The sequence below is a fragment of the Hydrogenophaga sp. T2 genome, from assembly GCF_049843535.1.
Lineage (GTDB): Bacteria > Pseudomonadota > Gammaproteobacteria > Burkholderiales > Burkholderiaceae_C > Hydrogenophaga > Hydrogenophaga crocea.
The window spans coordinates 112,811-226,517 of the sequence record NZ_JBBHZJ010000007.1 but is presented as its reverse complement, the minus strand read 5'-3'; the positions used below and the strand labels follow the sequence as shown (position 1 = coordinate 226,517).

The following is a 113,707-nucleotide window of genomic DNA, read 5'->3' as shown; positions in this document are numbered from 1 at the left end:
CGATGAAGGGAATGACGATGTTCAGGCCCGGGGCCAGCGAAGCGTGGTACTTGCCCAGGCGCTCCACCACCCAGGCGGTTTGCTGGGGCACGATCTTGACGGCCCGCGTGACGAAGATGACGGCGATGACGATGAGCAGGATGGCGAGTTCCATGGTCTTGTTCTGTCTGGAGGTTGCAAGGGGGCGAGGGCGGTCAGACCTTCTCGACCAGCAGGCGGTTGCCCACCAGCTCGGTCACGCGGTAGGCGCCGGGCGAGGGCGCGTTGCCGGGGCGCTGGATCACGGTCCAGGCGGCCCCGCGGTACTTGACCGTGGCGGTGCCGTCGGGGTTCCACTGGTCGACGTGGATGACCTCGCCCACATCGAGGTTGACGCTGCGCAGGCTGCGCACAGAGGGGTCGCCTTCGCGGCGGCGCGACTTGAGGTACCAGCCTGCCACCGCGGCTGCACCGACCACCGCGGCCACCACGATCTGTCCCGTGAGCGGCAGCCCCAGGTGCGCAGCGAGCGCGCCCGCCACCGCGCCGAGCGCGAGCATGAGCAGGTAGAACGTGCCGGTGAGCAGTTCGGCGGCCACGAGCGCACCCGCCAGCAGCCACCACCAGGTCGATTCGGCCATGAGCCACTTCCTCCTTGTTGGAATGCGCCGTGCCCCGTGGCCCGGCTGCGGGCATTCTGCGCCAAACGGGCCGCCCTGCGGACGGGCCGACACGTGTTTTCCGTACACTTGCGCGCTTCGCTGGAGAACCGCATGAAGTTTCGCTTTCCCATCGTCATCATCGACGAGGACTTTCGCTCCGAGAACACCTCGGGTCTGGGCATCCGCGCGCTCGCGCAGGCCATCGAGAGCGAGGGCATGGAGGTGGTGGGCGTGACGAGCTATGGCGACCTGTCGCAGTTCGCCCAGCAGCAAAGCCGCGCGAGCGCCTTCATCCTGTCCATCGACGACGAGGAATTCACCCAGGGCCCCGACCTCGACCCCGCGGTGCTCAACCTGCGCAACTTCATCGGCGAGGTGCGGCGCAAGAACGCCGACGTGCCGATCTACATCTACGGCGAGACCAAGACCAGCCGCCACCTGCCCAACGACATCCTGCGCGAGCTGCACGGCTTCATCCACATGTTCGAGGACACGCCGGAGTTCGTGGCGCGCCACATCATCCGCGAGGCCAAGAGCTATCTCGAAGGCATCCAGCCCCCGTTCTTCAAGGCGCTGCTCGACTACGCGGAAGACGGCTCGTACTCCTGGCACTGCCCGGGCCACTCGGGCGGCGTGGCCTTTCTCAAGACGCCGGTGGGTCAGATGTTCCACCAGTTCTTCGGCGAGAACATGCTTCGCGCCGACGTGTGCAATGCGGTGGAAGAACTGGGCCAGCTGCTCGACCACAACGGCGCCATCGGGGCGTCCGAGCGCAACGCGGCGCGCATCTTCAACGCCGACCACTGCTTCTTCGTCACCAACGGCACCAGCACCAGCAACAAGATGGTGTGGCACCACACGGTGGCCCCGGGCGACGTGGTGCTGGTGGACCGCAACTGCCACAAGTCCATCCTCCACAGCATCATCATGACGGGCGCGATCCCCGTCTTCCTCAAGCCCACGCGCAACCACTACGGCATCATCGGTCCGATCCCGCAAAGCGAGTTCGAGATCGAGGCCATCCGCGACAAGATCCGCAACAACCCGCTGCTGGCCGGCGTGGACGCGGACGCGGTGAAGCCGCGGGTGCTCACGATCACGCAGAGCACCTACGACGGCGTGCTCTACAACACCGAGGCCATCAAGCAGATGCTCGACGGCTACGTGGCCAACCTGCACTTCGACGAGGCCTGGCTGCCGCACGCGGCCTTCCATCCGTTCTATGGCAACTACCACGCCATGGGCAAGAAGCGCGCGCGACCGCTCGAGTCGGTGGTGTACGCCACGCAGTCCATCCACAAGCTGCTCGCGGGCATCAGCCAGGCGAGTCACGTGCTCGTGCAGGACTCGCAGAACGTCAAGCTCGACCGGCACCTGTTCAACGAGTCGTACCTGATGCACACCAGCACCAGCCCGCAGTACGCGATCATTGCGAGCTGCGACGTGGCTGCGGCCATGATGGAGCCGCCGGGCGGCCGCGCGCTGGTGGAAGAAAGCCTGCTCGAGGCGCTCGATTTCCGCCGCGCCATGCGCAAGGTCGAGGCCGAGTTCGGCGAAGACGACTGGTGGTTCCAGGTCTGGGGCCCCGACCACCTCACCGACGAAGGCATCGGTGAGTCACGCGACTGGGTGCTCAACCGCCGCCGCGACGACGCGGCCGAGCAGCACACCGAGCGCGACTGGCACGGCTTCGGCGACATGGCGCCGGGCTTCAACATGCTCGACCCGATCAAGGCCACCATCGTCACGCCGGGCCTCAAGCTCGACGGCAGCTTCGGTGAGACGGGCATTCCCGCGTCCATCGTCACCAAGTTCCTCGCCGAGCACGGCGTGGTGGTGGAGAAGACCGGCCTCTACAGCTTCTTCATCATGTTCACCATCGGCATCACCAAGGGCCGCTGGAACACGCTGCTGACCGCGCTGCAGCAGTTCAAGGACGACTACGAGAAGAACCAGCCGATGTGGCGCATCATGCCGGAGTTCTGCGCCAAGCAGCCGCGCTACGAGCAGATGGGCCTGCGCGATCTGTGCCAGCACGTGCACACGCTGTACGCGCGCCACGACATCGCGCGCCTGACCACCGAGATGTACCTGAGCGACCTCACGCCCGCCATGAAGCCCAGCGATGCCTTCGCCTGCATCGCGCAGCGCCGCACCGAGCGCGTGGCCATCGACGCGCTCGAGGGCCGTATCACCACCAGCCTGGTCACGCCATACCCGCCGGGCATTCCGCTGCTGATCCCGGGCGAGGTCTTCAACCGCAAGATCGTCGACTACCTCAAATTCAACCGCGAGTTCGCGCGCGAGTGCCCGGGCTTCGAGACCGACATCCACGGCCTCGTGGAGGTGGTGGGCGAAGACGGGCGAAAGGCCTACTTCGCCGACTGCGTGAAAGCCTGAGCCAGGCTTTCACGCGCAGGGCCAGGCCTCAAGCGGCCTGGCTCGAATCGCCCACGAGCTGGCTGAAGCCGCCGTCCACGTAGATGATCTCGGCGGTCACGCCGGCCGAGAGGTCCGACAGCAGAAAGGCCGCCACGTTGCCCACGTCTTCGATGGTCACGTTGCGGCGGATCGGCGACACGTCGGCCACGAGGTTGAGCAGCTTGCCGAAGCCCTTGATGCCGCTGGCCGCGAGCGTCTTGATCGGGCCGGCGCTGATGCCGTTCACACGCATGCCCTTGGGACCCAGCGATTCGGCCAGGTAGCGCACCGAGGCTTCCAGGCTGGCCTTGGCCAGGCCCATGGTGTTGTAGTTGGGCACGGCCCGCACGGCGCCCAGGTAGCTCAGCGTGAGCAGCGCGGCCTTGTCGCTCAGGTAGGGCAGGGCGGCCTTGGCCATGCCCGGGAAGCTGTAGGCGCTGATGTCGTGCGCGATCTTGAAGGCCTCGCGCGAGAGGCCGTCGAGGAAGTCGCCCGCGATGGCCTCGCGCGGCGCGAAGCCGATGGCGTGCACGAAGCCGTCGAACTTGGGCCAGGTCTTGCCCAGCTCGGTGAACATGGCTTCGATCTGGGCGTCGTCGCCCACGTCGCAATCGAACACCAGCGTGGAGTTGAACTCGGCCGCGAATTCGGTGATCCGATCCTTGAAACGCTCACCCACGTAGCTGAAAGCGAGCTCGGCGCCCTGTGCGTGGCAGGCCTTGGCGATGCCGTAGGCGATGGACCGGTTGGACAACACGCCCGTGATCAGGAAGCGCTTGCCGGCGAGAAAACCCATGGTGCTGACTCCAGAAAAAATTGCCGCAGAATTGTCGCATGCAGGTACCCGCACCCCTTTTACGCAGAACCCTGGCCCGCTGGACCGCCGGGCTGCTGTTGGGGGCCTCGCTGGTAGCGGCACTGCCACCCGCCTGGGCCGCCCACGGCTATGCGCTGTGGGGCGAGCTCAAGTACCCGAACGGCTTCAGCCATTTCGACTACGTGAACCCGCAGGCGCCCAAGGGCGGTGAACTGCGCCTCGTGAGCAACCTGCGCACGAGCACCTTCGACAAGTACAACCCCTTCACGCTGCGTGGCAGCGCACCCGCCTACTTGAGCGGCCTGATGTTCGACAGCCTGCTCGTGGGCGCGCTCGATGAAACCGGCGCCGCCTACGGCCTGCTGGCCGAAGACGTGCAGGCCGCGCCCGACGGCCTGTCGGCCACCTTCCGGCTGCGCAACACCGCGCGCTTCCACAACGGCGACCCGGTGCTCGCGGCCGACGTGAAGTTCAGCTTCGACACCCTGCTCGGGCCGCACACCTCGCCCGCGTACAAGACCATCCTCGCCGACGTGGCGGGCCTGGACGTGCTGGGCGAGCGCATGGTGCGCTTTCGCTTCAAGGTGCCCAACCGCGAGCTGCCGCTCACGGTCGGCGGCATCCCCATCTTCAGCCGCCAGTGGGGCAATGAGATCGACCCGGCCACGGGCCAGCGCAAGACCTTCGACAAGGTGGTGATGGACGTGCCCATCGGCAGCGGGCCCTACAAGATTGGCCCGGTGAAGTTCGGCCGCGACATCACCTACGTGCGCGATCCCGGCTACTGGGCGCGCGACCTGCCGGTGCGCCGCGGCACGGCCAACTTCGACCGCATCACCGTCAAGATCTACAAGGACAGCACGGCGCGCCTCGAAGCCCTCAAGGCGGGCGAGTTCGACCTCATGCGCTTCTTCTCGGCGGGCGACTGGGCGCGCCGCGTGAACGGCCGCAAGTTCGACAGCGGCGAACTCGTGAAGGGCGAGTTCGCGCACAAGCTGCCCACGGGTTTCCAGAGTTATGTGCTCAATACCCGGCGCAAGCCGCTCGACGACATCCGCGTGCGCGAGGCCCTGGGCCTGGCGCTCGACTACGAGTGGATGAACCGCCAGATGTTCTACGGCGCCTACCAGCGCGTGCGCGGCCTGTTCGGCAACACCGAATGCGCGGCCGACGGCCTGCCCGCGCCACCCGAGCTCGCGCTGCTCGAAGCCGGGCGCGCGCAACTGCCGCCCGCGGTGTTCGGCCCTATGTACGCGCCGCCGCGCACCGACGGCGCCGATTCGCTGCGTGGCAACCTGCGCAAGGCCCAGGCCCTGCTGCGCGAGGCGGGCTGGACGGTGCAGGACGGCGTGCTGCGCAACGCGCAAGGCCAGCCGCTGGAGCTCGAGTACCTCGACAGCGCCGAGACCGGCGCGCGCGTGGTTTCGCCCTGGATCCGCAACCTGCAAAAGCTCGGCGTCACGCTGCGCTTTCGGCCGGTCGATTTCGCGCTGTACCAGCAGCGCCTGCGCACCTTCGATTTCGACATCATCTCGATCAACTTCCAGGGCACGCCCAACCCGGGCGCGGAGTACGCCGACATCTTCGGCAGCGAGGCCGCGAAAACGCCCGACTCGGGCAACTACGCGGGCCTGGCCAACCCCGCGGTCGACCGGCTGATCGCGCGCATGGTGGGCGCGGCCACCAAGCCCGATTTCCTCGCCGCGTGCCGCGCGCTCGACCGCGCGGTTGCGCACAGCCATGTGCTGATCCCGCAGTGGTCGGCGTCCACGCACCGCATGGCCTACAACGCGTGGCGGCTGCAACGCCCGGCCGACATGCCGCCCTATGCCCAAGGCGAGTCTTGGGCCATCGACACCTGGTGGGCCGCCCCGCCGAAACAGGACTGACACGCCATGTGGGTCTACATCCTCAAGCGCCTGTTGCTCATGCTGCCCACGCTGTTCGGCGTGCTGCTGATCACCTTCGTGGTGATCCAGTTCGTGCCTGGCGGCCCGGTGGAGCAGTACCTGGCCGAGGCGCGTGCGGCCGCGGGGCCCGGGGCCGAAGGCGCTTCGGTCTACCGCGGCGGGCAGGGCGTGGACCCCAAGCGCATCGAGCAGATCAAGGCGCTGTACGGTTTCGACAAGCCCGCGCACCAGCGCTTCATCGAGATGCTCGGCCGCTTCGCGCGCTTCGACCTCGGCACCAGCTTCTTCCAGAACAAGCCCGTGGGCCAGCTCATCGCCGAGAAGCTGCCGGTGTCCATCAGCCTGGGGCTGTGGACCTTTCTCATCAGCTACGGCGTGGCCGTGCCGCTGGGCGTGGCCAAGGCGGTGCGCGCGGGCACGCGCTTTGACCTCGTGACCACGCTGATCGTGCTCGTGGGCTACGCGATCCCGGGCTTCGTGCTCGGCGTGGCCCTGCTGGTGATCTTCGGCGGGCAGCTGCAGTGGTTCCCCCTGCGCGGCCTCACCTCGGCCAACTGGGACGAGCTGGGTTGGGGCGCGCGCATCGTCGATTACCTCTGGCACATCGCGCTGCCCGTCACCGCCATGGTGCTGGGCAGCTTCGCGGTCACGGGCATGCTCACCAAGAACGCGTTTCTCGAAGAGATCCGCAAGCAGTACGTGATGACCGCGCGCGCCAAGGGCCTGGGCGAGCGCCAGGTGCTCTGGAAGCACGTGATGCGCAACGCCATGATCCCCATCGTCACGGGCTTTCCCGCGGCCTTCATCGGCGCTTTCTTCACGGGCGCGCTGCTGATCGAGACCCTGTTCTCGCTCGATGGCCTGGGCCTGCTGAGCTACGAGAGCGTGATCCGCCGCGACTACCCGGTGGTGATGGGCACGCTGTTCCTGTTCACCCTGATCGGTCTGGTCACCAAGCTGGTCTCGGACCTGTGCTACGTGTGGGTCGACCCGCGCGTGAAGTTCGACTGATGGCCTCCACACCCGTCACCCCCGCCAGCCCTTCGCCCAGTCCGGGCCGCCGCGCCTGGCAGCGCTTCAAGCGCAACCGCCTGGGCTATTGGAGCCTGGTGCTGTTCTGCGTGCTCGTGGTCGCCAGCCTGTGCGCCGAGCTGTTGTCCAACGACCGGCCACTGATCGTGCGCTACGAGGGCAAGACCCATTTCCCCATCGTGCAGGACCTGCCCGAGACCGTGTTCGGCGGCGATTTCCAGACCCCCACCGACTACCTCGACCCCTTCATCCGCGAGCGCATCACCCAGGGCGGCAACTGGGCCCTCTACGCGCCCAACCCCTACGGCTCGCAGACCATCAACTACTTCGCCGAGCAACCCAACCCCTCGGGCCCGAGCCGGGCCAACTGGCTGGGCACCGACGACCGCGGGCGCGACCTGCTGGCCCAGCTCATCTACGGCTTTCGCGTGAGCGTGCTGTTCGCGCTCGCGCTCACCGCCATCGGCGTGGTGCTGGGCGTGATCACGGGCGCGATCCAGGGCTTCTTCGGCGGCCGCACCGACCTGGCCTTCCAGCGCTTCATCGAGATCTGGGGCTCCATGCCCGAGCTCTACCTGCTCATCATCTTCTCGGCGGTGTTTGCGCCCAGCGTGGGCCTGTTGCTCATCCTGCTGAGCCTGTTCGGCTGGATGGGGCTGTCCGACTACGTGCGCGCCGAATTCCTGCGCAACCGCCAGCTCGACTACGTGCGCGCCGCGCGCGCCATGGGCCTGAGCAATGCGCAGATCATCTGGCGCCACATCCTGCCCAACAGCCTCACGCCGGTGGTCACCTTCCTGCCGTTCCGCATGAGCGCGGCCATCCTCGCGCTCACCTCGCTCGACTTCCTCGGCCTGGGCGTGCCGCCGGGCACGCCCTCGCTGGGCGAGCTGCTGAGCCAGGGCAAGAACAGCATCGACGCCTGGTGGATCTCGCTGTCCACGTTCGGCGTGCTCGTGATCACGCTGCTGCTGCTCACCTTCATGGGCGACGCGCTGCGAGACGCCCTCGACCCGAGGAAACAGGATGTCTGAGCCCCAGCCCGCCGCGCCGCTGCTCGAGGTGCAAGGCCTGCGCGTGGCCTTTGGCGGCCAGCCCGTGGTGCACGGCATCGACTTCGCGATCGCGCCGGGCGAGAAGCTCGCGCTGGTGGGCGAGTCGGGCTCGGGCAAGACCGTGTCGGCGCTGTCGCTGCTGCGCCTGGTGGTCAACGCCGAGGTCTCGGGCCAGGCCCGGCTCGGCGGGCGCGACCTGCTCGCGCTGGGCGAGCGCGAACTGCGCGGCGTGCGCGGCGACGAGGTGGCCGTGATCTTCCAGGAGCCCATGACGGCGCTCAACCCGCTCTACACCGTGGGCAACCAGATCGCCGAGGTGCTGCAGCTCAAGCGCGGCCTCGACGCGGCCCAAGCGCGCGCCGCCGTGGTCGAGCTGCTGCGGTCCACCGGCATTCCCGAGCCCGAACGCCGCGCCCGCGCCTACCCGCACCAGTTGAGCGGCGGCCAGCGCCAGCGCGCCATGATCGCCATGGCGCTGGCGAGCCGCCCGAAGCTGCTGATCGCCGACGAGCCCACCACGGCACTCGACGTGAGCCTGCGCGGCCAGATCCTCGAGCTGCTGGCCGAGCTGCAGCGCACGCACGGCATGGCGGTGCTGCTCATCACGCACGACCTGAACTTGGTGCGCCGCTTTGCCGACCGCGTGGCCGTGATGGAAAAGGGCCAGTTGGTGGAGCATGGCACGGTGGCCGAGGTGTTCGAGCGGCCGCAGCACGCCTACACGCGCAAGCTGCTCGCGAGCCGGCCCGAGCGCGCGGTGGACGAATCGCCCGCGCCCTCGAGTGCCGCGCCCGCGCTGCAGGCCGAGTGCCTGCGCGTGGACTACCCCGTGCCGCTCTCCGGCTTCAAGGGCTGGTTCCGCAAGGGTGTGTTCACCGCGGTGCAGAACGCCACGCTCGCCGTGCCCGCGGGCCGCACGCTGGGCGTCATCGGCGAGTCGGGCTCGGGCAAGAGCACGCTCGCGCTGGCGGCGCTGGGCCTGCTGCCCTTCCAGGGCCGTCTGGTGGTGGCCGGCACCGACTGGGAAGCGGCCCGGCGCCAGCGCGGCCTGCGCGCGCTGCGCCAGCGCGTGCAGGTGGTGTTCCAGGACCCGTTCTCCTCGCTCTCGCCACGGCTCACCATCGAGCAGATCGTGGGCGAGGGCCTGCAGGTGCACCGACCTGAGTTGTCGGTGGCCGAGCGGCGCGAACGCGTGGCCGCGTTGCTGGCCGAGGTGGGGCTGGCCGAGAGCCCGGCCGCCGCCCAGGCCCTGATGCAGCGTTACCCGCACGAGTTCTCGGGCGGCCAGCGCCAGCGCCTGGCGATCGCGCGCGCCCTGATCGTGGAGCCGCAACTGCTGGTGCTCGACGAGCCCACCAGCGCGCTCGACGTGACGGTGCAAAAGCAGGTGCTGGCGCTGCTGCAGCGCCTGCAGCGCGAGCGGGCCCTGAGCTATCTGCTCATCACGCACGACGTGGACGTGATCCGCGCCATGGCGCACGAGGTCATCGTGATGAAGGACGGCGCGGTGGTGGAGCGCGGCCCCGCGCTGCAGGTGCTGGCCGCGCCCGAGCACCCCTACACGCAGCTGCTGGTGCGCGCCGCCGCTTGATCCAGGTCAGGGCCGCGGCACGGTGCCGCGGCCACAATCACCGGCCATGCCCGACGCTTCCCCGAACCCCCACCCGTCGCCCCTGCGCTGGCTCGCCCTGGGCTGGCGCGACCTGCTCGCCCACCCCGCGCCCGGCCTGCTGCACGGGGTGCTGATCGCGCTGTTCGGCCAGCTGCTGTTGCTGGTGGCGCACGACCGCTTCTGGCTGCTCGCGGGCGCGTTCTCGGGCTTCCTGATCGTGGCGCCCATCCTGGCCACGGGCCTGTACGCGGTGAGCCGTGCGCTCGCCACGGGCCGGCGCCTGGCGCTGCGCGAGGTGCTCGCGGTGTGGCGCTCGCGCGATCCGCGGCTGGTGCGCTTCGGGCTGCTGCTGGCGCTGGCGGGCACCGGCTGGGTGCTGAGCTCGGCCGGCCTCATCACGCTGGCGGCGCCGATGCCGATCGAAAAGCCGCTGGACTTCCTGCGCGTGGTCGTGCTCGCGCCCGAGCCCGGGCTGTTCGAGGTCTGGATGCTGCAGGGCGCCTTGCTGGCCGCGCCGGTGTTCGCCAGCACCGTGGTGGCCCTGCCCATGCTGGTCGACCGCCCGGTGCCGGTGCACGTGGCCGTGGGCGCGAGCTGGCGCGCCGTGGCCAACCACCCGGTGCTGCTGGTGGCCTGGGCGCTGCTGCTCGCGCTGCTCGTGGCGCTGGCCATGCTGCCGGCGCTGCTGGGCCTGGTGGTGGTGATTCCCTGGCTGGCGCACGCGAGCTGGCACGCCTACCGCGAGCTCGCCCCGGACCGGCGGGAGGCCTGAGCCATGCCTCCCGGCACCCTGTGGGGCTTCACCGAGGCGCAGATCGCTCAGTTCGGTCTCACCTTCGGCATCGGCGCCTTCATCGCCTACATGCTGTTCATCGTCTACAAGCTCGCGCGCGAATCCAAGGCCGGGCGTTTCGGCACGTTCGTGCTGTTCCTGGTGCTGTCCTTCGGCATGGTGGGGTTTCTGGCCAAGAGCCTCATCCAGTGGGTGATCGGCATCTGAAAAAGCCTGGCTCGCGGCTTGCTAGCGGCCCCCCGGGCGGCTACAATGCGCGCTTCACGACCAAATGGGCGGGTTACCACCGGCCCATTTTTTTTGGCCGGGCGGGAAACCGTCACCGGCTCGACGCATTTCATTCATGGGCTGGCAAGACACCGTCGCACAAACCGTGGCCGGACTCGGCTTTGACCTGGTGGACCTGGAGCGGTCCGCCGGCGGCTTGCTGCGCGTGACGATCGACCTGCCCTGGACACCGCCCGAAGCGGGCCAGCCGCTGCCGACCGAGCAGTTCGTGACCGTCGAGGACTGCGAGCGCGTCACGCGCCAGCTGCAGTATGCGCTGGAGGTCGAGGGCACCGATTACCGCCGGCTCGAGGTGGGCTCGCCGGGCATCGACCGCCCGCTGCGCCACGAGAACGACTTCCGCCGTTTCGAGGGCCAGGTGGTCGACATCACGCTCAAGGCCGCGCTCGGCGCCAATGGCGCTGTGGCGGCCAACCGCAAGAAATTCCGCGGCACGCTCGAGCGGGCCGAGGGCTGGGCGCAGACCGGGCAGTGGCAGATCGTCTGGAGCGACGAGCCGCCGCCCAAGCCGGGCCAGCGCGTGAGCAAGAAGCGCGAAGCCGCGCCGTTGCAGGCGCTGGGCTTCACGCTGGACGAAATCGCACAGGCGCGGCTGGCGCCGATCGTGAATTTCAAGGGGCGGGGCGCCCCGGGTGCCTGAGGCGCCGCAGGACAAGACCAAGGATCGAACTGGAAAGGCAGGCAAAACGATGAACCGCGAAATGTTGATGCTGATCGATGCCATCTCGCGCGAGAAGAACGTCGAGCGCGACGTGGTGCTGGGTGCGGTCGAGCAGGCGCTGGCCTCGGCGACGAAGAAGCTCTACAAGGGCGAGGTCGACATCCGCGTGGCCATGGACCCGGACACGGGCGCCTACGAAACCTTCCGCCGCTGGCTCGTGGTGCCCGATGAGGCCGGCCTGCAGAACCCCGACGCCGAAGAGCTGCTGTCCGATGCGCGCGACGAGATCGCCGACATCGAAGAGGGCGACTACATCGAGAAGCCGGTCGAGAGCGTGCCCATCGGCCGCATCGGCGCCATGGCCGCCAAGCAGGTCATCCTGCAGAAGATCCGCGACGCCGAGCGCGAGATGCTGCTCAACGACTTCATGTCGCGCGGCGACAAGATCTTCGTCGGCACCATCAAGCGCATGGACAAGGGCGACCTGATCGTCGAGAGCGGCCGCGTCGAAGGCCGCCTCAAGCGCGGCGAGATGATCCCCAAGGAAAACTTCCGCACCGGCGATCGCGTGCGCGCCATGATCATGGAGGTCGACCTCACGCTGCGTGGCGCGCCCATCCTGCTGTCGCGCTCGGCCCCCGAGTTCATGATCGAGCTGTTCCGCCAGGAAGTGCCCGAGATCGAGCAGGGCCTGCTCGAGATCAAGAAGTGCGCCCGCGACCCGGGCTCGCGCGCCAAGATCGCCGTGCACAGCTTCGACAAGCGCATCGACCCGATCGGCACCTGCGTGGGTGTGCGCGGCTCGCGCGTGAACGCCGTCACCAACGAACTCGCGGGTGAGCGCGTGGACATCGTGCTGTGGTCCGAAGACCCGGCGCAGTTCGTGATCGGCGCGCTCGCGCCGGCCAACGTGGTGTCCATCGTGGTCGACGAAGAGCGCCACGCCATGGACGTGGTGGTCGACGAGGAGAACCTCGCGATCGCCATCGGCCGCGGCGGCCAGAACGTGCGCCTGGCCAGCGAACTCACGGGCTGGCGCATCAACATCATGACGGCCGACGAATCGGCCCAGAAGCAGGCCGAAGAGGCCAGCGGCATCCGCGAGCTGTTCATGTCCAAGCTCGACGTGGACCAGGAGATCGCCGACATCCTGATCGAGGAAGGCTTCACCAGCCTCGAAGAGGTGGCCTACGTGCCGCTGCAGGAAATGCTCGAGATCGAGTCCTTCGACGAAGACACCGTCAACGAGCTGCGCACGCGCGCCAAGGACGCCCTGCTCACGATGGAAATCGCGCGCGAGGAAAACGTCGAAGAGGTGTCGCAGAACCTCAAGGACCTCGAAGGCATCACGCCCGAACTGATTGCCAAGCTGGCCGAGGCCGGCATCCACACCCGCGACGACCTGGCCGACCTGGCCACCGACGAACTGACCGAGATCACCGGCCAGTCCGATGCGGACGCCACCGACCTGATCATGAAAGCCCGCGCCCACTGGTTCACCGCCGGTGACGAAGCGCAGCCGCAATCCTGATCACGGAGGCCCACGGAGCACAGCACACATGACCAGTACCACCGTCGCCGAATTCGCCGCCGAATTGAACAAACCCGCCTCCGTGCTGCTCGAGCAGCTCACGGCCGCGGGTGTGCGCAAGACCGCGCCGTCCGATCCCATCACCGAAGCCGACAAGCAGCGCCTGCTGGGCCACCTGCAGGCCGCACACGGCACCGCCAGCGGCGAGCGCAAAAAGATCACGCTGGTCAAGAAGTCCACGTCCGAGATCAAGCAGGCCGACGCCATGGGCCGTGCGCGCACGATCCAGGTCGAGGTGCGCAAGAAGCGCACCTTCATCAAGCGCGATGACGAGCCCACGACGACCGAGGCCGAGGCGCCCGCGGCCGAACCCGCGGTGCCCGCGATCGACCCGGCCGAGCTGGCCCGCCGCGAGGAAGAGGCCCGCCGCCAGGCCGAGCTGATCCGCCGCCAGGAAGAAGAGCTGGCCGCCAAGCGCGCCGCGCGTGAAGCCGAAGAGGCCCGCGCCGCCGAAGCCGCGGCCGCCGCCAAGGCCGCGGCCGAAGCCGCTGCGGCCGCCAAAGCCGCGGCCGACGCCGCCACGCCCAAAGAGGCCGCTGCGCCGGCCGCCGAAGCCGCTGCCCCGGCCAAGCCCGTGGCCGTGAAGGTCAAGGGTCCGGACAAGGAAGCCGCCGCTGCGGCCGCCGCGGCCAAGGCCGCCGAAGACAAGAAGGCTGAAGAGGCGCGCGCGGCCGACCTGCTCGAGCGCCGCCGCAAGGCCGAAGCCGAGGCCGCGAACATCCGCGCCATGATGGCCGCGCCCGCGAAGACGCTGGTGGCCAAGAAGCCCGAGCCCGCGCCCGACGCGAAGGCCGGCCTCAAGGGCACGCTGCACAAGCCCGCGGGCACGCCCACCAAGGCGCCCGCGGCCGCCACGCCGGCCGCGCCCGGCACGGCCGGCAAGAAAGAGGTCAAGTCGGAGAACCTGTCTTCCACCTGGAAGGACGACGCGGCCAAGAAGAAAGAGATCAAGACCCGTGGCGACACCAGCTCGGGCCGCAGCAACTGGCGCAGCGGGCCCAAGGGCCGCCGCGGCGACAGCCGCGACAGCCGCGACGGCCAGGGCAGCTTCCAGGCGCCCACCGAGTTCAAGCAGATCGAGGTGCACGTGCCCGAGACCATCACGGTGGCCGAACTCGCGCACAAGATGGCGGTGAAATCGTCCGAGGTGATCAAGCAGCTCATGAAGCTGGGCCAGATGGTCACCATCAACCAGTCGCTCGACCAGGACACCGCGATGATCCTGGTGGAAGAACTGGGCCACAAGGCGGTGCAGGCCGCCCTCGACGACCCCGAGGCCTTCACCGAAGAAGAGGTGCAGGGCCAGCAGGCCGAGGCGCTGCCGCGCGCTCCCGTGGTCACCGTCATGGGCCACGTGGACCACGGCAAGACCTCGCTGCTCGACTACATCCGCCGCGCCAAGGTGGCCGCGGGCGAAGCCGGCGGCATCACGCAGCACATCGGCGCCTACCACGTGGACACGCCGCGCGGCATGGTGACCTTCCTCGACACCCCGGGTCACGAGGCCTTCACGGCCATGCGTGCGCGCGGTGCCCAGGCCACCGACATCGTGATCCTGGTCTGCGCCGCCGACGACGGCGTGATGCCGCAGACCAAGGAAGCCATCAAGCACGCCAAGGCCGCGGGCGTTCCCATCGTGGTCGCCATGACCAAGGCCGACAAGCCCGAAGCCAACATCGAGCGCGTGAAGTCCGAGCTCGTGGGCGAAGAGGTGGTGCCCGAGGAATTCGGTGGTGAATCGCCCTTCGTGGCGGTGTCGGCCAAGACCGGCCTGGGCATCGACGAACTGCTCGAGCAGGTGCTGCTGCAGGCCGAGGTGCTCGAGCTCAAGGCCCCGGTGGACGCCATGGCCAAGGGCCTGGTGATCGAAGCCCGCCTCGACAAGGGCCGCGGCGCCGTGGCCACCGTGCTGGTGCAGAGCGGCACGCTCAAGGTCGGCGACGTGGTGCTGGCGGGCCAGACCTCGGGCCGCGTGCGCGCCATGCTCGACGAGAACGGCCGCAACACCAAGGAAGCCGGCCCCTCGATTCCGGTGGAGATCCAGGGCCTGGCCGAAGTGCCGCAGGCCGGCGACGAGTTCATGGTGATGGCCGACGAGCGCCGCGCGCGCGAGATCGCCACCTACCGCGCGGGCAAGTACCGCAGCACCAAGCTCGCCAAGCAGCAGGCCGCCAAGCTCGAGAACATGTTCGCCGACATGTCGGCGGGCGAGGTCAAGACCCTGCCCATCATCCTCAAGGCCGACGTGCAGGGCTCGCAGGAGGCCCTGGCCGCCGCGCTGCTCAAGCTCTCGACCGAAGAGGTGCGGGTGCAGCTCGTGTACGCGGGCGTGGGCGGCATCAGCGAGAGCGACATCAACCTCGCGATCGCCTCGGGCGCCGTGGTCATCGGCTTCAACGTGCGCGCCGATGCCGGTGCGCGCAAGCTGGCCGAGGGCAACGAGATCGACCTGCGCTACTACAACATCATCTACGACGCGGTCGACGAGCTGAAGGCGGCCATGTCCGGCATGCTCGCCCCCGAGAAGCGCGAAGAGGTCATCGGCATGGCCGAGATCCGCACGGTGTTCGTGGCCTCCAAGATCGGTACCGTGGCCGGCTGTATGGTCACCTCGGGCCAGGTCACGCGCTCGGCCCACTACCGGCTGCTGCGCGACAACGTGGTGGTGCACACGGGCGAGCTCGAGTCGCTCAAGCGCCTCAAGGACGACGTGCGCGAGGTCAAGGAAGGCTTCGAGTGCGGTATCAAGCTGCGCAACTACAACGACATCAAAGAGGGCGACCAGCTCGAGTTCTTTGAGGTCAAGGAAGTGGCGCGCACGCTGTAAGCACCCCGGCAAAGCGAGATTCCCATGCCCCGCAAGGCGTCTTCCGTTCCCAACCGCGGCTACCGCGTGGCCGACCAGATCCAGCGCGATCTGGCCGAGCTGATCGCGCGCGAGTTGAAGGACCCGCGCGTGGGCATGGTCACGCTCAACGCGGTCGAGGTCACGCCCGACTACGCGCACGCCAAGGTCTTCTTCAGCCTGCTCACCGGCAACCCGGAGGAAACCGCCGAAGGCCTCAACGCCGCGGCCGGCTTCCTGCGCAACGCGCTGTTCAAGCGCCTGCACATCCACACCGTGCCCACGCTGCACTTCGTGTTCGACCGCACCACCGAGCGCGCGGCCGACATGAACGCCTTGATCTCCAAGGCCGTGGCTTCGCGTTCCAAGAACGAGGACGAGTGATGCACGCGCCACGCACCAGGGTGCAACGGCGCCCTGTGCATGGGGTGTTGTTGCTCGACAAGCCGCTGGGTCTTTCCAGCAACCAGGCCTTGCAGAAGGCCAAGTGGCTGCTGCGCGCCGAGAAAGCCGGCCACACCGGCACGCTCGACCCGCTGGCCACCGGCGTGCTGCCGCTGTGTTTCGGCGCGGCCACCAAGTTCAGCCAGCTCCACCTCGACGCCGACAAGACCTACGAGACCACGGTTCGCCTGGGCGTGCGCACCAGCACGGCCGACGCCGAGGGCGAGGTGATCGCCACGCGCGCGGTGCAATGCAGCGTGGGCCAGGTGGTCGAGGTGCTCGACCGCTTCATGGGCGAGATCGAGCAGGTGCCGCCCATGCACAGCGCGCTCAAAAAAGACGGCAAGGCCCTCTACGAATACGCGCGCGATGGCGAAACCGTGGAACGCGCGCCGCGCCGCGTGACCATCCACGAGATCGAGCTGCTCGACATGCGACTCGATGGCGACGCGCCGCAGCTGCGCCTGCGCGTGGTCTGCAGCAAGGGCACCTACATCCGCACCCTGGGCGAAGACATCGGCGAAGCCCTGGGCTGCGGCGGCCACCTGATCGCGCTGCGCCGCGTGGCCACCGGCCCCTTCAGCGTGACCGACGCGATCACGCTCGAGGCCTTCGAGGCCCTGCCCGAAGCGCAGCGCCTGGCGGCGCTGCGGCCGGTCGATGCGCTGCTTGGCGGTCACGAGCGGGTCACGCTCGATGCCGAGCATGCCGGGCGCTTTCTGAGCGGCGTGCGCCGCCGCGGCGACTGGCCCAACCGCGAGCGCGTGGCCGTGTTCGGCCCCGCCGCCTCGCCCGCACACCCCCAAGCCGTTCTGCTGGGCACCGCCCACACGCAGGGCGGTGAACTCATTCCGGGCCGCTTGCTGAGCCCGACCGACATCCAGCAAATCCTCGACACCTCAGAGGCCACACCATGAGCAGACCCATCCGCAACATCGCCATCATTGCCCACGTCGACCACGGCAAGACCACCATGGTCGACCAGCTGCTGCGCCAGTCGGGCACCTTCGCCGAACACGAGAAGGTGGTCGACACCGTGATGGACAACAACGCCATCGAACGCGAGCGCGGCATCACCATCCTCGCCAAGAACTGCGCGGTGAGCTGGAAGGGCACGCACATCAACATCGTCGACACCCCGGGCCACGCGGACTTCGGCGGCGAGGTCGAGCGCGCGCTGTCCATGGTCGACGGCGTGCTGCTGCTGATCGACGCCCAGGAAGGCCCCATGCCGCAGACCCGCTTCGTGACCAAGAAGGCGCTGGCCCTGGGCCTCAAGCCCATCGTGGTGGTGAACAAGGTCGACAAGCCCGGCGCCAACCCCGACAAGGTCATCAACGCCGCCTTCGACCTGTTCGACAAGCTCGGCGCCACCGACGAACAGCTCGACTTCCCCGTGGTCTACGCCTCGGGCATCAACGGCTGGTCCTCGCTCGAAGAAGGCCCGGCCGGCGAGCAGTGGGGCCCCGACATGTCGGCCCTGTTCGAGACCGTGCTCAAGCACGTGCCGGCGCACCAGGGCGATCCCGCCGCGCCGCTGCAGCTGCAGATCTCCGCGCTCGACTACTCGAGCTTCGTGGGCCGCATCGGCGTGGGCCGCATCAGCGCCGGCACCATCAAGCCCGCCATGGACGTGCTCGTGATGGAAGGGCCGGACGGCAAGAGCTTCAAGGGCCGCGTCAACCAGGTGCTGACCTTCCAGGGCCTGGACCGCGTGCAGGCCCCCGAAGCCGGCCCCGGCGACATCGTGCTCATCAACGGCATCGAGGACATCGGCATCGGCGTGACGCTGACCGACCCCGCCAACCCGCAGCCGCTGCCCATGCTCAAGGTGGACGAGCCCACGCTGACCATGAACTTCTGCGTCAACACCAGCCCGCTGGCCGGCCGCGAAGGCAAGTTCGTCACCAGCCGCCAGATCTGGGACCGCCTGCAGAAAGAGCTGCAGAGCAACGTGGCCCTGCGCGTGAAGGCCACCGACGAAGACGGCGTGTTCGAGGTCTCGGGCCGCGGTGAACTGCACCTGACCATCCTGCTCGAGAACATGCGCCGCGAGGGCTACGAGCTGGCCGTGTCCAAGCCGCGCGTGGTGTTCAAGGAAGAGAACGGCGAACGCCTGGAGCCGATCGAACTCGTCACCGCCGACATCGAGGAAGCCCACCAGGGCGCCGTGATGCAGGCCCTGGGCGAGCGCAAGGGCGAGCTGCTCAACATGGACCCGGACGGCCGCGGCCGCGTGCGCCTGGAGTACCGCATTCCGGCGCGCGGCCTGATCGGCTTCAGCAACGAGTTCCTCAACCTCACGCGCGGCTCGGGCCTGATCGCCAACATCTTCGACGGCTACGAGCCGCACAAGGGCGAGGTGGCCGGCCGCAAGAACGGCGTGCTCATCAGCATGGACGACGGCGAGATCTTCAACTACGCGCTCGGCAAGCTCGACGACCGCGGCCGCATGTTCGTGAAGGCCAACGACCCGGTGTACGAAGGCATGATCGTGGGCATCCACAGCCGCGACAACGATCTCGTGGTCAACGCCACCCGCACCAAGCAGCTCACCAACTTCCGCGTCAGCGGCAAGGAGGACGCGATCAAGATCACGCCGCCGATCCAGCTCACGCTCGAGTACGGCGTCGAGTTCATCGAAGACGACGAGCTGGTCGAGATCACGCCCAAGAGCATCCGCCTGCGCAAGCGCTTCCTGAAGGAGCACGAGCGCAAGCGCGCCAGCCGCGAAGCCTGATCCCGCCATGCCGTTTCGCGCGCTCAGCCGCCTGACGCACACGCAGGCGGTGCTGCTCATGGTCGCGGTCACCCTCATGTGGTCGATCGCGGGCGTGGTGTCGCGCCAGCTCGAATCGGCGGCGCGTTTCGAGGTCACGTTCTGGCGCAGCGCCTTCACCGCGCTGTCGCTGCTGCTGATCCTGCCGCTGTGGCGCGCGGCCGACCGCGCGAACGGCGCGCTGGTGCCCAAGGCGGGCGAGGGCCTGCTGCACCGCCATTGGGGCGTGCTGCCCGGCTCCACCCCGTTCTGGATCAGCGGCCTGTGCTGGAGCGTGATGTTCACCGCCTTCATGCTGGCGCTGACCTTCACCACCGTCGCCAACGTGCTCATCATCATGTCGGTGGGCCCGCTGCTCACGGCGCTGGTGGCGCGTTTCACGCTCGGCCAGCGCCTGGCGCTGCGCACCTGGGCGGCCATCGTGGCCGCGGGCCTGGGCATCGTCTACATGTACGGCAGCCAGTTCCTGCAGGCCTTCGGCGACGCGGCCGTGGACACCGGCGCGCTGGTGGCCGGCTCGCTCGCGGCGCTGTGCGTGCCGACGGCCGCGGCGATCAACTGGACCGTGGTACAGCGCAGCCAGACCCACGGCGAAAAGATCGACCTCGTGCCCTCGGTGCTGCTCGGCGCGCTGGTGTCTTCCTTGTTCACGCTGCCGCTCGCGCTGCCCTTCAACGCCACCGCGGCCGACATCGGCTGGCTCGCGCTGCTGGGCCTGGTGCAGCTGGCCATTCCCTGCGCGCTGGCCGTGGTCTGCGCGCGTTCGCTCAAGGCGCCCGAGGTCTCGCTGCTGGCCCTGCTCGAAGTGATCTTCGGCATCCTGTTGGCCTGGCTGGGCGCGGGCGAATCGCCCGGTCGCGAGGTGCTGCTCGGTGGCACGCTGGTGATCGGTGCGCTGGTCGTCAACGAACTGCTGGGCTGGCGTTCGCGCAGCGGCGCGCCCCGCATCCAGACGCTGGAATCGTCACCCCAGCGACCCGACTGAGTTTTTTCGCAGGAGAGATTGGTCATGTCCTCGCCCGAGCCCACCGTCATCGTCGAAGTCCAGGGCCGTGTCGGCCTGATCACGCTCAACCGCCCCAAGGCCCTCAACGCCTTGTCGCTCGAGATGATCCGCGCGCTCGGCGCCGCGCTGATCGCGTGGCGCGACGATCCGGGCGTGATCGCGGTGGCCATTCGCGGTGTCAACAAGGAAGGCCCGTTCGGCGCCTTCTGCGCGGGCGGCGACATCCGTTTCTTCCACCAGGCCGCGCTGGCCGGCAACCCCGAGCTCGAAGACTTCTTCACCGAGGAATACGCGCTCAACCACCTGATCCACACCTACCCCAAGCCCTACATCGCCTTCATGGACGGCATCTGCATGGGCGGAGGCATGGGCATCAGCCAGGGCGCGAGCCTGCGTGTGATCACCGAGCGCAGCAAGCTCGCCATGCCCGAGACCAACATCGGCCTGTTCCCGGACGTCGGCGGCGGCTACTTCCTGAGCCGCTGCAGCGGCCACCTGGGCGAGTACCTCGCGCTCACGGGCCGCGTGCTGCAGGGCCGCGAAGCGCTGAGCGCGGGCCTGGCCGACGGGCACATCGAGGCGCAGCGCCTGCCCAACCTCTGGGCCAGCCTGGGTACCACGCCGTTCGAAAACGGCGAGGCGGTGCAGCGCTGGGTCGAGAGCCACCTGCAGACCGCCGCGCCCGCGGCGCCCTGGCCGGTGGCGCAAGTGAACGCCGCGTTCGGGCAGGCCAGCGTGCCCGCCATCGTCGCGGCGCTCGAAGGCGCGGCCAGCGACGCCTGGGCCGCCGATACCCTGGCCACGCTGCGCCAGCGATCGCCGCTGATGCTGCACGTGGTGCTCGAGCAGATCCGCCGCGCGCGCGGCATGGGCCTGGCCGACGACCTGCGCATGGAACGCAACCTGGTGCGCCGCTGCTTCCACCTGCGCCCGGGCGCGGCGAGCGAAACGGTGGAAGGCATCCGCGCGCTCGCGGTCGACAAGGACCACAGCCCGCAGTGGAATCCGGCCCGCATCGAGGACGTGAGCCCCGAACGGGTGGCGGCCTTCTTCGAGCCGCCCTGGCCCGCGTTCGCGCACCCGCTGCGCGCGCTGGGCTGACTCGGCGACCCCGGTCAGTCGCCCACGGCCAGGCACGCGCCGATGGCCTCGTGGGCCGCCCGGATGGCCGTTTGAAGCGGCACCGGGGCCTTGGCGTCCCCCTCGGGTGCCTTGCCGTTCACCGCCTGCTGGATGACCCGGTTGCAGAAGCTCAGGTGCGCGCGCTGGTCCGGGGGCAGGTGCTGCACCTGGGTGAACGCATCGGAAAACGGCGCCAGCACGTTCCGGTAGAAGAGGGCGCTGCCGAGTGCGCGGGCGTTGGCGTGGGCCTCGCGGTCGGGAAACCGCCGCTGCATGGCGGCCAGGGCGGCACCCAGCCCCAGACCGTCGAGCCCTTGCTGCAGGGACGCGAGGAAGGAGACCGCGAGGGCGGTGCTCCGCGCGAGCAGCTCGCACAAGGCGTCCAGCCTCGCGGGGTCATCGGCCAGTGCGGCCGTGTCCAGTTTGCTGCCGCCCCCCAGGGTCGGCCACGCCGGCACCCCACATCGGCTGGCCTCGATCACGAGCGCCTCGGGCGATGCGGGCATGTGTTCGAGAAAGTGGCTCTTGAGGGCGCGCGAGGTGCAGCTGTCGTTGCGAAGCAGGGTCTCGGTGGGCTTGAGTTCGTCGATGCAGGCCACGATCTGCACGCCGAGCGGCCAGGTGGCGCGTTCGGCATCTTCGGCCTCCCGGGTGGCGCGGCGTTGCGCGGCATCACCGTGGACCGGCTCGTCGCGGGATGCGTCGCGTGGGGATCGGCTCACCGTTTCCCACACCTCGCTCAGGCGTTGCCTGAGGCTCGAAAGTCGCGGGGTGCGCGGGCTGGTCACACCGGTCTTGACGGGACTCGAGTTGCGCGAGGCGCTGGGCGATGGGCGCACCGACACCGTGCGTGGGCCGTCGAGTTCTTCAGACCGCTTCAGGCTCTTTCGCTTGTCGATCCGGGGCAGGGGCGGCAGCGCGTAGCCCTGCTCGGGCCGAACCGGCGGCGCCGGCTCTTGCGGGGGGTGCCGGGGCGCGTGCGGGGTGGCAATGGGTTGGCGGTACGTGCCGATGGACACCCTTTTCTTTTCCATGGGAAGGCGCTGGCGTTGCGGTTGACGGACACGGTCCTGTGTCCATCCCCCGCCAGGGCGGTTCCTCCCCGATCCCCACCAATCCGTTTGCCTTGGGCCGGCGCCAGCCGGCGGCACCCTCAGCGCCTGAGCGCGGCGATCGCCTGCGCCGATTCGCGCACCAGCGCCGGCCCGCGGTAGATCAGGCCGGTGTAGATCTGCACCAGGTCCGCGCCCGCGGCGATCTTGCTCACGGCGTCGTCGGCGCTCAACACACCGCCCACGCCGATGATGGGAAAGCCCGGGCCCAGCGCCGCGCGCAGCGCGCGGATCACGCGGTTGCTTGCTTCGAGCACCGGCGCGCCCGAGAGGCCGCCGGTTTCCCCGGCATGGCGCAGGCCCTTGACGGCCTCACGCGAGAGCGTGGTGTTGGTGCCGATCACGCCCAGCGCGCCGGTGGCGCTGCCGTCGCTGCCGCAGCCGTGGCGCTTGAGCGTGGCCGCGATCACCGCGATCTGCGCGTCGTCGAGATCGGGCGCGATCTTCACGAACACCGGAATGTGCCGGCCGTGGCGCTGCGCGAGCTGTTCGCGCCGCTCCATCACCGCGCCCAGCAGCGCGTCGAGCGCCGCGTCGCTCTGCAGGCTGCGCAGGTTCTGGGTGTTGGGGCTGGAGATGTTGACGGTGACGTAGTCGGCGTGCGGGTAGACGCCGTCGAGGCAGGTCAGGTAGTCGTCGGTGGCGCGCTCGATCGGCGTGCTCGCGTTCTTGCCGATGTTCAGACCCAGGCGCATGGGCGTGCCGCCGCGCTCGGCGCGAAAGCGCGCGCGCTGCACGTTGGCCAGGAAGGCGTCCAGGCCTTCGTTGTTGAAGCCCAGGCGGTTGATCAGCGCCTGGCGCTCGGGGATGCGGAACATGCGCGGCTTCGGGTTGCCCGGCTGGCCCTTGGGCGTCACCGTGCCGACCTCGACGAAGCCGAAGCCCATGGCGGCCAGGCCGTCGATGCAGCGCGCGTTCTTGTCGAGCCCGGCGGCCAGGCCCACGCGGTTGGGAAAGCCCAGTCCCGCGAGCGTGAAGGGATCGTTCACGCGCGGCTCGCTGTAGAGGCAGGTGAGCGGCGAATGCTGCAGCCGCGCGATCGCGCCCAGCGTGAGTTCGTGGGCCGCCTCCGGGTCCATGCCGAAGAGGAAGGGGCGCGCCGCGCCGTAGGGAAGGAGTGACATCGGATAATCCGCAGCTTTAGACCAACCCGCAATTCTCGCAAATGACCCAAGACGAACTCAAAGCCCTGGTGGGCCAGGCGGCCCTGCAATACGTGACGCCGGGCGAGATCGTGGGCGTGGGCACGGGCTCCACGGTCAACAAGTTCATCGAGGCGCTCGCCACCCTCAAGGACCGCGTGCCGGGCGCCGTGTCGAGCTCCGAGGCGTCGACCGCGCGCCTGAAGGCCATCGGCATTCCCGTGCTCGAGGCCAACGCGGTCGAAAGCATCGGCGTCTACATCGATGGCGCCGACGAGATCGACGGCCAGGGCCACATGATCAAGGGCGGCGGCGCCGCGCTCACGCGCGAGAAGATCGTCGCGGCCCAGTCGCGCCGCTTCGTGTGCATCGCCGACGAATCCAAGCTGGTCGCCACGCTGGGCGCGTTCCCGCTGCCGGTGGAGGTGATCCCCATGGCCACGGCGCGCGTGATCCGCCAGTTCGCGGCGTTCGGCGGCCAGGCCCGCGTGCGCCTGAAGGACGGCGTGCCCCTCGTGACCGACAACGGCCAGCACATCGTCGACGTGACCGGCCTGAAGATCAGCGACCCGCTGGGCTTCGAGAGCGAAGTGAACCAGTGGCCCGGTGTGGTCACGGTGGGCGTTTTCGCGCACCAGAAGGCCAGTGTGTGCCTGCTGGGCACGGCCGAGGGCGTGCGCACCCTCAGCTTCTGAGCGCCCGGCTCAGAAGCGGATGCCTGCCGGGTTGCTCGGCGGGGGCGTCACGGGCACCTCGGCCGGCGCGGTGGGCGCCGTGCTGTCGTTGCCGCGCGCGGCACCCGACGGGGCCGCATTGCCGGCCGCGGGCGCAACGTCGACCAGCGGGCTGGGGGCCGCGCGGCGGTAGCCGGGTGGCAACGCCGACTGCGCCGGGTAACCGGCCGCGTTCAGGTACTGCGTCCATTCGGCGTCGGAATAACCGCGCAGCCGCTGCGAGCCGATCGACAGCAGGGGCAGCGAGGCCTCGCCGGCCAGCCGCTTGAGCGCCTCCACGTCTTCTGCCGTGGTGACGGTTTTTTCGGTGTAGGGGATGCCGCGCGCGTTGAGCAGGTTGCGGCCGCTGTTGCACGGGGCGCAGTCCTTGCCCGTGTAGAGCACGACCGGATAGCGCGTGGCGGTCTGACGCAGTTCGAAGGGGAGTTGTGCGCCGCCGCCGGTGCCGGCAGCGCCCGGGGTCACGGCCTGGGGCCGGCTGCCGTTGTTGGCGGGCGGAGGCTGGTCCGAGAAGCTCACGCGGCCATCGGGCCCGACGATGCGGTAGACGCCCTGGGCGGAGGCGGACAGGGCGGCCCCCAGGCTCAAACTGACGACGAACAGCGCGGTGCGGGTCTTCATGGGTGTCGGTGGACGGGGGTGGCGGGACTCAGGCCATGCCCTGGTGGCGCAGCAAGGCGTCGATCGACGGCTCGCGGCCACGGAAGGCCGTGAACGATTCCATCGCAGGACGGCTGCCCCCGGCTTCCAGAATCGACCGGCGGTAGCGGCGACCGGTTTCAACGTCCAGGGTGCTGTGGCCGTTTTGCCGCGCGGCCTCCTCGAAGGCCGCGTAGGCGTCGGCGCTCAGCACCTCGGCCCACTTGTAGCTGTAGTAGCCGGCCGAGTAGCCGCCCGCGAAGATGTGGCTGAATGTGTGCGGCGTGCGGCTGTAGGCCGGCGGCTGCAGCACGGCCACCTCGCGGCGCACGGCGTCGAGCAGGGCCATGATGGCCGCGCCGTCGGCGGGCGGGGGCGTCTGGCTGTGCAGCAGCATGTCGAACAGCGCGAACTCCACCTGGCGCAGGGTCTGCAGGCCGCTCTGGAAGTTCTTGGCCGCGAGCATCTTGTCGAACAGCGAGCGCGGCAGCGGGGCGCCGGTGTCCACGTGGGCCGTCATGTGGCGCAGCACCTCCCATTCCCAGCAGAAGTTCTCCATGAACTGGCTGGGCAGCTCCACCGCGTCCCATTCGACGCCGCTGATGCCCGAGACATCGCGCTCCTCGACCTGCGTGAGCATGTGGTGCAGGCCATGGCCGAACTCGTGGAAGAGGGTGATGACGTCGTCGTGCGTGAGCAGCGCGGGCTTGCCGTCGACGCCCTCGGCGAAGTTGCACACCAGGTGCGCCACGGGCGTCTGCAGGGCGCCGTTGTCGGGGCGGCGCCAGCGCGCACGCACGTCGTCCATCCAGGCGCCGCCGCGCTTGCCGGTGCGCGCGCCGGGGTCGAGGTAGAACTGGCCGACCAGGCGGCCGTCGCGCTCGATGCGGTAGAACTCCACGCCCGGGTGCCAGGTGGGTGCGCTGTCCTTGCGGATGGCCACCTCGAACAGGGTCTCGACGATGTGGAACAGGCCTGCGAGCACCTTGGGCGCGGTGAAGTAGGGCTTGACCTCCTGCTCGCTGAAGGCATAGCGCGCTTCCTTGAGCTTCTCGCCGATGTAGGGCCAGTCCCAGGCCTGGGGATCGGCCAGGCCGAGTTCCTTGGCCGCGAAGTCGCGCATGTCGGCCAGATCCCGCTCGGCGAACGGGCGCGCCTTGTGTGCCAGGTCGCGCAGGAAGGCGATCACCTGCTCGGGCGAATCGGCCATCTTGGGCACCAGCGAGACGTCGGCGAAGTGGCGGTGGCCGAGCAGTTGCGCCTCTTCGTGGCGCAGCGCGAGCAGCTCGACCATGATGGCCGAGTTGTCGAACTGCCTGGCCTCGGACTGCTCGCTGGCGCGCGTCACGTAGGCGCGGTACAGGCGCTCGCGCAGCGCGCTGTTGTGGGCGAACTGCATCACGGGCAGGTACACCGGCATCTTGAGCGTGAGCTTGTGGCCGGGTTGCTGGTCGGCGCGCGCGGCCGCGGCCGTGGCCTGCAGCACGTCGTCGGGCACGCCGGCGAGCTCGTCGGCGCCCACGTAGATGGCGAAAGCATCGGTGGCGTCGAGCGCGTTCTCGCTGAACTTCTGCGCCAGCTCGGCCGAGCGTTCCTGGATGTCGGCGAAGCGCGCCTTGTCGGCGCCCTTGAGCTCGGCGCCGCCGAGCACGAAGCCGCGCAGCGCATTGCGCCGGGCCTGCACCTGTTCGGCATTGAGGGTGCCGGGATCCATGGCCTTGTACTTGGCGTACAGGCGCTCGTCGGCGCCCAGGCGGGTCCAGAACTCGGTGACTTTGGGCAGGGCCGCGTTGTAGGCGGCGCGCAGGGCCGGTGTATCGGCCACGCTGTTGAGATGGCTCACCGCGCCCCAGGCGCGCGAGAGGCGCTCGGTCGCGACGTCGAGCGTGGCAGCCAGGCGGGCCCAGTCGGCGGGGAAATCGGGGGCGGTGGCGGTCCGCAGGGCCCGGTCGGCCTCGTCCAGCAGGGTGTCGATTGCCGGGCCGACCAGCTCGGGCGCGATGGCGTCGAAGCGCGGCAGGTCGGAGAAATCGAGCAGGGGGTTGAGCTGGCTGGGATCGGTGCGGACGTTCATGGCGGCTCAGATGGGTGGTTGGGGCGGGGGTTTCAAGCGCCGGACCAAAGGTCCGCGCTCACTGGCCGGACTTCTTGACGCTCTTCTGGCGCACCTTGGCTCGCTTGACCTGGCCACCCGGGGTGAGGCGCTGGTTGCCCAGCACGCGCACGACTTTGATCTCGGGCTTCTGGCCCGGGCGCTTGCCGAACTTGAGCACCTTGACGTCCTTGGGGCCGGGCTTGCGGTCTTCGTCGGGCGCACGCTCCTTCTCGGGCATGGGGCGCCACAGCACCAGCAGCTTGCCGATGTGCTGGATGGGCGCGGCGTCGAGCGCGTCGGCCAGTTGTTCGAGCATGGACTCGCGCAGGGCACGGTCGTCGCTGAGCACGCGCACCTTGATCAGGCCGTGGGCCTTGAGCGCGGCGTCGGCTTCTTTCTGCACGGCGGGGGTGAGGCCATCGTTGCCGATGTGGACCACGGGGTCGAGGTGGTGGGCCTCGGCGCGGTGGACTTTGCGTTGGGCGGGGGTGAGGGTGATGGCGGGCATGGGAGAATTATCGGCTACCCACACCCGAGACCCCATGGGCATCAAGGTTCAAACCCAGAGCAAGAAGGTCAACAAGGCCTGGCTCAACGAGCACGTGAACGACCCCTACGTGCGCCAGGCCCAGAAAGACGGCTACCGCGCGCGTGCGGCCTACAAGCTCAAGGAGATCGACGAGAGCCTGGGGCTGGTGCGCCCCGGCATGGCCATCGTCGACCTGGGCAGCACCCCGGGCGCCTGGAGCCAGTACCTGCGCCGGCGCCTGAGCCCGCAGGGCGCTGCCGTTGGTCAGCTCGATGGCACCATCGTGGCGCTCGACCTGCTGCCCATGGAGCCGATCGAGGGCGTGCACTTCATCCAGGGTGATTTCCGCGAAGAGGCCGTGCTGGCCGGGCTGCAGGCCACCCTGGCCGCCAAGGGCATCGGCAAGCTCGATCTGGTGGTGTCCGACATGGCGCCCAACCTCTCGGGCATCGCCGACACCGACGCCGCGCGCATCGAATTGCTGATCGAGCTCGCGGTGGATTTCGCCCGCCAGCAGCTCAAACCCGAGGGCGCGCTGGTGGTCAAGCTGTTCCACGGCGGGGCCTACGAGCCCATGGTGGCGCTGTTTCGCGACACCTTCCGGGTGGTCAAGCCGGTCAAACCCAAGGCCAGCCGCGACAAATCGGCGGAAACCTTCCTGGTGGGCCGCGGTCTGAAGGCCTGAAACGGCCCGCCGGCCAGCCGTTTGGCAGCCGGGTCGTGACAAAAGCTAACCCGGCGATTGACATTGCCTTGTCACGCCAGGGCAGGAGGGGCACTTGAAAGTCCTAGAATGCCCGGCATATGCGTTTGTGCTGGCACCGCCCGTGTGCTTAGGAGTTCTCTTTGAACAACCAGTGGTTCTCGAAAATTGCCGTGTGGATGGTCATCGCCATGGTGCTGTTCACCGTCTTCAAGCAATTCGACGGTCGCAGCACGGCAGGGGCCGGCTACATCGGCTATTCCGAATTCCTTGACCAGGTCAAGGCGCGCCAGATCAAGAGCGCCACCATCCAGGAAGGCCAGGGCGGCACCGAGATCGTGGCCGTCACGCAAGACGACCGCCGCGTGCGCACCACCGCCACCTACCTCGACCGCGGCCTGGTGGGCGACCTGATCCACTACGACGTGAAGTTCGATGTGCGTCCGCGCGAAGAGGGTTCGCTGCTCATGACGCTGCTCGTGAGCTGGGGCCCCATGCTGCTGCTGATCGGGGTCTGGATCTACTTCATGCGCCAGATGCAGGGCGGCGGCAAGGGCGGCGCCTTCAGCTTCGGCAAGAGCAAGGCGCGCATGCTCGACGAGAACAACAACACCGTCACCTTCGCCGACGTCGCGGGCTGCGACGAGGCCAAGGAAGAGGTCAAGGAGGTCGTCGACTTCCTGAAAGACCCGCAGAAATTCCAGAAGCTGGGCGGTCGCATTCCGCGCGGCCTGCTGCTGGTCGGCCCCCCGGGCACCGGCAAGACGCTGCTGGCCAAGTCCATCGCTGGCGAAGCCAAGGTGCCGTTCTTCAGCATTTCGGGCTCCGATTTCGTGGAGATGTTCGTCGGCGTGGGCGCGGCCCGCGTGCGCGACATGTTCGAAAACGCCAAGAAGAACGCGCCCTGCATCATCTTCATCGACGAGATCGACGCCGTGGGCCGCCAGCGTGGCGCAGGCCTGGGCGGCGGCAACGACGAGCGCGAGCAGACCCTCAACCAGATGCTGGTCGAGATGGACGGCTTCGAGACCAACCTGGGCGTGATCGTGGTGGCCGCCACCAACCGCCCCGACATCCTCGACGCCGCGCTGCTGCGTCCGGGCCGCTTCGACCGCCAAGTCTACGTGACGCTGCCCGACATCCGCGGCCGCGAGCAGATCCTCAACGTGCACATGCGCAAGATCCCGCTGGGCACCGACGTGAACGCCGCCATCATTGCGCGCGGCACGCCGGGCATGAGCGGCGCCGACCTGGCCAACCTCTGCAACGAGGCCGCGCTCATGGCCGCGCGCCGCAACGCGCGCACCGTGGAAATGCAGGACTTCGAGAAGGCCAAGGACAAGATCCTCATGGGCCCCGAGCGCAAGAGCATGGTCATGCCCGAGGAAGAGCGCCGAAACACCGCCTATCACGAGGCGGGCCACGCCCTGATCGGCAAGCTGCTGCCCAAGTGCGACCCGGTGCACAAGGTCACCATCATCCCGCGCGGCCGCGCGCTGGGCGTGACCATGAGCCTGCCCGAGAAAGACCGCTACAGCTACGACCGCGAGTACATGCTCAACCAGATCAGCATGCTGTTCGGCGGCCGCATCGCGGAAGAGGTGTTCATGAACCAGATGACCACCGGCGCCAGCAACGACTTCGAGCGCGCCACGCACATCGCGCGCGACATGGTGATGCGCTACGGCATGACCGACGCGCTGGGCCCCATGGTCTACGCCGAAAACGAGGGCGAGGTCTTCCTGGGCCGCTCGGTCACCAAGACCACCAACATCTCCGAGCAGACGATGCAGAAGGTCGACGCCGAGGTGCGCCGCATCATCGACGAGCAGTACGCCGAGGCGCGCCGCCTGATCGAGGAGCACAGCGACAAGATGCACGCCATGGCCAAGGCCCTGCTCGAATGGGAAACCATCGACGGCGAACAGCTCGACGACATCATGGCCGGCAAGCCGCCGCGCCCGCCCAAGGACTGGACGCCCCGCAACCCCGTGGGTGGCGGTGGCAGCGGCGGCACGCCCGCCGTGTCGCCCGACGCGGCACCGAACGCGGCCTGATCCGCGCGACCCACCTCAATGGGGCCTTCGGCCCCCTTGCCATTCGGGGCCTTCGGGCCCCGTTGCCATTTCAGAGGCCTCCCATGCGCTGGACCACCACCCGTTTCGACATCGACCTGAGCGAGCCCCAGGTGATGGGCATCGTCAACGTCACGCCCGACTCGTTCTCGGACGGTGGCCGCCATGCCGGCACCGCGGCCGCGCTGGCCCATGCCGAGGCGCTGCTCGCACAGGGCGCACACATCCTGGACATCGGCGGCGAATCCACGCGCCCGGGCAGCCCCGCGGTGCCGCTCGACGAAGAACTGGCGCGCGTGCTGCCCGTGGTGCGCGAGGCCGTGAAGCTCGGGGTGCCGGTGTCGGTGGACACCTACAAGCCCGAGGTGATGCGCGCCGTCCTCGACCTGGGCGCCGACATCGTCAACGACATCTGGGCCCTGCGCCGCGGTGACGCGCTGGCGGTGGTGGCGGCCCACCCACGCGCGGGCGTGTGCCTCATGCACATGTACCGCGACCCGCAGACCATGCAGGTGGCGCCCATGGACGGCGACGTGCTGCCCGCCGTGCGCAGCTTCCTGCGCGAGCGCGCGCAGGCGCTGCAGGCCCTGGGCGTGGCGCGCGAGCGCATCGTGTTCGACCCGGGCGTGGGCTTCGGCAAGACCGTGGCGCAGAACTTCAGCCTGCTCGCGCGCCAGCGCGAACTGCTCGACGACGGCTTCGCGCTGCTGGCCGGCTGGTCGCGCAAATCCTCGCTGGGCGCGGTCACGGGCATCGAAACGCCGGCCGCGCGCGTGCACGCCAGCGTGACCGCGGCTGTGCTGGCCGTGGACCGGGGCGCGCACGTGGTGCGTGTGCACGATGTCCGCGAAACCGTCGAAGCGTTGAAGGTCTGGCGCGCCGCGCGTTGAAGCCGGGTGCCGCGCCCCGATAATCCGCGCGTCACACAAAACACCCGCGAGGAGAAGCACCCATGGCCCGCCAGTATTTCGGCACCGACGGCATCCGAGGCACCGTCGGCCAGGCGCCCATCACCCCCGATTTCGTGCTGCGCCTGGCCCATGCGGTCGGCCGCGTGCTCAAGCGCCAGCAGGCCCACCCCACGGTGCTGATCGGCAAGGACACGCGCATTTCGGGCTACATGCTCGAGGCCGCGCTCGAATCGGGCTTCAACTCGGCCGGGGTCGACGTGGTGCTGCTGGGCCCCGTGCCCACGCCGGCCGTGGCCTACCTCACGCGCGCGCAGCGCGCCAGCCTGGGCGTGGTGATCTCGGCCAGCCACAACCCTTTCGCCGACAACGGCATCAAGTTCTTCAGCGCCAAGGGCACCAAGCTGCCCGACCAGTGGGAACTCGATGTGGAGGCCGCGCTCGACGAGCCGCCCGTGTGGGTGCCCGCGGCCGAACTCGGCAAGTCGCGCCGGCTCGACGACGCGGCGGGCCGCTACATCGAGTTCTGCAAGAGCACCTGCTCGCACAACCTGAGCCTGCGCGGGCTCAAGATCGTGGTCGACGGCGCGAACGGCGCGGCGTACCACATCGCGCCCTCGGTGTTCCACGAACTCGGCGCCGAGGTGGTGAAGATCGGCTGCACGCCCGACGGCCTCAACATCAACGCCGGCGTGGGTGCGACCCACCCCGAGGCGCTGATCGATGCGGTGAAGCAACACGGCGCCGACTATGGCATCGCGCTCGACGGTGATGCCGACCGCCTGCAGATGACCGACCGCCAGGGCCGGCTCTACAACGGCGACGAACTGCTTTACCTCATGACCATGGACCGCCTGGCGCGCGACGAAGACGTGCCCGGCGTGGTGGGCACGCTCATGACCAACATGGCGGTGGAGGTGGCGCTGAAAGCACGCGGCGTGCAGTTCGTGCGCGCCAAGGTCGGCGACCGCTATGTGCTCGAAGAGCTCGACAAACGCGGCTGGCTGCTCGGCGGCGAAGGTTCGGGCCACCTGCTGGTGCTCGACCGCCACACCACCGGTGACGGCCTGGTCTCGGCGCTGCAGGTGCTGCACGCCTGCGTGGACAGCGGCAAGAGCCTGGCGCAACTGCTGGCCGACGTGACCCTGTTCCCGCAGACGCTGATCAACGTGCGTCTGCAGCCCGGCCAGGACTGGAAAACCAATGCGCGACTGGCGAGTGAAACCCAGGCGGTGGAAGCCGAGCTCGGCGACAGCGGCCGCGTGCTGATCCGCGCGAGCGGCACCGAACCGCTGGTGCGCGTGATGGTGGAAGCGCGCGATGCCGCGATGGCCCAGCGCTGCGCCGAGCGCCTGGCCGACACGCTGCGCACCGCCTGATAGGCTTCTCCACCTCCAAAGGCCGGCCGCTGGTGAACGTGCACGACGTGGCCGTGCTCGCAAGCCACCGCGGCCGCGGCATTGCCGAACAGATGCTGCGCGCGGTCGAGCAGGAGGCGCGCCGGCGCGGCGCGTGCAAGCTCACGCTCGAGGTGCTCTCGGGCAACCGGCCGGCGATGCGGCTCTACGAGCGCATCGGCTTCGCGGGTTACCAGCTCGATCCGGCCATGGGCACCGCCCAGTTCCTGCAGAAGTGGCTCTGAGCCGAGGCGCGGCCGCCGCGCCGCCGCTCAGTAGAGCAGGTGCGGCCGGCGCGCTTCCAGCCAGGCGGCTTCGTCTGCGCGCACGGCGTGGTCGAAGTCCTCGGGCGCGGCCGTCACATCGTCCACCCACTCGCGCAGCAGCGGGCTGCCGTTGATGAGGTCGATCGCCAGACGGTCGCGCTCGTACTCGTAGGGAAAGTCGCGCCACAGCGGGTAGTCGGGCCGTTGCAGGCGGATGGCGCGGAAGGCCAGGGTCTGCAGCCGCCAGGGCTGGAAGGCCGCGTGGTCGTAGTGCGCCGGGTCTTCGACGTGGATCTGCACGCCCGCGCAGAGCCGGCCCACGTGCTTGTGGAAGGTGGGCTCGAACCAGCATTCGCGCAACACGCAGCCGCGCAGCCATTGCGGGGCCAGCGCGTGCATGTCGCGCAGCAGGCGGGGGATGTCGAGATCGGGCGCGCCGAACAGCTCGAGCGGGCGCGTGGTGCCGCGGCCTTCGCTGAGCGTGGTGCCTTCGAGCATCACCGTGCCCGCGTAAGCGCGCGCCATGGAGAGGTTGGGGGCGTTCGGGCTCGGGTTGACCCAGCTGCGCTCGCCCAGCGGCCAGCCGAAGCCGGGCGCGGCCTCGGGCTGCCAACCCTGCATGGGGATCACGCGGTAGTCCAGGTCCAGCCCCAGCGTGGCCATGAACCAGTGGCCGAGCTCGCCCATGGTCAGGCCGTGGCGCATGGGCATGGGGCCCGCACCCACGAAGCTTTCCCAGCCCTCGCGCAGCGTGAAGCCCTCGACCGGGCGGCCCGCGGGGTTGGGGCGGTCGAGCACCCAGACCGCTTTGCCATGCTTCGCGGCCGCTTCGAGCACGTAGCGCAGCGTGGTGATGAAGGTGTAGATGCGGCAGCCCAGGTCCTGCAGGTCCACCAGCAGCACGTCGAAGCTGTCCATCATGGCGTCGGTGGGCCGGCGCACCTCGCCATACAGGCTGAACACCGGAATGCCCAGCCGCGGGTCGGTGAAGTCGGGCGACTCCACCATGTTGTCCTGCTTGTCGCCGCGCAGGCCGTGCTGCGGGCCGAAGGCCGCGCTGAGCTTCACCTCGGGCAGGGCCGCGAGCGCATCCAGCGCGTGCGTGAGGCCGCGCGTGACCGAGGCGGGGTGGGCGAGCAGGGCCACGCGCCGGCCCGCGAGGGGGGCGCGCAGGGTGGCATCGGCCACCAGTCGTTCGAGTCCGATCTGCATGGGTTCTGTGGGCGGCAAGGGTCAGCCCGCGGGCAGGTGCAAGGTCCAGCCCGCGCGGTCGTGGAAATCGGGTTTGTCCCCGGGGTGGCGCAGCGCCAGGTGCGCGAGGCGGCCGAGCGTGTCTTCGAGCACGGCGCTCAGCCCGATCTGCCAGGGGCCGTGGGGCAGGGCGCGGCGGTCGATCACCGCGATCAGGTCCATTCCGTCGGCCTGGTCCTGGCGGTCGATCAGGGGCGGCGGGGCGGCATCGGGGTCGCTGTCGCGTTCGCGTTCGGCGCGAAAGGCGTAGTGCGCCCACTGGCCCGAAGGCGCGAAATTGAACTCGTGGTACGCGGACACCCCCTCGGCGGCGACAAAGGCCTCGAAGCAGGTGTGCTGCCACAGGCCGTCGGCGCGGCCGCCGCGCGGTGCCGGCCAGCGCAGCAGGCGCATGTCGCCGCGCAGCCGGTAATGCAGCACCAGCTCGCGCGGCTCGGGCCGGCATTCCACCGTCAGCAGCAACGGGATCAGCGGTGACAGCGGGTGGGGCAAAAGGGTCAGTGGCGTGGTCACGGGCCGCATTGTGTCAGGCGCGTGCGCCGTGGCGGGAGCGCCGTGTGTCATCAAAGCTTCATGCCGTGGCCACGGGCCGGTCATGGCCGGCACCGAGCATGAAAGGCCATGGACACCCCCCCCATGCTGCACCTTCACCACCGGCCCCTGGCGACGCCGGTGCCCGCAACGGCCGCTGCCCCCTGGTCGGTGCGGTGGGCCCGCCACCTCGACGAAGTGCGCGCGGCCCAGCGCCTGCGCCACGCGGTGTTCGCGGGCGAGATGGGCGCGCGCCTGCGCAGCCCGCTGCCCGGCCACGACATCGACCTGTTCGACGATTACTGCGAGCACCTGCTGGTCACCCAGGCCGGCGGCGACGAAGTCATCGGCACCTACCGCGTGCTCACGCCAGCGCAGGCGCGCCGCGTGGGCAGCACCTACAGCGACACCGAGTTCGACCTCACGCGGCTGCGCCAGGTGCGCGATCGCATGGTCGAGCTGGGCCGCAGCTGCGTGCACCCCGATCACCGCAAGGGCGGCGTGATCCTCGCGCTGTGGAGCGCACTCGGCGGCTTCATGCAGCGCAACGGGCTCGACGTGATGATCGGTTGCGCGAGCGTGCCCATGCACCAGGACGGCCGCTACGCCGCGGGCCTGTGGCAGCGCCTGCGCCAGGACACGCTGGCCCCGATCGACTGGCAGGTGCGACCGCGCCTGCCGCTGCCGATCGACCGCATCGACCCCGCGCCCGGTGTGCAGCCCCCGGCGCTGGTCAAGGGCTATCTGCGGCTCGGCGCGAAGGTGATGGGCCCGCCCGCCTGGGACCCGGACTTCAACGTCGCCGACCTGCCACTGGTGATGCGCCTGCAAGACCTCGCGCCGCACCACCGCAAACACCTGCTGGGGGGCGGCTGATGCGCTCGGCCTTCGACCTGATGGGCGGCTGGGCGGCGCGTGCCAGCCTGCGCGAGGGCACGCCGGCCGCGCCGGTGCCCCTGGCCACCGACGCCGACGCCGACGACGGCACCCCCGACGGCCCGGAGCGTGCGCGCTACCGGGCCGTGTTCATTTCGGACCTGCACCTGGGCACCGCGGGCTGCCAGGCCGTGGAACTGCTCGAGTTCCTCAAGCAGCACCCGAGCGAAACGCTGTACCTGGTCGGCGACATCATCGATGGCTGGCAACTGCGCCGCAAATGGTTCTGGCCGCAGGCCCACAACGACGTGGTGCAAAAGCTGCTGCGGCGCTCGCGCAAGGGCTGCCGCGTGGTGTTCGTGCCGGGCAACCACGACGAATTCGCGCGCCAGTTCGACGGCCACCACTTCGGCGGCATCGAAGTGGCGAACGAGGCGGTGCACGTCACGGCCGACGGCCGCCGGCTCTGGGTGGTGCACGGCGACCACTTCGACGGCGTGATCCAGTGCGCCAAGTGGCTGGCCTACCTGGGCGACAACGCCTACGAGTTCCTGCTGCGCATGAACCGCCACCTCAATTCGCTGCGCGCCCGCATGGGCCTGCCGTACTGGTCGCTGTCGCAGTACCTCAAGCACAAGGTGAAGAAGGCGCTGAACTACGTGATGGACTTCGAGCGCGCCGTGGCCGCCGAAGCGCGCTCGCGCGGCTACCAGGGTGTGGTCTGCGGCCACATCCACCGGCCCGAGATGCGCACCATCGACGGCACGCTGTACTGCAATGACGGCGACTGGGTGGAGAGCCTGTCGGCCTTGGTCGAGCACCTCGACGGTCGGCTCGAACTGGTGCACTGGGCGCCCGGCGCCTTGCCTGGTCTGGTGGCCCCGGCCGGGGCGCAACGCCTGCCGGAAATGAGCGCCTGATCGCGGGGGTGGCGATGAAGATCCTGATCGTCACCGACGCCTGGACGCCCCACACGCACGGCCTGGTCATGGCGCTGGCCGAGCTGGTGCGCCAGCTGCAGGCCGACGGCCACGAGCCGCAGGTGCTGCACCCGGGCCTGTTCCGCCACCGCGCCGGCCCGGGCTGGCTGGGCATGGACCTCGCGCTGCTGCCGGGCCGTGCGCTGCTGCGCCTGATGCGCGAGGCCGCGCCCGACGCCATCCACATCGCCACCGAGGGGCCGCTGGGCTGGGCCGCACGCCGCATCTGCCTGGCGCAGGGCTGGGGCTTCACCAGCGCGTGGTGGCTGCGGCTGCCGCAGCGCCTGCGGCGCGGCCTGCGGCTGCCGGCGCCCTGGACCGCGGCCCTGCTGCGCCACTTCCACCGGCCGGCGCAGCGCGTGCTCGCGGGCAGCCAGGCCCAGGCCGACGCGCTGCAGGCGGCCGGCCTGGCGCAGGCGCGCGCCTGGGTGGCGGGCGTGGACACGCGCCTGTTCGCGCCAGCGCGCGGCAGCTCCAGCCGCCAGCCCCACGGACCGCTCGGCCCGCTCGCGCACCCCGTGAGCCTGTACGTGGGGACCGTGGCACTGGATCAGCGGGTCGAAGACTTTCTGCGCCTGGACGTGCCGGGCTGCAAACTGGTGTGCGGCGCCGGCCCCGACCAGCCGGCCCTGCGCCAGCGCTACCCCAACGTGCACTGGCTGGGCTTTCTGCCGCGCACCGCGCTGGCCGCCGTGTACGCCTCGGCCGACGTGCTGGTGCACCCCGGGCGCGGCGAGGAACCGCCGGCCACCGTGCTCGAAGCGCTGGCCTGTGGCACGCCGGTCGCGGCCTATCCCACCGAGGTGCTGCTGCAGCTCATCGGCCAGACCCGCGCCGCCGCCCTGCACGACGACCTGCGCGAGGCCTGGCACGAGGCGCTGCGCATTGGCCGCCACGAGGCGCGCGCCGGTGCGCTGCGCTTCGCGTGGCCGCGCGCGGCCGAGCGTTTCGTGCACGAGCTGCACCGGCTCGATCGGCGCACCGACGCGACTGCCGCGGCCACACCTTTCAAGATAATGCAGGCATGACCGGCCACCCGACTGCCCCCAGGTTCCCGCTGCTCGACCGCGACCTCAGCATCCTTGCCTTCAACGAGCGCGTGATGGACTGGGCGCGTCGAACCGACGTGCCCGTGCTCGAGCGCCTGCGCTACCTGAGCATCGTCTCGAGCAACCTCGACGAGTTCTTCGAGGTGCGCATGGCGCCGCAGCTCGCGGCCGCGCGCATCAACGAGACCCGCGGCCTCTACACCGCCGAGACCTTCCAGGCCCTGTCGGCCCGCGTGCACGAGCTCGTGTCCCAGCAGTACGCGATCTACAACGACGAGGTGCTGCCCGCGCTCGAGAAGAAGGGCATCAAGATCGTGGCGCACAGCGAGCGCAACGCGCGCCAGCGCCGCCACGTGCGCGAGATCTTCGCCAACGAGGTGCAACCGCTGCTCATGCCCGTGGGCCTGGACCCCGCGCACCCGTTCCCGCAGGTGGCCAACAAGTCGCTCAACTTCATCGTGCGGCTCTCGGGCAAGGACGCCTTCGGCCGCGAAAACGAGATCGCGATCGTGAAGGTGCCGCGCATCCTGCCGCGCTTCTTCCGGCTGCCCTCGGTCAAGGGTTCGCGGCAGGTGCACTTCGTGTCCATCTCCAGCCTGATCCGCACCCACCTGGGCGACCTGTTCCCGGGCCGCCAGGTCACCGAGTTCTCGCAGTTCCGCGTCACGCGCCATTCGGACCTCGCGGTGGACGAGGAAGAGGTGAAGAACCTGCGCACCGCGCTGCGCAAGGGGCTGCAGCAGCGCCACTACGGCCAGGCGCTGCGGCTCGAGGTGTCGGCCGGTGCGTCCGAATTCCTGTCCGACTTCCTGCTCGAGCAGTTCGGCCTGCCCGAGGCCAGCCTGTACCGCGTGCCCGGCCCGGTCAACCTGGTGCGGCTCAACCAGCTCATCGACAAGATCGACGCGCCCGAGCTGCGCTTCGAGCCCTACCTGCCAGGCTGGCCCCAGCAGCTCACGCCGGGTCAGTCGTTCTTCGAGCGGCTGCAGCAGGGCGACGTGCTGATCCACCAGCCCTACGAGAGCTTCGACGCGGTGCTGTCCTTCCTGCGCGAAGCGGTCGAAGACCCGGACGTGCTCGCGATCAAGCAGACCATCTACCGCACCGGCGCCAAGAGCGAGCTCATGGACCTGCTGCGCGAGGCCGTGCGCCGCGGCAAGGAAGTGACCGCCGTGGTCGAGCTCAAGGCCCGCTTCGACGAAGAGGCCAACATCAACTACGCCGAGCGGCTCGAATCGGTGGGGGCGCAGGTGGTCTACGGCGTGGTGGGCCTGAAGACCCACGCCAAGATGCTGCTCATCACGCGCCGCGAGGCCACGGGCCTGCGCCGCTACGCGCACCTGTCCACCGGCAACTACAACCCGGGCACGGCGCGCGTCTACACCGACCTCAGCATGCTCACGGCCGACGAGACGCTCACCGCCGACGTCGACCAGATCTTCCTGCACCTGGCGAGCCAGAACCGGCTGGGCCGGCTCAACCAGGCGCTGATGGCGCCGTTCCTGCTGCACAAGGCCCTGCTCGACAAGCTCGCCGCCGCGGGCGAGGCGGCCGCGCGCGGCGAGGAGGCGCGCGTGACGCTCAAGATGAACGCGCTCACCGACGAAGCGCTCGCGCGCGCGCTGGCTGCGGCCTCGCAGCAGGGCGTGAAGATCGACCTGATCGTGCGCGGCGCTTGCGTGCTGCCTGCGGGCGTGCCGGGCTTCACCGACAACGTGCGCGTGCGCTCGGTGATCGGCCGCCTGCTCGAACACTCGCGCGTGTTCCATTTCCGGGTCGGCCAGACCGAAGAGGTCTGGCTGTCGAGCGCCGACTGGATGAACCGCAACATGCTGCGGCGCGTGGAGCTCGCCTGGCCGGTGACCGACCCGGCGTTGCGACAGCGGGTGATCGACGAATGCCTGATCGCCTACCTGCAGGACACGCGCGATGCCTGGCTGCTGCAGCCCGACGGCCGCTACGTGCCTGCGGGAGCGGCCGGCGGGCGCGGCCGCACGCACGCGCAATCGGCTCAAAGCAGCCTGATGCACCGCTATGGCCACAAGGGATGAGGCCGACATGCCGGCGCGCGGGACCGACCTGATCCTGTGGCGCCACGCCGAGGCCCAGGAGCACCCCGACCCGGCCAATAGCCAGCCTGGCGACGCCCAGGACCTCGCGCGCCGCCTCACTGCGCGGGGCGAGAAACAGGCGGCGCGCATGGGCGCCTGGCTCGACCGGCAACTGCCCGAAGGCGCGCGCATCTGGTGCAGCCCGGCCACGCGCTGCGAGCAGACCGCGCTGGCCCTGGGGCGGCGCTTCAAGACCAGCGAGGCGATCGCGCCCGAGGCCGGGGCCGAGGCGCTGCTGTCGCTGGTGCAATGGCCCGCGGGGCGCTCGCCCGTGGTGGTGGTGGGCCATCAGCCCACGCTGGGCCGCGTGATCGCGCGGCTGCTGTCGCTGTCGCAGGCCGAGTGTTCGGTGAAGAAGGGCGCGGTCTGGTGGCTGCGCCACCGCGACCGCGCGGGGCAGGGGCAGACCGTGATCGTCACGGTGCAGACCCCCGAGATGCTCTGAAGGCTCAGGCCGCCTTGCGCGGCGCGGCGGCTTTCCGGGGCGCGGGCTTGGACGCCTTTGCAGCGGGTTTCGCAGCGGGTTTCGCGGCGGGTTTCGCGGCGGGTTTCGCGGCGGGTTTCGCGGCGGGTTTCGCGGCGGGTTTCGCGGCGGGTTTCGCGGCGGGCTGGGCCGCAGGCTGGGTGGCGGGCTTGGCCGCGGGTTTCACCGCCGCCTTCTTTTTCGCCGGCTCGGCTTTGGCCGGCTTCTCGCTCGCCGGGCGGCCGGTCTTGAGCGTGGGCACGGCCGCCAGGGCCGCCTTGTAAGCCGCGTCGTTCAGGCCTTGCAGCACCATCAGGCCGGCGCGCAGCAGCTCGCTTTTCTTCACGCTCAGGCCGAGCGAGATCGCGCGCGCCTTGAGCGCATCGATGGCAGCGAACTCGTTCTTGGGAATGGTGAAGCTGTCGCGCACCAGCTTGGGCTTCTTGGCGGCGTTCTTGTCGACGGCGTGGGCCATGCGGCACTCCGGGCAGTTGCAGGGGCGCGCAGTATAAACCGTATAAACGGTTTATACGAACACCGAAAACCGGCCCGGCGGGCGGCTCAGCGGATGTCGGCGGTGAACTTCCAGGTGGTTTTCTGCCAGGCCAGCACCTCTTCACCCAGCAGCCAGGCCGACTGCGGGTAGCGCTTGGCCCAGCCCGGCGGCGTGCTCAGGCGGAACGCGCCGGCCTTGTAGCCCAGGCGCATGTCCAGGTGCTCGGGCATCTGGCGCGCATGGCACAACAGCACCGCCAGCCGCAGGCAGAGCAGCTGCTTGGCGAACAGCTCGTCCTGCAGCGGCTCCTCGAGCTTGCGCAGCTTGCCGCGCTGGCCCAGCACCAGCTGGCTCATGCGGTGCAGCTCGCGCAGAGAAAAGCCCGGTGCGTCCACGTGGTCGAGGATGTAGGCGCCGTGGTGGTGGCTGCGCTCGTGCGAAATGTGGGTGCCGATCTCGTGCAGCTGCGCCGCCCAGGCCAGCTTCTGCGAGTAGCGGCCGTCGCGCTCGTCGGGCGCGGCGATCTGCGAGAAGAGCGCGTTGGCCACCTCGCCCACGCGCCGCGCCTGGCCCTCGTCGGCGGAGAAGCGCTGGGCGAGCCAGCGCACCGTGCGCTCGCGCACGTCGCCGCCGTCGCTCTCGCGGTCGATCAGGTCGTAGAGCGCGCCATGGCGCAGCGCGCCCTGGGCCGGCATCATCTGATCGATGCCGAAGAGGTCGAAGATGGCGCGCAGCACCGACAGGCCGCCCGCAAGCACCGGGCGGCGGTCGTCCTTGAGACCGTCCAGGCGCAGGTTGTCCACCTGGCCGGCCTTGAGCAGGCGGTCGGTGAGCCAGTCGAGCCCGGGCCGCGTCACCAGGCCCATGGCCCAGCCATTGCTGCCCAGCATGTCGGCGATGGCGCCCACGGTACCCGAGGAGCCGTAAGCCACCTGCCACTGGGTGGGCGGGAAGCGGTCCAGCGCCTCGTCGAGCACGGCCTTGGCGGCGACCTCGGCGGTCTTGAGCGCCGCGCTCGTGAACTGCCCGCGCGGGAAGTAGCGCGTCGACCAGGCCACGCTGCCCAGCCGGTACGACTCCAGCGTTTCGGCCGTGTAGCCCACGCCCAGGATCATCTCGGTCGAGCGCCCGCCGATGTCGACCACCAGGCGGCGTTCGTCGGAGTGCGGCAGCAGCCGCGACACGCCCTGGTAGATCAGGCGGGCCTCTTCGTGGCCCGAGACCACCTCGATGGGAAAGCCCAGCACCTCCTGGGCGCGGCGCAGGAACTCGTCGCGGTTGCGCGCCTCGCGCAGCGTCTGCGTGGCCACGGCGCGCACCTGGTGCTTCTTGAAGCCATGCAGGCGCTCGGCAAAGCGCGCCAGGCATTCCCAGCCGCGCTGCATGGCAGCCATGCTGAGGTTTTTCTCGGCATCCAGGCCATTGCCCTGGCGCACGGTTTCCTTGAGGTATTCGACGCGTTCGATATGGCCCGAGTGGTAGCGGCCGATCTCCAGACGAAAGCTGTTGGAGCCAAGGTCGATGGCGGCGAGAAGGGTTCCGTTTTGCATGGAGAAATGGCGGCCGTGGTGCGGAGGGCTGGCCGCGGGCCGCGATTGTGACGCATGCCCCTGACACGGCCGGTACAGGGCGGCGCCCGGGCGGCGGTTTTTGTGACAAGCGATCGGTGTCATTTGGTTGTCACACAGCTTGCCTAGAGTCCCGCCTGTCCCCTTCACATGCACATCCGAGGACCCGCATGAACAGCAAACGCACCCTTCTGAAGGCCCTGGCCGCCGCCGCGATGGCCACCGTCGCCCTGGGCTCGGCCCACGCTGCCGACATCACCGGCGCCGGCGCGACCTTCCCGTTCCCGATCTATGCCAAGTGGGCCGAGATGTACAAGGCCCAGACCGGCACGGGTCTGAACTACCAGTCGATCGGTTCGTCGGGCGGCCTGCGCCAGATCCGCGCCAAGACCGTGGCCTTCGGCGCTTCCGACGCGCCCGTGAGCGGCGCCGACCTCGACAAGGACGGCATGGTGCAGTTCCCCGCCATCATCGGCGGCACGGTGCCCGTGTTCAACCTCGAAGGCTTCGCGCCCGGCTCGGTGCGCATCAGCGGCCCGGTGCTGGCCGAGATGTTCCTGGGCAAGATCACCGCCTGGAACGATCCCAAGATCGCCGCGCTCAACCCCGGCAAGACCTTCCCCAACACCCCCGTCACCGTGGTGCACCGCGCCGACGGTTCGGGCACGACCTTCAACTTCACCGACTACCTGAGCACGGTCAGCAAAGACTGGGCCGACACGGTGGGCAAGGGCGCCGCCGTGAAGTGGCCCGCATCCACCTCGGTGGGCGGCCGTGGCAACGAAGGCGTGGCCGCCAACGTGAGCCGCACCCGCGGCGCCATCGGCTACGTGGAATACGCCTACGCCAAGAAGAACAACATCCCGCACATGGCCCTGCAGAACGCCGATGGCCAGTTCGTGCAGCCCGACGACAAGACCTTCGCCGCCGCCGCGGCCGGTGTGGACTGGTTCAGCGTGCCCGGCATGGGCGTGTCCATGGTGAACGCCAAGGGCAAGGACAGCTGGCCCATCAGCACCGCCTCGTTCATCCTCATGTACAAGGAGCCGGCCGACAAGGCGCAGTCGGCCGAGGTGCTCAAGTTCTTCGACTGGGCGTTCAAGAACGGCAAGGCCGCCGCGGTCGAGCTCGACTACGTGCCCATGCCCGACGCCGTGACCGAGCAGATCCGCAGCAAGGTCTGGTCGCAGGTCAAGCGCTGATGCCCGGGCCTCGCGCCTGAGCACGACCCACCGGTGGGCGGCTGGCCGGCCGGTGGGTTTTTTGCGAATTCGTGTCTGTCATACAGTCTGTCAATCAAGACCCGAGGAGGGTCCCATGAACACCACAACCAGCAGCGCAGACGCCAGCATGCCCAAGCCATCCCGTTTCCTCACCTCGGGTGAACAACGCACCGACGAAGCCATGCGCGCCGTGGCGCGACGCCAGCAATGGCAGGACGCGGTGTTCCACCGCCTCACGCAGGCTTTCTCGCTGCTGGTGCTCGTGGCACTGGTCGGCATCATCGCCTCGCTGTTCCTCAACGCCTGGCCGACCTTCAAGACCTTCGGGCTCCAATTCCTCTGGACGGTCGAGTGGGACATCGTCAATGAACAATACGGCGCCGCGATCGCCATCGTCGGCACCCTGATCAGCGCGGGCATCGCCATGCTCATCGGCGTGCCGCTGGCCTTCGGTATCGCGCTGTTCCTCACCGAAACCTGCCCGGTGTGGCTGCGCCGCCCGCTGGGCACCGCCATCGAGCTGCTCGCGGCCGTGCCGTCGATCATCTACGGCATGTTCGGCCTGTTCGTGTTCGCGCCCGTGTTCGCCGATTACGTGCAGGTGCCGGTGCGCGAACTGATGATGGGCATGCCCCTGATCGGCTGGCTCTTCGGCGGCGCGCCCAACGGCCTGGGCATCCTGGCCGCGGGCATCATCCTCGCGTTCATGGTGCTGCCCTTCATTGCGGCGGTGATGCGCGACGTGTTCGAGATCACGCCGCCGATCCTGCGCGAATCGGCTTACGGCCTGGGCTGCACGACCTGGGAGGTGGTGTCCAAGGTGGTGCTGCCGTACACGCAGAAGGGCGTGATCGGCGGGATCATGCTGGGCCTGGGCCGCGCGCTCGGCGAGACCATGGCGGTCACCTTCGTGATCGGCAACGCCAACCGCATGCCGGGCTCGCTGTTCTCCCCGGGCACCTCGATCGCCTCGGTGCTGGCCAACGAGTTCGGCGAAGCCGAAGGTCTGCACTTCAACACCCTGTTCGCCCTGGCCTTCGTGCTGTTCTGCATCACCTTCGTGGTGCTGGCGCTGGCCAAGTGGATGATCCTGCGCACCGAAAAGGCCAAGGGCGCCTGAGCACGCAAGAGCGAGACCCACCATGCAAATCAATCAAGCGCTCTACAAACGCCGCCAGACCACGAACTTCGTCGGCCTCACCCTGTCCATGGGGGCCATGGCCCTGGGCCTGGTGGTGCTGCTGTGGATCCTGTGGGTGCTGTTTTCCAATGGCATCGCGGGCCTGGACGCCAACGTCTTCACCGCCGACACGCCCGCACCGGGCTCCGAAGGTGGCGGCCTGCGCAATGCGCTGCTGGGCAGCCTGATGATCGTCGGCCTGTCGGTGCTGGTGTCCACGCCGGTGGGCATCCTCGCGGGCATCTACCTCACCGAATACGGCGACAACAGCAAGGTGGCCGAGTTCACCCGCTTCGTCACCGACATCATGCTGTCGGCCCCGTCCATCGTGCTGGGCCTGTTCGTGTACGCCATCGCGGTCGCCACCACGGGCCACTTCTCGGGCTACGCGGGCAGCCTCGCGCTCGCGCTGATCGCCATTCCCGTGGTGGTGCGCACCACCGAGAACATGCTGCGCCTGGTGCCGGGCAGCCTGCGCGAAGCGGCCTTTGCACTCGGTGCGCCGCGCTGGAAGGTCTCGCTCATGGTCACGCTGCGCGCGGCCAAGAGCGGTGTGATCACCGGCCTGCTGCTGGCCGTGGCGCGCATCAGCGGCGAGACCGCGCCGCTGCTGTTCACCGCGCTCAACAACCAGTTCTTCAGCACCGACATGGGCCGTCCCATGGCCAACCTGCCCGTGGTGATCTTCCAGTTCGCCATGAGCCCCTACGACAACTGGATCCGCCTGGCCTGGGCCGGCGCCCTGATCATCACGCTCACCGTGCTCGTCCTGAACATCCTGGCGCGCGTGTTCTTCCGCGACAAGGTCAAGGCCTGAGGCCCACGCCGCACCGCCACGCATCCAAGGAAAACCACCATGTCCGACACCGCATTCGCCATCCGCCCCGAGAACTTCGCCGAAAAGCCGGCGCAGCAGGGCGAGTCCCGCAACGCGCTCGAGGTGCGCAACCTCAACTTCTTCTACGGCAAGTTCCAGGGCCTCAAGAACGTCACGCTGGACATCCAGGAGAAGCGCGTCACCGCCTTCATCGGCCCCTCGGGCTGCGGCAAGTCCACGCTGCTGCGCACGCTCAACCGCATGTACAGCCTCTACCCGGGCCAGCGCGCCGAGGGCGAGATCAACTTCTATGGCGAGAACATCCTCGATCCCAAGCAGGACCTGAACCTGCTGCGTGCGCGCATCGGCATGGTGTTCCAGAAGCCCACGCCGTTCCCGATGTCGATCTACGACAACATCGCCTTCGGCGTGCGCCTGTACGAGAACCTCTCGCGCAGCGACATGGACGACCGCGTGGAATGGGCGCTGACCAAGGCCGCGCTCTGGAAGGAAGTGAAAGACAAGCTCAACCAGAGCGGCCTGTCGCTCTCCGGCGGCCAGCAGCAGCGCCTGTGCATCGCGCGCAGCGTGGCCGTGAAGCCTTCGGTGCTGCTGCTCGACGAGCCCACCTCGGCGCTCGACCCGATCTCCACCGGCAAGGTCGAAGAACTGGTGCACGAGCTCAAGAGCGACTACACCATCGCCATCGTCACGCACAACATGCAGCAGGCCGCGCGCTGCAGCGACTACACCGCCTACATGTACCTGGGCGAGCTGATCGAGTTCGGCGCCACCGAGCAGATCTTCTTCAAGCCGACCAAGACGGCCACCGAGGACTACATCACCGGCCGCTTCGGCTGATACCCGGCCCCAAGGGAGACACCCCCATGAGCGACAAACACCTCTCCAGCCAGTTCGACGCCGAACTCAACTCCATCTCCACCCACGTGCTCGAAATGGGCGGCCTGGTCGAGTCCCAGCTGCACCAGGCGATCTACGCGCTCGTCAACATGAGTGTGGAATCGGCCGATCAGGTGCTCGAGAACGAGACCCGCATCAACCAGATGGAAGTGGCGATCGACCACGAGATCATTTCCACCATCGGCCGCCGCCAGCCCACCGCGCGCGACCTGCGCTTCCTGATGGCGATCTCGCGCACCACGCAGAACCTCGAGCGCGCGGGCGACGAGGTGGCGCGCATCGCGCGCATGGTCAAGTCCATCATCGAAAGCGGCACGCCGCGCAACCTGCCGATCTCCGAGCTGCGCCTGGCGGCCGACCTGGCCACCGCGCTGCTGCGCCGCTCGCTCGACTCGTTCGCGCGGCTGGACACGCAGATGGCCGTGTCCATCATCAAGGCCGACGACGACATCGACCGCGAGTACAACGGCTTCCTGCGCAAGCTCATCACCTACATGATGGAAGACGCGCGGACCATCTCGCCGAGCCTGGACCTGCTGTTCCTCGCGAAGTCCATCGAACGCGTGGGTGACCACGCCAAGAACATCGCCGAACAGATCATCTTCATCGTCAAGGGCGAAGACGTCCGTCACTCGCCCGTGGACAAAGTGGAATCGATCGCAGGATGAGAAAGCTGCCCCGCGTCCTCGTGGTGGAGGACGAGCCCTCCATCGCCGAACTGATCGCCGTCAACCTCCGGCACAACGGCTTCGCGCCCACCGTCGTCTTCGACGGCGTGGCCGCGCAGCGCGAGGTCGATGCCGTGCTGCCCGACGTCATCCTGCTCGACTGGATGCTGCCCGGCGAGAGCGGGGCGGTGCTGGCCAAGCAGTGGCGCAAGAACGAGCGCACCAAGACCGTCCCCATCCTCATGCTCACGGCGCGCAGCGACGAGAGCGACAAGGTGCAGGGCCTGGACGCCGGTGCCGATGACTACATCACCAAACCGTTCTCGACCCAGGAGCTGCTCGCGCGCATCCGCGCCGTGCTGCGCCGCCGCGCGCCCGAGATCGTGAACGACTCGGTGCAGGTGGGCGAGCTCGCGCTCGACGCCGCCACCTACCGCGTGAGCTTTCGCGGCCGCGAACTCAAGGTGGGCCCCACCGAGTTCAAGCTGCTGCACTACCTCATGAAGCACGCCGAGCGTGTGCACACGCGTGGTACGCTGCTCGACAAGGTCTGGGGAGACCATGTCTTCATCGAGGAGCGCACCGTGGACGTTCATGTCAAACGCTTGAGGGAGTCGCTGGGTGACGCGGCCGGCATGATCGAGACCGTGCGGGGCGCGGGTTACCGCCTCACCGCCATGGCCAACACCTCGGGGCGCAATCCGCACAACACGCCGATGTCGGCGACATGAGCCGTCGTGTTCTCGAATTGATGCTCCTGGTCGCACTGGGGGCATCGGTGGGCTGGGCCGCCAACGAGGCGGCCCTGACGTTTGGGGGTGCGCTCGTCGGTGCCGGGCTCTGGGCCCTGCGCGACACCATCCAGTCGGTGCGCGTGCTGCGCTGGTTCAACAAGGCCGATCCCTCGCGCATGCCCGCGTATGGCGGCTTCTGGGGCGAACTGCTCGACCGCGCACGCAAGCTCGCCAAGAAGCTCGAGAAAAAAGCGCAGAACAGCGACGCGCGGCTCGAGGACTTCCTCGCGGCCATTCAGGCCTCGCCCAATGGCGTGGTGCTGCTCGACGCGTCCGGCCGCATCGAGTGGTGCAACCTCACGGCGGCCAACCAGCTCGGCTTCGACCCGCAGCGCGACCTCGGCCAGTACGTGCGCAACATGGTGCGGCATCCGGCCTTCAACGCCTACCTCAACGCGGGCGACTTCGGCCACGAGATCACCATCGACGGCGTCGGGCCTCGCCCCTCGCAACCCACCAAGATCTCGCTGCAGCTGCACCCCTACGGCAAGAAGCGCAAGCTCATGCTCACGCGCGACGTGACCGCGGTGCAGCTCGCCGAAACCATGCGGCGCGATTTCGTGGCCAACGTCTCGCACGAGATCCGCACGCCGCTCACCGTGCTCAGCGGCTTCGTGGAGACCATGCAAAGCCTGGAGCTCAGCCCCGAGGAGCGCCACCAGTACCTGGGCCTCATGAGCCAGCAGGCCCACCGCATGCAGACGCTGGTCAACGACCTGCTCACCCTCTCGCGCCTCGAAGGCAGCCCGGCGCCGGGGCAGGGCGAGTGGGTGTCGACCCAGGAACTGCTCGACCACGTGGTGCAGGAGGGCCGCGGGCTCACGCAGGCCATTTCGGCCGCGGCGCCGCACCGCATCGAGCCGCTGGACAGCCCGCCGTTCTGGGTCTCGGGCGCCAAGTCCGAGCTCATCAGCGCCATGTCCAACCTCATGAGCAATGCCGTGCGCTACACGCCGGGCGGCGGTCTCATCGAGCCGGGCTGGCGGCTGCGCGACGACGGCTGCGCCGAGTTTTTCGTGCGTGACCAAGGCCCGGGCATCGCGGCCGAGCACCTGCCGCGGCTGACCGAGCGCTTCTACCGCGTGGACCGCAGCCGCTCGCGCGAGACCGGCGGCACCGGCCTGGGTCTGGCGATCGTCAAACACGTGGCCCAGCGCCACGGCGGCCGGCTTGAGGTCAGCAGCGAGCTGGGCCGCGGCTCGAGCTTCAACCTCGTGCTGCCGCCCACGCGCGTGCGCGAAGCCGAACCCGGCTGAACATTCAGCCTCAGCCGCCCACGCGCTGGTAGTACAGCAGGCTTTCCTTGTTGTCCGTGAGACGGCGCACGGTGGCCTTGAAAGCCCACTGGGTGAGGTTCACGCGCTCGGCCAGCGTGGCCTGGGTGTCGGGCGACACCACCATGCCCTGGCAGCGCGCGTCCGGCCCGCTCGTGGTGCGCACGAGCTCGAGCTTGCCGTGGTAGCGCAGCGCCGAGATCTGCGCCTGTGTGAGTCCGTCGACGAGCACGCAGCTGCCGGGCGGCACCAGCGTGGCGATGCGGCGCGAAATCGGGCCGTAGCTGCGGCCGAAATCGAGCAGCGGCAGCCACAGCGTCATGAGCAGCAGCCAGCACAGCGTGGCGCCCGCGGCGGGCAGCACCAGGCTTTTCCAGAGCGCTTCGCGGTGCCGGCCCACGCGCCAGCCCACCAGCCAGAGCCAGGCGCCGGTGGCCAGCGCACCGGCCAGGAACAGGCCGAACGAGAACTCAGGCACGAAGCCCGGGGCCAGGCGGGCCACGTTGGCCGCGGGCTTGGCGGGCACGCCGGTCATCATGGCGAACCAGATCACCCAGATCACGAGGGCGCAGAACGAGAAGAACAGCAGCGTGAACCAGTCGATCAGGGCCGATACGCTGCGCCGCAGCGTGGGCAGCGCGAAGGCGGCGAGCGCTGCCAGCGCCGGCAGGGCCAGCAGCAGGGTGCGGTCGCGGTCGTCGGACACCGCCGAGAAGCCCACCACCACCAGCACCGCCCACAGCGGCAGCGCCACATGCGCCTGCACCCATTGGCGGCGCCAGCGCCACAGCGTCCACAGCGCCAGCGGCCACGCGGGCCAGGTGAACCAAACCAGCAGCCGGCCCCAGCTCTCCCAATAGGGCGCCTGCAGCGTCGCCTGCACATCGGGCCAGTTCCACGCATCCAGGCGCTGGCTCGCCATCGCCATCGCCAGCCAGGCGCCAGCGGCCAGGCCCAGCACAGGGAAATAGGCCTTGTCGCGCGGGGCATCGGCATCGGTGTGCAGCAGCCGCCAGGCCAGCACCGCGAGCCAGCCCGCGCCCAGCAGCGCCGCGAGGCCGGCCGCGCCGCTGAGCGCCAGGCCGAACACACCCGCGAACCACCAGGGCAGGGCGCGCCAGGGCTGGGACGCCCCGGGGTGCGAGAGCCGGGCCGCGCCCAGCAGGCTCATGGACGTCCAGGCCAGGCGCGCGAGGTCGGGCGAGGTTTCGTGCGAGAGCTGCGCCAGCCCCAGGCAGGCCACGAGCGCAAGCAGCGCGGCGTCGGCCAGGGCGCGCGCGTAGTCGGCGGGTTGGGCCTCGCCCCCGAAAGCGAAGGCCACGGGCAGCGCCGCGGGTTGGCGCGCCAGTTGGTAGCTCGCGTACCAGGTGGCCGCGAGTGTGAGCGACAGCAGCACGCCGAACGGGATGCGGGCCGCGAAGTCGGGGGGCAGGAAGGGCAGTGCGCGGATGAACAGCGCGCCCAGCCAGTAGGGCAGCGGGCCGGCTTCTTCCACCGGCAGGCCCAGCACCGTGGGCTGCCACCACGAAGCCTGCCCCGCGGCCAGCTCCAGCATGGCGCCCAGGGCACCCACATCGTCGACCTTCCAGGGTTCGCGGCCGAGAAAACCGGGCAGCACATAGGCCACACAGAACAGGATCAGGGCCAGGCGCGGCAGGCGGCGCACGGCCGACTGGCTCACGATGGCGGGCGTCGGTCGGTTCACGGCTGGGGACTATACAAGCGGGCTGCGCGCCAACGGAGGGGCGAAAAAAAAGCAGCCGGGATTCGGCTGCTTTTCTGGGGCCAGGCGCCGGCTTACTTGGCGGTCTTGGCGTAGCGGTTGCGGAATTTCTCGACGCGGCCGCCCATGTTGTCCACGCTCTTTTGCGTGCCGGTGTAGAAGGGGTGCGATTCGCTCGAGGTATCGAGCTTGAACAGCGGCAGTTCGCGGCCGTCGTCCATCTTGATGGTTTCCTTGGTGTTCGCGCACGAACGGGTGACGAACTTGAAGTTGTTCGACAGGTCGAGGAAACAGACGTCGCGGTAGTTGGGGTGGATGCCTTCTTTCATGGCGGTTCCTTGTGGTCGGGTGCGACAGCCGCGCCGGAACCCTTCCGACGTACTTGCCGCCAAGCAAAACAGCAGATTGTACACCCCCCGCGCCGCCTTCGGCGTCACCCCCCAGGGGGCAATGCCAGTGGCCCGGCAAAGCCGGTTCCACGGCATTTCTGGATGCAGGCACGCGCGCCGGACGCGGGGGTTGAGGGAGGGAGGGGGAGTTGATCGAGAAACGCCGAGGAACCGGCTTTGCCGGGCCTCTGGCGTTGTCCCCCCTCGAAGCGCCGAAGGCGCGCCACAGAGGGGGGAAGCCGCGTCAGCGGCGCAGGGGGGAGAGCCGGATGATCGGCGCAGGGGGGTTATCCCCCTCTGCGCATCATGTCGAAGAACTCCGAGTTGTTCTTCGTGGCCTTCATGCTCTTGAGCACCATCTCCATGGACTCGATCTCGTCCATGTTGTACATGAACTGGCGCAGGATCCGGGTCTTCTGAAGGATCTCGGGCTGCAGCAGCAGCTCTTCACGGCGTGTGCCGCTGCGGTTGAGCTGGATGGAGGGGAAGACGCGTTTTTCGTAGAGGCGGCGGTCGAGGTGGATCTCGCAGTTACCGGTGCCCTTGAACTCTTCGAAGATCACCTCGTCCATGCGCGAGCCCGTGTCGACCAGCGCGGTGGCGATGATGGTGAGCGAGCCGCCTTCTTCGACCTTGCGCGCGGCGCCGAAGAAGCGCTTGGGGCGCTGCAGCGCGTTGGCGTCGACACCGCCGGTGAGCACCTTGCCCGAGGAGGGCAGCACGTTGTTGTAGGCGCGGGCCAGGCGGGTGATGGAGTCGAGCATGATCACCACGTCCTTCTTGAGCTCGACCAGGCGCTTGGCGCGCTCGATCACCATCTCGGCCACGTGCACGTGGCGCGCGGCGGGCTCGTCGAAGGTGGAGGCGATGACCTCACCGCGCACGGTGCGCTGCATCTCGGTCACTTCCTCGGGGCGCTCGTCCACCAGCAGCACCATCAGCTCCACGTCGGGGTGGTTGGCCGTGATGGCGTGGCAGATGTGCTGCATCATCACCGTCTTGCCGCTCTTGGGCGGGGCCACGATCAGCGCGCGCTGGCCGCGGCCGATGGGCGCAATGATGTCGATGATGCGGCCGGTGATGTTCTCGTCGCCCTTGAGGTTGTCGCGTTCGAGGCGCATCTGTTCCTTGGGGAACAGCGGCGTCAGGTTCTCGAACATGATCTTGTGCTTGTTGTCCTCGGGGGGCAGGCCGTTGATCTTGTCGAGCTTGTTGAGCGCGAAGTAGCGCTCGCCGTCCTTGGGAATGCGCACCTCGCCCTCGATCATGTCGCCGGTGTGCAGGTTGAAGCGGCGGATCTGGCTGGGCGAGATGTAGATGTCGTCGGTGCTCGCCGTGTAGCTGGTGTCGGGCGCGCGCAGGAAACCGAAGCCATCGGGCAGCACTTCGAGCACGCCATCGGCGTAGATCTGTTCGCCGGTCTTCGCGCGCTTCTTGATGATGGCGAACATCAGCTCCTGCTTGCGCATGCGGCCGGTGTTCTCGATCTCGAGCGCTTCGGCCTGCTTGACCACTTCGGATACGTGCAGGGCCTTGAGTTCGTTGAGGTGCATGGACGTCACTCCAGCGTGGAGGCGGTAGGAATATGCGGGGGGGTGTGCGCTGAGGTCCGGGTGCCGGACGTTGCGCGAGGGAAGCATCGGCGCCGGTGAGGCCGATGTGCGGCGGATTATGACAGGAAACGCGGTGCCCACCGCCTGTCATCGGGCCCGCACGCGGCCCGTGGGCCCGGGGCGTGCCCGGGCCGCTGGATCTTTCTCAGGCGAGCTGCTGATCGATGAAGGCCGTGAGCTGCGCCTTGCTCAGCGCGCCGACCTTGGTGGCGGCGAGCTGGCCGTCCTTGAACAGCATCAGCGTGGGGATGCCACGGATACCGAACTTGGCGGGCACGTCGCGGTTGTCGTCGACGTTGAGTTTGGCGATCTGCAGCTTGCCGTTGTACGAGCCGGCCACCTCGTCGAGGATGGGCGCGATCATCTTGCACGGACCGCACCACTCGGCCCAGAAGTCCACCAGCACGGGGGCCTTGCTGTCCAGCACGTCGGCCTGGAAGGTCGCGTCGGAAACGTGTTTGATGAGATCGCTGGCCATGGTCGTCCTCGGATTCGATAGGCGGGGGAGGTTACAGTTTCATCGCTCGGGGTGGACGGCACGACGGTGTCGCTGCGCCCCCAGGCCCCTCACGCGAGCGGCCGCATTGTGACAGAAACCCCCTATCGATGACGCCCGCGCCCGCGAGACCTCACAGCGAGTCGGCCCTTGCCGCAGACGGCCTGCAGCGCCGCGCCCGATGCGGTTCGTGGCCCGCGGCCATGGCCGCGATCGATGCCTTGCTGGCGGCGCGCCGCTGGCCGGCCTCGCGCGTGGTGGTGTTGCTGCCGCACCCGCGGCTGGCCGCGCAGGCGCGCCAGGCCTGGTCGGCCACGCACGCGCAGGGCCTGGTGCCGCGCTTTGCCACGCCGCGCCAGTGGGCCGAAACCCTCATGCCCTGGAGCGGCAGCCCCGAAGACCTGAGCCGCGATCCCGCGCGCGATGCCCTGGTCGCCGAGGGCTGGCTCGACCGCGTGCTCGGCGCGGGCACCGAGCCCGGCCTGCGCCGCGAACTGGTGGCGCGCCTGGTCGACACCGCGGGCCAGCTCGCCCCGCTGGCCGCGGCCCGGCCGCCGGCCGAGCGCCAGGCCTGGGCCGACGCCGCGCGCGAGGCCCTGGGCCCGCCTGGCGTGGGCCATGCGCGCTGGGAAAGCCTGGTTTCGCACGTGGCGCTGGCCTGGGTCGGCGCCTGCGGCTTCGACACCGACGTGCTCTGGTCGCCACTGGCCCAAGCCGACGCCGATGCCCTGGTGCTGCTGCCTGGCCACCAAAGCGATCCCCTGGCCGAAGCCCTGTGCCGCGCACGCGGCGAGCAGGGCGTGGTGCTCGACTGGGGGCCGGCCGAGGCCCCGGCCCCGAATGCGCGCCTGCTGCGCTGCGCCGACTTCGAGCACGAGGCCCTGAGCGCGGCGGCCTGCGTGCTCGAACACCTCAATGCGGGCCACGCCCCGGTGGCGCTGATCGCCAACGACCGCCTGCTCACGCGCCGCGTGAGCGCCTTGTTGCACGAGGCCGGCGTGCGGCTGCGTGACGAGGCGGGCTGGAAGCTCTCGACCACGCAGGCCGGCGCCGGTCTGATGGCGCTGCTGCGCGCCGCCGCGCCACGAGCCAGCACCGACGACGTGCTCGACTGGCTCAAGCTCGCGCCGGCCTTCGACGCCGGCGCGGTGCGCGCGCTCGAACGCGAGCTGCGCCGCCTGGGCATCGCGCTGTGGTCGGCCGTGCCCGAGGCGCTGCGGCCCGAGGGCGTGGACGCGCTGCTCAAAGGCCTGCAGGCCCCGCGCCCGCTGGTGCAATGGCTGCGCGACACCGACGCTGCGCTCGCGCTGAGTGGCCAGCGCGCCGCGTTGCAGGCCGATGCCGCGGGCGCACAACTGCTGCGCGTGCTGCGCCTGGGCGACGCGGCCCACGAGTTCGAGGGCCTGGGCGAAGCGGCCGCGGCCGGTGGCGACACGCCGCGCCGCCCGCGCTGGCGGCCGGCCCGCTTCAGCGCCTGGGTGCGCGAGGTGCTCGAAGGCGCGGGTTTCCAGCCTGCGGTGCAAGGCGAAGCCCAGGTCGTGGTGCTGCCCCTGGCCCATCGCCTGGGGCGTGCGTTCGCGGCCGTGGTGGCGCCGGGCTGCGACGAGCGCCACCTGCCCGCAAGCCCCGACCCCGTGGGCACCTGGACCCGCGAGCAGCGCGAGGCCCTGGGCCTGCCCGATCGCGAAGCCCTGCGCGCCGCCGCCGATTCGGCCTGGGCCAGCCTGCTCGATGGCACGCCGCTCGACGTGCTCTGGCGCCAGCACGACAACGGCGATCCGCTGCTGCCCAGCCCCTGCGCCGAGCAGTTGCCGATCGCCCCCACCGACGCGGCCCTGCCACCGCGCGAACTGGCCCCGGCCGGCACCGCGGCACCCCGGCCCTGCGCGCCCACGCTGGTGCCCGATCGCGTGTCGGCCAGCGCCTACGAAGACCTGCGGCGCTGCCCCTACCGCTTCTTTGCGCTGCGCCAGTTGCGCCTGGCCGAGGCCGACGAGCTCGACACCGAAGCCGATGCGCGCGACCTGGGCAACTGGCTGCACGACGTGCTGCACGCCTTCCACGCCGAGCGGCGCGACGCGCGCCCCGGCGAGGCCGCCGACCGCGAGTCGCTCGATCGCCTGGCCGAATCGGTGGCGCACAGCCAGGGGCTCACGCTCGAGCACGGCGCGAGCGGCTTTCTGCCGTACCGCGCCCAGTGGCCCGCGTTGCGCGAGGGCTACCTGCGCTGGCTGTACGCACACGAGGCCCAGGGCCACCGCTTCATCGAGGCCGAGGCCGCGCACGAGGCCCGCGTCGGCCGCTGGCGGCTGTACGGCCGGCTCGACCGCATCGACCACGCCGCCGACGGCACGCCGGTGCTGATCGACTACAAGACCGAGAGCCGCCAGCGCACCGAGGCGCGCATCCGCGTGCCCTTCGAAGACACCCAGCTCGCGTTCTACGCCGCGCTGATCGACGCCCCCGTGCTGCGCGCCGGCTACCTCAGCCTCACCGATGCGCGCAACGGCGAGCCCGCGCTGCTGCTCGAACCCGACGACCTCGCCGCCGCGCGCGACGCGCTCTTGCAGGGCCTGGCCAGCGACCTCGACCGCATCGCCGCCGGTGCGCCGCTGCCCGCGCTCGGCGAGGGCGCGGCCTGCGAGCACTGCGGTGCGCGCGGCCTGTGCCGCAAGGATTTCTTGGCATGAGCTCAAGCCCCCGTGCGCTCGCCTACCGCATCGACGGCCGCGAGGTGCCGCCCGAGGCGTTCTATGCACGCGCCTGCGACCCCGCGCGCAGCGTGGCCGTCGAGGCCTGCGCGGGCGCGGGCAAGACCTGGATGCTGGTCTCGCGCATCCTGCGCGCGTTGCTCGCGGGCGCCGAGCCGCAGGACATCCTCGCGATCACCTTCACCAAGAAGGCCGCGGGCGAAATGCGCGAACGCCTGCAGCAGGAGCTCGCCGCCTGGGCCAGGCTCGACGACACCGCGCTGCACGCCGCCCTGTGCCAGCGCGGTCTGGGCGAGGCCGAGGCGCGCGCGCTGCTGCCCGTCGCGCGCGGACTGCAGGCCCGCGTGCGCGCGCACGGCCGCCCGGTGCAGCTGCGCACCTTTCACGGCTGGTTCGCCGCGCTGCTGCGCGCCGCGCCGCTGTCGCTGCTGCAGTCGCTGGGCCTGCCGCCATCCTACGAACTGCAGGAAGACGACGCGCCGCTGATCCAGCGCAGCTGGCCCGGCTTTTTCGCCGCCGTCGCGCAGGACGCCGCGCTGCAGGCCGACTTCTTCGCCAGCGTGGCCGACATCGGCCGCCATGCGACGCTGCAGGCGCTCAAGACCGCGGCCCACAAGCGGGTGGAATTTGCGCTGGCCGATGCCGCGGGCGTGGTCGACGGCAGCGTCGAGCCCTTCGCCGCGCGCCACCCCCAGTGGGCCGGCCTCGAGCGGCCAGCGCTGTCGCTGCTCACGCCGGCCGCGCGCGAGCGCTGGCACGGCTGGGCGCGCGCGCTCGGGGCCGAGAGCGCCGCCACCCCGCGCAAGGCCGCCGACGCCGTGGTCGACGCCTTCCTGCTGCCCGACGAGCCCGCGCAGGCCGCGGCCCGGCTCGCGCGCCTGCGCAAGGCCTTCCTCGTGAAAGACGAAGACCGCCTCACGCGCCACCTGCAGAAGTTCGCCGCCGCCGAAGCGGCCGAGGCCGAGCTGCAGGCGCTGTGCGCCGCCGAACGCCAGCACGCGGCCTGGCAGCACCACCAGCGCATGGCGCGGCTCACGCGCGTGCTGCTGCACAGCCTGGCCGCGCTCAAGCGCGAGCGCGGCTGGGTCGACATGAACGACGTCGAGGGTGCGGCGCGCCGCCTGCTCGGCGACGCCGAACTCTCGGGCTGGCTGCAGCAGCGGCTCGACGCGCGCGTGCGCCACCTGCTGATCGACGAGTTCCAGGACACCAACCCCTTGCAGTGGCAGGCGCTCTACGGCTGGCTCTCGGCCTATGCCGGTGCGGGCGTGGGCGAGGCGCCCAGCGTGTTCCTGGTGGGCGACCCCAAACAGTCCATTTACCGCTTCCGCCGTGCCGAGCCGCAGGTGTTCCGCGCGGCCCAGGCCTTCGTGGTGCAGGGCCTGGGCGGCGCGCTGCTGGCCTGCGACCACACGCGCCGCTGCGCCGTGGCCGTGGTCGACGCGGTGAACGAGGTGATGCAGCGCGCCGTGGCCGATGGCGAATACGGCGAGGCCGTGGGCGCGGCCTTCCGGCCCCACACCACCGGCAGCGGCACCGCGGGCAGCGTGCTCGCGCTGCCCGCGGTGCCGCGCAGCGCGCGCGTGCGCGCCGAGGCCGACACCAGCGCCTGGCGCGACAGCCTGCTCGTGCCGCGCCACCCGCCCGAGGACGCCATGAGCGCGCTCGAAGCGCGCCAGGCCGCCGACTGGATCACGGCCCAGATCGCCGCCGGCGAACTGCGCGCCGAGCAGGTGATGGTGCTGGCCCGCAAGCGCGAGCGCCTGGGCTGGATGCACGAGGCCCTGCGCGAGCGCGGCATCGCGAGCGACGAGCCCGAGAAAACCGACCTCGCCGATGCCGCGGCCGTGCAGGACCTGATCGCGCTGGTCGACGCGCTGGTCTCGCCCGGCCACGACCTGAGCCTGGCGCGCGCGCTGCGCTCACCCATCGGCGGCTGGACCGACGACGACCTGGTGCGCCTGGCCGAGCAGGTGCAGGCCGACGGCAGCGGCGCCGGCTGGTGGCCCGTGCTGCAGGCCCAGGCCACGCGCGCCGACGCGCCCGCGCACTGGCGCGAGACCGCACAACGCTGGGCCGGCTGGCAGCAGGTGCTGCGGGCGCTGCCGCCGCACGACGCGCTCACGCGCATCGTGCGCGAAGGCGACCTGATGGCGCGTTACGTGCAGGCCGCGCCCGCGCCGCAACGCGCCGCGGTGCTGGCGCAGCTGCAGGCGCTGCTGGCGCTGTCGCTGCAGCACGAGGGCGGCCGTTTCCTCACCGCCTACCGCCTGGTGCGTGCGGTGAAGGCGGGCGGCCTCACGCTCGCGCCGGTGGCGGTGCCGGGCGCCGTGCGCCTGCTCACCATCCACGGCGCCAAGGGGCTCGAAGCCCACACCGTGCTGCTGCTCGACACCCAGGCCCCGCCCTCGCGGCCCGAGAGCCAGGGCGTGCTGATCGACTGGCCCGGCGAGGCCGCGCAGCCGCGGCGCTTCGTGTTCCTGCTGAGCGAGAAGCTCGCGCCGCGGTGCGCGCAAGACCTGCTCGACACCGAACGCCGCGCGCGCTCGCTCGAAGAGCTCAACACCCTGTACGTGGCCATGACGCGCGCCGCCACGCGCCTGGTGGTCTCGGCTTTCGAGCCGCACCAGAGCGCCACCCAGCCCAGCTGGTGGCAGCGCCTGGCGCCGCTCGCGCAGGCGCTCGACGCCCCCGCGCCCGCGGCCGCGCGCCAGGACGGACCCGCCGAACCCTGGCGCCTGGACAGCCTGCCCGCGCTCTCGGCCACGCCCGAACCGCTGGCCGACGACAGCGCCGCCGACGACCCGAACGCGCGCTGGGGCGAGGCCGTGCACCGCCTGCTGCAGTGGCACCCCACGCCCGCGGCGGGCTTCGACTGGACCGCCGCGCACCAGCGCGCGGTCGAACGCGACTTCGAGCTCGACGCCCGCCGCGCCGCCGAGGCGCTGGCCGCGGCGCGCCGCATCGTGCAGGGCGCGGCCGCCTGGGTCTGGGACCCGCAGGCCATCGACCACTGGGGCAACGAGGTCGACCTCGTGCACCAGGGCCGCGCGCTGCGCCTGGACCGCCTGGTGCGCGAACGCGCCAGCGGCGCCTGGTGGGTGATCGACTTCAAGAGCGCCGACAACCCGCACCGGGTGCCCGAGTACCAGCAGCAGCTGCGCGACTACCGCGCCGCCCTGCAGGCCGCCCACCCGGGCGAGCCGGTGCGGCTGGCCTTCATCACGGCCCAGGGCCGCTTCATCGAACTGGACGCTCCCGCATGAATGACAACACGGTCGCCATCGTCGGCGGCGGGCCCGCGGGCCTCATGGCCGCCGAGGTGCTGTCGCGCGCCGGCACCGCCGTCGACCTGTACGACGCCATGCCCTCGGTGGGCCGCAAGTTCCTGCTTGCCGGCAAGGGCGGACTCAACCTCACGCACGCCGAACCCTTCGAGGCTTTCGTGACGCGTTTCGGCGCGCGCGCCGCGACCTTGCGACCGCTGCTCGAAGCCTTCGGCCCGGCGCAGCTGCGCGACTGGTCCGAGGGCCTGGGCATCGCCACCTTCGTGGGCAGCTCGCGCCGCGTCTTTCCCACCGACATGAAGGCCGCGCCGCTGCTGCGCGCCTGGCTGCAGCGGCTGCGCCATCCCGCGCCGGGCGGCGTGCCGGTGCGTTTTCACATGCGCCACCGCTGGCTGGGCCTGTCGCCCGACGGCGCCCTGCGCTTCGCCACGCCCGAGGGCGAGCGTGTCGTGCAGGCCCGCGCCGTGCTGCTCGCGCTCGGCGGCGCGAGCTGGCCGCGCCTGGGCTCCGACGGCGCGTGGCAACCCTGGCTGCGCGCCCTCGGGGTGGACGTGGCCGCGCTGGCGCCCGCCAACTGCGGCTTCGACGTGGCCGCGGCCGGCGTGCACGGCGGCGGCGAAGGCTGGAGCGCGCTGTTTCGCGAGCGCTGGGCCGGCCAGCCCTTCAAGACCGTGGCGCTCAGCACCGAAGACCTCGCGGGCCGGCACCACACGCTGCGCGGCGAGTTCGTGGCCACGGCCACGGGCATCGAGGGCAGCCTGGTGTATGCGCTGTCGTCCGTGCTGCGCGATCGCATCGCGCGCGACGGCCACGCCGCGCTCACGCTCGACCTGCTGCCCGACCGCGACGCCGCGCGCGTGCTCGCCGACGTCGCCCACCCGCGCGGCTCGCGCAGCCTCTCGAGCCACCTCAAGGGCCGGCTCGGGCTCGACGGCATCAAGCTCGCGCTGCTGCACGAATGCCTGGACCGCGAGGCCATGCACAGCCCGCCGCGCCTGGCCCAGGCCATCAAGGCGCTGCCCCTCACGCTGCTGCGGCCGCGGCCGGTGGCCGAGGCCATCAGCAGCGCGGGCGGCGTGCGCTTCGAGTCGCTCGACGAGGGCCTGATGGTGCGTGCGCGCCCGGGCCTGTTCGTGGCCGGCGAGATGCTCGACTGGGAAGCCCCCACCGGCGGCTACCTGCTCACCGCGACCATGGCCAGCGGCGCCTGGGCCGGGCAGGGCGTGCAGCGCTGGCTGCAGGCGTCCGGGCGCGCTACTTGAGGATCGCGAACAGGTTGTTGAAGTCGTCGGTCCAGGGCGCCAGGCCCGGGATCGGCACCACCGGCCGCGCGCGCTGCGCGATGCCCGCGTGCGCCAGCGCCTCGGGCTCGCGCGCCACCAGCACCCAGTCGGTGTTGCGCAGCAAGGGGTTGTCGTTCTCGTCGCGGATGTGTGCCACCTGCAGGCCCTGCGCCTGCGCGATCGCGGCCACCACCGGCGGCAGGTTGAGGAAGCGGTTGGTCACGTGGAAGGCCACGATGCCGCCGGGCCGCAGGTGGCTCAGGTACACCTGCATCGCCTCCATGGTGATCAGGTGCACCGGCACCGAGTCGCCCGAGAAGGCGTCCACCGCGAGCACGTCGTAGCCCTGCGGCCCCTCGCGCTCCATGGACAGGCGCGCATCGCCCAGCACCATCTCCACCTGCGCGGCGCTGTCGGCCACGAAGCTGAATTCGCTGCGGGCGATGTCGATCACCTCGGGGTTGATTTCGTACATGCGGTGCACGTCGCCGGGCCGGCCATAGGCGGCCAGCGTGCCCGCGCCCAGCCCGATCACGCCCACGCGCTGCCCGGGCCGGCGCGTGGCCTCGATCGCCAGCCCGACGCCCGCGCTGCGGCCGTAGTAGGCCGTGGGCTCGCGCCGGCGCTCTGGCGAGAGGTACTGCTCGCCGTGCTGGATCGAGCCGTGGTAGAGCAGGCGCACCGTGTCCTTGAGCGTCTCGTCGGGCACGTCGACGGTGTAGAGCGTGCCGTAGAAGTTGCGCTGCAGCCGCCGCGTGGACGAAAGATCGTCGCGCACCTGCTGCGCCAGGAACACGCCGCAGAACACCACCAGCGCGAGCGCGGTGGCGCTCAGCGCGCGCTGGCGGCGCAGCACCACGGCCGCCAGCAGGGCGGTGAGCGCAAAGCCCAGGCCCAGCTCGTAGTAGGCCGGGAACACGCGCGGCGCCACCAGGCCCACGAGCGAGCCGCCCAGCGCCCCGCCCACCGAGAGCATCAGGTAGAAGCGCGTGAGGTGGCGCGTGTGCGGCCGCAGCCGCGCCATCTCGCCGTGCAGGAACATGCACAGCACGAACAGGCCCAGCGCGTACAGCGGCACCGCCACCTTCACCTCGAAGCCGATGCTGCCCTCGTGCAGGCCGTAGGCGCACAGCGCCAGCAGCGCGCCGCCCAGGGGCACGAACAGGCCCCGGCGGTACCAGCGGTCGCTCTCGAAGCACAGCACGAAGGTCAGCAAGTACAGCGTGAGCGGCAGCACCCACAGGAACGGGATCGCCGCCACGTTCTGCGTGATGTGGTTGGTGATGGCCACGAGCAGCCAGGAGGCCATGGCCGCGAGCGAGAGCCAGAGCAGGGCGTCGCGCCAGCCCGGGCGCGGGCCGGCGTCGGTCTCGTCGGCGGCGGCCTCGGCCTGCGCCGACGGCCCGCGCGCGTGCCGCACGAAGTACACGCCCGAGGCCAGGCACAGTGCCGCGAAGCCCAGGTACAGCGCCGACCAGCCCAGGGCCTGGGCGGGCAGCGTGGCCACCGGCTCGATCAGGAAGGGGTAGCTGATCAGCGCCACCAGCGAGGCCATGTTGGACAGCGAGAACAGCCTGTACACCTGCTGGCCCACCCGGGCCCGCGCCACCCACGACTGCACCAGCGGCCCGGTGGTGGACAGCATGAAGTAGGGCAGGCCCACCGTGGCCAGCAGCAGGCCGATGATCAGCAGCGAAGGGTCTTGCGCGTCCTGCGGCTTCCAGGCCGAACCCGCCACGATGGGCAGGAACCACAGGCTGGCCAGCAGCAGCGTGGCGTGCAGCGCGAGCTGGCGGCGCGGCGCGAGCCGGCTCGCCACCAGATCGGCATAGGCGTAGCCCGCGAGCAGCGTGGTCTGGAAGAACACCATGCAGATCGCCCACACCGCCGCGGTGCCGCCGAACCAGGGCAGGATCTGCTTGGCGATCAGGGGCTGGACCAGGAAGAGCGAAAACGCGCTGGCAAAAATGGCGCCGGCAAAAAGCCACTGGATCGCGGGGTTGCGCATGGGCGGGCTCGGTGGTGGTTCCGGCCCGCGATGCTATCGGCGCCCCAGGGGCGATTGGCTGACGTTTACCCGGGGGTGGCCGGGCGAGCGCCCATGAAAAAAGCCGCAGGGGCTGCCTGCGGCTTGTGGTGTGAGGTGACGAGCCTTGACCCCGGCACTGGCTCCACGGTTAGGGCTGCTTGGTTCCCCACCTGACCCGGTTGGCCGCTTCCCCATGCGGGAAGGCCCGTCAGGCGCGATTGTAGGCGACGGGCAAGGCCACCCCCGGGACGCGGGTACCCCCACGCATAGAATCGCCCGATGTCCTACGTCGTCCTGGCCCGCAAATACCGACCGCGCAACTTCCGCGAAATGGTCGGCCAGGGGCACGTGGTCCAGGCCCTGTCCAACGCGCTGCAAAGCCAGCGCCTGCACCACGCTTACCTGTTCACCGGCACGCGCGGCGTGGGCAAGACCACGGTCTCGCGCATCCTGGCCAAGTCGCTCAACTGCGTGGGTGCCGACGGGCAGGGCGGCATCACGGCCGAGCCCTGCGGCGTCTGCCAGGCCTGCACCGACATCGACAGCGGCCGCTTCGTCGACTACACCGAGCTCGACGCCGCTTCCAACCGCGGCGTGGACGAGGTGCAGTCGCTGCTCGAGCAGGCGGTCTACAAGCCGGTGCAGGGGCGCTTCAAGGTCTTCATGATCGACGAGGTCCACATGCTCACCAACACCGCGTTCAACGCGATGTTGAAGACGCTGGAGGAACCGCCCGAATACCTCAAGTTCGTGCTGGCCACGACCGACCCGCAGAAGGTGCCGGTGACGGTGCTGTCGCGCTGCCTGCAGTTCAACCTGCGGCCCATGGCGCCCGAGACCGTGGCCGAGCACCTGCAGCAGGTGCTGCAGGCCGAGCAGGTGGCCAGCGAGCCGGGCGCGCTGCGGCTGCTGGCGCGCGCCGCGCGCGGCTCCATGCGCGACGCGCTCTCGCTCACCGACCAGGCGATCGCCTTCGGCGGCGGGCAGTTGCTCGAAGGCCCGGTGCGCCAGATGCTGGGCGCGGTCGACCGCGGGCATGCGTTGCGCCTGATCGCCGCGCTGGCCGGCGGCGACGGCGCGGCCGTGGTGCAGACCGTCGAGGCGCTGCGCGCCAACGGCCTCAACGCCGCGTCCACGCTCGAAGAAGTGACCGGCGTGCTGCAGCGCATGGCGGTGCACCAGATGGCGCCCCAGGCCCTGGCCGCGAGCACCGACCCCGACGAGGCCGAGATCGCACAACTCGCCCAGGCCCTGCCGGCCGACGAGACCCAGCTGCTCTACAGCCTGTGCCTGCACGGCCGCGCCGAACTCGGCCTGGCACCCGACGAATACGCCGGCCTCACCATGGTCTTGCTGCGCCTGCTGGCCTTCAAGCCCACGGGCGCGGCGGAAAAAAAAACTTCGCTGAGTCCCGCTGAGCCGCGGCCGGCGGCGGCGGCAAGCCCCGCGGCGCCCGCGGCCCGCCCCACCGCCACCCCCGTTGCGGCACCGACCGCACCGATCGCACCGCCGGTGGCGGCGCCCGTCGTCGCCGCGCCTGTTGCGCCGACCCCGGCCGCGGTGCCCACCGCGCCCCAGCGCCCCACGGCGCCGTCGCCCGCGCCCGCCCCGGTGGCGCGCCCCGCGCCCGCCGCCGACGAACCCCCGCTCGACGACGCCCCCTGGCCCGAGCCCGACGACGACACCCCACCCTGGGACGCGCTGCCACCCGCCGCGCCCGCCGCCCGGCCGGTGGCGGCCGCGGCCCCGGTGGTGCGGGTGCCCGTGCGCGACCCCGGCGCGCCGGGTCGGCTCGACCAGCCGCGGCCCAGCGCGCCGCTGCAGCCCACGCCCGAAGGCGCGTTCTGGGCCGGTGTGGTCAAGCAACTGATCGACGCCGGCGCGATCGGCGCGCTGGTGCGCGAGCTCGCGCTGCAATCGCAGCTGCTCTCGCACGACGGCCCGCGCTGGGTGCTGCGCATCGAGCGCGAATCGCTCAACCAGGGCAACAACCGCGAACGCCTGGCGGCGGCGCTGCAGTCGATCGGGCATGCGGTCGAGCTCGTGGTGGAGTCGGGCGTGGTGGTCGACTCGCCCGCGCGCCGCAACGCCGCCGAGGCCGAGCGCCGCCAGCGCGAGGCCGAGCAGCAGATCCTTGCCGACCCCTTCGTGCAGACGATGATGCGCGACTTCGGCGGCACAATCGTGCCCGGCACGCTCAAGCCGGTTTCCTGATCCCTCTCCCAGAAAGCACCCCCATGTTCAACAAAGGACAACTCGCCGGCCTCATGAAGCAGGCCCAGGCCATGCAGGACAACCTCAAGAAAGCGCAGGAAGAGCTCGCGCACATCGAGGTCACCGGCGAGTCCGGCGCGGGCCTCGTGAAGGTCGTCATGACCTGCAAGCACGACGTCAAGCGCGTCACCATCGACCCCAGCCTGCTCGCCGACGACAAGGACATGCTCGAAGACCTCGTGGCCGCGGCGTTCAACGCCGCGGTGCGCAAGGCCGAAGAGACCTCGAACGAAAAAATGGGCAAGCTCACCGCGGGCATGCCGGGCCTGCCCGGCGGCATGAAGTTCCCGTTCTGAGCCGCGCCGCCCGTTCCCGCAGCACCGCATCGCAGTGGCCGACACCCGTTCGCTCGAACGCCTGATCGAGGCCCTGCGCTGCCTGCCGGGCGTGGGCCTCAAGTCGGCCCAGCGCATGGCCTTTCACCTGCTGCAGCACGACCCGCATGGCGCCCAGCGCCTGGCCGGCGCGCTCAGCGAAGCGGTGGGCAAGGTGCGCCACTGCAGCCGCTGCCACACCTTCACCGAAGACGAGGTCTGCAGCACCTGCCGCGACCCGCGGCGCGACCGTGGCCTGCTGTGCGTGGTCGAAACGCCGGCCGACCAGGCCGCCATGGAGCGCACCGGCGCCTACAAGGGCCTGTACTTCGTGCTCATGGGCAAGCTCAGCGCGCTCGACGGCGTGGGCCCGCGCGAGATCGGGCTCGACAAGCTCTTCGAGCGCATCGCCGAAGAAGATCCCGAGGTGCCGCTGCGCGAGGTCATCCTCGCCACCAACTTCACCGCCGAGGGCGAGACCACGGCCCACGTGATCGCCCAGGCCCTCAAGGACCATGGCCTGCAGGTCACGCGGCTGGCGCGCGGCGTGCCCGTGGGCAGCGAGCTCGAGTACGTCGACCTCGGCACCATCGCGCACGCGCTGGTCGACCGCCGCTGAGCCGCGACCCGCGGTACCACGAGGTACCCACGCCCGATCGGTGTAAACCCGCTCGGGACTCCACCGGATGGCGATCCGGCCCACGCGCCCTAACCTTGGGCCGATGACGGAGACCCGGGAGCCAGACGAGAGCACAGCGCCGCGCCGCGGCCTCAACCGCCGCCAGTGGGCGCTGGCGGGCGCAGGCCTGCTGCTGGCCCTGCCCGGCGGGGCGGCGAGCGCCCAGGGCGCGGGCGTCACGCGCCCGCCGGTGCTGCCGCCCAAGCTCGTGGACACGCGCATCGTGATCGCGGTCGACCACCGCTTCGCGCTGAGCCACCTGCCGCTCACGGTGGCCGAGCAGCTGCACTTCTTCCGCGAAGAGGGCCTGGACGTGGAGCTGCGCGAGTTCCCCGACGAAGCCCAGGCCATGGCCGCGGTGCAGGCGCGCGCGGCGCATGTGCTGTGCGGGTCTTTTGCGCCGCTGCTGCAGCCGGCCGCGCGCAGCCAGGGCTGGCAGAGCTTCGTGGTGCAGGGGCGCGCGCCGCAGCTCGCGCTGGGCGTGTCGGCGCGCTCGCTTGCGGGCTTCAAGAGCACGGCCGACCTGCGCGGGCGCCGCGTGGGCCTGCGCGCCAACGACCCGGTGGGTCTGCAACTGCTGCAGGCCCTGTTGCAGCGCGACGGCGTGCGGCTCGACGAACTGCAGTTGCAGCCGTTCCCCGACGCCGGCGCCGCGCTGCAGGCCATGCGCTTCGGCCCGCTCGACGCGCTCTGCCACACCGACCCGCTGATCACGCAGATGGAGCAGCAGGGCGAGCTGCGCGTGGTGGCCGACACGCGCAACCTGCGCGGCACCACCGAGGTCTTCGGCGGTCCGCTGCCCGTGGGCTGTCTGAGCGCGCCGGGCGAGTTCATCGCGCAGTTCCCGCGCATCGCGCAGGCGCTCACCGACGCGCTGGTGCACGCCCTCAAGTGGCTGCAGACCGCCGGGCCCTCGGACCTCATCAAGACCGTGCCCGAGAGCCACTTCCAGGGCGACCGCGCGCTCTACCTGTCCACGGTGGAGCGCTCGCGCGAGGCCTGGACGGCCGACGGCCTGATGCCGCGCGGCGGCCCCGAAACCGCGCTGCGCGCGGCCGCGCTCAAGCCGCTGGCGCCCGCCGAACTCGCGCGCTGCTTCACCAACGGGTTCGCGAGCAAGGCCAAGGAACGGTTCCGCGCCTGAGCGCGCTGGCCTGGCTCAGGCCGGTCTCAGGGCTTGTTGCCCGTGGCCACGCGGGTCTTGGCCGGCGTGGTCTTGGTGGCCTTGGCGGCTTTGGTGGTGGGGGTGGTTTTGGCCGCCTTGGCCGTGCGGGTGGCGCTGGCCTTGCCGGCCTTGGCGGTGGTCTTGCCCGCGCCGCTGCGCGCCTGCACCGCCGGGGCCTTGGCCTTGCCCCTGGCCACCGCGGGCGCGGCCGCGCGCTGCGGCAACTGGAGCGTGATGCTCTGGCCGGCCTTGAGCGCGCTGTTCACCGAAAGCCGGTTCCACTCGGCCACGCGCACCGCGCTCACGCCGTGGCGGCTGGCCAGCCGGGCCACGTTGTCGCCCTTGCGCGCCTTGACCACCACGCGCCGGGTGGTCACCTCGGGCTGCAGGTTCAGCGCCGCGTTGTCGGCCACGTGCGCGGGCACGTCGCGGTCGAGCCGGCCGTTGCGCGGCACCAGCAGGCTCGAGCCCGCGGCCAGCCGCATGCGCGGCGGGATGTTGTTGACGCTGCGCAGCTCGGCCTCGCTCATGCCCATGCGCTCGGCGGCCTCGGCCGGGCTCATGCTGTGCGGCACCACCCAGGCGGTCCAGCTCGCGAGCGCGCCGTTGTAGCTTTGCAGGTTGCGCTGGAAGGTGGTGGCGTTGTCCCAGGGCAGCAGCACCGTGGGCGTGCCCGCGGCCATCACCACGGGCTGCTTGAGCGAGGGGTTGAGCATGCGGAAGTCGGCCTCGCTCACCTCGGCCAGCCGCGCGATCAGGGCCACGTCCATGTCGCGCAGCACGGTGATGGTGTCGAAAAACGGGTGGTTGCCGATCACCGGCAGCGTGGCGCCGTAGCGCTGCGGATTGGCCACGATGTTCTTGACCGCCTGCAGCTTCGGCACGTAATGGCGCGTCTCGGCGGGCATGTTGAGGTCGAGGTAACCCGTGGGTTCGCCCGCGCGCTGGTTGCGCGTGATGGCGCGGTTCACGTTGCCCTGGCCCCAGTTGTAGGCCGCCAGCGCGAGGTGCCAGTCGCCGAAGCGGCCGTAGAGTTGTTCGAGGTAGTCGAGCGCGGCGCGCGTGGACGCGAGCACGTCGCGGCGGTCGTCGCGGAACACGTTCTGCTTGAGGTCGAACGAGGCGCCGGTGGCGGGCATGAACTGCCACATGCCCGCGGCGCGCGCGCTCGACACGGCGGCCGGGTTGAAGGCGCTTTCGATGAAGGGCAGCAGCGCGAGCTCCATGGGCAGGCCGCGGCGTTCGATCTCTTCGACGATGTGGAACAGGTAGCGGCTCGAGCGCTCGGTCATGCGCTGGATGTAGTCGGGCCGCGCGAGGTACCACTGCTCGTGCTGGCGCACCAGGTCGCCGTCGAGGTCGTTCATGGCCAGGCCGCGGCGGATGCGTTCCCACAGGTCGGCCGGCGCGGCCAGCGTGGTGACGGCGGGCGCGCTCACGGGCGCGACCGCGATCTCGCTCAGCGGCACGTTGGCGGGCAGGCGCTGGGACGGGCCGCGCACGGTGGAGACGGCGGCGGGGCCGCTGTCGGCGGCGTCGGTGCGCGGCGCGGAGGACGGGGCGGGGAGGGTGCTGGCGCAGCCGGCGAGCAGGCTCAGGCACAGCAGGAGGGCGCCCAGGCAGCGGGCCCCGGGGCGGCGCGGGCGCTGCGCCGTCGACAGGTCTTGGGTCATCGAAAAACGTTCTTCCATTCGCGCAGCGTCGCGAACACCGAAACCGGGTCGGCGCCGCTGCCAGGGGCGTGGGACAGGGCCGCTTGCACCACCGCCGGCTCGTTCGAGCGCAGGAAGGGGTTGATGCGGCGCTCGGTTTCGATCGAGCTCGGCAGCGTGGGTTCACCGCGCGCGCGCACGGCCTCGCACTGCTGCTGGTAGGCCTGCAGCGCGGCATTGCCGGGCTCGACCGCCAGCGCGAACCGCAGGTTCGACAGCGTGTATTCGTGGGTGCAGCACACGCGCGTGTCGCCAGGCAGCGCGGCCAGGCGCGCGAGCGAGTCGTGCATCTGGGCCGGCGTGCCCTCGAACAGGCGACCACAGCCGCCCGAGAACAGGGTGTCGCCGCAGAACAGCAGCGGCCGCCCGTCCACCTGGGCGCAGTGGTAGGCGATGTGGCCCGCGGTGTGGCCGGGCACGTCGATCACCTCGAAGTCCAGGCCCAGGGCCTGCACGCGCTCGCCGCCGCTCACGCGGGTCAGCGGCTCGGGCAGGGTCTCGAAGGCCGGGCCGAGCACGCGCGCGCCGGTGGCCTCGCGCAGCTCGGCCACGCCGCCCGTGTGATCGGCGTGGTGGTGGGTGATGAGGATGGTGTCCAGCCGCAGGCCCAGCCGGGCCAGGGTGTCGCGCACGCCGCCGGCTTCGCCGGGGTCCACGACCAGCGCGCGCTGGCCGTCGTGCAGCATCCAGACGTAGTTGTCGCTGAAGGCCGGGATGGCGAGCAGTTGCATGGGACGGTCGGGGCAGGGGGCGGGAGGGCGGGGATGTGCGGGGCCGTGTAGAGTGTCGGGCTCGCTCGAAACACCCGAGTGTCGCAGACATTGCGCCGCCGCCCGCCCTTCGCCGCATGACCGATTCCCAGCAGAGCCTCACCGACTGGTTCGAGACCCCGCCCGGGCGCTACCTGCTGGCCTGGGAGCAGGACGGCTTCGACCTGGCCGTGGCCGACATGTTCGGCTTCAACGCGCTGCAGCTGGGCCTGCCGCAATTGCAGACGCTGCGCGCCAACCGCATGCCGCACCGCTGGCTGGCCCTGCACGAGGTGCCCGCCGCACCCGACCCGCAGGCCGCGCTCGTGACCGACGCCGCCGCGCTGCCGTTTCCCGCCGCCAGCCTCGACCTCGTGGTGCTGCCGCACACGCTCGAATTCAGCGCCGACCCGCACCACGTGCTGCGCGAGGTCGAGCGCGTGCTGGTGCCCGAGGGCCGCCTGGTCATCAGCGGCTTCAACCCCACCAGCCTGTGGGGCTGGCGCCAGGGCCGCGGCCACGCCATGGCGCGCCTGGGCATCCACGCCTTCGGCGCCTCGCGCCTGTACCTGCCCGACTCGGGCGCCTTCATCGGCACCGGCCGGCTGCGCGACTGGCTGCGCCTGCTGGGCCTGGAGATCGAGACCGAACACTATGGCTGCTACCGCCCCGCGGTGCGCAGCGACAAATGGCTGCAGCGCACCGCGTGGATGGACCGCGTGGGCGCGCGCTGGTGGCCCATCTTCGGCGCGGTGCATTTCGTTGTGGCCGTCAAGCGCGTGCGTGGCATGCGCCTGCTCGGGCCGGCCTGGAAGCCGCGCCGCGCGCCGGCCACGGCGCCGGTGTCGGTGGCCAACCGGCGCTGACCTTTCTTTCGCCTTTTTCCTGGAGAGACATTCTTGGACCACGTGGTGATCTACACCGATGGCGCCTGCAAGGGCAACCCCGGCCCGGGCGGCTGGGGCGCATTCCTGAGCAGCGCCGGCCGCGAGAAGGAGTTGTGGGGCGGCGAGCGCAACACCACCAACAACCGCATGGAGCTGATGGCCGTGATCGAGGCGCTGTCGGCGCTCAAGCGGCCCTGCCGCGTCTCGCTGCACCTGGACAGCGAGTACGTGCGCAAGGGCATCACCGAGTGGATCCACGGCTGGAAGAAGAAGGGTTGGGTCACGGCGGCCAAACAGCCGGTGAAGAACGCCGAGCTCTGGCAGCGGCTGGACGCGCTGGTGCACGGCGGCCACCACCAGATCGAATGGCACTGGGTCAAGGGCCATTCGGGCGACCCGGGCAACGAGCGCGCCGACGCCCTGGCCAACCGCGGCGTGCCGGGCTGAGGCGTTTTCCCGGCCCGGCGCTGGGGTAGGTGTTACCGATTGTCAGCCGCGGCCGCGGACACTGCACAATCCCCGCCATCGTTGGCATGGAAACTGTTACGTGCCGATCTGATTTCGAGCGGAGTTTTCATGGCGAAACCCAAAGCGACCGCCTGGCTGGCGGTCATCGGTCTGGCACTGGCCGCCGCGGGCGCCTGGTGGTGGCAGCAGCACCCCAAGGCCCCGGCGCAGGCCGCGCCGGCGGCCGCGCCCGGCGCGCGGCCCGCAGCCGGCCCCGGTGGCCAGGGCGGCGGTGGCGGCCCGACCTCGGTCGAGGTCACGCGCGTGAAGACCGCGCGGCTTCAGGACGACGCCCAGGCCGTGGGCACGCTGCGCTCGCGCCAGAGCGTCACCCTCAAGCCCGAAACCGCGGGCCGGGTCTCGCGCATCGCCTTCGCCGATGGCGCCCAGGTCAGGCGCGGCGCGCTGCTGGTGCAGCTCGACGACACGCTGCAGCGCGCCGAACTCAGCCAGGCGCAGGCCCAGCTCTCGATCGCGCGCGCCAACCTCAAGCGCAACGAGGAGTTGCTGGCGCAGAACTTTGTGGCCGCGCGCGTGGTGGACGAAAGCCGCGCCGCCCTGCAGGTGGCCGAGGCCCAGGTGGCGCTGGCCGATGCGCGGCTGCAGCGCATGCGCATCACCGCGCCTTTCGACGGCACGCTGGGCCTGCGCAGCATCAACCTGGGCCAGTACGTCAAGGACGGCGACGCGCTGGTCAATCTGGAAGACACCACGCTGCTCACGGTCGACTTCCGCCTGCCCGAGCGCTACCAGAGCCAGGTGGCGCCGGGCCAGCCGGTGCAGGTGCAGCTCGACGCCTTGCCCGGCAAGCGCTTCGTGGCCAAGGTGCTCGCGGTCGACCCGCTGCTCGACGCCAACGGCCGCTCGATCTCGGTGCGCGCCACCATGCCGCGCGAGGGCGGCGCCGAGCTGCGGCCCGGCATGTTCGCGCGCGTGCTGATCGTGTTTGCGGTGAACGAGAACGCGCTGGTGGTGCCCGAAGAGGCCATCTTCCCGCAGGGCGGCAAGCAGTTCGTGGTGGTGGTGGAAGAGCAGGGCCAGGGCGACGCGAAGAAACTGGTCTCGCGCCGCGTGGCGGTGGAGCTGGGTGCGCGCCGCGGCGCCGAGGTGCAGATCCTCAAGGGCCTGGAGCCCGGCATGACCGTGGTGATGGCGGGCCAGCAGCGCCTGCAGCGCGACGGCACGCCGGTGCGCATCGTGAACCTGGCGCAGGCACAGCCTGCACCGGCCAACTGACGCCGGGCGGAGCCGCGCCATGCAACTGCCCGAGATCTCCATCCGCCGCCCGGTGTTCGCCACCGTGCTCTCGCTGCTCATCGTGCTGGTGGGCCTGGTCTCGTTCAAGAACCTGAGCGTGCGCGAGTACCCGCGCATCGACGAGCCCACGGTCACCGTCACCACGCGCTTCGTGGGCGCGTCCAGCGAGGTCATCGAATCGCAGGTGACCAAGGTGCTCGAAGACTCGCTTGCGGGCATCGAGGGCGTGGACATCATCACCTCGATCAGCCGCCAGGAGCAAAGCCAGATCACGGTGCGCTTCAAGCTCGAGCGCGACCCCGACTCGGCCGCCGCCGACGTGCGCGACAAGGTCAGCCGCGTGCGCCAGCGCCTGCCGCAGGACGTGGACGAACCCACCATCGCCAAGGTCGAGGCCGACGCCACGCCGGTGATCTGGATCGCGATGAACTCGGACACGCGCTCGCCGCTGGAGCTGTCCGACCTGGCCAACCGCATCGCCAAGCCGCTGCTGCAGACCGCGCCCGGCGCGGCCGAGGTGCGCATCTTCGGCGAGCGGCGCTTCTCCATGCGCCTGTGGCTCGACCCCGACCGGCTCGCGGCCTACGGCCTCACGGTGCAGGACGCCGAAGACGCGCTGCGCCGCTCCAACCTGGAGGTGCCCGCGGGCCGCATCGAGAGCGCGCAGCGCGAGTTCAACGTGACCGCGGCCACCGACCTGCAGACCCCCGAGCAGTTCCGCGCCATCGTCATCCGCAACGTCAACGGCCAGGCGATCCGCATCGGCGACGTGGCCAACGTGGTGCAGGGCCCGCAGGACGAGCGCACCTCGATCCGCCTCAACGGGCGCGACGCGATCTCGCTCGGCGTGATCCGCCAGGCCACGGCCAATCCGCTGGAGCTCTCGGCCGCGGTGCGCGCCATGATCCCGCGGCTCGAGGCCGACCTGCCCAAGGACATCCGCTTCGACATCGCCAACGACAACTCGGTCTTCATCGACCGCTCGATCAAGGCGGTGTACCAGACCATCGCCGAGGCCGTGGTGCTGGTGGCGCTGGTGATCTTCGTGTTCCTGCGCACACTGCGCGCTTCGGTGATTCCGCTGGTGACCATCCCGGTGAGCCTGATCGGCACCTTCGCGCTCATGGCGCTGTTCGGCTTCTCGATCAACACGCTCACGCTGCTCGCGCTGGTGCTGGCCATCGGCCTGGTGGTGGACGACGCCATCGTGATGCTGGAGAACATCTACCGCCACATCGAAGAGGGCATGAAGCCCTTCGAGGCCGCGATCCAGGGCGCGCGCGAGATCGGCTTCGCCATCGTGGCCATGACGCTCACGCTGGCCGCGGTGTACGCGCCGCTGGCCTTCACGCCGGGCCGCACCGGCCGCCTGTTCGCCGAGTTCGCGCTGGCGCTCGCGGGCGCGGTGGTGGTGTCGGGCTTCGTGGCGCTCACGCTCTCGCCCATGATGTGCTCCAAGCTGCTGCGCCACGTCGACCAGCCGGGCCGCTTCGACCGCTTCATGGAGCGCGTGCTGGGCGGCGTCAACCGCGGCTACGAGCGTGTGCTCGCGCTGTCGCTCCAGGTGCGCTGGCTGGTGGTGGGCGTGATGGCGGCGAGCGCCTTCGGCAGCTGGTGGATGCTGCAGCACATCCGCTCCGAACTGGCGCCGCTCGAAGACCGCGGCGTGATCCTCGCGTCCATCAACGGCCCAGACGGCGCGACCCTGGCCTACACGCGCCGCTACGCCGAGGCGATCGAGAAGATCGGCGCGCAGTACCCCGAGTTCGACCGCATCTTCAGCAACACCGGCAACCCCTCGGTGGCGCAAGGCAGTGTGTTCCTGCGCGCCACGCCCTGGGAAGAGCGCACGCGCTCCACGCTGCAGATCGCGCGCGAGATCGCGCCCAAGCTCGCGGCCCTGCCGGGCGTGAGCGCCTTCGCGATCACGCCGCCCTCGCTGGGCCAGGGCTTTCGCGAGCGGCCCATCAACTACGTGATCATCACCGGCGACAGCTACGAGAACCTCGCCGGCGTGGTGCGCAAGTTCCAGGAGCGGCTGGCGCAGAACCCGGGCTTCGTGCAGGTCGACACCGACCTGCGCCTGAACAAGCCCGAGATCCGGCTCGACGTGGACCGCGAGCGCGCGGCCGACATGGGCGTGAGCGTGGACGCCATCGCGCGCACCGTGGAGACCATGCTGGGCGGACGCACCGTGACGCGCTACAAGCGCGATGGCGAGCAGTACGACGTGGTGGTGCAGACCGTCTCGGCCAACCGCAGCACGCCCGAAGACATCGACCGCCTGTTCGTGCGCGGCCGCGGCGACGCCATGATCCCGCTGGCCTCGCTCGTGACCACGCGCGAGGTGGTGGTGCCGCGCGAGCTCAACCACTTCGGGCAGCGGCGCAGCGCTTCCATCACCGCCAACCTCGCGCCCGACTACGCGCTGGGCGAAGCGCTGCAATACCTCGACCAGGCCGCGCGCGAGCTGCTGCCGCCCGGCTACACCACCGACCTCAACGGCCAGAGCCGCGAGTACCGCAGCGCCTCGGGCTCGCTCGCGCTGGTGTTCGCGCTCTCGCTGCTGTTCATCTACCTGGTGCTGTCGGCGCAGTTCGAAAGCTTCGTCGACCCCTTCATCATCATGCTGTCGGTGCCGCTGTCCATGTTCGGTGCGCTCATGGCCTTGCAGCTCGCGGGGGGCACGCTCAACGTGTTCAGCCAGATCGGGCTCATCACGCTCGTGGGCCTGATCACCAAGCACGGCATCCTGATCGTGGAGTTCGCCAACCAGCTGCGCGAGCAGGGGCTGGACAAGCTCGAAGCGGTGAAGCGTTCGGCGGGCCTGCGGCTGCGTCCCATCCTGATGACCACGGGCGCCATGGTGCTGGGCGCGATCCCGCTGGCGATCGCCACGGGCGCGGGCGCCGAGAGCCGTCAGCAGATCGGCTGGGTGATCGTGGGCGGCATGTCGGTGGGCACGCTGCTCACGGTGTTCGTGGTGCCCACCATGTACACGCTGCTGTCGCGCCGGGTGTCGCACCAGCCGGCGCACCCGGTGATGCACGAGGACCACGGGGCCATTCCGGCGAAATGAGGGTCTGTTGCGGCGTGTGTCGAAATTGTTTTTGAGCAATGACGGCGCTTCTGCAACATTTTTGAGCCGGCATTCGCGTTTTTGATCAGAATGTGCCGATGAACAACCCCATCGGCACCGCCTGGCTCGTGCATCGGTACACCTTGCAGGTCGCGCAGCCTCTGCCGGTCCTGAGTGAAATCGGCGGGCGGCGCGAGAGCCGTCGGGTCGACGGCGCGCAGCGCGAGCGCTACACCGAGGCCATGCGGCCCGAACCCACGTTGCGCGGGCACTTGGGCTTTCTGCTCAAGCATGAAGTAACCCATTTCGAACTCTTGTCGCGGCTGTTCGAGGTGTGCGACCCCCTGGAGCTGCAGGCCTGGTTCCTGAATGAGCCCACGGGGCAGTACGCGCGCCGTGCCTGCTTTCTCTACGAGTGGTTCACCGGGCGGCGGCTGGCGGTCGAAGGCGCAACAAAGGGCGCTTATGTCGATGCCCTCAACCCCGAGCGGGTGGTGGCGGCCTCTGCCGGTCGATCGGTACCGAGCCGACGCTGGCGGGTGAACGACAACATGCCCGGCACGCCCGCTTTCTGTCCCTTCGTGCGGCAGGGCACGGACCTGGGGCCCTCCATGGCCCTGGACATCCCCGCCTTGCTGGGCCAGCTCAGCGACGAGTTCGGCGAAGAGGTGCTCATGCGATCCGCGGTCTGGATGACCCTGCGCGAAAGCCGCTCGTCGTTCGCGATCGAGGGCGAAGGTCACCAGGCCGATCGCATCCAGCGCTTCGCGAGCGTGCTCGGCCGGCGCACCGGCCGGGGCGATGTGCCGCTGACGTCGGACAGCCTGGCCGTCCTTCAACGCGACATCCTGGGGCCCCGGACGACGGTGCGGGCGTTCGGCCTGCGCCAGTCGCCCGTGTTCGTCGGCGAGTCCGTGCACTTCCAGGATGTGGTTCACTACATCGCACCGCCGCCCGAGGACCTGCCGGCCATGCTCGAAGGGCTGGCGACCTTCCTCGATCGCACAACGGGCCAATCGCCGGTGATGCGCGCGGCGGTCGCGGCATTCGGCTTCGTCTACCTGCATCCGCTTGCCGACGGCAATGGGCGCCTGCACCGCTTCCTGATCAACGACGTGCTCCGGCGCGACGGCGCGGTTCCCGAGCCCTTGATCCTGCCCATTTCTTCCCTCATCACCGCCGACCCCGCAGAGCGCCGCGCCTACGACCGCATCCTGGAAGCGGTGTCAGTCCCCTTGATGGCGGCGGCGGCCGGGCACTACATGTTCGGCGCGCCGGTGCCGTACCCCGACGGCATCTCGTCCAGCCTGCAGGTGGATGCGCCCGAGCGCCTGCGCCCGGTATGGCGCCGGCCCGATCTGACGCCCCACGTGCGCTACCTGGCCGATGTGATCACGCGAACGATCACGCAAGACATGCGGCAGGAATCGCGGACCTTGCGCAGCCACCTGCGGGCCCGCGAGGCCATCAAGAACATCATCGAGATGCCCGATGCCCAGGCCGATCGGGTGGTGCGGTCCATCGCACAGAACCAGGGAGCGCTGACTGGCAAACTCGCCAGCGAATGGCCCGAACTGGCGGGCGAAGCGGTGTGGGATGAACTGGTGAAGGCCGTGCGCCAGGCCTTCGACGATACAAAGCCCGGGGCGGACGCCGATCGCGACTGAGGGGTCGAGGCCGGGATCCGGCGCCGGGCCGCCCCAAGCCGGATCAGCCCCCACGGGGGGCAGCGACCCGCGCAGCGGCGGAGCGTGGGGGCTCAGATCACCCCGTCGAACAGCATCACCTCGACGGTGTCGCCCACGGCCACGTTGCCCTGGTCGTGGCGCAGCACGATCAGGCCGTTGGCCTGCACCATGGAACTGAGCACGCCCGAGCCCTGGTTGCCGGTGGTGCGCGCCACCAGCGAGCCATCGGCCTCGCGCAGCACGGTGCCGCGCTGGTACTCGGTGCGGCCGGGCTTCTTGCGCATGGCCTCGCCGCTTTTCGCCTGCAGCAGCACGGGGGCCTGCACCTCGGCGCCCATGAGGCGCTGCAGGGCCGGGCGCACGAAGGCGAGGAAGGTCACCATCACGGCCACCGGGTTGCCCGGCAGGCCGAAGAGCACGGCCGAGCGGCCCGCCTGGTTCAGCCGGCCCACCGCCATGGGCCGGCCCGGGCGCATGGCGATGCGCCAGAAGGCGACATCGCCGAGCTGCTTCATCATGGCCTTGGTGTGGTCGGCCTCGCCCATGCTCACACCGCCGCTGGTGATGATCGCGTCGGCGCGCGCGGCCGCGTCGCGGAAGGCGGCTTCGAGCAAGGCGGGCTCGTCTTTCACCACGCCCAGGTCGATCACCTCCACGCCCATGCGCGTGAGCAGGCCGAACACGGTGTAGCGGTTGCTGTCGTAGACCGCGCCCTCGCGCGGCGGCTCGCCCAGGCTCAGGATCTCGTCGCCGGTGGAGAAGTAGGCCACGCGCGCGCGGCGCACCACGCGCACCGTGGCCAGCCCCAGGCTGGCGAGCAGGCCCAGCGCGGCCGGGCCCAGGGTCTGGCCGCGGCGCAAGGCGGGCTGGCCAGCCATCAGGTCTTCACCGAGCAGGCGGCGGTTGTCGCCGGGCTTGACCACGCCGGGCGGCAGGGTCACGGTGTCGCCGTCGACCTTCACGAACTCGATCGGCACCACGGTGTCCAGGCCCGCGGGCATGATGGCGCCGGTCATGATCTTCACGCACTCGCCCGGGCCCACGGCGCCGGCCCAGGCCTTGCCCGCGTAGGCCGTGCCCTGGTTGCGCAGCGTGAGCGGCCGGTCGGTCAGTTCGCTGCCGCGCAGCGCGAAGCCGTCCATGGCCGAGTTGTCGTGCGGCGGCACGCTGAGGGGCGAGACCACGTCTTCGGCCAGCACGCGGCCCAGGGCATCGAAGATGCCCACGGTCTCGGCCTCGGTGATGGGCTCGACCAGGCGGGCCAGGAAATCATTGACGCGGTCGGCCGACAGCGCCTGCGGGTCGTAGCCCTGCAGTTCGGCGGCGATCTGTTCGAGGGTCTTCGGGGTGCTGCTCATGGCCCCGATTGTTCCAGCGTGTGCAGCTCGTCGAGCGTGTTGGTGTTGACGAAAGCGTTCGGGTCGTCGCCGGGCCGGTCGAAGGGCACCAGCACGCAGCGGTGCTGCTCGGTCCAGCGGTCGATCTTGCGGCCGCCGGCCTGGGTGAAGGCCACCAGGCTTTCGAGCAGGCCCACTTTCATCAGGCAGAACACCGGTTGCGCACGCATCTGGCCGTCTTCGGGCGCGCTCACCATGGCGATCTCGGTCGCGGGGTCGTCGAAGGCCTGGGCCAGGCGCTGCACCAGATCGAGCGGGAAGCGCGGCACGTCGCAGGGCACGGTGAGCAGGTAGGGCAGCTCGGCGCGTTCCAGCCCGGTGAGAAAGCCCGCGAGCGGGCCCGCGTAGTCGCTCAGGGTGTCGGGCCACACGGGCACGCCGAAGGCCTCGTAGGCGCCGAGGTTGCGGTTGGCGTTGAGCATGAGCTCGCCGAGCAGGCCGCCTTGCTGCACCTGCAGCCGCATGAGCGCGTTGAGCGCGAGCGGTGTGCCATTGAATTTCTGCAGGCCCTTGTCGGCCCCGCCCATGCGCGAGCCGCGCCCCCCCGCGAGCACCATCGCGGTGATCTCTTGTGCGCCGATCAACTCAGCCTCCGATGTAAGACATTTCGACGCGGCGCTGGCCGCTGCCTGCGGCGTCGGGCGGCAGCGTGGCGCGCAGCTCGGAATAGCGGTCGCTGCGCTGCTGCCACACCGAGGCGATCGCGCTCGAGAGCTCGTCGTCGCTCGCGCCGCCGCGAATGAGGTGGCGCAGGTCGTGGCCTTCGCTGGCGAACAGGCAGAGGTAGAGCTGGCCTTCGGTGGACAGGCGCGCGCGGTTGCAGTCGCCGCAGAAGGCCTGGGTCACGCTGCTGATCACGCCGATCTCGCCGCTGCCGTCGGCATAGCCCCAGCGCTCGGCGGTCTCGCCGGGCGCGGAGGGTTCCAGCGGCACAAGCGGCAGCTCGCGCGCAATGCGCTGCACCACGTCGGCGCTGGGCAGCACCTCGTCCATGCGCCAGCCGTTGGTGGCGCCCACGTCCATGTATTCGATGAAACGCAGCACCACGCCCGTGCCCTTGAAGTGGCGCGCCATGGGCAGGATCTGGTCATCGTTGGTGCCGCGCTTGACCACCATGTTGACCTTGATCGGGCCCAGGCCCGCGGCGCGCGCGGCCGCGATGCCTTCGAGCACGTCGGCCACGGGAAAGTCCACGTCGTTCATGGCGCGGAAAACGGCGTCGTCCAGGCCGTCGAGGCTGACCGTGACGCGCTGCAGGCCCGCGGCCTTGAGCTGCGCGGCCTTTTTCTTGAGCAGCGAGCCGTTGGTGGTGAGCGTGATGTCCAGCGGCCGGCCCTCGGGGGTGCGCAGCGCGGCCAGTTGTTCCACCAGGATCTCGAGGTTCTTGCGCAGCAGCGGCTCGCCGCCGGTGAGGCGGATCTTCTGCACCCCGTGCGCCGCAAACAGGCGCGCCACGCGCGTGATCTCCTCGAAGCTCAGCAGCGCGCTGTGCGGCAGGTACTGGTAGTCCTTGTCGAAGACTTCCTTGGGCATGCAGTAGCTGCAGCGGAAGTTGCAGCGGTCGGTCACGCTGATGCGCAGGTCGCGCAGCGGACGGCCCAGGGCGTCGCCGAGCAGGCCGGTGGCGGCAATGGCCCGCGCGGGCACCGCCACCGCGCGCGAGCGCAGGCGCTGGTCGATCAGGGGAATCACGCGTTCGGACATGGCGCGATTATGGGTGATACCCCCTGGAGGACCGCCCCCGCGACACCCCCGGCCGCATGGGGGATTTCCCTGTCGGCGCCTCGATCGGCCTCGCTTGACCTGCATCAAGCCCGTGCGCCGCGCGCCCGCCTAGACTGGCCCGACCGCCAGAGAACCCATGAACCCACACGACACGCCCATTGCCGACTCGCCGTCGGCCAAGTACGCCAGCTGCCACGCCGGCATCGCCCAACGCCTGCAGAAGCTCGACGAAATGCCCGAGCTGGTGGCCGCCATCGCGCGGGCCCGCAGCGTGGCCCAGCGCTCGCTCAACGCCGCGCGCGACGCGATCTTCGAGCACCACGTGGAAGAAGAGCGCGACCTGTTCTCGGCCGTGCTCGCCAGCGCCACGCCCGGGGCCGAGCGCATGCACGTGCAGGCCGTGATCGAACGCCTCACCGCCCAGCACCGCGCCATCGAGGCCCTGTGGACCTCGGTCGAGCGCGAGCTGGTGCGCGGCGTCACCGGCTGCGCCAGCCGCATCGAACTCGACGACCTCCGACGCCTGTCGGCCGAGTACGAGTCGCACGCGCGCTTCGAAGAGGCCGTGTTCCTGCCCATGGCCGAGAACATCCTGGAGCGCAGCGGCAGCGGCGCCGCTGCGCTGGCCCTGGCGCTGCACCAGCGCCACGCGCCCGAATGGCCCTTGCACTGCGCCGCCTGAGGAGCCCCCCATGAACGCCACCACCGACGACCCGCTGACCGGCTTCCGGCACTGCCACACCGGCATCGTGCGCCGGCTGCACGAGCTCAACGAACTGCCCGAACTGCTCGAACCCGCGGCGCGTGCGCGCACGCTGGCCGAGCGCTCGCTCGCCTTCTTCCGCGAGGCGGTCTTCGAGCACCACATGGACGAGGAGCGCGAGCTCTTTCCCGCCGTGCTCGCCAGCGCCGAGCCGGGCGACGAGCAGGCGCGCGTGCAGACCATGGTGCAGCGGCTCACGCAGCAGCACCGCGAGCTCGAAGCGCTGTGGAAGTCGATGGAGAAAGACCTGCGCCGCGTGGCCAAGGGGCAGGACAGCGAGCTCGATACGGCCGACGTGCACCGGCTGGTCAACGAGTACCAGGCGCACGCCCTGTTCGAGGAACTGGACTTCCTGCCGCTGGCCCAGGCCATCCTGGGCCGCAACGGCAACCACCTGGCCGCGCTGGGCCTGTCGCTGCACCTGCGGCACGCGCCGCAGCCCGCGCCCTACGTCTGAGCCGCGCGCTCAGGCCGTGGCGGCCGGGCGCTGGCGGTAGAAGGTGATGGGGCTGGCCGGCACGGCCTGCATCACCGCGGGCTTGATGCGGCCCACCACGTGCATCTCGCAGGGCTTGCAATCGAAGCGCAGCGTGAGCTTCTCGTTGTTGTGCGTGATGGTGAGCGGCTCGGCGCGCACCGTGCCCTGAACGCCCGTGACGCCCTTGGCCTGCTTGGGGCACAGGCTCAACGAGAAGCGCACGCAGTGCTTGGTGATCATGAGGCTGACCTCGCCGGCCTCTTCGTGCGACTCGTAGGCGCTGGCGATCACCTTCACGCCGTGCTTCGCATAAAAGTTGCGCGCCTTGTGGTTGTAGACGTTGGCGAGGTAGGTCAGCGTGTCTTCGGGGTAGGGCGCGGGCGGCTCCACCGGCACGCCGCGCGGCAGCCGGGTGAAGGCGCGGGCGCGTGCCGCTTCGAGCGCGGCCACCGCGTCGCGGCGCAGCGGATTGAGCAGCGAGGCCGGCACGAACAGCGGCTCGTCGAAGGCCAGCGCGATGTCGATCGGCGCGAACACGGTCTCGCCCAGCCGGCCCAGCGCTTCGCGCAGCTTCTGGTGCGCCTGCACGGCGTCGCGCGCGGGCTCCAGCGCGCAGGCCAGTTCGGCATGGCCCGTGTGGCCGTCTTCGTCGGTCAGCTCCAGGCGCAGGCCGTCGGCGGTGCGCGCGAGCTTCATCCACACGCCGATGCGGCGCTCGGCCGATTTCTTGTCGAGCGTGCGCACCCAGTCCATGTCGCGGTTGCGGTTGACCACGGTGCCGCGCTTCAAGTGGCGCAGGCCTTCCAGGGCGTCCTTGGGGTAGACACGGAAGCGGCCTGCTTCGGCCTGCGGCTCGGCGCGGTTGATCTGCAGGCCCACGAGCTCGCGGTGCAGGTCCAGGTAGCACAGGCCGTCGCCGTTGTGGATCACGGTGGCCGGGTCGTCGCACTGCAGCTCGACCCAGTTCGGCCCCACCTGCGTCACCCAGCCGATCGGGCGACCCGGGTTCTTGGGCGTGTCGAAAGCGCCGATGTCCTCCCGGCGGCCGTTGACGAAATAGTCGGTGAACTCGCGGTTGAAGTTCTGGTCGGGGTCGGGCGTGAAGCTGAAGGTGCAGCGACCCGACGAAGCGCGGCCGAGCTCGGGGCGCTCCTCGAGGAGGTCGTCGAACAGGCGGCGGTAGTGCGCGGTGATGTTCTTGACGTAGCCCAGGTCCTTGTAGCGGCCCTCGATCTTGAAGCTGCGCGCGCCCGCGTCGATCAGCGCGCGCAGGTTGTCGCTCTGGTTGTTGTCCTTCATCGAGAGCACGTGCTTGTCGTGCGCCACGATGCGGCCCTGGCTGTCCTTGACCTCGTAGGGCAGGCGGCAGGCCTGCGAGCAGTCGCCGCGGTTGGCGCTGCGGCCGGTCTGGGCATGGCTCACGTAGCACTGGCCGCCGTAGGCCACGCACAGCGCGCCGTGGATGAAGAACTCGACGATGCAGCGATCGGCGTCGAGCGCGTCGTAGATGCCCCGGATCTGCGGCAGCGTGAGTTCGCGTGCGAGCACCAGCTTGGACAGGCCCGCGTTCTGCAGGAACACGGCCTTCTCCACGGTGCGGATGTCGGTCTGCGTGCTCGCGTGCAGCTGGATCGGCGGCAGGTCGAGCTCGAGCAGGCCCATGTCCTGGATGATGAGCGCGTCGGCGCCGGCGTCGTAGAGCTGTCGGATCAGCCGGCGCGCGGGCTCGAGCTCGTCGTCGCGCAGGATGGTGTTGACCGTGACGTAGATGCGCGCGCCGAAGCGGTGCGCGTGCTTCGCCAGCCGCGCGATGTCCTGCACGCTGTTGTCGGCCGAAGTGCGCGCGCCGAACGAGGGGCCGCCGATGTAGACCGCGTCGGCGCCGTGGTTGACGGCTTCGATGCCGATGTCGGCGGTGCGGGCGGGGGAGAGCAGCTCGATCTGGTGGGGCAGCATGGGGAGGCGGGCAGAATGCGGGGTACCGTATTTTCGGGGAGAAGCCGCATGAACGCCGCCACGTCCATCGTTCTGGTCCATGGTGCCTGGCACGGCGCCTGGTGCTGGCGCCGCGTGCTGCCGCTGCTGCGCGAGGGCGGCGTCGAGGCGCACGCCGTCACGCTCACCGGCCTGGGTGAGCGCGCCCACCTGATGTCGCCCGCCATCGACCTGCACACCCACGTGCAGGACGTGGTGGGCCTGATCGAGGCCGAGGAACTGCAGCGCGTGGTGCTGGTGGGCCACAGCTACGGCGGCATGGTGGTCACGGGCGCGGCCGACCGGCTCCAGGCCGCGGCGCCCGGCGTGCTGCGCCACCTGGTCTACCTGGACGCGGTGCTGCCATACCCCGGTGACAGCTGGAGCAGCCCGCGCACGCCCGAGACGCGCGCCCAACGTGCCGCCTCGGCCCAGGCCAGCGGCGGCCTGCACTTTCCGCCGCCCGACGCCGAGGTGTTCGGCCTGCGCGGCGAGGACCGTGCCTGGGTGAACCGCCGCCAGACGCCGCAGCCCTTCCGGCTCTACGACCAGCCGCTCGATTTCGACGCCGACGCCGTGGCCCGCGTGCCGCGCACCTTCATCGACTGCACCGCGCCCGCGCTGGCCACCATCGCGGCCTCGCGCGAGCGCGTGCGCCGCGAGCCGGGCTGGCACCTGATCGAGATGGCCACCGGCCACGACCCCATGGTGAGCGAGCCAGCGGCCCTGGCCGCGCACCTGCTGACCATCGCGCGCGGCGCGTGAGCATGGCGCTGCGCTACGACCGCATCGACCGGCTGCGCGCCATCGCGCTGCTGTGGATGACGGTCTACCACGTGTGCTTCGACCTCGACCACTTCGGCCTGATCCGGCAGGACATGCTGGGCGACCCGTTCTGGACCACACAGCGCGCGGCCATCGTCAGCCTGTTCCTGTTCACCGCCGGCCTGTCGCAAGCCGTGGCGCTGCACCAGGGCCAGGGCTGGCCGCGCTTCTGGCGCCGCTGGGCGCAGGTGGCGGGCGCGGCGCTGCTGGTGAGCCTGGGTTCGTGGGTGGTGTTTCCCAAGAGCTTCATCTACTTCGGCGTGCTGCACGGCATCGCGGTGATGCTGGTGATCGCGCGGCTCACGGCCGGCTGGGGCCGCTGGTTGTGGCCGCTGGGCGCGATCGCCCTCGCGTTGCCGTGGTTCGCGCCCTGGGCGATGGCGCAGTGGCCCGCACTGGCCGTGCTCAACGAGCGCGGCCCCAATGTGCTGGGCTTCATCAGCCGCAAGCCCTTCACCGAAGACTACGTGCCGCTGCTGCCCTGGATGGGCCTGGTCTGGTGGGGCCTGGGGAGCGGCCGCTGGGTGCTCACGCACCGGCCCGGCTGGCTCGGCGGCAGCGGGCAGGGCGGCGCGGTGGGCCGGGGCATGGCCACCTGGGGCCGCTGGAGCCTGAGCTACTACCTGCTGCACCAGCCGGTGCTCATGGGCCTGATCGGCAGCGCCTTGTGGCTGTGGCGCTGAGCCCATGAAAAAAGGCGAGGGCCTTGCCTCGCCTTTTCGGGTGCCGCCGGGGCCTTACTGGATCTTGGCCTTGGCGCGCAGGTCCTGCTGGTACTGCTGCAGCTTCTGCTGCGTCATCTGCTGCTTGAGCTGGGGCTTCACTTCCTCGAAGCTCGGCAGCTGCGCGTCGCGCACGTCGTCGACGCGGATCACGTGCCAGCCGAACTGGCTCTTCACCGGGGCGTCGGTCATCTGGCCCTTCTGCAGCTTCATCATGGCCTCGGAGAACTCGGGCACGTAGTTGGCGGCCGGGGCCCAGTCGAGGTCACCGCCGTTAGCGCCCGAGCCCGGGTCTTTCGACTCCTTCTTGGCCACGTCTTCGAACTTCGCGCCCTTCTTGATGTTCGCGATGATCGCCTTGGCCTCGTCTTCCTTCTCGACCAGGATGTGGCGGGCCTTGTATTCCTTGCCGGCGTTGGCGGCCACGAACTTGTCGTACTCGGCCTTCATGTCGGCATCGGTCACGGGGTTCTTGGCCTGGTAGTCGGCGAACAGCGCGCGGATCATGATGGTCTGGCGCGCGAGCTCCATCTGGCTCTTGAACTCGGGCGTGCTGGCCACGTTGCGCTTCTGCGCTTCCTGCATGAAGATCTCGCGCAGCACCACCTCTTCCTTGATCTGGGCGCGCGTGGCGTCGTCCACCGGGCGGCCTGCGGCCTCGATCTGCTTGACCAGCGCTTCCACCCGGCTCGTGGGCACGGGCTTGCCGTTGACGACGGCCACGTTCTGGGCAGCGGCCCAGGGAGCGGATGCGATCAGCACGGCCGCGGTCAGGGCCGACAGGGTGTGTTTCATGGACTTCCTACAGGGGGGGATGAAAAACGGTTGGAGCCGCTGCCTCGGGCAGGGTTCGCGTTCGGTATGTGACAGAAGGTTGTCAGTCAGCGCTGGATTTCGATGGCCAGCGCATGCAGGCCGGCGTCGGTGAACGGGCGCAGGGCATCATACACAAGGCGATGCTGCGCCACCCGGCCCAGGCCGACAAACGCCGGCGCGGCGATGCGCACCCGGAAATGGGTGCCATAACCCAGGCCGTTGGCGCCCGCATGGCCCGCGTGGGCGGCGCTTTCGTCGATCACCTCGAGCGCGCTCGGGGCCAGTTGTTCGCGCAGGCGGGCCTCGATGGCGGCCGCGTTGGGGATGGCGGCCGCGGTCATGGTTTGCTCTCCGGCTCGTCCTTGAGGAAGCGCGCGATGTAGAGCCCCTGGCCGATGATGAAGGCCAGCGGGAACACATAGCCCCAGAGCTTGAAATTCACCCACTGCTCGGTGGTCTGGTAGGCCGCGAACCAGGCGTTGATGCCGGCCATGAACAGGAAGTAGGCCACCCAGGCCACGGTGAGCCGCGCCCACACCGGCTCGGGCAGCTTGAGCTGGCTGCCCAGCAGCATCTGCAGGAAATTCTTCTTCCAGCCCCACAGGGCCGCCGCCAGCACCACGGCCATGCCCGCATAGAGCACCGTGGGTTTCCATTTGATGAAGCGCTCGTCCTGCAGGATCAGCGTGAGGGTGCCGAACACCAGCACCAGCACCAGCGTGATCTTGTGGATGTTCTGCAATTTGCGGTCGAGCGCATAGACGATGCCCGTCTGCACCACCGTGGCCGCCATGAGCACCCCGGTGGCGAGGTAGATGCCCTCGAACTTGTAGGCGCCGAAGAACAGCAGGATGGGGAAAAAATCGATCAGGAAGCGCATGGGCGCGATTATCCGCGGCGGCCGCGGCCGGGAACCGGCGCGGGGTTTGCGGGCTCCGACCGGCTGCCACAGGAGAACCCATGACCCCCCAGGAACAACAAGCCATCCTCACCATTGCCCTCATGGCCGCCCTGGCCGACGGCGACAAGGCCGACGCCGAGCGCGAGAGCATCCGCGGCATCGCGGAATCGCTGGGCGGCGCGGGCGGCGCCGCCGGCCTGGCCCGCGTGTACCAGGACGTGCTGCTGCGCCGCGTGGATGTGTCCGCTGCGGTTGCCAGCCTCGCCGACGCGGACCAGCGCGAACTCGCCTACGAGATGGCGGTCTGCGTGTGCGAGGCCGACGGCGCGCGCAGCGCGGCCGAAGCGGCCTTTCTGAGCGACCTGAAGGCCCGGCTCCAGCCCGACGCCGCCGCGTCCGCGGCTTTCGAGAAGACCGAGGCCGAGCTGGTGCAGGCGGCGGCGGCGGCGGTGGCCGCGCCGGCGGGGGTGGCCACCTCGGCCGCCACGGCCGACACCGCCACGGCCGGCGAACGCCGCGGCCCCGACAGCACGGCGCTCGACAAATCCATCCTGAACTACGCGCTGCTCAATGGCGCGCTGGAGCTGCTGCCGCAGTCGTGGGCGTCGATGGCGATCATTCCGCTGCAGGTGAAGATGGTCTACGAGATCGGCAAGGCGCACGGCGTGGAGCTCGACCAGGGCCACATCCGCGAATTCATCGCGGCGGTGGGGGTGGGGCTGACCTCGCAGTACCTGGAGCAGTTCGGCCGCAAGCTGATCGGCGGGCTGCTGGGCAAGGCGGCGGGGCGCACCCTCGGCGGGGTGGGGCGCGCGGCCACGGGCATGGCGTTCTCGTTCGCCACCACCTATGCGCTGGGGCAGGTGGCCAAGCGCTACTACGCCGGTGGCCGGCAGATGAACACGGCCTTGCTCAAGCAGACGTTCCAGGACCTGCTGGGCCCGGCGAAGCAGATGCAGCAGCAGTACCTGCCGCAGATCCAGCAGAAGGCGTCGACCTTGGACGCGGCGTCGGTGATGGCGATGGTGCGGGGGCGCTGAGGCGGCCTGAGCCGGCTCAGGCCGGCACCGCGGCGGCCCCTTCGCGCATCGCCACCGCGGCGATGTCGAGCGAGCGCAAGCGCAGCGCCGGGTCGAACACGTCGCTCACCAGGATGAACTCGTCGGCTTCGGTGAGGTCGGCCAGGCGCTGCAGGCCACTGCGCACCGCGTCGGGCCCGCCGATCACCGCCGCGGCGAGGAAGTCGCCGATGCCCTGGCGCTCGTGCGGCGCGAGCGAGGCCACGTAGTTCTCGCGCGGCGGCGGCAGTTGCCCGCGCCGGCCCGTGAGGATGCCCAGCACGCGCTGGTAGGTGCTGCTCGCCAGGTACTCCGCTTCATCGTCGGTGGGCGCGGCGATCAGTGGCACGCCGATCGCCGCGTAGGGCTTGGCCAGCGTGGCCGAGGGCTGGAACTCGGCGCGGTAGATCTCGAGCGCCTGCAACAGCATGCGCGGCGCGAAGTGCGAGGCGAACGCGAAGGGCAGGCCGCGCTGGGCCGCGAGGCGGGCCGAGAACAGGCTGGAGCCCAGCAGCCAGATCGGCACGTTCGTGCCCTGGCCCGGCATGGCCACCACGCGCTGGCCCGGCTGCACCGGGCCCAGGAAGGCCTGCAGCTCGGCCACGTCGCGCGGAAAGTCGTCCTCGGTTTCCACGCGGTCGCGGCGCAGCGCGCGCATGGTCAGGCCGTCGGTGCCGGGCGCGCGGCCCAGGCCCAGGTCGATGCGGCCCGGGTAGATCGAGGCCAGGGTGCCGAAGGCCTCGGCCACCACCAGCGGCGCGTGGTTGGGCAGCATCACGCCGCCCGAGCCCACGCGGATGCGTTTCGTGGCCCCGGCGATGTGGCCCACGAGCACGGCCGTGGCCGAGCTCGCGATGCCGCTCATGTTGTGGTGCTCGGCGAGCCAGTAGCGCGTGAAGCCCAGTTGCTCGGCGTGCTGCGCGGTGCGCGTGGCGATGGCGATGGCGTCGGCCACGGTGCCGCCTTCGCGCACGGCCACAAGATCGAGCATGGAGAGGCGGATGTCGGCAAGGCGGGCCATGGGTTCACTTCTCCTGCAGGTCGATGGCGGCCGAGTTCATGCAGTAGCGCAGGCCGGTGGGCGCAGGGCCGTCTTCGAACACGTGGCCCAGGTGGGCGCCGCACTGGCTGCACACGGTTTCGGTGCGCACCATGCCGTGGCTGCGGTCGACGATCTCGGTGATCGCGCCCGGCACGGCCTTCCAGAAGCTGGGCCAGCCGCAGCCGGCGTCGAACTTGGTGCCGGCGTCGAACAGGTGGTTGCCGCAACAGATGCAGTGGTAACTGCCGTCGGCCCAGATCTCTTCGTACTTGCCGGTGAAGGGGCGCTCGGTGTGGGCCTGGCGTGTGACCTCGAAGGCGCGCGGCTCGGCGCCCTTGGCGGCCAGGATCTCGCGCCACTCGGCGTCGGTCTTTTTGATGGGGAAGTCCATGTCGCGGGCTCCTTTCGGGTCAGGAAGAACAGCTGATCTCGATCTGTTGCGCCCAATCGGGCGGGAAGGCGGCGAGGTCGTCTTCGCCCTCACGATCGTCGAAGGGCGCGGCCAGCGCCTGCTGCAGCCGCCGCACCTCGGTGAAATCGCCTTGCTGGGCGCGCTCGATGGCGATCTGGCCCAGGTGGTTGCGCAGCACGATGCGCGGGTTCACGCGGCGCATGGCCGCGGCCGTGGCGGCGGCGTCGAAGCCGGGCTGGGACTGCAGCCGCTCGCGCCAGCGTTCGGCCCAGGCGTCGAAGGCCTCGCGCTGCAGGAACAGGTCGCGCACCGGCGCACTGTCGCCGGCCACCGCGTCACACAGGCGGCGGAAGCAGATGGTGAAGTCGACCGCGTCCCGGGCCATGAGCTGCATCAGGGCCTCGACCAGTTCGGCGTCGCCCTCGGCCGTGGCCTGCAGGCCGAGCTTGGCGCCCATGCGGCGCGTGAGCGCGGCCGGGAACAGGGCCTTGTAGGGCTCGAGCGCGTCCAGCGCCTGCTGCTGCTCGTCCATCAGCGGCAGCAGGGCCTGGCCCAGACAGAACAGGTTCCAGTAGGCGATGTTGGGCTGGCGGTGGTAGGCGTAGCGCCCGCCGTGGTCGCTGTGGTTGCAGACGTGGGCGGGGTTGAAGGCGTCCATGAACTGGAACGGGCCGTAGTCGATGGTGAGCCCGAGGATGCTCATGTTGTCGGTGTTCATCACCCCGTGGCAGAAGCCCACGGCCTGCCACTGCGCCAGCAGCGCCGCCGTGCGCGCGCTCACGGCCTCGAGCAGGTTCGCGTAGGCATTGCCTGCGGCGCTGCGGCAGTCGGGGTAGTGGCGGTCGATCACGAAGTCGGCGAGCCGGCGCAGCTCGGGCGTGAGGCCATTGGCCGAGAAGTGTTCGAAGTGGCCGAAGCGCACGAAGCTGGGCGCCACGCGCGCGACCACGGCGGCGGTCTCCACGGTCTCGCGGATCACGGGCTGCGGCGAGCCCGTGAGGCTGAGCGCGCGCGTGGTGGGAATGCCCAGGCCGTGCATGGCCTCGCTGCACAGGTACTCGCGGATCGAGCTGCGCAGCACGGCACGGCCATCGCCCATGCGCGAGTAGCGCGTGAGGCCGGCGCCCTTGAGCTGCACCTCGATCGGCCCCTGGGGCGTGTGCAGTTCGCCGAGCAGGATGGCGCGGCCGTCGCCGAGCTGGCCGGCCCAGACGCCGAACTGGTGGCCGCTGTACACGGTGGCCACGGGCCGGGTGCCCGCGATGGGCCGCGAGCCGCTCAGCGCGGCCACGGCCTCGGGCCCGGTCAGGCGGGCGGGATCGAGGCCGAGCTCGCGCGCCAGCGGCGCATTCAGCGCCACCAGCTGCGTCTCGGGCAGGGCGGTGGGCGGGGTGTCGGTGTGGAAGGCGGGCCCCAGATCGGCGAAGCCGGCGTGCCAGGCGGGGCCGAGGTCCAGCGCGTCGGCGGCGTGGGCGGGGGCGGCGAGCGCGGTGTTCATGGGCGATATTGTCGGCCGGGCGTGTAATCCGGCATGGTCTCAGGGCCTTGTGTGCGGACCACCCCGCCGCAATGTTGACAATGCGCGGTTTGGTGGGGGCGTGTTCCAAGCCCGCGCCGGGGGACCCACAACGACATGAACACCGACCATGCGCACTGACGCCCGCGCGATCCTTTTCGTCGACGACGAGGCCTTGTCGCGCAAATGGTTCGAGCGCTGCTTCAGCGACGAATTCGAGATCGCCAGCGCCGCCAGCGTGGACGAGGCGCTGGCCCTGTTGGCCACGCGCGGCGACGACTTCGCGGTGCTGATCACCGACTACCGCATGCCCGGCCAGGACGGCATGAAGCTGCTGGCGCGCGCGCGGCGCGATTACCGCCACCTGGTGCGCATGCTGGTCACGGCCTATGCCGAAAAAGACGTGGCCATGGCCGCGATCAACCAGGGCCACGTGCTGCGCATTCTCGAAAAGCCGCTCGAAGACGCGCTCACGCGCGAAGCGCTGCGCGAGGCGCTGGCGCTGTTTCGCAGCACCGCGGTGGAGCGCGCGCTCAACGAGAGCCGGGCCGCCAGCCTGCGCGAAACCCTGGGCTTTCTCGCGCACGAACTCAACACCCCGCTCACCACGGTGCGCGGCAGCGTGGGCGCGGTGATCGAGCGGCTGCGCCCCGCGCAGCCCGGCGATCTGCCCGGCACGGTGCGCTTCGAAGAGGGCCAGCCCGGCGAGGTGCTGTCGGCGCTGCAGCGCGCCGAGCGCCGCGCGCTGTACTGCCAGTCGCTGGTGTCGACCTTCGTGCAGTCGGCGCGCGACGCCCACCCGGGCGCGCAGCCGCAGACCGTGAGCGCCAGCGGCCTGATCGCCGCCTTGCTCGACGAATACCCGTTCGACGACACCGAGCGCCAGTGGGTACACACGCGGGTGCAGCGCGACTTTCGCCTGCCGGGCCGGCGCGACCTGCTGTACCTGGTGCTGTGCACGCTCACCAAGAACGCGCTGCAGGCCTTGCGCGGCCGGCCCGCGCCCGCGCTGTGCATCGAGGCCGGTTGCGAGGATGGCCCGGGCGGCCCGCACGCCTGGATCCGCTTCACCGACAACGGCCCGGGCATCGCGCCCGAGGTGCTGGCGCGGCTCACGCGCGAGCCCGTGACCACGCGCGCGGCCTCGGGCGGCAACGGCATGGGGCTGATGTTCTGCCAGCGCGTGATGCAGGCCGCCGGCGGCACGGTGCGCGTGGCGTCGACCGAAGGGCAGGGCACGCGGGTCGAGCTGGGCTTCGAACGCAACGTGATGCCCGCCGCGCCCGGTTCTGCCTGAGCATTTCTGTTGCCTTCGGGACAACCCCGGCGCGAAAAGGCCGAAGGGCGGGCTAGCATGCCCGCACCCCTTCAAAACTCCGGAGACCTTCACATGCTGGGCCAGATGCAGAGCCAACCGCTGCTGATTTCCAACCTCATCGTGCATGCCGAGCGGCACCACGGCAGCACCGAAATCGTCTCGCGCCGGGTCGAGGGCGACATCCACCGCTCCAACTGGGCCACGGTGGCGCGCCGCTCGCGCCAGGTGGCGAACGCGCTCGACGCCCTGGGCCTGGCCTTCGGCGACCGCGTGGCCACGCTGGCCTGGAACGGCTACCGCCACCTCGAGCTCTACTTCGGCGTGAGCGGCACCGGCCGCGTGCTGCACACCCTGAACCCGCGCCTTCACCCCGAGCAACTGGTGTGGATCGCCAACCACGCCGAGGACAAGGCGCTGTGCTTCGACATGAGCTTCCTGCCGCTGGTGAAGGCGGTCTGGAGCAAGTGTTCCACGGTGAAACACTGGATCGCGCTGTGCGAGGCCGACGCGCTGCCCGCAGACCACGGCATCCCCGGCCTGGTGAGTTACGAGGCCTGGATCGCGGGCCAGAAGGACAGCTACGTGTGGCCCGAGTTCGACGAGAACAGCGCCTCCAGCATGTGCTACACGAGCGGCACCACGGGCAACCCCAAGGCCGCGCTGTACTCGCACCGCTCCACGCTGCTGCACGCCTACGGCGCGGCGCTGCCCGATGCCCTGGGCTGCTCGGCGCGCGACGCCATCCTGCCCGTGGTGCCCATGTTCCATGTGAACGCGTGGGGCCTGCCGTACTCGGGGGCGGCCGTGGGCTGCAAGCTGGTGTTCCCGGGCCCCGCGCTCGACGGCAAGTCGGTCTACGAACTGATCGAGGCCGAGAAGGTGACCATGGCCGCGGGCGTGCCCACGGTGTGGCAGATGCTGCTGGGCCACCTGCAGCAGAACGGCTTGAAGTTCAGCACCTTGAAGCGCACCGTCATCGGCGGTTCGGCCTGCCCGCCGGCCATGATCAAGGCGTTCAACGATCAGTACGGCGTGGAGGTGCTGCACGCCTGGGGCATGACCGAAATGTCGCCGCTGGGCACGGTGTGCCACCTCAAGAACGCACAGCTTGACCTGTCGCCCGCCGAGCAGATGGCGGTGCGCCTCAAGCAGGGCCGCGCAGTGTTCGGCGTCGACATGAAGATCGTCGACGAGGCGGGCCAGGAGCTGCCCTGGGACGGCAAGACCTACGGCGACCTGCTGGTGCGCGGGCCCTGGATCATCGCGAGCTACTTCAAGGGCGAGGGCGGTGACCCGCTGCGCTACGACGAGCAGGGCCGCGGCTGGTTCCCCACGGGCGACGTGGCCGTGATCGACGCCGACGGCTTCATGCAGATCACCGACCGCAGCAAGGACGTGATCAAGTCGGGCGGCGAATGGATCAGCTCGATCGACGTCGAGAACATCGCCATGGCGCACCCGGCCGTGGCCATGGCGGCGTGCATCGGCATGAAGCACCCCAAGTGGGACGAGCGCCCGATCGTGGTGGTGGTGAAGAAACCCGGGGCCGAGGTCACGCGCGCCGAACTGCTGCAGTTCTACGAGGGCAAGACCGCCAAGTGGCAGATCCCCGACGACGTGGTCTTCGTCGAGGCGATCCCGCTCGGCGCCACCGGCAAGATGCAGAAGATGACGCTGCGCCAGCAGCTCAAGGACTACGTGCTGCCGGGGCTGTGAGCCCGCCTTGAAAGACCTGTAACCGTCCGGGTGTCGCCTGCGGGATAGGAGCGCGGGCAATCCCTGAAACGGGCCACCGCGGTAACGACTTACGCTGCGGCGGTGTTCCCGGATCAACAGGTTCTTTCAAGGAGACAAGCGATGAAGTGGTGCATGAAGTCCGTGGCGGGTGCCGCCATGCTGGTGGCCGCCGGCGCCGTGTTCGCCCAGGCCGGAGAAACGGTGAAGATGGTTCGCATCGACCCGCTGACCGGCCTGCTCGGGCCTGTGGGGGTGAGCCAGTTCAAGGGCTACCAGTTCTTCGCCGAGAAGTTCAGCGGCAAGGGCAACCCCGCGGGCGTGAAGTTCGAGATCACCTCGATCGACAACAAGCTGAGCCCGGCCGAAAGCCTGAACGCGCTCAAGGCCGCGATCGACCAGGGCGCGCGCTACATCATCCAGGGCAACGGCTCGTCGGTGGCGCTGGCGCTGGCCGACGCGGTGGAAAAGCACAACGCGCGCAACCCCGGCAAAGAGGTGCTGTACCTCAACGACTCGGCGGTCGACCCCGACCTGACCAACAGCAAGTGCAGCTACTGGCACTTCCGCTTCGACGCCGACACCTCGATGAAGATGGAGGCGATGTCGAGCTTCATCGCCAAGCGGCCCGACATCAAGAAGGTCTACCTGCTCAACCAGAACTATTCGCACGGCCACCAGGTGGTGAAGTTTGCGAAGGAGACGCTGGGCCGCAAGCGTCCCGACATCCAGATCGTGGGCGAAGACCTGCACCCGCTCGCGCAGACACGCGACTTCGCGCCCTACATCGCCAAGATCAAGGCCTCGGGCGCCGACACCGTGATCACCGGCAACTGGGGCTCGGACCTCTCGCTGCTCATCAAGGCCGCCAACGAGAACGGCTTCAACGGCAACTTCTTCACCTACTACGCGGGCGTCACCGGCACGCCCACCGCGCTCGGCACCAACGGTGCGGGCCGCGTCTACCAGATCGCCTACAACCACTACAACATGGGTGGGCAGATGGACAAGTGGATGAAGGAGTTCAACCAGAAGTACAACGACGACTTCTACACCGGCTCCACCATCCGCATCTTCGAGATGCTGGGCGCGGCCATGGCCAAGGCCAAGTCGACCGACCCGGTGAAGGTGGCGGCGGCGCTCGAAGGCCTGGAGGTCAAGAGCTTCAACGGCGAAGTGCAGATGCGCAAGACCGACCACCAGCTGCAGCAGCCGCTGTACATGTCGGTGTGGCAGAAGGCCGACGCCAAGTACCCGTACAGTCCCGAGAAGACCGGCATGACGCTGGCGCCGGTGGCCGAGTACCCGAACTACGTGTCGAGCACGCCCACGAGCTGCCAGATGAAGCGCCCCTGACGCGCCGGCGTCAGACCCACAGAGCCCGACACGGGGTGCCGTTTCGGGCTCTTTGATTTCACCGACCAGGAGAGGTCCGAGGGAATGGAGTTTTTCATCATCTCGATGCTGAACGGGCTCAGCTACGGGCTGCTGCTGTTCATGCTCAGCTCGGGGCTCACGCTGATCTTCAGCATGATGGGCGTGCTCAATTTCGCGCACGCGAGCTTCTACATGCTGGGCGCCTACGTGGGCTACTCGGTGGCGCAGTTCGTGGGCTTCTGGCCGGCGCTGCTGATCGCACCCGTCGTGGTGGGACTGCTGGGCGCGGCCTTCGAGCGCCAGTGTCTGCGCAAGGTGCACAAGTTCGGCCACGTGCCCGAGCTGCTCGTCACCTTCGGCCTGTCCTACGTGATCGTCGAGATCGTGCAGCTCGTGTGGGGCCGCATCGCGGTGGAATTCCGCCCGCCCGAGGTGCTGCGCGGCCCGGTGTTCACCCTCATCAACCACTCCATCGACGGCATGCGCCTGGTGTGGGGCAGTGCGCCGGCCGAGCTGTGCAGCGCGGCCGACGCCGCGGTGCGCGTGGTGTGTTCGCCGTTTCCGGCCACGCGCGGCTTCATGATGCTGGTGGCCGTGGTCATGCTGCTGTCGGTGTGGCTGCTGCTCACGCGCACGCGCATCGGCCTGGTGATCCAGGCCGCGCTCACCCACCCCGAGGCGGTGGAATCGCTGGGCCACAACGTGCCACGCGTGTTCATGCTGGTGTTCGGCGCGGGCTCGGCGCTCGCGGGCCTGGCCGGCGTGATCGGCGGCAGCACCTTCCTCACCGAGCCGGCCATGGCGGCCACCGTGGGTTCGGTGATCTTCGTGGTGGTGGTGGTGGGCGGCATGGGCTCGCTCTCGGGCGCCTTCGTGGCCTCGCTGCTGATCGGCGTGATCCAGACCTTCGCCGTGGCCTTCGAGTACTCGCTGCTCACGCTGCTCGAACAGCTCGGCATGCCGCTGTCGGACGCGCTGCGCAACAACTCCTACATCAAGCTCACCCTGTCGCAAGTGGCCCCCATCCTGCCGTACCTGTTCCTGGTGCTGATCCTGATCTTCCGCCCGCGCGGCCTGCTCGGAAAGCGGGAGGGCTGACATGAAAGCACGGTCCTCGCGCTTCGCGCGCACCGCGATCTGGGGCGGCTTTGCGCTGCTGCTCGTCGTGGCGCCGATGCTCTTCAGCAGCGGCCTCGCGCTCACGGTGCTGTCGCAGATGGGCATCGCGATCATCGCCTGCCTGTCCTACAACATGCTGTTCGGCCAGGGCGGCATGCTCAGCTTCGGCCACGCGGTGTACACCGGCCTGGGCTCGTTCATGGCCATCCACGCGCTCAACCGCGTCACCGAAGGCGCGATGCAGATGCCGGTGTCGCTGATCCCGCTGGTGGGCGGCGTGGCCGGCCTGGGCTTTGCGGTGCTGTTCGGCTACGTCACCACGCGCAAGGCCGGCACCACCTTCGCCATGATCACGCTCGGCCTGGGCGAGCTGGTGTTCGCGCTGGCGCTCATGATCCCCGAGTTCTTCGGCGGCGAGGGCGGGGTGTCGGGCAACCGCATGGCGGGTCAGCCCTTCATGGGCATCACCTTCGGCCCGCAGATCCAGGTGTATTACCTGATCGCGGTCTACACCTTCGTGTGCGTGGCCGCCATGTACGCCTTCACGCACACGCCGCTGGGCCGTATGCTCAACGCCGTGCGCGACAACCCCGAGCGCGTGGAGTTCGTGGGCTACGACACGCAGAAGGTGCGCTACTTCGCCTTCATCATCGCGGGCTTCTTCGCGGGCATCTCGGGCGGGCTGGCCGCGCTCAACTTCGAGATCGTGACCGCCGAGGTGGTGGGCGCAGCGCGCTCGGGCGCCTACCTGCTGTTCACCTTCCTGGGCGGGGCCACCTTCTTCTTCGGCCCCATCATCGGCGGCGTGCTCATGGTGCTGGCCTTCGTGCTGCTGTCCGAGCTCACCAAGGCCTGGCTGCTCTACCTGGGCCTGATCTTCCTGTTCATGGTGATCTACGCGCCGGGCGGCATCGCGAGCCTGATCATGATGAACCTGCGCGTGGCCGCCTTCGGCCGGCTGCGCGAACTGCTGTGGCGCTACCTGGCGCTGTTCGCCACCGGCAGCCTCATGCTGCTCGGCGCGGCCGCGGTGATCGAAATGGTCTACCACCTGCAGCTCAGCACCACGCTGGGCGACGAGCTGCGCTTCCTGGGCCTCACGCTGCACGCGCGCGGCATGGGCAGCTGGGCCGGCGCGCTGGCGGCCACCGCCGTGGGCTTCGGTCTGTTCGAGTTCGTGCGCCGCGGTTTCGTGCGCCACTGGGGCGCCATTCAGGAAGACATCGAGAACCGCCTGCAGCAAAGGAGCGCGGCATGAGCGCCGGCACCCCGACCACCCCGGCGCTGGAGCTGCGCGACCTGCGCAAGCGCTTCGGCAAGACCGAGATCATCCGCGGCGTGAACCTGGCCGTGAACGCGGGCGAGCGCGTGGCCATCATCGGCCCCAACGGCGCCGGCAAGTCCACGCTGTTCAACCTCATCAGCGGGCGCTTCGCGCCCACGAGCGGCGAGGTGCTGCTCAATGGCCAGCGCATCGACGGCAAACGCCCGTTCGAGATCAACCGCGCGGGGCTCTCGCGCAGCTTCCAGATCACCAACATCTTCCCCAAGCTCAGCGTGTTCGAGAACCTGCGCTGCGGGGTGTTGTGGAGCCTGGGCTACCGCTACAGCTTCCTCAAGTTCCTGTCGCGCCTGCACGACGCCAACGAGCGCGCCGAGCAGCTGCTGCGCATGATCCACCTGGAGCGCAAGCGCGACGTGCTGGCCATGAACCTCACCTACGCCGAGCAGCGCGCCCTCGAGATCGGCATCACCATCGCGGGCGGGGCCGACGTGGTGCTGCTCGACGAACCCACCGCGGGCATGAGCAAGAGCGAGACCGCGCGCTTCATCGACCTCATCAAGGAGGTGACCGTGGGCAAGACCCTGCTCACCGTGGAGCACGACATGGGCGTGGTCTTCGGCCTGGCCGATCGCATCGCCGTGGTGGTGTACGGCGAAGTGCTGGCCTTCGACACGCCCGACGCCGTGCGCGCGAACGCGCGCGTTCAAGAGGCCTACCTCGGCTCGCACGTGGCCGACGCCCAGGGAGCGGGGCACTGATGCTGAACATCCGGAACCTGCACGCCTACTACGGCAAAAGCCATGTGCTGCATGGCGTGAACTTCGAGGTCGGGGCCGGCGAGATCGTGGCCCTGCTGGGGCGCAACGGCTCGGGCCGATCCACCACCGCCAAGGCCGTGATGGGCCTGGTGGAATGCGAAGGCAGCGTGGAATGGAAGGGGCAGCAGATCGTGGGCCGCAAGGCCTACGAGGTGGCCCACCTCGGCCTGGGCTACGTGCCCGAGAACCGCGACATCTTTCCCACGCTCACCGTGCACCAGAACCTCATGCTGGGCCAGAAGGGCAAAGGCAGGGGCTCGCGCTGGGGCTTCGACGACATGTACGCCATGTTCCCGCGCCTGAAGGAACGCCAGCACACCGAAGCGGGCGTGCTCTCGGGCGGCGAGCAGCAGATGCTCACGCTGTGCCGCACGCTCATGGGCGACCCCGATCTCATCATCATCGACGAGCCCACCGAGGGCCTGGCGCCCAAGATCGTGGAGCTGGTGGCCGAGTACCTGCAAAAGCTCAAGGCGCGCGGCATCTCGGTGCTGCTGATCGAGCAGAAGCTCACCATCGCCATGAGCATCTCGGACCGTGTGCTGGTGATGGGGCACGGCAGCATCGTGTTCGAAGGCACACCCGAGCAGCTCAAGGCCGATCCGGCGGTGCGCAAGGAGTGGCTGGAGGTGTGACGCGCGGGCGGCGCACGGATTGACGGGCGGCGCGGAACCCGCCCGGGGAGGGGGCGACACAAGGGGCTCTTTGTTGTCACCAGGAAGGAACCCCCATGATCAAAGCCAGCCGACCCGTCTACACAAGTCCGCTCAGCCGCCAAAGCGCTGCGCTCCCTCCCTCCGAACAGGCCAGCCAGCACGCTGCGTGTCAGGCGCTGGGTGATGCCTTGCGAAAGCGCGACTGCGAGATCCGTGACCTCGAACTGCAGGATTCAGGCTCGCCGCTGCACATCTTCGAGTGCCTGCCGTTCAACACGAGCCTGGTGTCCTTGAACATCGAGCACACCCGCAAGCTCGACGACACCAGCGCCACCTTCAAGCCCCTCGAGCCGCAGGACTACCAGTACCTCGTGGAGTGTCTTGAGCAGCGCTCCCCGCAGCGGCCGCTGGAGCTGCTGTACGCACCCGGCAACGCCTTCACGGTCGATCAGCTCGATCGGCTGGCCCACAGCGGCACCGCCGTGATTCCGACGGAAACGCCACCGCCACGCCCCGAAGGGCCCGCGGCCCCGCACGCGCCGGATGCGCTGCAGCTGCCCCTGCCGCCCAACATGCTCACCAAGACCTACCTGAACACCGGGGGCGCGGCGTTGGCCTTGACTCATCTGATCAAGACCCACCAAACCCACATTGCGCTGACGGGCACGCATGTGGCGTTCATGGGTTGCATGCAATTGGAGATCCTGCTTTCCGTCACCGTGGATTCGCTGGTCAGCGTCGATATGCGCAGCGCCAAGTTCGATCGCCTCGACCTGGTGCTCAAAGGCATCGAGGCGCGCACCAGGCCCCTGGACACCCTGTGGATCGATGCCTTCGTGCTCAACACGGATGACCACTGGGTCGCGCTGGTGCAATTGCTCTTGCACCGGAAGATCCGTGAGCTCGTGATCAACCCCGAAGCCGTGACGGAGCGTCAGGCGATCCAGAAACGCAACCTTCAAGTCATGCCGGAATTGGCCCGGCGTCTCGCCTTGCAAGGTGTGAAGATCTGGCGAGGCGATTGCTGCATCCACCCCGCCGCGGCCCGGCCCGAACGCCCGTCTTCGTCGAAAACGGCGGCCACGCACAGCCCCGTGCCCGTCGTGAGGCCAAGCGATGCCATCCTGGACGACCAGGCGCTTGTCGACGGCCTGCGCCGACGCGACAGCGCGGCATTGGCCCGCCACCTGTCTGCCAGCAATGCCACGCTGCGCTGGCCCTACGCATCCATGGATTGGGCCGATGCCAGCCGCGTGGGCTACGCGCTCTGCGACCAGGCGGATTGCCTCCTGGGCCTCGACCTGTCGGCCTGCACCTACTACGAGCCGGCGCCATCGAAATGGAAGCTGTTGCCCAGCGACTCAACGGCCATCTCGAAGCTGCTGCACGAGCTCGATCAACGCCTGGCCATCAAACCCAGCGCGTACCTGGGGCTGCTGGCGCTCAATGCCGACTGCCTCAGGAAGAGCGACTGGGCGAGCCTCAAGGCGCTGGTCAAGGAAGGGGCCATCCTGAAACTGAAATTCAGCGGCACCAACGACAAGACCCGGAGGAAGATCGAGCGGCTGCTCGAAACCGTCCTGACCGCCGGCTCGCCGACGCTGATCAGCCACGACTGAGCCGGGGCGGCGGGCGGGGCGATCACACCGGCGGCACCGGCGCCGACGGGTCCGCCGCCTTTACCCCGCAGTGCCGCCACAGCGCCTGCTCGCTGGCTTCGAGCAGCTCCTTGAGCTCACGCGTCCACGCGGCGCCTGCGGGGCGTTTGCCCTCGAGCCAGACCGCATAACGCTCGCGGGCCCGCGCGTGCAGGGCCTGCGCGCCCACCTCACCGGCCAGACCCACGAGCGCGTGCAGGCGTTCCGACACCCGATCGGCCTGACCCGCTTCGGCCGCCTGCTGCATGGCCTGCAGGTGGCCGCGCAGATCGAGCAGGGCGTGGGGCAGCAGCTCGTGCAGCATGCCCAGGCGCTCGAAGTTGTCCAGGCGGGCCAGGTTGAGCAGTTCGGCCTGGCCGGCAGCGCCAGAGGCCGCTGGCGCCGGTGCCGGCGTTGCGGGTTCGGCCACGCGGCCTTCGAACGCGGCCCCGAGCGCGCGCTGCAGGGCGGTGGCGTCGATGGGCTTGGCCAGCACACCCTGCATGCCCGCCTCGCGCGCGGCCGCCTGCACGTTGGCCGAATCGTTGGCCGTGAGCGCCAGCACGGGTACGCGCCCCACGTGGCCCGCCAGGGCCCGCAGGCGCTGCGTTGTCTCGATGCCGCTGAGCCCGGGCATGTTCACATCCATGAGCACGGCATCCGGCAGCGGGCCGGCCTGCAACAGATCCAGCGCGTGCTGGCCATGCTCGGCCTCGATCACGTTCACGCCCAGTTCGCCGAGCAGGGCGCGTGCGATGGTGCGGTTGAGGGCCTGGTCGTCGACGACGAGGACGGTGCGGCCGGCGAGCGCACTCGGCACAGCTGCCGCGGGCAGGGGCATGACTTCGGCCGAACCGCGGGGAAAGACGAGGACGAACTCGGTGAAGGCCCCGCGCTCGGAGCGGCACAGGATGTCGCCACCCAGCGCCCGCATCACCCGTCGGCAGAACGACAACCCCAGACCTGTGCCTTCGGCCTTCCCGAGGGTCTGGAATTCCTGGAACAAGGTCGGCAACAAGCGGGGGTCTATGCCGGGGCCCGTGTCGCGAACCCGCACGAGCGGCTCAGGCTCGGCCTGCACCACCACCTCCACCTTCATCTGGGGGTGCAAGGGCAGGTAGTACAGCGCGTTGCGCAACAGGTTGAACAGCACCAGCTCAAATGCGGTCTGCTCCCCACGGAAGCCGAAGTCGCCATCGACCCGCAGTTGCACACATTCGCGCGCCTGGACCGATTCGTAGGCGTAATCCGCCAAGGCCCGGCGAACGCAGCGCTCGGCCGACAAGGGCACGAGATCCTCCTGGCGTGGACGCCGGTCGCTGATCTGCTGCAGTGTGATGGTGATGGATTGCAGGCCGCGGCTGATGGCCGCATGGCCCTGCTCGACGGCGCGGGCGGCGGCAGAGCCGTGCGCCACTTCACCATCTATCACGCGCAAGGCGTGCTGCACCTGGGCCAGCGGGGTGCGAACCTCATGCGCGATGGCCCCGGCCAGGCCTGCGTACACCTTGCGCAAGCGTTCGAGTTCGGCGCGCTTCTGGCCATAGTGGGACAACGCCCCCGCCACGACCACGAGGATGGACGTCAGCGCCGCAATCGTGAATGCCGACGGTATCTGGGCATCGGGTTCGGTGTACAGGTAGGTGGCGGCCGCCAGCACATAGCCACTCACCAGCATCACGACCGCGTTGCGCCAGTCGGCAAGCAGAATGATGAGCACCGTGCCCATCACCATATTCACCACCGACAGGGCGCCGCCCTGATTCTTCAAGGCGGTGAAGGTGAGCAGGAACGACAGGCAGTAGAGAACGACAAGATACGAATAGGCCGTGTACCAGGGCCGCAACCGGCTTGGCCACCAGCGACGCAGCGCAAGCCCGATACACAGCAGGGTGGCGGCCACGCGCCAGTAGAGGTCGTCGTAACGCGGCGGCACGATCGAAGTGAGCCGCAGCAGATAAAGAATGGGAAACGCCAGCGCGCCCACCACGCCGATCCACTGCAGCAGTGGCTGGTTCTCGTGGTGCAAGCAGTAACGTTCGTACAGACGACGCAAGACCTGCCTCATTGGACTCCTCTCCCTGACGACCGGCCTCTTGTTGTGTTCACGCTAGGGTCGCGGGCGGACTCTAGCAGTTGCCCCCGACGGCCCGACGGCGCCAGGGTCCCCATGCCCGAAAGATCAGACGAGCAGGGCGGGAATCTGGCTGTCCATGAACTCGGGCAGATCCACCTTGAGCGCGCGCGCCACGGAGCGCACGTCCCCATGCACCAGGGCGGCGTCTGCGCCATCGACCGTGGTGGTGCGGGTGTGGATCTGGAAGCCGAAGCGGCGGTAGAGGCGGTACAGGCGCATGTGGCAGGAACCATGCAGGTGGCGCACCTTCACGGTCTGAACCAGTTCGGCAAAGGCCAGCGACATGCACTTGGGCAGCATGTCCCCGCGGCGATGGTCGGGTGACATGATCAGGCGGCCGGCCTCCCAGCTGTCAGGGCCCACCAGCTCGGTGCCGGCGCTTGCAAAGCCCCAGAAGCGTTCGGTCACGGTCACACCGTGGCCCGAGGGAATGAATCGGATGGTGGCGATGGGCTCGTTGCCCAGCATGATGGCCATCACCACACCCAGTTCATCCTTGAGCTCCTCCATGGCCGCAAGCGCGGGGTCGATGCGGTACTCGGTCTGGGTGTCGGCCAGCGCGCGCAGGTGCTTGACCATGAGGCGCTGTGCGCGCGTGCGCAGCACCACCGCATTGAGTTCCTGTGGTGCTTGCTGCCAGCCCGCGCCCGGCGTGCTCCAGCCAAAGGGTTGAACCGGCGAAGAAGCAAGGGTTTTGGTCAGGTCCATGGCGCGTCCTCAAAAATGGGTAGGGGGTATGTGTCAAATTTGACACTTGACCATTTTCTGACGACATCCCAGCAACACCCAGGCCCAGGTGAGCGCCAATGGGGTTGCATTTGTGGCTTTAGAGGCGGCCGCGGCCCGCAAAAGGCGCAGGGATGGGGGCGCTTGCGCCAGCCTGTCCGCCAGGCCCGGCAGTTGTTCATCGACAACACCTCGCCGGTTCATGCCCCGTGGACGCGCGAGGTGATGGCGTGGCCACCCCGCACAAAGCAGGTCTCGGCTCGGGGAAACCCGTGCGCCCACCCGTTTGTCCCGACCGCGACAAACCCCGATTGCCGGGTAAGGTGGCGTTCCTAGAATCGCAAAAGCGAACGACCGTTCTTTTCCCGTTATCAAGGAAGCCACATGACTGCCGAGTACAAGGTCCACGGAGACATCGCCCTCATCACCCTGAACAACCCGCCGGTCAACGGCCTGGGCCTGGCCACGCGGCAGGGCATCACCAACGGCCTGGACCAGGCGCAGGCCGATCCCGCCGTGAAGGCCGTGGTGATCACGGGCGCGGGCAAGGCTTTCTCGGGTGGGGCCGACATCCGCGAGTTCGGCACGCCCAAGGCGCTGGCCGAACCCAACCTGCTGAGCGTGATCCTGGCGGTGGAGAACTGCCGCAAGCCCGTGGTGGCCGCGATCCACAGCGTGGCCATGGGCGGTGGCCTCGAGCTTTCGCTGGGCTGCCATTACCGCATCGCCGCGCCGGGCGCCAACATCGCGCTGCCCGAAGTCAAGCTGGGCCTGATCCCCGGCGCCGGCGGCACGCAGCGCCTGCCGCGCGTGATCGGCGTGGAGGCCGCGCTCAACATGATCGTGAGCGGCGAGCCCGTCAAGAGCGAGATGCTCGCCCAGTTGCCTGGCCAGAAGCTGTTCGACAAGCTGGCCGCCAGCCCCGAGAGCCTGCTCGACGAGGCCCTGGCCTTCGCGCGCGAGGCGGCGGCGAAACACGCCGATGGCAGCGCGTTGCCGCTGGTGCGAAACCTGCCTTGCAAGCACAAGGACGGCGACGCCTACTTCCAGTTCGCGCGCAACATGGTCAAGGGCATGGCCAAGAACTTCCCCGCGCCCGCCAAGTGCGTGGACGCGGTCGAGGCCGCGACCAAGCAGAAGTTCGACCAGGGCATGCTGTTCGAGCGCGAGATCTTCATCAACCTGATGTGGACGCCCGAGTGCCGCGCGCTGCGCCACCTGTTCACCGCCGAGCGCGCCGCGAGCAAGATCCCCGACGTGCCCGAGGACACGCCGCAGCGCAAGATCGAAAAGGTCGCCGTGATCGGCGCTGGCACCATGGGCGGCGGCATCTCGATGAACTTCCTCAACGCGGGCATTCCCGTGACCATCCTCGAGACCAAGCAGGAAGCGCTGGACCGCGGCGTGGGCGTGATGCGCGGCAACTACGAGGCCCAGGTGAAGAAGGGCAAGCTCAAGCAGGACAAGCTCGACGCGCGCATGGCCCTGCTGACCACCACGCTGGACTACGACGCCATCAAGGACGCCGACCTCGTGATCGAGGCCGTGTTTGAAGAGATCGGCGTGAAAGAGGCGGTGTTCAAGAAGCTCGACGCGGTGATGAAGCCGGGCGCGATCCTCGCGTCCAACACCTCCACGCTCGACGTCAACAAGATCGCCAACTTCACCCAGCGCCCGCAGGACGTGGTGGGCCTGCACTTCTTCAGCCCCGCCAACGTGATGAAGCTGCTCGAGGTGGTGCGCGGCGACAAGACCGCCAAGGACGTGATGGCCACCGTGATGAGCGTGGCCAAGAAAATCAAGAAGACCGCCGTGGTCTCGGGCGTGTGCGACGGCTTCATCGGCAACCGCATGATCGAGCAGTACGGCCGCCAGGGCGGCTTCCTGCTCGACGAAGGCTGCACCCCCGCGCAGGTGGACCGCGCGATCGAGAAGTTCGGCTTTGCCATGGGCCCGTTCCGCATGGGCGACCTCGCGGGCAACGACATCGGCTGGGCGATCCGCAAGCGCCGCTACACCGAGAAGCCCGACATGAAGTACAGCAAGACCGCCGACCTGCTGTGCGAGAAGGGCCGCTTCGGCCAGAAGGTGGGCAAGGGCTGGTACGACTACGTGCCGGGCAAGCGCGACGCCATCCCCAACGCCGAGGTCGAGCAGATGATCGCCGACCACCGCAAGGCCCTGGGCATCACGCCGCGCAAGATCTCCGACGAAGAGATCGTGCAGCGCCTGGTGTTCTCGCTGGTGAACGAGGCCGCGCACATCCTCGAAGAAGGCATTGCGAACAAGGCCAGCGACATCGACGTGGTCTACATCTTCGGCTACGGCTTCCCGGTGCACCGCGGCGGCCCGCTCAAGTACGCCGACGAGGTGGGCCTGTTCAACGTGGTGCAGGCCATGAAGCGCTTCCAGCGCAACCCGCTCGACGACGCGAAGTTCTGGGAGCCCGCACCGCTCATCCAGCGCCTCGTCGCCGAAGGCAAGAATTTCAACGGCTGATGGCCGCCCCCGAATCAGGAGACTTCACATGAGCAACGCCGTCATCGTTTCCACCGCCCGCACGCCGCTCACCAAGAGCTGGAAGGGTGCCTTCAACATGACCCATGGCGCCACCCTGGGCGGCCATGCGGTGCGCGCCGCGCTCGAGCGCGCGGGCGTCGAGGCTGCGCACGTCGAAGACGTGATCATGGGCTGCGCCAACCCCGAGGGCGCCACGGGCGCCAACATCGCGCGCCAGATCGCGCTCATGGCCGATCTGCCGGTGAGCGTCTCGGGCATGACCGTCAACCGCTTTTGCTCGTCGGGCCTGCAGACCATTGCCCTGGCCGCCCAGCGCGTGATCGCGGGCGAGGGCGATGTGTACGTGGCCGGCGGTGTGGAAAGCATTTCGTGCGTGCAGCAGGAGATGAACCTGCACATGCTGCGCGACCTCGACCTCGACAAGAAGAAACCCGAGATCTACTGGAGCATGCTGCAGACCGCCGAGCAGGTGGCCAAGCGCTACAACATCTCGCGCGACGCCATGGACGAATACGGCGCCGCCAGCCAGCAGAAGGCCTGCGCCGCGCAGGCCGCGGGCAAGTTCAACGACGAGATCGCGCCCATCACCGTGACCGCGGGCGTGGCCGACAAGACCCTGGGGCTGATCACCAAGAAGGTCACCGTGAGCGCCGACGAAGGCCTGCGCGAAGGTACGACCAAGGAAGGCATCAGCGGCATCAAGCCCGCGCTGCCCGGCGGCGTGGTCACGGCCGGCAACGCCAGCCAGTTCAGCGACGGCGCGGGCGCCTGCGTGGTGGTGAGCGAGCAGTACGCCGCGCAGCACAACCTCAAGCCCCTGGGCCGTTTCCTGGGCTTCGCCGTGGCCGGCTGCGAGCCCGACGAAATGGGCATCGGCCCGGTGTACGCCGTGCCCAAGGTGCTCAAGAAGCTGGGCCTGAAGGTCAGCGACATCGACCTCTGGGAGCTCAACGAGGCCTTCGCGGTGCAGGTCATCTACTGCCGCGACAAGCTCGGCATCCCGGCCGACCGCCTCAACGTCAACGGCGGCGCAATCGCCGTGGGCCACCCCTATGGCGTGTCGGGCCAGCGCCTGACGGGCCATGCGCTGATCGAGGGCAAGCGCCGCGGCGCCAAGCGCGTGTGCGTGACCATGTGCATCGGTGGCGGCATGGGCGCCGCCGGCGTCTTCGAAGTGCTGTAAGGGCAGGGCGCACCATGAGCCTGCGCCCCACCATCGACTTCCTGCTGCACGACTGGCTCGGGGCCGAGGCCCTGAACCAGCGCGCGCGGTTTGCCGATCACAGCCGCGAGACCTTCGACGCGGTGCTCGACACCTGCGAGCGCATCGCGCGCGAGAAGTACGCGCCCTTCAACCGCCTGGTCGACACGCAGGAGCCGCGGTTCGATGGCGAGAAGGTGATCCTGCCGCAGGCCACGCACGACGCGTGGCAGGCCTATGCCGAAAGCGGCATGCTCAGCGCCGCGCAGGACTACGACATCGGCGGCATGCAGCTGCCCTACACGGTCGAGGCCGCGGCCAATGCCTTCTTCGCCATGGCTTCGGTGAGCATCGGCGCGGGCATGCTCACCGTGGGCAACGCCAACCTGCTCATGGCGCACGGCAGCGCGGCGCAAAAGCGCGTGTTCGCGCTCAACGAGTTCTCGGGCCGCTTCAGCGGCACCATGTGCCTGAGCGAGCCCCAGGCCGGCTCCAGCCTGAGCGACGTGGCCACGCGCGCCGTGCCCGACGGCGAAGGCTTCGAGGCCGACCCGCTGGGCCCGCGCTTTCGCCTCAAGGGCAACAAGATGTGGATCTCGGCCGGCGAGCACGAGCTGAGCGAGAACATCGTGCACCTGGTGCTGGCCAAGATCCCCGGCCCCGACGGCCGGCTGCCGCCGGGCGTGAAGGGCATCTCGCTGTTCATCGTGCCCAAGAAGCTCGTGGACGCCGATGGCGCGCTCACGGGCGAGCGCAACGACGTGGCGCTCGCGGGCCTCAATCACAAGTGCGGCTGGCGCGGCACCACCAACACGCTGCTGAACTTCGGCGAAGGCAAGTACCCGGTGCGCGGCGCGGCCGGCGCCATCGGCTACCTCGTGGGCCAGCCCGGCGAGGGCCTGCGCTGCATGTTCCACATGATGAACGAGGCCCGCATCGGCGTGGGCATGGCCGCCACCATGCTCGGCATGGCGGGCTACCACGCGAGCCTCGACTACGCGAAGAACCGCCCGCAAGGCCGACCCGTGGGGCCCGAGGGCAAAGACCCGAACCGGCCGCAGAGCCGCATTATCGAACACGCCGATGTGAAGCGCATGCTGCTGGCGCAGAAGAGCTACTGCGAGGGCGCGCTCGCGCTCGAGCTGTACTGCGCGCGCCTGGTCGACGAACAGCACACCGGCGCACCCGAGGCCGCCGACGAGGCGCGGCTGCTGCTGGAGGTGCTCACGCCGATTGCCAAGAGCTGGCCCAGCGAGTGGTGCCTGGAGGCCAACAGCCTGGCCATCCAGGTGCACGGCGGCTACGGCTACACGCGCGATTTCCCGGTGGAGCAGTACTGGCGCGACAACCGCCTGAACATGATCCACGAGGGCACGCACGGCATCCAGGCCATGGACCTGCTGGGCCGCAAGGTGCTGATGGAAAACGGCCGCGGCCTGCAGCTGCTGGCGCAGCGCATCAACGCCACCATCGAGCGCGCCATCCAGCAGCCCGAACTCGCGGCGCACGCCAACGCGCTGGGCCAGGCGCTGCAAGCGGTGGGTGCGGCCACCAAGGCCGCCTGGGCCACGGGCAATCCGGCCGAGGCGCTCGCCAATGCCGTGCCCTACCTGCAGGCCTTTGGCCACACGGTGCTGGCCTGGATCTGGCTCGACGTGGCGCTGGCTGCACACAGCGCGCCCGAGAGCGCCGCACGCACCGGCCGGCTCGCGGCCATGCGTTTCTTCTTCCACTACGAATTGCCGAAAATCGGCGCCTGGCTCGGGGTGGTGAGCCGGCGCGATGCGACCTGCGCCGACCTGCCCGAAGCCGCTTTCTGACGACCGACGGGAGGACCGACATGCTGCGCCACATCGTGATGTGGAAATTCAAGGACGAGGCCGGGGGCGCCGACCGCGAGACCAACCTGCGCAAGGCCGAGGCCCTGCTCATGGGCTGTGCGAAGCTGCACCCCGGCACCGTGCAGTTCCAGGTGGGCCTGGCCCGCCCGGGGCTGGAGTGCACCTACGACCTGGTGCTCGACAGCACCTTCACCGATGCCGCGGCGCTCGCGGCCTACCAGAACCACCCGACGCACGTGGCCATCAAGCCCTTCATGAAGGCCGTGGTGGCCGAACGGCAGTGCATGGACTTCATCACCGACAACACCGAGGCAGACAAGACATGACCCGCACCATCTCCCAACTCTTCGACCTCAAGGGCCGCACCGCGCTCATCACCGGCGGCTCACGCGGCCTGGGCCTGCAGATGGCGCACGCGCTCGGCGAGGCCGGCGCGCGCGTGCTGATCAGCTCGCGCAAGGCCAGCGACCTCGAAGCCGCCACGGCCGAACTCCAGGCCGCGGGCATTGACGCGCAGTGGATCGCGGCCGACGGCCAGAACGAAGAAGAGTGCCGCCGCCTCGCCAAAGAGGCCATGCAGCGCCTGGGCCGCATCGACATCCTCGTGAACAACGCGGGCGCGGCCTGGGGCGCACCGGCCGAAGACCACCCGGTCGAGGCCTGGGACAAGGTGATGGACCTCAACGTGCGCAGCTACTTCATCCTGAGCCAGGAAGTGGCGCGCCTGAGCATGATTCCGAACAAGCACGGCACCATCATCAACACCGCGTCCATCGCGGGCCTGGGGGGCAACCCGCGCGGCATGAAAACCATTGCGTACAACACGTCCAAGGGCGCGGTGATCAACTTCACGCGCGCGCTCGCGGCCGAGTGGGGCGACCACGGCATTCGCGTCAACGCCATCTGCCCGGGCTTTTTCCCGAGCAAGATGACCCAGGGCACGCTCAAGGCCATGGGCGAAGAGAAGCTGGCCGCGCACGCGCCGCTGGGCCGCCTGGGCGACGACGAAGACCTCAAGGGCCTCACGCTGCTGTTCGCGAGCGACGCCGGCAAGCACATCACCGGCCAGTGGCTGGCGGTGGACGGCGGCGTGTCCATCATCACGGGAGGCTGAACATGCCCCCACGCTCCGCCGCTGCGCGGGTCGCTGCCCCCCGAGGGGGCGCGTTTCGCCTTGGGGCGGCCCGGCGGCGAAACAGCCTCTGAACGCCCATGGAATTTTCCGTTCGCATCCCCTTCGTCGAGCTGCTCGGCTTCAAGCTGCGCCGCATGGAAGGCGGCGAGGCCGAGATCGGCTTCGACCCCTCGGGCGAGCACCTGAACTCGTTCGACGTGGTGCACGGCGGCGCCACTATGACCCTGCTCGACGTGGTCATGGCGCATGCCGCGCGCTCGGTGGAGCCCAGCATGGGCGCCGTGACCATCGAGATGAAGACCAGCTTCATGCGCGCCTCGCAAGGCGCGCTCACGGCCAAGGGCCGTCTGTTGCACCGCTCGGCCACCATGGCCTTCACCGAAGGCCAGGTGTTCGACGCCCAGGGCCGGCTGTGCAGCCATGCCACCGGCACCTTCAAGTTCGTGCCGCGCCTGCCCACCGGGGCCGGCAGCACGCAAGCCCTCAACCGCATTTCGACCGACTGACCCCGAGGAGACCCCCATGCCCGCCAACCGCCAGATCCTGCTCGACAACCGCCCGCAGGGCGAAGCCACCACCAGCAACTTCAAGCTCGTGACCAGCGAGACGCCCGCGCTCAAGGACGGCCAGGTGCTGGTGCGCCACCACTACCTGAGCCTGGACCCGTACATGCGCGGCCGCATGAACGACAGCAAGAGCTACGCGGCCTCGCAGCCGCTGGGTGAGGTCATGATCGGCGGCACGGTGGGCGAGGTCGCCGAATCGAAGCACCCCAAGTACGCCGTGGGCGACAAGGTGGTGGGCATGGGCGGCTGGCAGGAATACAGCGTGGTCGATGCCGAGCAGCCCGGCGCGCTGCGCAAGGTCGACACCACCCACGTGCCGCTGAGCCACTACCTGGGCGCCGTGGGCATGCCCGGCGTCACCGCCTGGTACGGCCTGGTGAAGATCATCAATCCCCAGCCCGGCGACACCGTGGTGGTGAGCGCGGCCACGGGCGCGGTCGGCAGCGCCTTCGGCGCGCTCGCCAAGGCGCGCGGCTGCCGCGTGGTGGGCATCGCAGGCGGGCCCGACAAGTGCAAGTACGCGGTCGAGGAGCTGGGCTTCGACGCCTGCATCGACTACCGCCTGCACAAGGACATGTACTCGCTGGCCAAGGCGCTCAAAGAGGTCTGCCCCAAGGGCATCGACGGCTACTTCGAGAACGTGGGCGGCATGGTGCTCGACGCCGTGCTGCTGCGCATGAACGCCTTCGGCCGCATCGCCGTGTGCGGCATGATCGCCGGCTACGACGGCCAGCCGCTGCCACTGGCCAACCCCGCGCTGATCCTGGTGAACCGCCTCAAGGTCGAGGGCTTCATCGTGAGCGAGCACATGGAGGTCTGGCCCGAGGCCCTCAAGGAACTGGGCACGCTCGTGGCCACCGGCAAACTGCGCCCGCGCGAGACCATCGCCCAGGGCATCTCGGCCGCGCCCGAGGCCTTCCTGGGCCTGCTCAAAGGCAAGAACTTCGGCAAGCAGTTGGTGAAACTGGTGTAACCCCCCGCGCCGCCTGCGGCGTCACCCCCCAGGGGGCGCCAGCAGCGGCCCGGCAAAGCCGGTTCCGCGCTGGCCCTCGAATGGAGATGCCATGACCGTGACACACGAGGTCTTCAACCAGCCGGCGCCGCTGGCCGATGTGAACCTGTTCGAGACCAACCGGCCGCTGCAGGCCGCGCTGGCCTTCAACGCGCCCGGGCTCGACACCACGGCGCTGCGCGAACTCGGCGCGCTCGCGGGCAGCGCCGAGTACCAGACGCACGCGCGCCTGGCCAACGTGTTCACGCCCCAGCTCAAGACCCACAGCCGCGTGGGGCAACGCATCGACCAGGTGGAGTTCCACCCGAGCTACCACGCGCTGATGCGCGCGGCCGTGGGTGCGGGCCTTCATGGCGCGGCCTTTGCGCCCGAGGCGCGGGCCACGGGCCATGCGCACCTGCAGCGCGCGGCCGGCTTCATGCTGTTCACCGAGCTAGAGCCGTCGGTTCTGTGCCCGATCTCCATGAGCTACGCGGTCACGCCCGCGCTGCAGGGCAATGCGGCGATCTATGGCGACTGGGCGCCGCAGCTCACCAGCCGCGCCTACGACCCGGCGCTCAAGGTCTGGCGCGACAAGCCCGGCGCCACCATGGGCATGGGCATGACCGAGAAGCAGGGCGGCTCCGACGTGCGCGCCAACACCACGCATGCCGAGCCCGCGGGCGAGGACGCCTGGGGCCGACGCTTCGTGGTCACGGGCCACAAGTGGTTTTTCTCGGCGCCCATGTGCGACGCCTTCCTCATCCTCGCGCAGACCGCGAGCGGCCTGAGCTGCCTGTTCCTGCCGCGCGTGCTGCCCGACGGCTCGCTCAACGCGATCGCGATCCAGCGGCTGAAGGACAAGCTCGGCAACAAGGCCAACGCGAGCTCCGAGGTCGAGTTCCTGGGCGCCAGCGCCTGGCTGGTGGGCGAGGAGGGCCGCGGCGTGCCGCAGATCCTCGCCATGGGCACGCTCACGCGGCTGGACTGCGCGCTGGGCACCAGCGGTCTGATGCGCCAGGCCTTGTCCATCGCGCTGAACCACACCACGCAGCGCAAGGCCTTCGGCAAGTTCCTGATCGACCAGCCGCTGATGAAGAACGTGCTGGCCGATCTGGCGCTGGAAAGCGAGGCCGCCACCGCGCTCGCGCTGCGCCTGGCGCGCGCCTTCGACCGCCCCGACGACGCCCACGAGGCCGTGATGGCGCGCCTGCTCACGCCCGTGGCCAAGTTCTGGATCTGCAAGCGCGGCAGCCACTTCGCGCAGGAGGCCATGGAATGCCTGGGCGGCAACGGCTACGTGGAGGAGGGCGGCGAGGGCATCATGGCGCGCATCTACCGCGAGATGCCGCTCAACTCGATCTGGGAAGGCGCGGGCAACATCATGGCGCTCGACCTGCTGCGCGCGATCCGCAAGGCCGATGCCGCCGCCGCGCTCGCGCACGAACTGGCGCCCGCCAAGGGCATGCACCCCGCGCTCGACCACCTGGCCGCGCGGCTGCCGCTGCGCGTGGAAGAAATGGCCACCGAAATGGAGGCGCGCCGCCTCGCACAGGACGTGGCGCTGGCGGTGCAGGCCGCGCTGCTCGCGCAGACCGCGCCCACGGCCGTGTTCCACGCCTTCTGCGATTCCCGCCTGGGCGGGCACTGGGGCCACAGCTTCGGCTCGCTGTCCGCGGGCACCGAGGTCGACGCCATCCTCGCGCGCGCGCTGCCGCGCTAACCTCACGGCCATGCACGCCACCACCATGCACGACCTGATCCTGCACCACTACCCCATGTCGCCGTTCGCCGAGAAGGTGCGCCTCATGCTCGGCTTGAAGGGCCTGGCCTGGCACAGCGTGCACATCCCGGCCGTCATGCCCAAGCCCGACGTGATCGCGCTCACCGGCGGCTACCGCAAGACGCCCATCCTGCAGATCGGCGCCGACATCTACTGCGACACCGCGCTGATCGCCGACGTGCTCGAACACCGTGTGGCCGAGCCGCCGCTGTTTCCTGCGCACGCCCGCGGGCTCTCGCGCGCGCTCGCGCAGTGGGCCGACACGCCGCTGTTCTGGGCCTCCATGGCCTACACGCTCAGCCCCAAGGGCGCGGCCGCGATGTTCGCCAACCGCCCGCCGGGCGAAGGCCAGGCCTTTGCGGCCGACCGCGCGGCCATGCGCACGAACATGACGCTGCTGCGCCCGGCCGACGGCACCAGCGCCTACCGCAGCTACCTGCGCCGCCTGGCGAACATGCTCGACGACCAGCCCTACCTGCTGGGCGAGGTGCCCTGCATCGCCGACCTCGCGGCCTACCACCCGCTGTGGTTCACGCGCACGCTCAACCCCGTGCTGGCCGACATCTTCGACGC

General features: G+C 69.7%; 97 protein-coding genes, 1 other RNA gene and 1 pseudogene (2 of these 99 cut by a window edge). 67 read left to right on the top strand and 32 right to left on the bottom strand.

Going from position 1 to position 113,707, the window contains the following annotated elements:
• Positions 1-154: the 5' end (the start) of an SPFH domain-containing protein gene (locus WDZ95_RS17395; RefSeq protein WP_166226713.1), read on the bottom strand. Its footprint begins 764 nt before the window's first position; the window shows 154 of its 918 coding nt (coding positions 1-154); it begins with the start codon at positions 152-154; the stop codon falls past the left edge of the window.
• Between the two features lie 40 nt (positions 155-194).
• The gene (locus tag WDZ95_RS17390; RefSeq protein ID WP_166226712.1) at positions 195-620 is read right to left on the bottom strand and encodes an NfeD family protein; all 426 of its coding nucleotides are present in this window, start codon (positions 618-620) and stop codon (positions 195-197) included.
• 132 nt (positions 621-752) lie between these two features.
• On the opposite strand from WDZ95_RS17390, the gene WDZ95_RS17385 reads away from it, so the two are divergent.
• Positions 753-3,041, top strand: a complete 2,289-nt coding sequence (locus WDZ95_RS17385) for an Orn/Lys/Arg decarboxylase N-terminal domain-containing protein (RefSeq protein ID WP_425780256.1) — start codon at positions 753-755, stop codon at positions 3,039-3,041.
• A 28-nt stretch (positions 3,042-3,069) separates the two neighbouring features.
• Here the strand turns inward: WDZ95_RS17385 and fabI are convergent, their stop codons facing one another.
• Positions 3,070-3,858 (bottom strand): enoyl-ACP reductase FabI, encoded by a 789-nt coding sequence (gene fabI / locus WDZ95_RS17380; protein WP_287469860.1) that lies wholly within the window; start codon positions 3,856-3,858, stop codon positions 3,070-3,072.
• 38 nt (positions 3,859-3,896) lie between these two features.
• Between fabI and WDZ95_RS17375 the strand changes: the two genes are divergently transcribed.
• The 14 genes from WDZ95_RS17375 (at position 3,897) to WDZ95_RS17310 (ending at position 20,996) form a co-directional block, all read left to right on the top strand.
• Positions 3,897-5,768 carry an extracellular solute-binding protein gene (locus WDZ95_RS17375; RefSeq protein WP_425780254.1) on the top strand — a complete coding sequence of 624 codons (1,872 nt, stop codon included), beginning with the start codon at positions 3,897-3,899 and terminating at the stop codon, positions 5,766-5,768.
• 6 nt (positions 5,769-5,774) lie between these two features.
• Positions 5,775-6,800 carry a microcin C ABC transporter permease YejB gene (locus WDZ95_RS17370; RefSeq protein ID WP_425780252.1) on the top strand — a complete coding sequence of 342 codons (1,026 nt, stop codon included), beginning with the start codon at positions 5,775-5,777 and terminating at the stop codon, positions 6,798-6,800.
• On the top strand, positions 6,800-7,855 hold the full coding sequence (locus tag WDZ95_RS17365) for an ABC transporter permease (protein WP_425780250.1): 1,056 nt from the start codon (positions 6,800-6,802) through the stop codon (positions 7,853-7,855). Before WDZ95_RS17370 ends, WDZ95_RS17365 begins: the two co-directional genes overlap by 1 nt.
• Positions 7,848-9,467 carry an ABC transporter ATP-binding protein gene (locus WDZ95_RS17360; RefSeq protein WP_425780248.1) on the top strand — a complete coding sequence of 540 codons (1,620 nt, stop codon included), beginning with the start codon at positions 7,848-7,850 and terminating at the stop codon, positions 9,465-9,467. Before WDZ95_RS17365 ends, WDZ95_RS17360 begins: the two co-directional genes overlap by 8 nt.
• Positions 9,468-9,513: 46 nt before the next feature.
• Positions 9,514-10,260: a DUF2189 domain-containing protein gene (locus WDZ95_RS17355; protein WP_425780246.1), complete on the top strand. Its 747-nt coding sequence runs from the start codon at positions 9,514-9,516 to the stop codon at positions 10,258-10,260.
• Between the two features lie 3 nt (positions 10,261-10,263).
• A complete protein-coding gene (locus tag WDZ95_RS17350; protein WP_166226705.1) occupies positions 10,264-10,488 on the top strand; it encodes a DUF2788 domain-containing protein in 225 nt (74 codons plus the stop codon).
• Positions 10,489-10,624: 136 nt separating this feature from the next.
• On the top strand, positions 10,625-11,209 hold the full coding sequence (gene rimP, locus WDZ95_RS17345; protein WP_166226704.1) for a ribosome maturation factor RimP: 585 nt from the start codon (positions 10,625-10,627) through the stop codon (positions 11,207-11,209).
• Between the two features lie 49 nt (positions 11,210-11,258).
• Positions 11,259-12,761 (top strand): transcription termination factor NusA, encoded by a 1,503-nt coding sequence (nusA, locus tag WDZ95_RS17340; protein ID WP_166226703.1) that lies wholly within the window; start codon positions 11,259-11,261, stop codon positions 12,759-12,761.
• Positions 12,762-12,789: 28 nt separating this feature from the next.
• Positions 12,790-15,648, top strand: a complete 2,859-nt coding sequence (gene infB / locus WDZ95_RS17335) for a translation initiation factor IF-2 (RefSeq protein ID WP_425780243.1) — start codon at positions 12,790-12,792, stop codon at positions 15,646-15,648.
• Between the two features lie 24 nt (positions 15,649-15,672).
• A complete protein-coding gene (rbfA, locus tag WDZ95_RS17330; protein ID WP_166226701.1) occupies positions 15,673-16,050 on the top strand; it encodes a 30S ribosome-binding factor RbfA in 378 nt (125 codons plus the stop codon).
• Entirely contained in the window at positions 16,050-17,027 is a 978-nt protein-coding gene (gene truB, locus WDZ95_RS17325) for a tRNA pseudouridine(55) synthase TruB (RefSeq protein ID WP_425780241.1), read from the top strand. Before rbfA ends, truB begins: the two co-directional genes overlap by 1 nt.
• Positions 17,024-18,850, top strand: coding sequence for a translational GTPase TypA (typA, locus tag WDZ95_RS17320; RefSeq protein ID WP_166226699.1), 1,827 nt, complete (start codon positions 17,024-17,026; stop codon positions 18,848-18,850). The genes truB and typA overlap by 4 nt, the downstream gene beginning before the upstream one ends.
• A gap of 7 nt (positions 18,851-18,857) precedes the next feature.
• The gene (locus WDZ95_RS17315) at positions 18,858-19,874 is read left to right on the top strand and encodes a DMT family transporter (protein ID WP_425780239.1); all 1,017 of its coding nucleotides are present in this window, start codon (positions 18,858-18,860) and stop codon (positions 19,872-19,874) included.
• A 24-nt stretch (positions 19,875-19,898) separates the two neighbouring features.
• On the top strand, positions 19,899-20,996 hold the full coding sequence (locus WDZ95_RS17310; protein WP_425780237.1) for an enoyl-CoA hydratase/isomerase family protein: 1,098 nt from the start codon (positions 19,899-19,901) through the stop codon (positions 20,994-20,996).
• A gap of 14 nt (positions 20,997-21,010) precedes the next feature.
• On the opposite strand, the gene WDZ95_RS17305 is transcribed toward WDZ95_RS17310, so the two are convergent.
• On the bottom strand, positions 21,011-22,036 hold the full coding sequence (locus tag WDZ95_RS17305) for a hypothetical protein (protein WP_425780235.1): 1,026 nt from the start codon (positions 22,034-22,036) through the stop codon (positions 21,011-21,013).
• A gap of 134 nt (positions 22,037-22,170) precedes the next feature.
• Entirely contained in the window at positions 22,171-23,253 is a 1,083-nt protein-coding gene (locus WDZ95_RS17300; RefSeq protein WP_166226695.1) for a quinone-dependent dihydroorotate dehydrogenase, read from the bottom strand.
• Positions 23,254-23,294: 41 nt separating this feature from the next.
• On the opposite strand from WDZ95_RS17300, the gene rpiA reads away from it, so the two are divergent.
• Positions 23,295-23,966 (top strand): ribose-5-phosphate isomerase RpiA, encoded by a 672-nt coding sequence (rpiA, locus tag WDZ95_RS17295; RefSeq protein ID WP_425780232.1) that lies wholly within the window; start codon positions 23,295-23,297, stop codon positions 23,964-23,966.
• Between the two features lie 9 nt (positions 23,967-23,975).
• Here the strand turns inward: rpiA and WDZ95_RS17290 are convergent, their stop codons facing one another.
• From WDZ95_RS17290 to WDZ95_RS17280, 3 genes are read right to left on the bottom strand one after another with little or no spacing between them, the layout of a single operon-like run.
• Positions 23,976-24,626: a glutaredoxin family protein gene (locus tag WDZ95_RS17290; RefSeq protein ID WP_425780230.1), complete on the bottom strand. Its 651-nt coding sequence runs from the start codon at positions 24,624-24,626 to the stop codon at positions 23,976-23,978.
• A 28-nt stretch (positions 24,627-24,654) separates the two neighbouring features.
• Complete coding sequence (locus WDZ95_RS17285) at positions 24,655-26,718, bottom strand: M3 family metallopeptidase (RefSeq protein ID WP_425780228.1); 2,064 nt, start codon at positions 26,716-26,718, stop codon at positions 24,655-24,657.
• Between the two features lie 58 nt (positions 26,719-26,776).
• Positions 26,777-27,247 carry a YhbY family RNA-binding protein gene (locus WDZ95_RS17280; RefSeq protein ID WP_425780226.1) on the bottom strand — a complete coding sequence of 157 codons (471 nt, stop codon included), beginning with the start codon at positions 27,245-27,247 and terminating at the stop codon, positions 26,777-26,779.
• A 40-nt stretch (positions 27,248-27,287) separates the two neighbouring features.
• On the opposite strand from WDZ95_RS17280, the gene WDZ95_RS17275 reads away from it, so the two are divergent.
• The 5 genes and pseudogenes from WDZ95_RS17275 to WDZ95_RS17255 all read left to right on the top strand — a co-directional run.
• The gene (locus WDZ95_RS17275; RefSeq protein WP_425780333.1) at positions 27,288-27,953 is read left to right on the top strand and encodes an RlmE family RNA methyltransferase; all 666 of its coding nucleotides are present in this window, start codon (positions 27,288-27,290) and stop codon (positions 27,951-27,953) included.
• A 161-nt stretch (positions 27,954-28,114) separates the two neighbouring features.
• Entirely contained in the window at positions 28,115-30,028 is a 1,914-nt protein-coding gene (gene ftsH / locus WDZ95_RS17270; protein ID WP_425780224.1) for an ATP-dependent zinc metalloprotease FtsH, read from the top strand.
• 83 nt (positions 30,029-30,111) lie between these two features.
• Positions 30,112-30,936, top strand: a complete 825-nt coding sequence (gene folP, locus WDZ95_RS17265) for a dihydropteroate synthase (protein WP_425780222.1) — start codon at positions 30,112-30,114, stop codon at positions 30,934-30,936.
• 62 nt (positions 30,937-30,998) lie between these two features.
• A complete protein-coding gene (glmM, locus tag WDZ95_RS17260) occupies positions 30,999-32,333 on the top strand; it encodes a phosphoglucosamine mutase (RefSeq protein ID WP_287469850.1) in 1,335 nt (444 codons plus the stop codon).
• Between the two features lie 2 nt (positions 32,334-32,335).
• A pseudogene (locus tag WDZ95_RS17255) lies at positions 32,336-32,596 on the top strand (GNAT family N-acetyltransferase); the annotation flags it as partial.
• Positions 32,597-32,623: 27 nt separating this feature from the next.
• On the opposite strand, the gene WDZ95_RS17250 reads toward WDZ95_RS17255, so the two are convergent.
• Both WDZ95_RS17250 and WDZ95_RS17245 read right to left on the bottom strand, forming a co-directional pair.
• Entirely contained in the window at positions 32,624-33,829 is a 1,206-nt protein-coding gene (locus WDZ95_RS17250; protein WP_425780220.1) for an exo-beta-N-acetylmuramidase NamZ family protein, read from the bottom strand.
• A gap of 21 nt (positions 33,830-33,850) precedes the next feature.
• Positions 33,851-34,381 (bottom strand): DOMON-like domain-containing protein, encoded by a 531-nt coding sequence (locus tag WDZ95_RS17245; protein WP_425780218.1) that lies wholly within the window; start codon positions 34,379-34,381, stop codon positions 33,851-33,853.
• Between the two features lie 108 nt (positions 34,382-34,489).
• On the opposite strand from WDZ95_RS17245, the gene WDZ95_RS17240 reads away from it, so the two are divergent.
• The 5 genes from WDZ95_RS17240 to WDZ95_RS17220 are packed head-to-tail and all read left to right on the top strand — an operon-like array spanning position 34,490 to position 39,860.
• Complete coding sequence (locus WDZ95_RS17240) at positions 34,490-35,275, top strand: GNAT family N-acetyltransferase (RefSeq protein WP_425780216.1); 786 nt, start codon at positions 34,490-34,492, stop codon at positions 35,273-35,275.
• Positions 35,275-36,195 (top strand): UDP-2,3-diacylglucosamine diphosphatase, encoded by a 921-nt coding sequence (locus WDZ95_RS17235; RefSeq protein WP_425780214.1) that lies wholly within the window; start codon positions 35,275-35,277, stop codon positions 36,193-36,195. Before WDZ95_RS17240 ends, WDZ95_RS17235 begins: the two co-directional genes overlap by 1 nt.
• 14 nt (positions 36,196-36,209) lie before the next feature.
• The gene (locus WDZ95_RS17230) at positions 36,210-37,283 is read left to right on the top strand and encodes a glycosyltransferase (RefSeq protein ID WP_425780212.1); all 1,074 of its coding nucleotides are present in this window, start codon (positions 36,210-36,212) and stop codon (positions 37,281-37,283) included.
• A complete protein-coding gene (ppk1, locus tag WDZ95_RS17225; protein ID WP_425780210.1) occupies positions 37,280-39,355 on the top strand; it encodes a polyphosphate kinase 1 in 2,076 nt (691 codons plus the stop codon). The genes WDZ95_RS17230 and ppk1 overlap by 4 nt, the downstream gene beginning before the upstream one ends.
• Before the next feature lie 7 nt (positions 39,356-39,362).
• A complete protein-coding gene (locus WDZ95_RS17220; RefSeq protein WP_425780208.1) occupies positions 39,363-39,860 on the top strand; it encodes a SixA phosphatase family protein in 498 nt (165 codons plus the stop codon).
• 4 nt (positions 39,861-39,864) lie between these two features.
• Here the strand turns inward: WDZ95_RS17220 and WDZ95_RS17215 are convergent, their stop codons facing one another.
• Positions 39,865-40,353, bottom strand: a complete 489-nt coding sequence (locus tag WDZ95_RS17215; RefSeq protein WP_425780206.1) for a hypothetical protein — start codon at positions 40,351-40,353, stop codon at positions 39,865-39,867.
• 86 nt (positions 40,354-40,439) lie between these two features.
• Complete coding sequence (locus WDZ95_RS17210; RefSeq protein ID WP_425780204.1) at positions 40,440-41,924, bottom strand: exopolyphosphatase; 1,485 nt, start codon at positions 41,922-41,924, stop codon at positions 40,440-40,442.
• 188 nt (positions 41,925-42,112) lie between these two features.
• On the opposite strand from WDZ95_RS17210, the gene pstS reads away from it, so the two are divergent.
• From pstS to phoR, 7 genes are all read left to right on the top strand, one after another.
• Positions 42,113-43,144: a phosphate ABC transporter substrate-binding protein PstS gene (pstS, locus tag WDZ95_RS17205; RefSeq protein WP_166226679.1), complete on the top strand. Its 1,032-nt coding sequence runs from the start codon at positions 42,113-42,115 to the stop codon at positions 43,142-43,144.
• Positions 43,145-43,259: 115 nt separating this feature from the next.
• The gene (pstC, locus tag WDZ95_RS17200) at positions 43,260-44,285 is read left to right on the top strand and encodes a phosphate ABC transporter permease subunit PstC (RefSeq protein WP_425780202.1); all 1,026 of its coding nucleotides are present in this window, start codon (positions 43,260-43,262) and stop codon (positions 44,283-44,285) included.
• 22 nt (positions 44,286-44,307) lie between these two features.
• Positions 44,308-45,162 (top strand): phosphate ABC transporter permease PstA, encoded by an 855-nt coding sequence (gene pstA / locus WDZ95_RS17195; protein WP_425780200.1) that lies wholly within the window; start codon positions 44,308-44,310, stop codon positions 45,160-45,162.
• Between the two features lie 39 nt (positions 45,163-45,201).
• On the top strand, positions 45,202-46,023 hold the full coding sequence (gene pstB / locus WDZ95_RS17190; protein WP_240936569.1) for a phosphate ABC transporter ATP-binding protein PstB: 822 nt from the start codon (positions 45,202-45,204) through the stop codon (positions 46,021-46,023).
• Between the two features lie 26 nt (positions 46,024-46,049).
• On the top strand, positions 46,050-46,751 hold the full coding sequence (phoU, locus tag WDZ95_RS17185) for a phosphate signaling complex protein PhoU (RefSeq protein WP_425780198.1): 702 nt from the start codon (positions 46,050-46,052) through the stop codon (positions 46,749-46,751).
• The gene (gene phoB / locus WDZ95_RS17180) at positions 46,748-47,482 is read left to right on the top strand and encodes a phosphate regulon transcriptional regulator PhoB (RefSeq protein ID WP_425780196.1); all 735 of its coding nucleotides are present in this window, start codon (positions 46,748-46,750) and stop codon (positions 47,480-47,482) included. Before phoU ends, phoB begins: the two co-directional genes overlap by 4 nt.
• Positions 47,479-48,801, top strand: coding sequence for a phosphate regulon sensor histidine kinase PhoR (gene phoR, locus WDZ95_RS17175; protein WP_425780194.1), 1,323 nt, complete (start codon positions 47,479-47,481; stop codon positions 48,799-48,801). Before phoB ends, phoR begins: the two co-directional genes overlap by 4 nt.
• Positions 48,802-48,811: 10 nt before the next feature.
• Here the strand turns inward: phoR and WDZ95_RS17170 are convergent, their stop codons facing one another.
• From WDZ95_RS17170 to trxA, 4 genes are all read right to left on the bottom strand, one after another.
• Positions 48,812-50,524 (bottom strand): hypothetical protein, encoded by a 1,713-nt coding sequence (locus WDZ95_RS17170; RefSeq protein WP_425780192.1) that lies wholly within the window; start codon positions 50,522-50,524, stop codon positions 48,812-48,814.
• Positions 50,525-50,616: 92 nt separating this feature from the next.
• Positions 50,617-50,871, bottom strand: coding sequence for a type B 50S ribosomal protein L31 (locus WDZ95_RS17165; protein WP_166226673.1), 255 nt, complete (start codon positions 50,869-50,871; stop codon positions 50,617-50,619).
• A gap of 347 nt (positions 50,872-51,218) precedes the next feature.
• A complete protein-coding gene (gene rho / locus WDZ95_RS17160; protein WP_166226672.1) occupies positions 51,219-52,484 on the bottom strand; it encodes a transcription termination factor Rho in 1,266 nt (421 codons plus the stop codon).
• Positions 52,485-52,689: 205 nt separating this feature from the next.
• Complete coding sequence (gene trxA / locus WDZ95_RS17155) at positions 52,690-53,022, bottom strand: thioredoxin TrxA (protein WP_166226671.1); 333 nt, start codon at positions 53,020-53,022, stop codon at positions 52,690-52,692.
• Positions 53,023-53,243: 221 nt separating this feature from the next.
• On the opposite strand from trxA, the gene WDZ95_RS17150 reads away from it, so the two are divergent.
• Genes WDZ95_RS17150 through WDZ95_RS17140 form a run of 3 tightly spaced genes read left to right on the top strand, consistent with a single transcriptional unit; the run spans position 53,244 to position 60,300 of the window.
• Positions 53,244-55,730: a PD-(D/E)XK nuclease family protein gene (locus WDZ95_RS17150; RefSeq protein WP_425780189.1), complete on the top strand. Its 2,487-nt coding sequence runs from the start codon at positions 53,244-53,246 to the stop codon at positions 55,728-55,730.
• A complete protein-coding gene (locus WDZ95_RS17145; protein WP_425780187.1) occupies positions 55,727-59,017 on the top strand; it encodes a UvrD-helicase domain-containing protein in 3,291 nt (1,096 codons plus the stop codon). The genes WDZ95_RS17150 and WDZ95_RS17145 overlap by 4 nt, the downstream gene beginning before the upstream one ends.
• Positions 59,014-60,300, top strand: a complete 1,287-nt coding sequence (locus WDZ95_RS17140; RefSeq protein ID WP_425780185.1) for a TIGR03862 family flavoprotein — start codon at positions 59,014-59,016, stop codon at positions 60,298-60,300. Before WDZ95_RS17145 ends, WDZ95_RS17140 begins: the two co-directional genes overlap by 4 nt.
• Here the strand turns inward: WDZ95_RS17140 and WDZ95_RS17135 are convergent.
• Both WDZ95_RS17135 and ffs read right to left on the bottom strand, forming a co-directional pair.
• Entirely contained in the window at positions 60,293-62,329 is a 2,037-nt protein-coding gene (locus WDZ95_RS17135) for a spermidine synthase (RefSeq protein ID WP_425780183.1), read from the bottom strand. The two genes, WDZ95_RS17140 and WDZ95_RS17135, sit on opposite strands and share 8 nt — an antisense overlap.
• A gap of 134 nt (positions 62,330-62,463) precedes the next feature.
• Positions 62,464-62,560, bottom strand: an RNA gene (gene ffs, locus WDZ95_RS17130) — signal recognition particle sRNA small type.
• A gap of 69 nt (positions 62,561-62,629) precedes the next feature.
• Between ffs and dnaX the strand changes: the two genes are divergently transcribed.
• From dnaX to WDZ95_RS17110, 4 genes are all read left to right on the top strand, one after another.
• Positions 62,630-64,564 (top strand): DNA polymerase III subunit gamma/tau, encoded by a 1,935-nt coding sequence (dnaX, locus tag WDZ95_RS17125; protein ID WP_425780181.1) that lies wholly within the window; start codon positions 62,630-62,632, stop codon positions 64,562-64,564.
• A gap of 23 nt (positions 64,565-64,587) precedes the next feature.
• Positions 64,588-64,920, top strand: a complete 333-nt coding sequence (locus WDZ95_RS17120; protein ID WP_166226665.1) for a YbaB/EbfC family nucleoid-associated protein — start codon at positions 64,588-64,590, stop codon at positions 64,918-64,920.
• A gap of 34 nt (positions 64,921-64,954) precedes the next feature.
• On the top strand, positions 64,955-65,557 hold the full coding sequence (gene recR, locus WDZ95_RS17115) for a recombination mediator RecR (RefSeq protein ID WP_166226664.1): 603 nt from the start codon (positions 64,955-64,957) through the stop codon (positions 65,555-65,557).
• A 103-nt stretch (positions 65,558-65,660) separates the two neighbouring features.
• Positions 65,661-66,761, top strand: coding sequence for an ABC transporter substrate-binding protein (locus tag WDZ95_RS17110; RefSeq protein WP_425780178.1), 1,101 nt, complete (start codon positions 65,661-65,663; stop codon positions 66,759-66,761).
• Positions 66,762-66,787: 26 nt separating this feature from the next.
• Here WDZ95_RS17110 and WDZ95_RS17105 read toward each other — a convergent pair whose 3' ends face one another.
• Both WDZ95_RS17105 and gloB read right to left on the bottom strand, forming a co-directional pair.
• Complete coding sequence (locus tag WDZ95_RS17105) at positions 66,788-68,455, bottom strand: transglycosylase SLT domain-containing protein (protein ID WP_425780176.1); 1,668 nt, start codon at positions 68,453-68,455, stop codon at positions 66,788-66,790.
• Complete coding sequence (gene gloB, locus WDZ95_RS17100; RefSeq protein ID WP_425780174.1) at positions 68,452-69,225, bottom strand: hydroxyacylglutathione hydrolase; 774 nt, start codon at positions 69,223-69,225, stop codon at positions 68,452-68,454. Before gloB ends, WDZ95_RS17105 begins: the two co-directional genes overlap by 4 nt.
• A gap of 116 nt (positions 69,226-69,341) precedes the next feature.
• Between gloB and WDZ95_RS17095 the strand changes: the two genes are divergently transcribed.
• From WDZ95_RS17095 to WDZ95_RS17075, 5 genes are all read left to right on the top strand, one after another.
• On the top strand, positions 69,342-70,109 hold the full coding sequence (locus WDZ95_RS17095; RefSeq protein ID WP_425780172.1) for a class I SAM-dependent methyltransferase: 768 nt from the start codon (positions 69,342-69,344) through the stop codon (positions 70,107-70,109).
• Positions 70,110-70,142: 33 nt separating this feature from the next.
• A complete protein-coding gene (gene rnhA / locus WDZ95_RS17090) occupies positions 70,143-70,577 on the top strand; it encodes a ribonuclease HI (RefSeq protein WP_166226659.1) in 435 nt (144 codons plus the stop codon).
• A 129-nt stretch (positions 70,578-70,706) separates the two neighbouring features.
• Positions 70,707-71,873 carry an efflux RND transporter periplasmic adaptor subunit gene (locus WDZ95_RS17085; RefSeq protein WP_425780170.1) on the top strand — a complete coding sequence of 389 codons (1,167 nt, stop codon included), beginning with the start codon at positions 70,707-70,709 and terminating at the stop codon, positions 71,871-71,873.
• Between the two features lie 19 nt (positions 71,874-71,892).
• Positions 71,893-74,973 carry an efflux RND transporter permease subunit gene (locus WDZ95_RS17080; protein ID WP_425780168.1) on the top strand — a complete coding sequence of 1,027 codons (3,081 nt, stop codon included), beginning with the start codon at positions 71,893-71,895 and terminating at the stop codon, positions 74,971-74,973.
• Between the two features lie 98 nt (positions 74,974-75,071).
• On the top strand, positions 75,072-76,640 hold the full coding sequence (locus WDZ95_RS17075) for a Fic family protein (protein WP_425780166.1): 1,569 nt from the start codon (positions 75,072-75,074) through the stop codon (positions 76,638-76,640).
• 92 nt (positions 76,641-76,732) lie between these two features.
• Here WDZ95_RS17075 and glp read toward each other — a convergent pair whose 3' ends face one another.
• From glp to moaA, 3 genes are read right to left on the bottom strand one after another with little or no spacing between them, the layout of a single operon-like run.
• A complete protein-coding gene (gene glp, locus WDZ95_RS17070; protein ID WP_425780164.1) occupies positions 76,733-78,019 on the bottom strand; it encodes a gephyrin-like molybdotransferase Glp in 1,287 nt (428 codons plus the stop codon).
• On the bottom strand, positions 78,016-78,642 hold the full coding sequence (mobA, locus tag WDZ95_RS17065; protein ID WP_425780162.1) for a molybdenum cofactor guanylyltransferase MobA: 627 nt from the start codon (positions 78,640-78,642) through the stop codon (positions 78,016-78,018). Before mobA ends, glp begins: the two co-directional genes overlap by 4 nt.
• Position 78,643: 1 nt before the next feature.
• Positions 78,644-79,762 (bottom strand): GTP 3',8-cyclase MoaA, encoded by a 1,119-nt coding sequence (moaA, locus tag WDZ95_RS17060; protein ID WP_425780160.1) that lies wholly within the window; start codon positions 79,760-79,762, stop codon positions 78,644-78,646.
• 157 nt (positions 79,763-79,919) lie between these two features.
• Here moaA and WDZ95_RS17055 point away from each other — a divergent pair, with 157 nt between their 5' ends.
• Together WDZ95_RS17055 and WDZ95_RS17050 are read left to right on the top strand one after the other, a co-directional pair.
• A complete protein-coding gene (locus tag WDZ95_RS17055; protein ID WP_425780158.1) occupies positions 79,920-80,465 on the top strand; it encodes a hemerythrin domain-containing protein in 546 nt (181 codons plus the stop codon).
• Positions 80,466-80,475: 10 nt separating this feature from the next.
• Complete coding sequence (locus tag WDZ95_RS17050; RefSeq protein WP_425780156.1) at positions 80,476-81,003, top strand: hemerythrin domain-containing protein; 528 nt, start codon at positions 80,476-80,478, stop codon at positions 81,001-81,003.
• A 9-nt stretch (positions 81,004-81,012) separates the two neighbouring features.
• Here the strand turns inward: WDZ95_RS17050 and WDZ95_RS17045 are convergent, their stop codons facing one another.
• The gene (locus WDZ95_RS17045) at positions 81,013-82,980 is read right to left on the bottom strand and encodes a peptidase U32 family protein (RefSeq protein ID WP_425780154.1); all 1,968 of its coding nucleotides are present in this window, start codon (positions 82,978-82,980) and stop codon (positions 81,013-81,015) included.
• A 48-nt stretch (positions 82,981-83,028) separates the two neighbouring features.
• Here WDZ95_RS17045 and WDZ95_RS17040 point away from each other — a divergent pair, with 48 nt between their 5' ends.
• Together WDZ95_RS17040 and WDZ95_RS17035 are read left to right on the top strand one after the other, a co-directional pair.
• Positions 83,029-83,763 (top strand): alpha/beta fold hydrolase, encoded by a 735-nt coding sequence (locus tag WDZ95_RS17040; RefSeq protein ID WP_425780152.1) that lies wholly within the window; start codon positions 83,029-83,031, stop codon positions 83,761-83,763.
• A gap of 2 nt (positions 83,764-83,765) precedes the next feature.
• A complete protein-coding gene (locus tag WDZ95_RS17035) occupies positions 83,766-84,506 on the top strand; it encodes a heparan-alpha-glucosaminide N-acetyltransferase (protein ID WP_425780331.1) in 741 nt (246 codons plus the stop codon).
• A 54-nt stretch (positions 84,507-84,560) separates the two neighbouring features.
• On the opposite strand, the gene WDZ95_RS17030 is transcribed toward WDZ95_RS17035, so the two are convergent.
• From WDZ95_RS17030 to WDZ95_RS17020, 3 genes are all read right to left on the bottom strand, one after another.
• Entirely contained in the window at positions 84,561-85,340 is a 780-nt protein-coding gene (locus WDZ95_RS17030; protein WP_166226646.1) for a foldase protein PrsA, read from the bottom strand.
• A gap of 86 nt (positions 85,341-85,426) precedes the next feature.
• Complete coding sequence (locus WDZ95_RS17025) at positions 85,427-85,702, bottom strand: BolA family protein (protein WP_425780150.1); 276 nt, start codon at positions 85,700-85,702, stop codon at positions 85,427-85,429.
• Positions 85,699-86,241 (bottom strand): septation protein A, encoded by a 543-nt coding sequence (locus WDZ95_RS17020; protein WP_166226644.1) that lies wholly within the window; start codon positions 86,239-86,241, stop codon positions 85,699-85,701. Before WDZ95_RS17020 ends, WDZ95_RS17025 begins: the two co-directional genes overlap by 4 nt.
• 80 nt (positions 86,242-86,321) lie before the next feature.
• Between WDZ95_RS17020 and WDZ95_RS17015 the strand changes: the two genes are divergently transcribed.
• A complete protein-coding gene (locus WDZ95_RS17015; protein ID WP_425780148.1) occupies positions 86,322-87,302 on the top strand; it encodes a YcjF family protein in 981 nt (326 codons plus the stop codon).
• 16 nt (positions 87,303-87,318) lie between these two features.
• On the opposite strand, the gene WDZ95_RS17010 is transcribed toward WDZ95_RS17015, so the two are convergent.
• The 3 genes from WDZ95_RS17010 to WDZ95_RS17000 are packed head-to-tail and all read right to left on the bottom strand — an operon-like array spanning position 87,319 to position 90,272.
• Positions 87,319-88,341, bottom strand: coding sequence for an LLM class flavin-dependent oxidoreductase (locus WDZ95_RS17010; RefSeq protein WP_166226642.1), 1,023 nt, complete (start codon positions 88,339-88,341; stop codon positions 87,319-87,321).
• 4 nt (positions 88,342-88,345) lie between these two features.
• The gene (gene msrB, locus WDZ95_RS17005) at positions 88,346-88,753 is read right to left on the bottom strand and encodes a peptide-methionine (R)-S-oxide reductase MsrB (protein ID WP_166226641.1); all 408 of its coding nucleotides are present in this window, start codon (positions 88,751-88,753) and stop codon (positions 88,346-88,348) included.
• A gap of 19 nt (positions 88,754-88,772) precedes the next feature.
• Positions 88,773-90,272, bottom strand: a complete 1,500-nt coding sequence (locus WDZ95_RS17000; RefSeq protein WP_425780145.1) for a protein adenylyltransferase SelO — start codon at positions 90,270-90,272, stop codon at positions 88,773-88,775.
• A 148-nt stretch (positions 90,273-90,420) separates the two neighbouring features.
• Between WDZ95_RS17000 and WDZ95_RS16995 the strand changes: the two genes are divergently transcribed.
• The 8 genes from WDZ95_RS16995 (at position 90,421) to WDZ95_RS16960 (ending at position 100,216) form a co-directional block, all read left to right on the top strand.
• Positions 90,421-91,587 carry an ATP-binding protein gene (locus tag WDZ95_RS16995; protein WP_425780143.1) on the top strand — a complete coding sequence of 389 codons (1,167 nt, stop codon included), beginning with the start codon at positions 90,421-90,423 and terminating at the stop codon, positions 91,585-91,587.
• A 93-nt stretch (positions 91,588-91,680) separates the two neighbouring features.
• Complete coding sequence (locus WDZ95_RS16990; protein WP_166226638.1) at positions 91,681-93,324, top strand: 3-(methylthio)propionyl-CoA ligase; 1,644 nt, start codon at positions 91,681-91,683, stop codon at positions 93,322-93,324.
• A gap of 141 nt (positions 93,325-93,465) precedes the next feature.
• On the top strand, positions 93,466-94,698 hold the full coding sequence (locus WDZ95_RS16985) for a branched-chain amino acid ABC transporter substrate-binding protein (RefSeq protein WP_166226637.1): 1,233 nt from the start codon (positions 93,466-93,468) through the stop codon (positions 94,696-94,698).
• Between the two features lie 84 nt (positions 94,699-94,782).
• The gene (locus tag WDZ95_RS16980; RefSeq protein ID WP_166226636.1) at positions 94,783-95,817 is read left to right on the top strand and encodes a branched-chain amino acid ABC transporter permease; all 1,035 of its coding nucleotides are present in this window, start codon (positions 94,783-94,785) and stop codon (positions 95,815-95,817) included.
• A 1-nt stretch (position 95,818) separates the two neighbouring features.
• Positions 95,819-97,096 carry a branched-chain amino acid ABC transporter permease gene (locus tag WDZ95_RS16975; RefSeq protein WP_425780140.1) on the top strand — a complete coding sequence of 426 codons (1,278 nt, stop codon included), beginning with the start codon at positions 95,819-95,821 and terminating at the stop codon, positions 97,094-97,096.
• On the top strand, positions 97,093-97,881 hold the full coding sequence (locus WDZ95_RS16970) for an ABC transporter ATP-binding protein (RefSeq protein ID WP_166226634.1): 789 nt from the start codon (positions 97,093-97,095) through the stop codon (positions 97,879-97,881). The genes WDZ95_RS16975 and WDZ95_RS16970 overlap by 4 nt, the downstream gene beginning before the upstream one ends.
• Entirely contained in the window at positions 97,881-98,576 is a 696-nt protein-coding gene (locus WDZ95_RS16965; protein ID WP_425780138.1) for an ABC transporter ATP-binding protein, read from the top strand. The genes WDZ95_RS16970 and WDZ95_RS16965 overlap by 1 nt, the downstream gene beginning before the upstream one ends.
• A gap of 95 nt (positions 98,577-98,671) precedes the next feature.
• Positions 98,672-100,216: a hypothetical protein gene (locus WDZ95_RS16960; RefSeq protein WP_425780136.1), complete on the top strand. Its 1,545-nt coding sequence runs from the start codon at positions 98,672-98,674 to the stop codon at positions 100,214-100,216.
• Between the two features lie 22 nt (positions 100,217-100,238).
• Here the strand turns inward: WDZ95_RS16960 and WDZ95_RS16955 are convergent, their stop codons facing one another.
• A complete protein-coding gene (locus WDZ95_RS16955; RefSeq protein WP_425780134.1) occupies positions 100,239-102,221 on the bottom strand; it encodes an ATP-binding response regulator in 1,983 nt (660 codons plus the stop codon).
• A 195-nt stretch (positions 102,222-102,416) separates the two neighbouring features.
• A complete protein-coding gene (locus tag WDZ95_RS16950) occupies positions 102,417-103,079 on the bottom strand; it encodes a hypothetical protein (protein ID WP_166226630.1) in 663 nt (220 codons plus the stop codon).
• A 402-nt stretch (positions 103,080-103,481) separates the two neighbouring features.
• Here WDZ95_RS16950 and WDZ95_RS16945 point away from each other — a divergent pair, with 402 nt between their 5' ends.
• The 9 genes from WDZ95_RS16945 to WDZ95_RS16905 form a co-directional block, all read left to right on the top strand.
• Positions 103,482-105,596: a 3-hydroxyacyl-CoA dehydrogenase NAD-binding domain-containing protein gene (locus WDZ95_RS16945; protein ID WP_425780131.1), complete on the top strand. Its 2,115-nt coding sequence runs from the start codon at positions 103,482-103,484 to the stop codon at positions 105,594-105,596.
• A 28-nt stretch (positions 105,597-105,624) separates the two neighbouring features.
• Entirely contained in the window at positions 105,625-106,800 is a 1,176-nt protein-coding gene (locus WDZ95_RS16940) for an acetyl-CoA C-acyltransferase (RefSeq protein WP_166226628.1), read from the top strand.
• A gap of 14 nt (positions 106,801-106,814) precedes the next feature.
• Positions 106,815-108,638 carry an acyl-CoA dehydrogenase gene (locus WDZ95_RS16935; RefSeq protein ID WP_425780129.1) on the top strand — a complete coding sequence of 608 codons (1,824 nt, stop codon included), beginning with the start codon at positions 106,815-106,817 and terminating at the stop codon, positions 108,636-108,638.
• A 20-nt stretch (positions 108,639-108,658) separates the two neighbouring features.
• Positions 108,659-108,985 (top strand): Dabb family protein, encoded by a 327-nt coding sequence (locus WDZ95_RS16930; RefSeq protein WP_425780127.1) that lies wholly within the window; start codon positions 108,659-108,661, stop codon positions 108,983-108,985.
• On the top strand, positions 108,982-109,773 hold the full coding sequence (locus WDZ95_RS16925; RefSeq protein ID WP_425780125.1) for an SDR family oxidoreductase: 792 nt from the start codon (positions 108,982-108,984) through the stop codon (positions 109,771-109,773). The genes WDZ95_RS16930 and WDZ95_RS16925 overlap by 4 nt, the downstream gene beginning before the upstream one ends.
• Before the next feature lie 98 nt (positions 109,774-109,871).
• Positions 109,872-110,300 carry a PaaI family thioesterase gene (locus tag WDZ95_RS16920; protein ID WP_425780123.1) on the top strand — a complete coding sequence of 143 codons (429 nt, stop codon included), beginning with the start codon at positions 109,872-109,874 and terminating at the stop codon, positions 110,298-110,300.
• Between the two features lie 16 nt (positions 110,301-110,316).
• Positions 110,317-111,333, top strand: a complete 1,017-nt coding sequence (locus WDZ95_RS16915; protein WP_425780121.1) for an NADP-dependent oxidoreductase — start codon at positions 110,317-110,319, stop codon at positions 111,331-111,333.
• Positions 111,334-111,424: 91 nt separating this feature from the next.
• Positions 111,425-113,074, top strand: a complete 1,650-nt coding sequence (locus WDZ95_RS16910; RefSeq protein WP_425780119.1) for an isovaleryl-CoA dehydrogenase — start codon at positions 111,425-111,427, stop codon at positions 113,072-113,074.
• Positions 113,075-113,099: 25 nt separating this feature from the next.
• Positions 113,100-113,707 carry the 5' portion of a glutathione S-transferase family protein gene (locus tag WDZ95_RS16905; RefSeq protein ID WP_425780329.1) on the top strand. It continues 331 nt past the right edge of the window, so 608 of the gene's 939 nt are visible here — the first part of the coding sequence; it begins with the start codon at positions 113,100-113,102; its stop codon lies off the right edge, out of view.

Coding starts and splice junctions, on each gene's coding strand:
- WDZ95_RS17390 (WP_166226712.1), bottom strand. CDS start 620: ATGGCCGAATCGACCTGGTGGTGGCTGCTGGCGGGTGCGCTCGTGGCC.
- WDZ95_RS17385 (WP_425780256.1), top strand. CDS start 753: ATGAAGTTTCGCTTTCCCATCGTCATCATCGACGAGGACTTTCGCTCC.
- fabI (WP_287469860.1), bottom strand. CDS start 3,858: ATGGGTTTTCTCGCCGGCAAGCGCTTCCTGATCACGGGCGTGTTGTCC.
- WDZ95_RS17375 (WP_425780254.1), top strand. CDS start 3,897: ATGCAGGTACCCGCACCCCTTTTACGCAGAACCCTGGCCCGCTGGACC.
- WDZ95_RS17370 (WP_425780252.1), top strand. CDS start 5,775: ATGTGGGTCTACATCCTCAAGCGCCTGTTGCTCATGCTGCCCACGCTG.
- WDZ95_RS17365 (WP_425780250.1), top strand. CDS start 6,800: ATGGCCTCCACACCCGTCACCCCCGCCAGCCCTTCGCCCAGTCCGGGC.
- WDZ95_RS17360 (WP_425780248.1), top strand. CDS start 7,848: ATGTCTGAGCCCCAGCCCGCCGCGCCGCTGCTCGAGGTGCAAGGCCTG.
- WDZ95_RS17355 (WP_425780246.1), top strand. CDS start 9,514: ATGCCCGACGCTTCCCCGAACCCCCACCCGTCGCCCCTGCGCTGGCTC.
- WDZ95_RS17350 (WP_166226705.1), top strand. CDS start 10,264: ATGCCTCCCGGCACCCTGTGGGGCTTCACCGAGGCGCAGATCGCTCAG.
- rimP (WP_166226704.1), top strand. CDS start 10,625: ATGGGCTGGCAAGACACCGTCGCACAAACCGTGGCCGGACTCGGCTTT.
- nusA (WP_166226703.1), top strand. CDS start 11,259: ATGAACCGCGAAATGTTGATGCTGATCGATGCCATCTCGCGCGAGAAG.
- infB (WP_425780243.1), top strand. CDS start 12,790: ATGACCAGTACCACCGTCGCCGAATTCGCCGCCGAATTGAACAAACCC.
- rbfA (WP_166226701.1), top strand. CDS start 15,673: ATGCCCCGCAAGGCGTCTTCCGTTCCCAACCGCGGCTACCGCGTGGCC.
- truB (WP_425780241.1), top strand. CDS start 16,050: ATGCACGCGCCACGCACCAGGGTGCAACGGCGCCCTGTGCATGGGGTG.
- typA (WP_166226699.1), top strand. CDS start 17,024: ATGAGCAGACCCATCCGCAACATCGCCATCATTGCCCACGTCGACCAC.
- WDZ95_RS17315 (WP_425780239.1), top strand. CDS start 18,858: ATGCCGTTTCGCGCGCTCAGCCGCCTGACGCACACGCAGGCGGTGCTG.
- WDZ95_RS17310 (WP_425780237.1), top strand. CDS start 19,899: ATGTCCTCGCCCGAGCCCACCGTCATCGTCGAAGTCCAGGGCCGTGTC.
- WDZ95_RS17300 (WP_166226695.1), bottom strand. CDS start 23,253: ATGTCACTCCTTCCCTACGGCGCGGCGCGCCCCTTCCTCTTCGGCATG.
- rpiA (WP_425780232.1), top strand. CDS start 23,295: ATGACCCAAGACGAACTCAAAGCCCTGGTGGGCCAGGCGGCCCTGCAA.
- WDZ95_RS17290 (WP_425780230.1), bottom strand. CDS start 24,626: ATGAAGACCCGCACCGCGCTGTTCGTCGTCAGTTTGAGCCTGGGGGCC.
- WDZ95_RS17285 (WP_425780228.1), bottom strand. CDS start 26,718: ATGAACGTCCGCACCGATCCCAGCCAGCTCAACCCCCTGCTCGATTTC.
- WDZ95_RS17280 (WP_425780226.1), bottom strand. CDS start 27,247: ATGCCCGCCATCACCCTCACCCCCGCCCAACGCAAAGTCCACCGCGCC.
- folP (WP_425780222.1), top strand. CDS start 30,112: ATGCGCTGGACCACCACCCGTTTCGACATCGACCTGAGCGAGCCCCAG.
- glmM (WP_287469850.1), top strand. CDS start 30,999: ATGGCCCGCCAGTATTTCGGCACCGACGGCATCCGAGGCACCGTCGGC.
- WDZ95_RS17250 (WP_425780220.1), bottom strand. CDS start 33,829: ATGCAGATCGGACTCGAACGACTGGTGGCCGATGCCACCCTGCGCGCC.
- WDZ95_RS17240 (WP_425780216.1), top strand. CDS start 34,490: ATGGACACCCCCCCCATGCTGCACCTTCACCACCGGCCCCTGGCGACG.
- WDZ95_RS17235 (WP_425780214.1), top strand. CDS start 35,275: ATGCGCTCGGCCTTCGACCTGATGGGCGGCTGGGCGGCGCGTGCCAGC.
- WDZ95_RS17230 (WP_425780212.1), top strand. CDS start 36,210: ATGAAGATCCTGATCGTCACCGACGCCTGGACGCCCCACACGCACGGC.
- ppk1 (WP_425780210.1), top strand. CDS start 37,280: ATGACCGGCCACCCGACTGCCCCCAGGTTCCCGCTGCTCGACCGCGAC.
- WDZ95_RS17220 (WP_425780208.1), top strand. CDS start 39,363: ATGCCGGCGCGCGGGACCGACCTGATCCTGTGGCGCCACGCCGAGGCC.
- WDZ95_RS17215 (WP_425780206.1), bottom strand. CDS start 40,353: ATGGCCCACGCCGTCGACAAGAACGCCGCCAAGAAGCCCAAGCTGGTG.
- WDZ95_RS17210 (WP_425780204.1), bottom strand. CDS start 41,924: ATGCAAAACGGAACCCTTCTCGCCGCCATCGACCTTGGCTCCAACAGC.
- pstS (WP_166226679.1), top strand. CDS start 42,113: ATGAACAGCAAACGCACCCTTCTGAAGGCCCTGGCCGCCGCCGCGATG.
- pstC (WP_425780202.1), top strand. CDS start 43,260: ATGAACACCACAACCAGCAGCGCAGACGCCAGCATGCCCAAGCCATCC.
- pstA (WP_425780200.1), top strand. CDS start 44,308: ATGCAAATCAATCAAGCGCTCTACAAACGCCGCCAGACCACGAACTTC.
- pstB (WP_240936569.1), top strand. CDS start 45,202: ATGTCCGACACCGCATTCGCCATCCGCCCCGAGAACTTCGCCGAAAAG.
- phoU (WP_425780198.1), top strand. CDS start 46,050: ATGAGCGACAAACACCTCTCCAGCCAGTTCGACGCCGAACTCAACTCC.
- phoB (WP_425780196.1), top strand. CDS start 46,748: ATGAGAAAGCTGCCCCGCGTCCTCGTGGTGGAGGACGAGCCCTCCATC.
- phoR (WP_425780194.1), top strand. CDS start 47,479: ATGAGCCGTCGTGTTCTCGAATTGATGCTCCTGGTCGCACTGGGGGCA.
- WDZ95_RS17165 (WP_166226673.1), bottom strand. CDS start 50,871: ATGAAAGAAGGCATCCACCCCAACTACCGCGACGTCTGTTTCCTCGAC.
- rho (WP_166226672.1), bottom strand. CDS start 52,484: ATGCACCTCAACGAACTCAAGGCCCTGCACGTATCCGAAGTGGTCAAG.
- trxA (WP_166226671.1), bottom strand. CDS start 53,022: ATGGCCAGCGATCTCATCAAACACGTTTCCGACGCGACCTTCCAGGCC.
- WDZ95_RS17150 (WP_425780189.1), top strand. CDS start 53,244: ATGGCCGCGATCGATGCCTTGCTGGCGGCGCGCCGCTGGCCGGCCTCG.
- WDZ95_RS17145 (WP_425780187.1), top strand. CDS start 55,727: ATGAGCTCAAGCCCCCGTGCGCTCGCCTACCGCATCGACGGCCGCGAG.
- WDZ95_RS17140 (WP_425780185.1), top strand. CDS start 59,014: ATGAATGACAACACGGTCGCCATCGTCGGCGGCGGGCCCGCGGGCCTC.
- WDZ95_RS17135 (WP_425780183.1), bottom strand. CDS start 62,329: ATGCGCAACCCCGCGATCCAGTGGCTTTTTGCCGGCGCCATTTTTGCC.
- dnaX (WP_425780181.1), top strand. CDS start 62,630: ATGTCCTACGTCGTCCTGGCCCGCAAATACCGACCGCGCAACTTCCGC.
- WDZ95_RS17120 (WP_166226665.1), top strand. CDS start 64,588: ATGTTCAACAAAGGACAACTCGCCGGCCTCATGAAGCAGGCCCAGGCC.
- WDZ95_RS17110 (WP_425780178.1), top strand. CDS start 65,661: ATGACGGAGACCCGGGAGCCAGACGAGAGCACAGCGCCGCGCCGCGGC.
- WDZ95_RS17105 (WP_425780176.1), bottom strand. CDS start 68,455: ATGACCCAAGACCTGTCGACGGCGCAGCGCCCGCGCCGCCCCGGGGCC.
- gloB (WP_425780174.1), bottom strand. CDS start 69,225: ATGCAACTGCTCGCCATCCCGGCCTTCAGCGACAACTACGTCTGGATG.
- WDZ95_RS17095 (WP_425780172.1), top strand. CDS start 69,342: ATGACCGATTCCCAGCAGAGCCTCACCGACTGGTTCGAGACCCCGCCC.
- WDZ95_RS17085 (WP_425780170.1), top strand. CDS start 70,707: ATGGCGAAACCCAAAGCGACCGCCTGGCTGGCGGTCATCGGTCTGGCA.
- WDZ95_RS17080 (WP_425780168.1), top strand. CDS start 71,893: ATGCAACTGCCCGAGATCTCCATCCGCCGCCCGGTGTTCGCCACCGTG.
- WDZ95_RS17075 (WP_425780166.1), top strand. CDS start 75,072: ATGAACAACCCCATCGGCACCGCCTGGCTCGTGCATCGGTACACCTTG.
- glp (WP_425780164.1), bottom strand. CDS start 78,019: ATGAGCAGCACCCCGAAGACCCTCGAACAGATCGCCGCCGAACTGCAG.
- moaA (WP_425780160.1), bottom strand. CDS start 79,762: ATGTCCGAACGCGTGATTCCCCTGATCGACCAGCGCCTGCGCTCGCGC.
- WDZ95_RS17055 (WP_425780158.1), top strand. CDS start 79,920: ATGAACCCACACGACACGCCCATTGCCGACTCGCCGTCGGCCAAGTAC.
- WDZ95_RS17050 (WP_425780156.1), top strand. CDS start 80,476: ATGAACGCCACCACCGACGACCCGCTGACCGGCTTCCGGCACTGCCAC.
- WDZ95_RS17045 (WP_425780154.1), bottom strand. CDS start 82,980: ATGCTGCCCCACCAGATCGAGCTGCTCTCCCCCGCCCGCACCGCCGAC.
- WDZ95_RS17040 (WP_425780152.1), top strand. CDS start 83,029: ATGAACGCCGCCACGTCCATCGTTCTGGTCCATGGTGCCTGGCACGGC.
- WDZ95_RS17035 (WP_425780331.1), top strand. CDS start 83,766: ATGGCGCTGCGCTACGACCGCATCGACCGGCTGCGCGCCATCGCGCTG.
- WDZ95_RS17030 (WP_166226646.1), bottom strand. CDS start 85,340: ATGAAACACACCCTGTCGGCCCTGACCGCGGCCGTGCTGATCGCATCC.
- WDZ95_RS17025 (WP_425780150.1), bottom strand. CDS start 85,702: ATGACCGCGGCCGCCATCCCCAACGCGGCCGCCATCGAGGCCCGCCTG.
- WDZ95_RS17020 (WP_166226644.1), bottom strand. CDS start 86,241: ATGCGCTTCCTGATCGATTTTTTCCCCATCCTGCTGTTCTTCGGCGCC.
- WDZ95_RS17015 (WP_425780148.1), top strand. CDS start 86,322: ATGACCCCCCAGGAACAACAAGCCATCCTCACCATTGCCCTCATGGCC.
- WDZ95_RS17010 (WP_166226642.1), bottom strand. CDS start 88,341: ATGGCCCGCCTTGCCGACATCCGCCTCTCCATGCTCGATCTTGTGGCC.
- msrB (WP_166226641.1), bottom strand. CDS start 88,753: ATGGACTTCCCCATCAAAAAGACCGACGCCGAGTGGCGCGAGATCCTG.
- WDZ95_RS17000 (WP_425780145.1), bottom strand. CDS start 90,272: ATGAACACCGCGCTCGCCGCCCCCGCCCACGCCGCCGACGCGCTGGAC.
- WDZ95_RS16995 (WP_425780143.1), top strand. CDS start 90,421: ATGCGCACTGACGCCCGCGCGATCCTTTTCGTCGACGACGAGGCCTTG.
- WDZ95_RS16990 (WP_166226638.1), top strand. CDS start 91,681: ATGCTGGGCCAGATGCAGAGCCAACCGCTGCTGATTTCCAACCTCATC.
- WDZ95_RS16985 (WP_166226637.1), top strand. CDS start 93,466: ATGAAGTGGTGCATGAAGTCCGTGGCGGGTGCCGCCATGCTGGTGGCC.
- WDZ95_RS16980 (WP_166226636.1), top strand. CDS start 94,783: ATGGAGTTTTTCATCATCTCGATGCTGAACGGGCTCAGCTACGGGCTG.
- WDZ95_RS16975 (WP_425780140.1), top strand. CDS start 95,819: ATGAAAGCACGGTCCTCGCGCTTCGCGCGCACCGCGATCTGGGGCGGC.
- WDZ95_RS16970 (WP_166226634.1), top strand. CDS start 97,093: ATGAGCGCCGGCACCCCGACCACCCCGGCGCTGGAGCTGCGCGACCTG.
- WDZ95_RS16965 (WP_425780138.1), top strand. CDS start 97,881: ATGCTGAACATCCGGAACCTGCACGCCTACTACGGCAAAAGCCATGTG.
- WDZ95_RS16960 (WP_425780136.1), top strand. CDS start 98,672: ATGATCAAAGCCAGCCGACCCGTCTACACAAGTCCGCTCAGCCGCCAA.
- WDZ95_RS16950 (WP_166226630.1), bottom strand. CDS start 103,079: ATGGACCTGACCAAAACCCTTGCTTCTTCGCCGGTTCAACCCTTTGGC.
- WDZ95_RS16945 (WP_425780131.1), top strand. CDS start 103,482: ATGACTGCCGAGTACAAGGTCCACGGAGACATCGCCCTCATCACCCTG.
- WDZ95_RS16940 (WP_166226628.1), top strand. CDS start 105,625: ATGAGCAACGCCGTCATCGTTTCCACCGCCCGCACGCCGCTCACCAAG.
- WDZ95_RS16935 (WP_425780129.1), top strand. CDS start 106,815: ATGAGCCTGCGCCCCACCATCGACTTCCTGCTGCACGACTGGCTCGGG.
- WDZ95_RS16930 (WP_425780127.1), top strand. CDS start 108,659: ATGCTGCGCCACATCGTGATGTGGAAATTCAAGGACGAGGCCGGGGGC.
- WDZ95_RS16925 (WP_425780125.1), top strand. CDS start 108,982: ATGACCCGCACCATCTCCCAACTCTTCGACCTCAAGGGCCGCACCGCG.
- WDZ95_RS16920 (WP_425780123.1), top strand. CDS start 109,872: ATGGAATTTTCCGTTCGCATCCCCTTCGTCGAGCTGCTCGGCTTCAAG.
- WDZ95_RS16915 (WP_425780121.1), top strand. CDS start 110,317: ATGCCCGCCAACCGCCAGATCCTGCTCGACAACCGCCCGCAGGGCGAA.
- WDZ95_RS16910 (WP_425780119.1), top strand. CDS start 111,425: ATGACCGTGACACACGAGGTCTTCAACCAGCCGGCGCCGCTGGCCGAT.